This window comes from Halomonas sp. DP5Y7-2 (assembly GCF_019802025.1).
In the GTDB taxonomy this organism is placed as follows: Bacteria; Pseudomonadota; Gammaproteobacteria; order Pseudomonadales; family Halomonadaceae; genus Halomonas; species Halomonas litopenaei_A.
Genome location: NZ_JAHVHY010000003.1, coordinates 344624 through 459966, shown reverse-complemented (window position 1 = coordinate 459966; position 115343 = coordinate 344624). Strand labels below are relative to the sequence as shown.

Sequence of the window (115343 nt, the reverse complement as noted above, 5' to 3'; positions counted from 1 at the left end):
CCAGGCGAGCCAGTACGGCCTGCAACGGCGCCGGTAGGCGGTCGCTGAAGGTGGTCACACTCAGATGCTCGTGGCGCATCAGGCAGACCACGGTGCCCAGGAAGGTCACCCAGACGAACAGGAAGCGCGACAGCTCGACGCTCATGGAGATGCCGCTGTTGAAGCCATAACGCAGCACCACGTTGGTGAATACCAGCGCGATCATGGCCACCAGCGCCAGCACCATCAGGGCATTGAGCAGACGCTCGGTAACCCGTGACAGTCGCATCAGCGACGCCGCCACGCCGTGGGCGGGCGGATCGTGTTTCACGGAGGACGGAGAGGATGGCGACATGGCGTCGACCTCCTTGCAGTCGGGGCGGACACTCCGCCCCGGAGATACCTACCTGGCGTTGGCGCCTGTTAACGGGCCTCGGCCAGGGCCTTGTCGAAGTCAGCCACGAAGTCGGCAGCCAGGGCGTCACGATGGGCCTCGATCACTGGCGCCAGGCGCTCGCCCATGGCGCGACGCTGCTCCAGCGGCACCGCGTTGACGGTCATCTTGTCGGACAGCTCTGCCAGCAGCCGGTCATTCAGCTCGCGGCTGGCCTGACGCTGATACAGAGTGGCCTCCCGCGCTGCCTCGGCGATGGCCTCGCGCTGGTCGTCGGTCAGGCCGTCGAGGAAGCTGGCCGAGCCGATCAACACCTGGGCGTCATAGGCATGGGCGGTCTGGGACAGGTACTGCTGCACCTCGAAGAAGCGCTTGGACTCGATCACGCTATAGGGGTTTTCCTGGCCGTCGACGGTGCGCGTCTCCAGCGCGGTGAACAGCTCATTTACCGGCATCGGCACGGCGTTGGCGCCCAGGCCATTGAACATGTCGATGTACAGCTCGTTCTGCATGGTGCGAATCTTCAGGCCCTCCACATCGTCGGCGGCCTCAACCGCCCGGCGGCTGTTGGTGATATGGCGAAAGCCGTTTTCCCAGAACTCGTAGCCCACCAGGCCCTTGTCGGCGAGGCTCGCCAGCAGATCACGCCCGGCGGGGCCGTCGAGCACGGCGTCGGCATGTTCGCTGTCGTCGAACTGGAACGGCAGGCTGACGATACTGAAATTGGGGTTTAGGCTGGCCAGGGTGGCGGTAGACGGTGCGGTGAAGGCCAGGGTGCCCGCCTGCAGCATCGAGGTCATGTTGACGTCGTTGCCGAGAATGCCGTTGCTGAAGACCTGAACCTTGACCTCGCCATCGGTCTTCTGCTCGACCAGCTCGGCGAAACGTTTTGCCCCGAGGGTCTGGGGGTGGGTATCGGGCAGGCTGGTGCCCATACGCGCGGTGACCGCGGCCTGACTGGTACCGCCAAGACCGAGGCCGGCGACCAGCGCTGAAACGAGCAGAATGTGCTTTGCGGATATCATGTTGGGGCTACCTTTTTCGTTATTCGTTATTCGCTATTGGTTTCATTCGCCGCCCTGGGGTTGAGCCAGGCTTGATACCAGGGTTGATGCCAGGGCCAGCGGCAGGTGTAGTCGTCAGGGGTGATCGTCAGAGGTGAGCGCCAGGCGGGAGTCGTCCAGGCCATAGCAGCGCACGGCGTTATCGCAGAACATCGCTAGGCGCTGCTCACGGGTATAGCCCGCACTCACCGCCTTGAAGGCGTCGAACAGCTCGGCGAGATCGACAACGAGGCTGTCCACCGGGAAGTTGCTGGCGAACATGCAGCGCTCGGGGCCGAACAGCTCGATGGCGGTATGCAGCAGTTCACGATTGTCGGCGAGCCGCCAGGGCTGGTCCGCAAGGCCAATGCCCGAGAGCTTGAGCATGACCTGGGGATAGACGGCGACCTTGTGCATGGCGGCGCGCCAGCCTGCCAGGGTCGCGGGATCGCGATCTCCCGGAACACCGGCATGGTTGATCACCACCGGCATGTCGGGGTGGCGCTCGAGCAGTGTCACAAGCTCGCCCAAATGCCACCAGGGCACCTGCAGCTCGAAGATCCAGCCCCGCCGCGCCAGGGCCGCCACGCCGGCCTGATAGCGCGAGCATTCCAGCGAACCGGCCAGGCCATGACCCGGCCGATAGTCTTGCCGTCGCATGCTGGTCGGCTTGTGGCGCACCCCCTTGACCAGCGGATAGTCTGACAGCGCCGCCAGCTGCGCCTCGATATCGTCACGGTCCAGCCAGGCCTGGGCCAGCATGGCATTGGGCCAGCCTGTCGCCTGATGCAGGCGCTGGATCCAGGCCGCCTCACCCACGGCCTGTTCCGGCGCCCACTCGGCCTCCATGTAGACGCACCCCAGCACTCGGTGAACGCCGGCCAGGCGCCGGTACTCCTGTGGCAGAAAGGGACGCCGAATGGCCCGGTAATCGCCGTAGCGAAACGGGATCAGCGGCTCGTCACACAGCCAGGGATGGTAATTTTGGGTCGGGTCCCAGAAATGCAGGTGCGCATCGACGATCGGCAGATCGCGATCCTCACCGCTTTCCAGAAAGCGCCGGCGGGCTATGTCAAGCTGCATGACCACTCCTCCTGCTGGGGCGCCCAGGGCTACTCGGCCTTGGCGGCAACGATGGCATCGATCAGTTCGCTGCCGTACTCGTCGGCGAAGGTCGAGCGCACCGAATCCGCCACCGCCTCGCGCATGGAATCTCGATCCGGGGATTCGACCACCTGCATGCCCTGCTCCTTGAGGAAGGCCAGGTCGTCGGCCATGCCATCCGCCAACAGGGCACGCTCGAAACTGGCGGCTTCCCGGGCGGCCTCCACCAACAGACGACGCTGGTCCTCGGGCAGTCCTTCGAACTTGGCCTTGTTCATCACCAGCGGGGCTGCTGTGTAGGCGTGAGCCGTCAGCGACAGGTGGTCCTGCACCTCGTAGAAGTTGGCCGAGCGAATCAGGCTGACCGGGTTCTCCTGACCGTCCACGGTGCGGGTCTCCAACGACGTGAACAGCTCAGTAAAAGGCATCGGCGTAGGGTTGGCCCCAAGCGCCTGGAAGGCCGCGATATGGGCCGGATTCGGCGTGGTGCGCAGCTTCAGCCCCTCGATGTCGGCGGCGGTTTCCACCGCCCGGCGGGAGTTGGTCAGGTTGCGAAAGCCGATCTCCCAGAACGCCAGTCCGGTCATGTCATGCTCGCCGAGCTGGTCCAGCAGCGACTGACCGACGTCGCCGTCCAGCACCCGGTAGGCATGGTCGTAGTCGTCAAACAGGAACGGCAGATCGAGCACGTTGAGTTCGCCCACCAGGCCGGTGTAGTAGGGATTGCCGGTCAGTGCGATATCGACGCTGCCGCTGCGTACCCCACTGACCAGGGCGGTGTCGCTGCCAAGCTGGCCACTGGGAAAGACACGCACTTCCAGCTCGCCATCGCTGCCCTCATTGACCAGTTCGGCGAAGCGCTCGGCGGCCTTGTGCTGGGCATCCTGCACCGGGTGGGTGTGGGCGAAGGTCAGCGTCGCGGCAGACACCGAGGCCGCGCCAAGGACACAGCCTCCGGCCAGGGCAGCGAGCGCGGTAAAACGAAGGGTCGGAGCAAAGGCGTTCAGGGACGTTATCATTATCGTATCCTCGAGGAGGTGATAGACACCGCCACGTCATCCAGGCGCGGCGGTGATCTGCGCTATGCGCGTCGGCGTTTACAGTGCAGTGGGCCGGGTCTCGGCCTCGGGGGCTGCCTCCTCCTGAGCCAGCAGATTACGTAATGGACGGCCAAAGGCCGGCAACTCGATCTCGTAACGATCCCCCGATGCCACCTGGATGCCGTCGGCGAAGCTCAGGGTGGCGGTACCGAAGAAATGCACGTGCACATCCCCAGGGGCGCGAAAGCCTGCGTACTTGAAGTGGTGGCGCTCCAGGTTGGCGATGCTGTGGGACATATTGGCCTCGCCGGTGAGAAACGACTTCTCCCAGCGCACCTCGCCGGCACGGGTGATACGGCTCACCCCTTCCAGATGCTCGGGCAGCTCACCGATATGCATCTCCGGCCCGAAGCTGCACTGACGCAGCTTGGAATGGGCCAGCCACAGGTAGTTGTGGCGCTCGGTGACATGGTCGGAGAACTCGTTGCCGATGGCGAAGCCGACCCGGTAGGGGCGCCCGTCGGGGCCGTTGACGTAAAGCCCGACCAGCTCCGGCTCCTCACCGGCGTCCTCGGCAAAGGCCGGTGACGTCAGCGTGGCCTCCGGGGCCACCACCCAGCGCCCGTCCCCCTTGTAGAACCACTCGGGCTGGGCGCCGCTCTCACCCGGGCCAGGCTTGCCGCCTTCGACCCCCATCTGGAACATGCGCATGGAATCGGTCAGCTCGGCTTCGCTGGCACCCTCGATCTTGGCATGCATGGCGCTGCGGGTATCGGCGCTGCCCAGGTGGGTCAGGCCGGTACCGGTCACCAGACAGTGGGCCGGGTCCGGATGGGTCAGCGGCGGCCGCAAGCGTCCTTCGTCGACCAGTGCCTGGTAGTCGACGCTGCCCGTCTCCAGGCGTGCCTCGATCACGCGGGCGAGAGACGTCCCCGTGGCGATGGCCTGCAAGGCCAGGGCATAGACCCCCCCATCGATATCGATGGGGGTGACCCGCTCAGGGCTATCGACCAGCGCAGCGCGCAGGCGACCCTGCTCTTCATACTGGATCACACGCATGGTCGTCTCACTCGATGATGGTGAACTGGTCGAAGTACTGTTCGTTGAGCTCGAGCCCCAGACCAGGCAGGTCGTCATCCAGATCGAGGAAGCCATTGACCGGTTCGGGGTCACCCTTGAACAGGTAATAGAACAGTTCATTGCCGATTTCGACGTCATGCACCGGGAAGAACTCTGACATCGGAGACGCCAATGTCGACATGGTCAGATGGTAGTTGTGCATCTGGCCGGCATGGGGGATGACCGGCACGCTGAAGGACTCGGCGATGGCGTTGATCTTGCGCGCGGCGGTGATGCCCCCGACCCGGTTGGTGTCGTACTGCACCACCGATACGGCGCGCTTCTCCAGCAGCTGGCGGAAACCGTAGTGGTTGAACTCATGCTCGCCACCGGAGATCGGAATGCTGGTCAATGCATTGAGTTCGGCGTAGCCGTCGATGTCATCTGCCAGCACCGGCTCCTCGAGCCAGCGCGGCTCGAAGCGCTCGAGCTTGGGCAGGATGCGCTTGGCATACTCCAGGTTCCAGCCCATATAGCACTCGAGCATCAGATCGATGTCGTCGCCGATGACCTCGCGCACCGCAGCGACGCTCTTGAGGTTTTCGCGAACGCCTTCCGGGCCGTCCTTCGGGCCATAGCCAAAGCGCATCTTCATGGCCTTGAAGCCCTGGTCCAGATAGGACTGGGCCTCACGCTGCATCTCATTGAGGTCAGTGCGATAGAGCTTGGAGGCGTAACAGGGAATCTTTTCCTTGGTGCGTCCGCCGAGCAGCTTGAACACCGGCTTACCGACCGCCTTGCCCATCAGGTCCCAGATGGCGATATCGACGCCGGAAATCGCCGCCATACCGATGCCACGACGACCCCAGGCATGGGTCGAGCGATACATGCGCTGCCACAGGTACTCGTAGTCGAAGGGGTCCTGGCCAATCACCAGCGGCGCCAGATATTGATCGATGATCGCCTTGGCGATGCGGGGTGCCAGGGCCACATTGCCGAGGCCAACGAGGCCAGCGTCGGTCTCGACCTCCACCGTAGTCCAGCCGTGGAAACGGAAGGTCCCCATGGAGTCGCCCTTGTCCCACAGCTCGTCCATGGCGTTGGAGCAGAAGTGCGCCTGGGGCGCTACCGTATGGCCGTTCCACTCAAAGACTCGGGTACGTACGTTTGTGATCTTCATGTCGGTTCCTGTCGCATTCTTGTCATGCCGCCCAAGCTGCCGATACTCGTATCGCCATCACCGCTATCGGCAAGAGTTGCCGCCAAGGCCGATGGCCGGGGCTGGTTAAAAGGGCTGGTTCATAGGGCTGGTTAAAAGGGCTGGTAAATAGAGAAGCCGTCGATCAGTTGAGGCACATGGCCTTGACCAGGTTGAAGGCGTTACGAGTCGGGGTCAGGTTGGCCTTGCCCTGGCCCGCGATATCGAAGGCGGTGCCATGGGCCGGCGACCCTACCGGCACCGGCAGGCCACCGAGGATGGTCACGCCACGATCGAAGCCCAGCATCTTGATCGCGATCTGGCCCTGGTCGTGGTACATGGTGACTACCGCGTCCAGCTCGCCATCACGGGCCTTGAGAAACACCGTGTCAGCAGGGAAAGGCCCCACGATGGGGTAGCCCTTGGCGACGCATGCCTCCACCGCCGGGGCGATGATGTCGATCTCTTCACGTCCACAGGTGCCGCCTTCGCCGGCATGGGGATTGAAGCCCGCCACTGCGACCCTGGGCGCGTCGAAGCCGGCCTTTTTCAGGGTGTCGTGAATCAGGGTGGCCGCGGCGACGATGCGTTCTTCGGTGATGTAGGTGTGGGCGTCCTTGAGTGGCACATGGGACGAGATACGCGAGGTCCAAAGCGTTCCCAGGGTATTGAACTCACTGAAGAAGGTGGTCACACCCAGCTTCTCGACGAACCAGTGCAGCTCGTCCTCGTGGCCCAGGCCGCCGAGCTTCATGGCGTACTTGTTGAGCGGCGCAAAGCAGATACCGTCGACCTCGCCGGCCTTGTGGGCCTCGATGCAGCGACTCAGCACCGCCAGCACCGAGGCGCCACCCGCGGCGTTGGCCTCGGCGTAGGCGGTCTGGTCAGGCGACACCGTGTCCATCTCAAGAAATACCGGACCACTGTGATCGCGGGCCTCCTTGAAGCTCTCCACCTCGGGAAGTTCGAGGTTCACCCCAGCCACGCGCTGGCCTTCCTGCCATAGCCAGCGGTCGCCAATCAGCACGGTATGGCAGCCTTGGGTGGCCTCGCCCTCGGCCAACAGCTTGGCCACCAGTTCCGGGCCGATACCGCCAGGGTCACCGAGGGTCAGCGCGATCAGGGGAGTCTTCTGGGTCATGTCGTTATTCCTTGTTCGATTGTCTGTAGCGCCAGTGAGGCGGAAGTTCGAAAGCGTCAGCCGTAGAAGGCATGGACCAGGCTCATGGGGATCGCCGGCACGTAGGTGACCAGCATCAGCACCACGAACAGCACGAAGATCATCGGCAGGTTGACCTTGGTCACCTCCCACATGTCGGTCTTGGCGATCGAGCAGGAGGTCGCCAGCACCGAGGCCACCGGCGGCGTCTGCTGGCCGATGGCCAGGTTGAGCGTCAGGATCAGGCCGAAGTGAATCGGGTCGATGCCGATCTGCTGGACCAGCGGCATCACGATGGGCACCACCAGAATGATCGCGGCGGCCCCGTGCAGGAACATGCCGAGCAGCAGCAGCAGGATGTTGAGCAACGCCAGTACCGCCACCGGGTCGCTGGTGATAGCGGTAATCTGGCGCGCCAGCTCCTGGGGCAGCTGCATTTCAGTGAGAAAAAGCCCCAGCACCGCGGAGGTCGCCACCAGCAGCATCACCACCGCGGTCTGGATCACGCCTTCGATCACCGCGCGGTAGAGAATCTTGAGATTGAGCTCGCGGTAGACCAGGCCACCGATGACCAGCGCGGCCAGCACCGCGATACCTGCTCCCTCGGTGGCGGTGACAAAGCCGCCGAAGATGCCGCCGAGGATGATCACCGGCAGGGTCAGTGCCCAGAAGGCTTCCTTGAACGCCTTGCCCAGGCGCGACAGCGAAAACGCCTCTTCGCGGGGCAGGTCGTACTTCACCGCGTAGTAGTAGCAGGCCATGGCCAGACCGACGCCGCCCAGGATGCCGGGAATGATGCCGGCCACGAACAGCTTGACGATGGAGGTGTCGGCGATGGCGCCGTACAGGATCATCGACAGCGACGGCGGAATGATGATCGCCAGCGACGCCGAGGATGAGGTGATGGCCGCAGAGAAGTTGGCGTTGTACTTGCGCCGCTTCATCTCGGGAATCAACACCGAACCGGTGGCCGCCACGTCAGCCACGGCGGACCCCGAAATTTCGGCGAAGAACATCGACACCCCGACGTTGACCATGGCCAGGCCGCCACGGACGAAGCCGACCATGGCGGAGACCAGGTTGATCAGGCGCAGCGAGATGCCGGAGGTATTCATCAGGGCGCCGGCAAAGATAAACAGCGGAATGGCGATCAGCGGAAACTTGGTGGCGCCGTTGAACAGCGTCAATGGCACATTGACCAGGGAATCGACGCCCATGAAGACGGCCACCCCGACCACGCCCACGGTGCCGATGGCCACCGCGATGGGCACATTGATCAGTACCAGCGCGAACAGCGCGGCGATCACGATCAAAAGCGTCATGAGCGGTGCTCCTTCAAGTCTTGCTCGGCGATGCGGATCGCCTCTTCGATGGCTTCCTCTTCGCTGTCGATACCGGCACGCACCTTGTTCCACGCCACCGGTAGGCTCAGCAGTTCACACAGGATGAACAGCGCCGCGCTGATCGGAATCACCGACTGGGTCACATCCAGCCCGATCGCCGGCAACGCCACCAGGCTGTCCCAGGCCAGGATCGGCAGCACCAGGTAGCCGTAGTAGCCCACCGCCAGAAAGAAGCCGACAACGATGATCTCGGAAAGCACAAACAGACTGCTGCGAAGGCCAGGGCTGGCCTTGGCGACGAGACCGGGAAAGCCCATGTGGGCACGCTTGAGCGCGGCCAGACAGGCGCCGTAAAAGCTCAACCAGGCCAGGTTGATGGAGGCCACCTCGTCGTACCAGGGCAGATTGCCGCCAAAGGTACGCAGTGCCACGGCGACCAGCACGATGGTCGTCAGTGTCAGCAGCAAGGTGACGGTGAAGCACTCCAGCAGGCGTTCCAGCCACAGGCGTGCCGTGTCGAGCGGCGTCATGGTCTCGATCTCCAGCAGGGATATATGGGCAGCGGGTATAGCAACAACAGAGAAAGGACAGTAGCCACCAGGGATGCCATGGCGACGTCCCTGGTGGCACCCGGCCGGTTATTCGCCGGCCAGGCCCAGCGCCCGATCGATCAGCGCCTGGCCGCCGTCCACCTGACTGGCAAAGGCTTCATAGACCGGTGTACTGGCTTCCACGAAAGCGCCGCGGTCGACCATATTGACCTGCATGCCGGCCTCCTCCAGCACCGACACCAGCTCGCCGTCCAGCGCTTCACCCTTGGCCAGCGCCCACCCCTGGGTTTCCACGGCCACCTCCTGGATGGCGCTGCGCACGTCCTCCGGCAGTTTTTCCCAGCCGCCCTTGCCGGCGGTCAGCCAGATCGGCGAATAGACGTGGTTGGACAGCGACAGATAGTCCTGTACTTCCTGGAACTTGGCGCCGTCGATATTGGACAGCGGGTTCTCCTGACCATCGACGACGCCGGTCTGCAGCGCCACGAATACCTCGGAGAAGGCCATCGGCGTGGGATTGGCCCCCCAGGTCTCGAACATGCGGGTACGCCACTCGCTCTGGGGGGTACGCAGCTTCAGGCCATCCAGGTCCTCCGGCACATTGACCGGACGCTCATTGTTGGTGATCTGGCGAAACCCGTTCTCCCAGGTCGACACGATCTCAAGCCCCTGCTCACGAGCATCCTCGGCCAGGTCGGTCATGACGATGTCTTGATCCACGGCCACCAGGTGCTGGCGATCCTTGACCAGAAACGGCAGATCGAACAGCGCGAAGCTCGGCGCCACCGACGACATGATCGATGAGATGGCGGCCAGGTCGACGGTACCAAGACGCAGCTTCTGGATCAGTTGGCGTTCATCGCCGATCTGACCGCTGTGGTAGTACTCCACCTGGTGGGCGTCGCCCAGGCGCTCCTGCAGCGCGTCGGCGAAGTACTGGGAGGTCTGGCCTTGCAAGCTGCCGGGCGCGCCACCGATGGCGAAGACGATCTTGTCAGCCTGGGCAACGGTGGACGCCAGGGCCAGCGTCAGAGCGGAGAGAGCGGAGAGAGCGAGCGTGCACTTGTTCATGGGATGCTCCTGAGCGTTGGTATCGTTGTTATGTCGATATGATTGTTATTGGGAGTGCCGGTCATGGCCGCTGGAGTCGCCTGCTGGCCCCCGCCATGGCGAGGCTCCGCTGCCATCTGGTCTAGTGGTTGGATTACCAGACCAGTTGAAACGGAATCTAGGCGTGACGTTCCAGACCAGTCAACCGCTTTGGCGTAAAACTAGACCTTTGTCTAGCAGATAGTCGCCACGAACAAGAGATACGTTTCCGTCAAGATTGATCTGGTCTAACATGCAGACCAGAAAGCCGTGGAAAGCGCGAGACCCGCGCCAGCCCGACGACAGCCATGCCATCGCGGCACCATCCACTACCGAAACGAACGACAGAGCCGACGGCGGATACCGCGCTGGAGGTTGCCGGACGACGTCGACGCATGAGAGGGACCACGCCATGGAAAGCTCGGCCTTTGCCTTCGAGAAGACCCTGAAGAACAAGACAAAAAAAGACATCCTGGCGGACAAGCTGGTGGGTATGATCCTGGACGGCCTGCTGCGAGACGGCGATGTGATGCCAAGTGAGCGAGACCTGGCGCAGCTGTTCGGGGTCAGCCGTGAAACCGTGCGCGGCGCCATGTCGCTGGTCAGCGGCTATGGCCTGATCAGCGTCTCCCACGGCGCCAAGACGCGAGTGTGTGCCACCGACCGGGACCTGGAGGCCTATCGGCGCCAGCACGGGTTCGATGAGGGGCATGCTGTCAACCGTCATGATGTCGACAGCGTGTTTGAAAGCCGTATCGTGGTGGAGGCAGCGATTGCCCGCAAGGCCGCCATGAATATCGACGACGATGGCCTCATGCGCCTTGAGCGCCTGCTGCACGCCCAGGCCGACATGTTCGATTCACCGGTGCCTTTCCAGCTATCGGACCAGAACTTTCACAAGCTGATCTCGGAGTACGCCCGCAACGAGATCCTCGCCGGCTACAGCGAGGAACTCTACGCCTACGGCCTCAATGTGCGTCGCCAGGTGATGATCGAACCCGGCGCCATCGAACGCAGCTACCGGGAGCACTGCCACATACTCGACGCCTTGAAGCGTCGCGACCCCGACGCCGCCGAGCGCGCCATGCTGGCCCACCTGGACAGCGTCTACCGCACCACCCGGGCGAAGCTGGGGCAAGAGGCGTAAGCGGCCTCCAACACGGTACAGGCCCACAACGAGCAAGCCCGGCGCATTGGCCGGGCTTGCTGACAAGCGTCAAGCTGAAAAGTCAGCAAGCGCTCACATATCCCCAAGCCTTGATTGAAGAAGGGTCAATGCTACCACCGGGGCGGTTTCGGTACGCAGGATGCGTGGCCCCAGGGTCAGGGCAGCGAACCCCTTGGCGCTCGCCGCCTCAACCTCGGCGAGGGACAGGCCGCCTTCCGGGCCGATCAGCACGCAGGCGCGGTCGACGGCGTCAACGCGATCGAGTACCCCAGGCGTACCGGGGTGCAGCACCAGTTTCAGCAGCTCATCGCGCTGGCCAAGCCAGTGCTCCAGCGTCTGAGGCTCATGTACCGGGGGCACCGTGGCCCGCCCGCACTGCTCACAGGCACTGACCGCCACGGCTTGCCAATGCGCCAGCTTCTTGGCCTCGCGCTCCCCCTTCAGACGCACGTCACCGTGCTCGGTGTACAGCGGCGTGATCGCCGCTGCTCCAAGCTCGACCGCCTTCTGGATGGCGTAATCCATCCGATCCCCCTTGGAGATCGCCTGGCCAAGGTGAACCGACAGGGGCGACTCGCCGCTACCGTCTCTTACCTCACGTATGTGAACGCTTACTTTCTTTCGGTCGGCCTCAGCGATGCTGGCGCAAGCCTCCTGGCCTTGGCCATCGAACAGTACCAGCGAATCGCCAGGCTTGAGCCGCAGTACGCGCCCCACATGTCGCGCGGCTCCTTCGGGCAGAACGACGTCGCCGCCAGCGACAAGCGCGGCGGCGACGTGAATGCGGGGGCCCCGGAAGGCGATATCGCTCATCAGTGAGCGGTCGGCGCCTGTTCGCCCTGAGCCGCACCTTGCTGCTCGGCTTCGCGACGCTTCTTCTGGGCGTACAGTGCTTCGAAGTTGACCGGCGCCAGCATCAGCGGCGGGAAACCACCGCGGTTGACCAGGCTGTCAACACACTCGCGAGCATACGGGAACAGCACATTGGGGCAGAAAGCACCCAGGGTGTGGTCCAGCTGGTCGCCTTCGATACCCGTGATGCGGAACAGGCCAGCCTGCTCGATCTCGGCGAGGAAGCAGGTGGTGCCGCTCTCGCTGTGGGTCACCTGGGCGGTCACCTTGATCACCACCTCGTACAGACCCTCGCTGACCTTGGCGCTGCGCGTATCCAGATCCAGTCCGACTTTCGGCTTGAACGGCTGGCCAAAGACGCCCGGGGAGTTGGGCGCTTCGAAGGAGATGTCCTTCACGTAGATGCGCTGCAGAGAAAACTGCACCTGCGGCTTTTCCTGATCCTGCTGACCGGCGGCCTGGGCACCGGCGTTCTGGTTGTTGTCATCTGCCATGGTAAAAATCCTTGAAACGGGTAATCAGAAATCAGTGCGGGCGATCATTTCTTGACGATGGGCAGGTTATCGGTCTGCCACTGGGTCATGCCACCCTTGAGCTTGAACACACGCTCGAAACCGGCTTTTTTCAGCTTGGCCGCTACGGCACCAGAGCTCTGGCCATGCTTGCACACCACCACGATGGGCGATGACTTGACCTTGTCGAGCTCGTTAAGGCGATTGTCGAGGTTGCTCTGGGGGATATTGCGCGCACCGGCAATATGCCCTGCCTTGAAGTCGTTCTTGTCGCGCACGTCGAGGATCACGGCGTCCTCGCGGTTGACCATCTGAGTGGCCTCACTGGTCGTGACGCCACCGGCATTGGCATTGCGCAGCTCATACAGCAGCCAGGCCGTCAGCACGGCCAGGAAGGCCGCCACCAGCAGCGGATGGTTCTGCACAAATTCGAACAGCTGATCGATCATGGGCTCGGCTAACTCTTGTCGGATGCAAAGATGGTGAAGGCCTGGGGCGCAGGATCAAGGCGCGGGGTCAGACACCACCTGCGAAGCGCTCGATCACCGCCAGGGAAGCACGCCAGCATAGCCTGCGTCTCCCCTGACCGCCGCGGGGCGGCCAGTATACACGACTCAGCGCTGATGCCTCGCGGTCAGTGCCCCCTCGGGGCAATGACGCTTGACGCCAGCGTGCGATATGATGCCGCAAGGAAGTTCGTGTCGCGAGCCCGTTCGCCTACGCCATAAGCCCGTCAGCGACGTTTGGCATGCCATGCTGCACGCTTCCCGCAACGCCAGGCACCAGCGTTAATTCACGACACCCCAGGACATCCCCCGTCATCCACCGCGATGACCACAGAGAAGGATGCCGGGCGAGGTCACCTTGAGCTAGAGGCTATTCCTCATGACGGACACTGCGACCGCACCGCGCCCGGTGGCGCTGATCATTCTCGACGGCTACGGACACAACGAAGATACCGCGTCCAATGCCGTTGCCGCCGCCGACACTCCTCATATGGACCGCCTGTGGAAGGAGCGTCCCCACACGCTGATCCATACCGACGGGCGCCATGTGGGCCTGCCGGACGGCCAGATGGGTAACTCAGAGGTCGGCCATATGAACCTGGGTGCCGGGCGTATCGTCTATCAGGACTTTACCCGCATCACCAAGGCCATCGAGGACGGTGAGATCGACCACAATGTCGTTCTGACCGCACCGATCGACGCTGCCGTCAGTGCCGGCAAGGCCGTCCATCTGCTGGGTCTACTTTCCCCTGGTGGCGTACATAGCCACGAGGACCACCTGCTGGCCATCGCCGAGATGGCCGCCCGCCGCGGCGCCACCCGCATCTACCTGCACGGGTTCCTGGACGGCCGCGACACAGCGCCCAAGAGCGCCCAGGCGTCGATCGAGCGTGCCAACGCCAAGCTCGCTGAGCTGGTGGGCAAAGATAACGGCTATGTGGCGTCGATCATCGGTCGCTACTTCGCGATGGACCGTGACAACCGCTGGGAGCGAGTGGAAAAGGCCTACCGCCTGATTACCGAAGGCCACGGCGAGCAGCAGGCCGAAAGTGCCGAAGCGGGTCTCGCCGCCGCCTACGAACGTGGTGAAACCGACGAGTTTGTGGCCGCTACCAGCGTGCGGCCCAACGGCGAGGCCGTCACCGTCAACGATGGTGACGCCCTGCTGTTCCTCAATTTCCGCGCCGATCGCGCCCGCGAACTCACCCGCGCCTTTGTGCTCGAGGACTTCGACGGCTTCAACCGTCAAGCACGGCCGACGCTGGCCGCCGATGGTCTGGTCATGCTGACCCAGTACGCGGCAGACATTCCCGCTCCCTCGGCCTTCCCGCCCGCAGACCTGACCAACACCCTGGGTGAGGTGATGGAGCGTCGCGGCAAGACCCAGCTGCGTATCGCCGAGACCGAAAAGTACGCCCACGTGACGTTTTTCTTCTCCGGCGGCCGCGAGCAGGAATTCGAAGGTGAGAAGCGCGCCCTGATTCCTTCCCCCCAGGACGTCAAGACCTACGACGAAAAGCCCGAGATGAGCGCCTTTGAGCTGACCGACACCCTGGTCGAGGCCATCGATGGCGGCAGCTATGACCTGATCATCTGCAACTACGCCAACGGCGACATGGTCGGCCACACCGGCGACTTCAACGCCGCCAAGGCCGCCATCGAGGCAGTGGACAAGTGCGTAGGCCGTGTGGTCGAGGCGATCGAAAGAGCGGGGGGTGCCTGTCTGATCACCGCCGACCACGGCAACGCCGAACAGATGGTGCATCCGCAGACAGGCAACCCGCAGACCGCCCACACCACCTTCCCGGTGCCACTGGTGTATGTCGGCAGCCGCGATGCCCGGCTCAAGGATGACGGGCGCCTGTGCGATCTTGCTCCCACCCTGCTGACGATGATGAACGAAACCGTGCCTGAGGAAATGACCGGCGAGGTGCTGATCGAACTGTCGTGAGACGCTTCTTCGTACCCTTTCGTCAAGGCCGACCCGCCGCCCTTGCACGCTCAGCCATGACGCCGTCTCCCACGAGGCGGCGTCATGGCCTCGCAAGCACGCCTCATGGCCGCTGCGGCACGTTTCTGCTTGCCGCCGCCCTGTGGCTGGGCGGTCTGCCTACCCCGCTGACCGGGATGACGGTGGCCTCCTTGCCCGCTGCCTTCGCCAGCCCCGATGAGCGCGAGGCCCAGGCCACCCTGGACGCCATCGGTGAGCGCATTAAGGAGGCCAATCGGCGCCTGGCCAGCACCGATAGCGCTCGCGACGATGCCAGCGCTGACCTGCGTGAGGTGGAAACCGCCCTGGCCGACACCCACCGACAGCTGGATGAGCTGCAGGCCGAGCGCCGGGATATCGACCAGGAAATGGCCGAGCTGGAAAGACGCCGAGAGCTGATGGAGGCGGAACGCGAACAGCAGCAGGCCGCCCTGGCTCGCCAATTGGACGCGCTGTACCGCATGGGAACCACCCCACAGCTGAAGCTGCTGCTGAATCAGGACGACCCTGCCCGGCTCGACCGCCTGCAGGCCTACCTCAACCATCTGGCCGAGGCACGCAACCAGCGACTGGATCTGCTGGCACAGCTCAACCGACGCCTGGACGAGAACCGGGACGCGCTGGAGCAGCGCACGCAGCGCCTTGCAGCGCTCAGGGCCGATGTTGAAGCCCGCAGCCAGTCCCTGGCCCGCCAGAGCCAGGAACGCCAGGCCCTGGTGAACGAGCTGGACCAGCGTTATGACACCGAAGCCTCGCGCCTGGCAGCGCTCGACCAGGACAGGGCCCACGCCGAACGCGTGCTGCGCGACGTACAGGAGGCCATGACCCGGCTGGAGCGACCGCCCCCGTCTACCGCCATCGAGCGCACTCGCGGCGATCTGCCATGGCCGGTACAGGGCATGATGTTGAGCCGTTTTCACCAGTCCCGTGGCGTCCACCGCAATGGCATCCTGATCCAGGCAGCCTCGGGCACCGCTGTCGAGGCAGTGCATGCCGGGCGCGTGGTGTTTGCCGACTGGATGCGCGGCTTTGGCAATCTGTTGATCATCGATCACGGCGATCAGGTAATGACGCTCTATGCCCACCTGCAGCAGTTCGAGACGAGCGTCGGCAGCCGGGTCGAGCGCGGCCAGGTGCTTGGCCGCGTTGGCCTCAGCGGCGGCCGGGACGCCCCCGGACTGTACTTCGAGGTCCGCCGACGCGGCAGCCCGATTGACCCCAGCGGCTGGATCGCGCGGCGCTGATCCCTGCCATTTCCATACCACCTGCCTGGGGCTATGCTTGAACCTTGCCCCTACGTCGAGCGGAGACCGCATGTTCCAACACCGAGCCGCACATCGCCCCTCGCGCCCTGCGACCGTCACCGGGCTCGGCCTGGCGTGGTGCCTCACCGCCCTGCTGGCCTGGCCCGGCACCAGTCTGGCCCAGACCAGCAGCGCCGACGATGCGCTGCCGATCAACGAAATACAGGCCTTCTCGGAGGTCTTCGAGCGGATCAAGCGTGGCTATGTCGAGGAAGTCGACGATGCCACCCTGCTCAAGAATGCCATGCGCGGCATGTTGTCCGAGCTCGACCCGCATTCCAGTTATCTGGACGAGGACGCCTTCCGCAACCTGCGCGAGACCACCCAGGGCGAATTCGGCGGCATCGGCATCGAGGTCGGGCTCGACGACGGCCAGCTCACGGTCATCACACCGATCGATGATACGCCGGCCCAGCGGGCTGGCCTGGAGGCACGCGATGCCATCCTGCGCATTGATGACACCCCGACGGACCGCCTGACGCTGCAGGAAGCCGTGGACATGATGCGCGGCGACCCAGGTACCGACATCCGCCTCACCGTGGTGGGTGCCGGCGACGGAGCCCCAAGGGAAGTCACCCTGTCTCGTGAGATCATCCGCACCGACAGCGTGAAGAGCGACGTGCTGGAGCCCGGATATGGCTATCTGCGCATCAGCCAGTTCCAGTCGCGCACCGGTGAGCAGGTCGAAGATGCCCTGGCCGAGCTGCGTGACGAGGGCGCCCAGTCGGGTATCGTGCTGGACCTGCGCAATAACCCTGGAGGCGTTCTGCAATCGGCGGTGGACGTGGCCGACGCCTTCCTCGACAGAGGCCTGATCGTCTATACCGAAGGGCGCTTGGCCGACAGCGACATGAGCTTCTCCGCCACTCGTCGCACCGTGGCGCCCGACGTGCCTCTGGTCATCCTGATCAACGGTGGCAGCGCATCCGCCGCCGAGATCGTGGCAGGCGCGCTGCAGGACCAGCGTCGCGGCGTGGTAATGGGCACCGAGAGCTTCGGCAAGGGATCGGTGCAGCAGATCCTGCCCCTCGGCAATGGAGAAGGGCTGAAGCTGACCACGGCGCTCTACTACACCCCCAACGGGCGCTCGATTCAGGCCCAGGGCATCGAGCCCGATGTGGAAGTCGTGCGGGGCCGACTCGAGGTCGCGGAAAGCAGCGGCTTGAGGATTCGTGAAGCCGACCTGCAAGGGCACCTGGGCGAGGATAGCCAGCGTGACAGGAGCGACCAGAGCGACAGACTGGCTGGAGACTATCAGCTCGGCGAGGCCCTGAACCTGCTCAAGGCGCTGAACGTCATCAGCCAGCGCACTCCTCAGTAAGACACAGGTGGCCAGGTCATCCTGGCCACCGTCTCCTGGGCCATCACCAGAGCCATCACCAGAGCCATCACCAGAGCCATCACCTAGGCAATAACGCCTGCCGACCGGTGCGGACTGTCATCAGCGACACGACGCCGGCAGGCGCCCGCGCGACCCGGTTGCCTGCTGCATGATCAGTCGCTTGAGCAGCGACACTCGATCGACGCCAGACAAGCCCAGGTTGCGCAGCAGGGTAATACCGGGGTGGCGGCTTCCGAAGAGCCGTCTGAAGCCATCCATCATCACCAGCATCATGCTGTTGTCACCGCGCCTGCGGCGCTCGTAGCGCGCCAGCAGGCGAATGTTGCCCGGAGACACGCCTCGGCGGCGGCCCTCCAGCAATTCCTCGGCCAGCACTGCCGCATCCAGAAAGCCCAGATTGACCCCCTGACCGGCCAACGGGTGAATGCTATGGGCAGCATCACCGACCAGCGCCAGGCCTGGCTGGTGGTAGCGCTCAGCGTGACGCTGGCTCAGCGGAAAACGGATCGCCTGGTCGAGGACCTCGACCGCGCCAAGGCAGTGATCCACGGCAGTCCCCATGGCCTGTCCCAACGCCTCGGACGGCATCTCACACAGCTGCTGCGCATGCTCAGGAGAGGTCGACCAGACGATCGAGCAATAGTGGCTGTCGCCGTCGACCGTCAGCGGCAGAAAGGCCAAGGGTCCGCTGGGCAGAAACGCCTGGCGCGCTACCGCGCCATGCTGACGCTCGGTCCTAACGGTGGTGACCACTGCCTGATGTCCTGTGTCATGTTGGCTGACCTCAATCCCCGCCAACTCGCGTAGTGGTGATCGCGCCCCATCCGCACCAACCACCAGCGGCGCCGACAGCGTTCTGCCATCCTCCAGGCCCACCTCACGCATATCATCACTACCGGCCAGACTGACGATTCGCTGGCCATAAAAGCGACTGATCTGCGGCAGCGCGTCCAGGCAAGCTTCCAGTGAGGCCAGCACCAGGTCGTTCTCGACGATGTGGCCCAGTACCGAAACCCCCGCCTGGTCGGCGCGAAAACGAATCTCGCCGGAGCCCTCGGCATCCCACACCTGCATGCCGGTGTAGGGCGTTACGCGCCGTGATGTAATATCCGTCCACGCACCAATCACCTGAAGCAGCCGCTGGGATACAGGCGTCAAGGCGCTTACCCGAGGGGCAGGCGACGCCAGCGGCAGCCTCTGCCGGTCAAGAGGGCCAGGGCGTGGATCGACCATCGCCACCGACCAGCCGGCGCGTCCCAGCAGTACGGCTAGAACCGCACCGACCATGCCGATGCCCGACACCACGACATCATAGGCTTCTGGCGCCGTCGCACTGGCCGCGTGTTGATCTTGCTCGCTCACCTTAGCCCCCGCCTGTTCTCGAATGCTGAACCATTGCCTGACGCCATCGCGCTGGCAGGCACAGTGTACCGCCATGCCCCTGGCTTCGCTCGCCGCCTTGCTGTCTCATCCTCCTGATGGAGATGCCGCGTTTCCCTGAGGGAGCGCCAAATACATCAGCCGAGCGCCACTAGGCACCCGCAACGCAGCGAATCATCGGCGCAGGCAGTTATGCCCTAACGCTCTATCCCCATCGCTCGCCTGGTCAATGTCCCGCGCAGCGGGCCACTCAGGTTGAGCCCGATCAGGCCTGCCGCACGAGCATGGGACAGCAGCGGCTGGTCGATGCCAAACAGTCGGATCAGTCCGTCACTGAAGCGCACCACATTACGCTGGTCCGCCTGGCGCCTCCGTTCGAAGGCCGACAAGGTGTCACTGCTTCCCGGGGCATGGCCATCTTCCAGCCCTCGGTCAATCGCCTCGACCAGGTCCATCACGCCTCGCAGGGCGAGATTGAAGCCCTGTCCCGCGACCGGGTGGAGGGCATGGGCGGCATTTCCCATCACCGCCAGGCCAGGCCGAGTCGTCTCACGTGCGGTCACCAGTGACAGCGGGTAGACGTGTCGCTTGCCCACCTTGACGAAGGCACCAGCGCGGTCGCCGAAAGCCCGCTGCAGCTCGTCGAGAAAGCCCCGGTCAGACAGCGCCAGACGACGCTGCTCGCTTTCCCTGGCATGGGTCCACACCAGCTCCATCGACTGCCCGGGCAAAGGCAGCAGTGCCATCGGCCCTTCGCGGGTGAAGCGCTCATAGGCGACGCCCCCATGGGGCCGGGATACCGCCACATTGGCGATCAGCGCAACCTGCTCGTAGGGGGTGGCATCACTTTCGATGCCCAGCGCCTCTTTCAAGCCTGATCGACCGCCGTCAGCCATGACCGTAAGGCCTGCCTGCAAGGTACGACCTGATGACAGCACCAGTCGGTGTCCGCCAGCACAGGCAGAGATGTGCTCGACCGTTGCGGGACAGTGCCAGTCCAACGGCAGCTCAGCGAGGCGGTGATGCAACACCTGCCCCATCCACGCATTAGGGATCACATAGCCCAAGGCATCGACGCCCATTTCATGCGCACGCAGCCGTGTCGCCCCCAATCGCCCTTTCTCACTGACATGAATCAATGAGATGGGGCTCGCCTGGGGGGCCATGGCCGACCACACACCCAAGGTCTCGAAGTGCGCCGCGGTCCCTGCCGCGATAGCGCTTGCCCGGGCATCGAAGCTGGGCTGCCAGTCACTGGCTGGGGCCGTCGCAGCGGACATTGGCGAGGCTTCGATGACGGCTACCCGCAAGCCACGATCGTGGATCAACCGCGACAGTGCGACGCCCAGGCTGGCGCCGACCAGTCCGCCACCAATAATCGCGACATCCACCTGCTCAACGCCGGCCGACACCTCCTCGCGTGCCACCCCCAAAGGCGCACTGGCGCTCGCCATTTGGCCGGGGGCATCACCTCCGGTATCCGCACCAGCCTGGGCGTTGTCTTGCGCATCGGCAGCAGCTACCGCCTGGGGTGCCGCCTGATTCTGGGGACGACCTTCGGTCATACTGTAATCCTGTAAATATTTTACGTAATAAGCTTTCTGAACACGATAAGGCGATCAGAAAATAACCACATTGTGTAACAATAAAGCCAGCAGCTAGTAGCCAAAAAGTCGCTCCTGGCATCGCTGATTCCCCCTGCCAGACACAAGGTCCTGCCGGGGTCACCTTGCCGGCCAAGCGCCCTCAGCGTCCTTTCCGGTCGGTCTCGATCAACTGCCTAGGCCACCTGACGTGACCCTCTACGTTGGCTGCCAGCAATAAACAGCAGCATTGCCTGACCGTCACACCAGCAAATGGGGACAGTGACAGCATCGACCAGTGGCGTCTCGGTGCTGCCGACAGCAGCAGAGAATGGCCGCTGACGGCGTCGCATGTCGCGTGGGCGCGCTAGGACACGAGATCCAAGCTGTCGGCGGTTTCCTCTATTTTCGATACCGTTAGCACCACGATCACAACAAAATAACCAGCAATACGCAGCATAGCAGGCTCTGCGTCAGAGTGAAGGTTGCGTATCGAGAAGGGGTTCACTGGACGGCAGAGGGCATGACCAGGCGAGAGCGCAGCAGGGCAAGGCGCTCAACCAGTGAGCGGACGAGCAAGGCGACGTAAAGACAACGGCAACAACAACGAGCAGGGGAGAGCGGAGAGATCTAGCCGCCGCGGCTATCGCTTGGGCGCTCAGGGCAAAGGCCGCGGCGAGGGGGGAAACGGACGGTGCAGGCGACACCCGCTGACACCTGGTCCGTGGCAGGGCGTGCCCAGGCAGCGGTAGAACGCCACCTGGGAGCGCGCCTCAATGGGTGGTCGGCGGCTCTTCGTCGACCTTTTCCACTTGCGGCGTGCCCGGATGCTGTTCGGTATAGAGCAACATCGCCGCCATGCGCGCATGCTCGGTCAAGGCGAACAGGTCGTTTTCGTTTTCCGCGCTGTCATCGATATCGGTGTAGATGGCCGCCAGGCCTGCCAGGTCGTCGATGGCTTCCGCCAGCGCCGCCGACCATGCCTTGCGCGGTTCTTCACCGGCATCCTCAACGACCTCAAGAAAACCGAGCGTCCACTCCTTCAGGCCCTGCGCGCGCTCGGCCAGGGAAAACAGCTCGTCAGGCAGCAGCGGCTCAAAATTCAGCTCGCTGCCTGACAGCGCATCCAGGGTCTGGCGGCGCCAACCCAGCAGACGTTCAGCGCTGGCTTCATCCTTGGGCTGGTCGACCCCCAGGGTTAAACAGACCTGCTGCAACCAGCCTTCCGCCGTCAGATCGTGGAGCCCCAGCTCGGCACACAGACGGCCATCCAGAAAGGCCGGCGACTGCATGCTGCCGTGCAGCAGGAAGGTATCGGCAATGGTGGAAAAATCCTGGCGTTCGTTAATCAGTGACATAGCAATTTCCGCTGAAAGAGACGGCATCGGGGAGGGGACTGGGAGGACCGCAGCAACGCCTGGCACCCCCACGCTATCGACGAAGGTCCCGCGGTCATGATGCCTCGCGTTGACCCCCCGCTGACGGCTCTCTTATAGTGACTCGCAATCGATACCCCTGATGGTAACGCATTCTGCCCCTTCGGCGCTGCGTTGACCGAGGCCCTTCCGGAGCCAGGCCCATGACAGATACCACGCGGCATACCACCGACATTACGCTGCTGGAGCGCCCCTATACCATTGCCTGCGCCCCAGAGGAGCAAGAGGGCCTTGAGCGCGCTGCGCGCTACCTGGACCAGGCTATGCAGGGTATTCACGCACGCGGCAAGATGGTGGATCGCGAGAAGATCGCGATCATGGCGGCACTCAACCTGGCCCATGAGCTACTTGGCTTGCGTGACGAGAAGCGCGCCAGTGAGGCCAGTCTCAGTGAGCTGAACACCCGACTGGAGCAGGCCTTGGCCACCGCCCCAGCCCGCGAATCACGTGACTGAGACGCCACGAAGCACGTGACTCAGACACACTAAAGGACCACACCCGCCAGCGACGGTTTGCACTGGGCGCTTGTCCCTCATTGGCATCTTCGCTTTGGAGCAGCCTCGCTGTCTGTTAGCATGGAGCTGTTCCCTGGGGTGTGCGCCAGTCGTTATAGTCCCTCGAGCCTATGAGCAGTACCCAGGGGGCCAATAGCTAGCCGGGCCCGTGTGCATGTCCGTGCGACGGAAAGCCTGACGGCTCGGCTGCGGCCACCCACCTTGAACCTATGGGTTCAAGGGCCAGAACGACAGCGGCATTCTGGGGAACCTTGAACGATGAATCTGTGCTCCAACCACGAAGCTCAGACAGCGCTCGGGCACTTGTCACGCACCGAGCTGCGACGCGAGCTGCGACGCGAGCTGCGTCGCCGACGCCGCGACTTGAGTCAGCAGCAGCAACAGACGGCGAGCCAGGCATTGGTCGCGAGACTGCGTCGCCTGCCGGAGCTGTTGACCGCTCGACACGTGGCGCTCTACCTGCCCAACGACGGGGAAATCGATCCTCGGCCCCTCATTCGCTGGCTGCATCGCCGCCGTGCCCAGGCCTACCTCCCGGTACTGCGCCCCTTGGCGGCCAACTGCCTGTGGTTCGTTCGCTACGACGCCCGCACCCCCATGGTGACCAATCGCTTCGGCATATACGAGCCGGACAGCCGTTTCGGGGCGCATCCGTCACACCGTATGCCTGCCTGGGCTCTCGATGCCATCCTGCTGCCTCTGGTCGGCTTTGACTCGTCAGGGCAGCGCATGGGCATGGGAGGGGGCTTCTACGACCGCACCCTGGCCTTTGCCCATCCAGCGCAATACAACGGCGGCCCCAGGCCTCGCCTGATTGGGCTCGCCCATGATGTACAGCGAGTGGACCACCTACCGATCGCCTCCTGGGATGTCCCCCTGGATGCCATCGTCAGCGATGCAGGCGTCATTCGTCCTGCGCACTGAAACAGCCGCGGCTCAGGTCCTGAAACGCATCCGGCCGCCCATGGTGGGCGGCCGGATCGCGATATCTGCCGATGTCGTGCTCAATGGCGCGGGAGATCTCTCCCTCTGGTCGGTTTCAGCCGCCGACCAGCGCCTGGGCATAGCCGGTGGCGACGACTCCCAGACCGAAAACCAGCACCAGTGACATGATCAGATCGGGCTTGCGTCTCATTCCTGACTCCGTATATACGGCCGCCTGCCGTATTGTCTTGATGTTATAGGTCGAAGCAACTAAGGAAACACTGCATAAATGCCTGTGCAGACGATTCGCTGCGTTGCGCGCTGCTCGAACTCCTCACCTATACCGCATAGGCTCCGGGTTCTGCGCTGCGGGCGCCTTGCGCCTCATTCCGCTCGGCTGATTTATTCAGCGCTTCCCAAGCTCAGACTATAGGCTGGGCACTTATGCATGGCAATTACCACTCTAGTGGCATGACGCACGTCTACAGACCAGCTCTGGCCCAGCAAGTAAGTCAGCGCTCGCGCGCAGGATACGCCGCTTGATCCCAACTGCCAAGATGTCTTGGCACGCTATTCACTGTCCTCCGTCATAACATGCGCGGATGACGGCATTCCCCTTCGACAAGGCCCTGCTGGCCACCGTTACTCATTCCGTGTCGGTGGCGCTGACAGGGCCGATACAGTGCCATGCACGGGGCTCTTGGCGATGCCCTGAAGCGATGCCAAGAAGCCACGCCCCAACGCTATGCCAAGAAGCCATGCCCCAACGCTATGCCATGAACAGTTGGTAGGCGGGATTGTCGCTTTCCTTCCAATAGCGATAGCCAATGGCATCGAAATGCTCTTCCACATGACTGCGATCGCCGTTGGGGATCTGCATACCGACGAGCACTCGACCATAGGCCGCGCCATGATTGCGATAGTGGAACAGCGAAATGTTCCAGTCCTGGGGGAGGTGGGTCAGGAAATTCATCAGTGCCCCGGGACGCTCGGGGAACTCGAAGCGATAGGCTTCTTCAACAAACTCGGTGCGGGGTCGACCTCCGCCAAGATGGCGAATATGCAACTTCGCCAGCTCGTTGTCGGTGAGGTCCTCGACCGGATAACCCGCCTCGAACAGACGGCCGATCAACGCCTGGCGATCCTCACCACCGGGCTTGACCTGCACACCGACAAAGATATGGGCCTGGTCGGCGTCGGCGTAGCGATAATTGAATTCGGTCACCATACGCTTGCCGATGGTACGGCAGAACTTCTTGAAACTGCCTGGGCGCTCAGGAATCGTCACCGCCAGGATCGCCTCACGCTGTTCACCCAGCTCGGTCCGTTCGGCAATATGCTGAAGGCGGTCAAAGTTGGTGTTGGCGCCAGAGTTGATGCATACCAGCGTCTGATCCTGGGCGCCGCTCTCCTGGATATATTTCTTCAGTCCGGCCAGCGACAGCGCCCCCGAGGTCTCTGACACGGCACGGGTATCCTCGAAGATATCCTTGACCGCCGCACACATCTCATCGGTGTTGACGGTAATCACGTCATCGACCAGGTCGCGCATCAGTGAAAAAGGCACCTTGCCGATCTGCGCTACGGCGACGCCCTCGGCGAATACCCCCACCTGGTCCAGCACCACCCGTTCACCCGCCTCAAGGGCAGCCTTGAGACAGGCACTGTCCTCGGACTCGACCCCGATGACCTTGATCTCAGGGCGCAGGTACTTGATGTAGGCCGCCATGCCGGCGATCAATCCGCCGCCGCCCACCGGAATGAAGACGGCGTCAATGCGGCCGCTATGCTGGCGCAGAATCTCCATGGCGACGGTCCCCTGACCGGCGACCACGTCGATGTCGTCAAACGGCGGGATGTAGGTATAGCCGTGCTGCTCAACCAACTCGTGAGCATGCTCTGCAGCAGCGGCGAAGGCATCGCCCTTGAGGATGACCTTGGCGCCCCAGCCTCGCACGGCGGCGACCTTGATTTCAGGGGTGATGCGCGGCATTACGATCACCGCCTTGACGCCCATCAACTTGGCGGCAAGCGCCAGTCCCTGAGCGTGATTTCCCGCAGAGGCCGCGATCACGCCCTTGGCTTTCTGCTCGTCGCTGAGGTGGGCCATACGGTTATAGGCGCCGCGAATCTTGAACGAGTGCACCGGCTGCAGATCTTCACGCTTGATCAGAATCTGGTTGTTGAACCGTCGAGACAGCATGGGAGCCGGGGAAATCGGCGTTTCACGGGCCGCTTCATAAACCCGGGCCTGGAGGATCTTCTTGACGGTAGCTTCGAGCATTCTGGTATCCAGCGTGAGGGGGCAAGCAAAGCCCCTATTGTTAGCATCGCGCTGCACCTGGCGTCCAGCGCCAGTCGCCTCGGCTGCTGTCTGTGCACGTTTACCCTATAATGATCGCCGCCCACCCATTTTGAAGACCCCTGCGCAGGTATCTCATGACCCAGGACGAACTCAAGGACGCTGTCGCGGCAGCCGCCATCGATGAAGTGCGCCCGATGCTTGGCAAAGACATCGTGATCGGCGTCGGCACCGGCTCGACCGCGAACTTCTTCATCGATCGACTCGCAGCGCTGCGCGGCGACTTCCGCGGTGCCGTCGCCAGTAGCGAGGCCAGCGCCAAGCGCTTGAAGGACCATGGCATCGATCTGTATGAACTGAACGAAGTTGGCACACTGCCAGTCTATGTGGACGGCGCAGACGAAGTGAATGCTCACTTACACATGATCAAGGGCGGGGGTGCCGCACTGACCCGCGAGAAGATCGTGGCCGCCTGTTCGACCACCTTCATCTGTATCGCCGATGCGTCCAAGCGAGTGGAACGACTTGGCGACTTCCCGCTGCCGATCGAGGTGATCCCGATGGCCAGGTCCTACGTGGCGCGTGAAATGGTCAAGCTGGGTGCGGACCCGGTCTACCGCGAGGGCGTGGTGACTGACAACGGCAACCAGATCATCGATTGCTATGGTCTCGAGATCGACGATGCCGTCGCCCTCGAGCGCCAGATCAATGCCATCGTCGGCGTTGTCACCAATGGGCTGTTTGCGGCTCGTCCCGCCGACGTGCTGCTGCTCGGCAGTGCTGAAGGCGTCAGTCGTCAACTGCCGGCGTAAGCTCCCGTGCGCGCTCACTGCTTCGTGCATCGATAAGCGCATCCAGCCCATCGAGGGTCGCGTCCAACGCACCTCGATGGGTATCAAGCACGTGCTGCCCGGCCTCACTGAGCCGCTGACGCTGTTCACCATCTTCCAGTAACGCCGCCACTCGCTCACTCAGTTCCTCGGCGTCGGCAACCTCGACCAGCGCTCCGGCATCTCGCAACGCCTGGGCGACGTCCGCGAAGTTCTCCAGATGCGGCCCGGTAACCACCGGCACCCCCATCATGGCGGGCTCCAGCAGGTTGTGTCCTCCGATCGGCACGAGGCTGCCCCCCACAAACGCAAGGTCGGCACACCCGTAGAGGGCCTGCAGCTCGCCCATGCTGTCACCGAGATACACATGGACCCGAGCGCTGGGCACTCGTCCGCGGGAACGGCGGACGGTGTCGAAACCGGCCTCATGGCACAGTTCGGCGACGTCATCAAAGCGCTGCGGATGCCTCGGTACCAGCACCAGCAACGCATCCGGGAAGCGCTCCAGCAGCCGTCGATGCACCTCCAGCAACTGCTCGTCTTCACCCGGATGGGTCGATCCTGCGACCCAGACCGGTCGATGACCAATGGCTGCGTGCAAGCGCTCACTCACCACCTGAGAGGCGGGATCCACCGTCATGTCGAACTTCATCGAGCCGACGACCTGAATATTCTGGGGCGCCATGCCTAGCGCGATGAAGCGCTCAGCGTCGTCTCTGGACTTGGCCGCCAGCCAATCGACACAGGACAGCGCCTGGGCCATCAGCGGGCGCAGCCGGCGATAGCCGCGAAAGGCGCGTGGCGACAGTCGTCCATTGACCACCGCAACGGGAATGCTCTGCTGGACACAGGCGTTGAGCAGGTTAGGCCATAGCTCGGTCTCGAAGAAGATGGCCTGCTGCGGTGCCAGGCGCTGGACGAAACGCCGCGCCGCGCCAGGAAAGTCCAGCGCCACGAAAACGTGGCTCAAGGGGGCCGCAGCCTCCGCCTCAGGCACGTCCTCGGCCAACGAGGCCACGCGCTCGGCGCCGGTGGCGGTCATGGTGCTGACCACCAGCCGATGATCGGGGTGCCGCAAGCGCAGCGCTCGAATCAGTGGGCGGGCGGCGACGACCTCTCCTACCGATGCGCAATGGAGCCAGAGCCTTGGACGCTCATCGGCGAAGGGCAGCAAACAGCCAAGGCGCTCTGCTCGAGGTCGTCCCACCAATTGTTCCCGCCACACTCGTCGCCAGATCACCGGCGAGAGCAGGCAAAGCGCGCCTGAATAGGCAAGCCGCGGCCAGCGCATGCTCAGCCCTCGCGGTCGAGGATGGTCGATATCATGGCGGTGGTGGAGACACCGTCCTCAAAGCCCAGCACCTTGACCTCGCCACCGGCAGCGCGGACCGCCTCGCCGCCCGCGATGTCCTCGGGCCGATAGTCACCACCCTTGACCAGTACATCCGGCAGCACGGCTTCGATCAGCCGTGCCGGAGTCTCTTCGGCGAAGGGCACCACCCAGTCGACGGCCCCCAGGCCCGCCAGCACTTGCATCCGACGGTGAAGCGGGTTGATCGGTCGCTTGGGTCCCTTGAGCCGACGGATAGACTCGTCATCGTTGACCGCCACGATCAGGCGATCACCCAGCTGTCGAGCGTGCTCCAGGTAGGCCACATGGCCTGCGTGCAGAATGTCGAAGCAGCCGTTGGTCATGACGACCCGTTCACCGCGCGCCTGAGCTGCGCGCACCGCAAGCACCAGCGGACATTCTTCGATGACGCCGAATTCGGCCAACTTATCGCCATGCAGAGCGGTATAAAGCTCGGCAATCGACAGGGTCGCGGTGCCGGGCTTGGCCACCACCAGGCCCGCCGCCAGGTTGGACAAGGTCATGGCCTCGGCAAACCCATGCCCGGCGGCAAGAGCCAGCCCAAGCACGGCAATCACGGTATCGCCGGCACCGGTCACATCGTAGACCTCACGTGCTCGGGTCGGCAGGTGCAAGGGATCTTGCCCTTCGCGAATCAGCGTCATGCCCTTTTCGCTGCGGGTGATCAGCAGCGCTTCCAGGTCCAGCTCCTGGCGCAGCGCTTCTCCCTTGCTGGCCAGGATGTCATCGCTCGGGCAAGGCCCGACCACCGCCTCGAACTCGGCCAGATTGGGGGTAATCACGCTGGCACCGCGGTAGCGGCGAAAATCGCTGCCCTTGGGATCCACCAGCACGCGCTTGCCGGCACGGCGCATCTCGGGAATGACCGCTTCGACATTGGCCAGGGTGCCCTTGCCATAGTCGGACAGGATCACCAGGTCGAAACTGTCGGTGGCCTCTACCAGTCGCGGGGCCAGTTCGCTGGTATCGATCTTGTCGAGCCCGTCCTCGAAATCCAGGCGGATCAGCTGCTGGTTGCGGCTCATTACCCTAAGCTTGGTAATCGTGGGCACACCAGGAGTACGGTGGAAGTGAGTACTTACTCCCACCTCCTCCAGGCGAGTCGTCAGGCGGTCGGCATTGTCATCGTCCCCGACCAACCCAGCCAGCGCCGCATGAGCGCCCAGCGAGGCAATGTTCAGCGCAACGTTGGCGGCGCCCCCGGGACGATCTTCGCACTCTTCCACCCGCACCACCGGCACCGGCGCCTCGGGCGAGATCCGCGAGGTTCCCCCATGCCAGTAGCGGTCCAGCATGACGTCGCCCACCACCAGTACGCGGGAGCGCTCAAGCGCGGTCAAATCAAGCTTCATCGGGGGACTCCCTATCGAGGTCGGAGCGGGAAGAGGCGGCAGTATCGGCCAGCAGTCGGTCTAGCTGCGCAATGACGTCGTCAGCGCTGATCAGGGACATCGCGTCCGGGTGACGCACCCGCTGCCCCCAGGTGATAGTGGCAGCGTCCTCGTGCAGGAACTGGCGCACGGCGTCGGGGTAGCGATTGACCACATAGTCTCGCCACAGGTATGGGGCGGCACGATCCGGATTGGTCGTCGCAAACAGGCCCACCACCGGTGTGTTCAGGGCATTGGCCATATGCACGGGTCCTGAATCCGGAGCGATGACCGCACGGGCCCGATCGATCAGCGCCAGCAGGCCCTTGAGCGACGTGCCACCGATGGCGTCGATCACCGCATCACTCTGGCACAGGCCCTGGATGCGCGAGCCCATCTCTCTTTCCTGGGTGCTGCCGCCACCGGTCATGACGGTCTTCAGGCCATATTGGGTCCAGGCATGCTCGACCACGGCGGCGTAGCCTTCTGCCGACCAGTTGCGGAAATTGCGCAGACGCGGGTTTGCACAGGGGCTGATCAACACGTAGCCCGCCTCCCCGGTCAGCTCACGGGCTTCCTGGTAAGCCGCCTCGGGTATCGGCAGGCGCCACTCCAGGCTGTCATCCTCGACGCCCATCAAGCGAGCAAAGTCCATGAAGGACTCGAGAACGTGAGCACGATCACGCGGGGCCAGCTGACGATGGGTAAACCAGTACTGACGATCCTTGGCGCGAGCCGGATCAAAACCCACCCGAACATCGGCCTTGAGTCCCAGTGACAGCACACTGGCCCGCAGCGCTTGCTGCATGTGCAGCAGCACATCAAACCGTGTATCGGCCAGTTCTCGCCACAGCGCGCGCATGCCCTTGAGGCCAGTGGACTTGTCGTAGACGATGAACTCGACCCCTGACAAGCCCGTCAGTAGACTGTGTTCGCCCTTGCCGATGATCCAGGTGATCCGCGCTTCGGGCCATTGGCGCTGCAGGGCTCGAACCGTGGGCACCAGGTTGCAGACATCTCCCAGGGCGGAGAGACGCAGCACGCCGATGTGGGCTGGACGAGCGGGCAGAGGATGCTTCATGCGGTTGGCAACGTATCAATCAGGAAAGGTGGGCATTTTATACGATGCCACTAGTTTATGTGACGCTGGTCTAACGCCACAAATCGGAGCGTCCTTGCTGGACCCGGAATACTGGCGAGACAGTGGTCATGTCGTCGGCCAGGCGCCTGGTCGAGGCCAGAGTCTGTTTCTCGATCTGGGCGAGCAGCAATGGGTGCTGAGACCCTATCGGCGTGGCGGTATGGTGGCACGCCTGTCTCGCAGTCACTACCTGTGGACCGGCATCGAACGCACCCGCGCCTTCCGCGAGGTAGAACTGACCGCTACGCTGTTTGACGCCGGGCTGCCGGTGCCACGGCCGATCCTGGGGGGCGTCATACGTCAGGGGCCCACCTATCAGGCCGCGCTGATCACCCAGCGCCTGCCCCAGACTCGTGCTCTGGCCGAGGCACTGGCCAGCCACGAGGTCGATGCCGAGCTGCTGGCCGACGTCGGACGCGTGATCCGGCGGTGCCACGTCCAGGGCCTGGATCATGTCGACCTCAACGCACGTAACCTGCTCATCGACACCACAAGGCAGGTCTGGCTGATCGACCTTGATCGCTGTCGCCTGCGCCGCCCCGGGCGCTGGCAGGACGCCAACCTGGCACGTCTGGGTCGCTCCCTTGAGCGCTTCTGTGCAACCTCAACAGCCGCCGCCCAGGCACTGGCAGAGATCCAGCGAGGCTACCGTTCTGAGGAAGGCTCTGGCTCCCACTAAGCGTCGATGACGTCAGCGTAGACATCGATCAGTCCCTCGACGTGGCGTGACAGCAGGAAATGCTGTTTCACCCTGAGCCTTGCCTCGCTGCCCAGACGCGCTCGCAGCTCACTGTCGGCCGACAGCTCGGCCATCGCAGATGCCCATTCCTGGGGCGCCTGGGGATCTGCCAGGCGGCCACTGTGGCTATCGATAAGTTCAGGAATGGCACCACTGCGTGAGCCGATCACCGCCTTGCCTGCCGCCATCGCTTCGATCACTGTCAGTCCGAAGGCTTCATTGCGTGACGGCACGCACACCACGTCGAGCACTTCGAATAACCGCGCGAGATCCCGTCGAAACCCGGTGAAGGTCACCCTCGATGACAGTCCCACCTCCTCGACTCGCGCCTGGAGCTCCGCCACGTACTCCTCGCGGCTACCCTCTTCTGCTGCCAGACCGCCAACGATGACCCCGTGCACGTCGAGTGCCGGATGTTCGCGCAGCAGCAGAGCCAGCGCTTCGATGAACACCTGCTGTCCCTTGCCGGGTGTCAGCCGACCCGCCACCCCGATGGTCACCGCCTTGGCCGGCAGGCCCAGGCTACTTCGAAGGGCGCGCCGCTCACCCGCATCCAGGCGCGGTGCCAACGCCGCCGGATCGATCCCCAGATACAGCCGCTGGATACGTTCGGCGGGCAGTGGAAAGGCCTTGAGGTTACGACGACGGGTCGCGTCACTGATCGACAGCAATCGATCGACCTTGCCGTAGGCCCAGCGGTGGTAGAGGTCCTTCTTCGGCCGCGTGACGCCCATATGGTCGGTAAAGATCACGCCCAGGCTCGGCCTCAGCGTCGCCAGCAGTGCAGCGAGTCGCAGATCGCTGGACTTGTGGCAATGCAGCAGACGAATGTCGTGCTCGCGCAGATACGCCAGCCAACGCCCCACGGCAAACAGCGCTGACGTGCGCGAGGCAGCGGTCAGAGGGACGACACCAGCGCCTTCGAGGCTTTGCGCTACCCGTGAGTCCGCCAGTGCCAGAGCGTGCGTCTCCCACCCACGGGCGGCCAGCTCCGGTATAATCCTCGCCGGATACATTTCCAGTCCGCCCCAGCCGTCCGACAGGCAGATATGCATGACCTTGTGACTCAAGGTGGTCTCCTTTCCGATGGCGGGCTCGGGAGCCCTGATGACATCAACGACGGCCACGGCCGACGCAAGCACCCCTCGACTGTTGGTGGTGCGCAACGACAAGCTTGGCGACTTCATGCTTGCCTGGCCAGCCCTGGCCACGCTGAAGGCAGCACGCCCGGCACCACATATTACCGCGCTGGTGCCATCCTACACGGCGCCCGTCGCCAGGCTATGCCCGTGGATCGACGAAGTGATTCTGGACCCAGGCGACGACGCGCCGAAAGCGCAGCAGCGTCAGCTGCTCGCATCTCTGCGCCAGGGGCACTTCACCGCACTGCTGACGCTGTTTTCCACCACGCGGATCGGTTGGCTAGGGTTGCGTGCCGGGATTCCGCTGCGCATGGCCCCCGCGACCAAGTGGGCGCAGCTATTCTACAACCGCCGGATCACTCAGCGCAGATCCCGTTCTGACCGGCCCGAATACGTCTACAACCAGCAATTGGCAGAGGCGATGGTCGAAGCCTTGGCGCTGTCACCGGGCGAAGCCGTCCGCCCACCCTTCTGGCCTCAACCCGAGGGAGACAGGGAGCAACGTCGCCTGGCGCTGGCCAGCCAACTTGGTCTTGCCTCCACCGGGAGCTGGATCTATCTGCATCCTGGCAGCGGGGGGTCAGCGGTCAACCTCAGCCCCGACGCCTACGCCCAGCTGGCACAGGACGTCGATCGCCGCATGCGGCAGCAGGGCGCCACTCAGCCCCACTGGATCGTCACCGCTGGGCCCGGGGAAGACGCGGTAGCGAATACTCTTGTCGCCCGCCTGGAAAGCGCTGGCCTAAGCGCCCGGCGTCTGCCCCCTGCCGCAGGGCTCGCTGACTTTGCCTGCAGTATCGCCGCCGCTGACGCCTTCGTTGCTGGCTCCACCGGCCCGCTGCATATCGCGGGCTGTCTCGACGTGATCACGGTAGGCTTCTACCCGTCCCACCGTTCAGCGACACCGCTGCGCTGGCAAACCTGCAATGCCCCTGAACATCGGCTGGCCTTTCACCCGCCCCCAGGGGACCAGGCTCGCGACATGTCCGCGGTAGACCTGGACGAGGCCGCAGCAGCCATCGCGGCGACACTGGTCGACGCCGACAGGCGAGCCACGTCATGAGTCGTGTCTTGCCAACCCAGTGTCGCTAGGCCTGATTTGCCAAGCCTGATTTGCTAAGCCCAGGACCAACGGCACCCATCGACTTTTGTTGTGCACACCCGCATAGTCCTGACACGCTGATGCACACTGGACACCGCGTCTACTGTCCGTCAGCGGGTCGTTCGCTTCATCTTTCGCATCACCACAGCAGGCATGTCGCCATGACTCCGATTACCGGCATCATCATTACTCTCAACGAACAGGACAATGTCGAAGGGGCCATCGCGTCGCTGCAACCCGTGTGCGATGAAATCATCGTGGTGGACTCCGGCAGCGACGATGACACCGTAGCGCTGGCCGAGGCGGCGGGTGCGAAGGTGATTCATCAACCCTATCTGGGTGATGGGCCGCAGAAAGCCTTTGCCGTCCCCCAGGCACGACATGACTGGATCCTGGCGCTGGATGCCGATGAACGGCTCGATGACGACGCTGTCGCCGCCATTCGCGAGCTGACCTTGGAAGACCCACAGACGGCCTATCGCTTTCGTCGACGCAACTTCGCAGGTCGACACTGGATACGTGCCGCGGGCTTCTATCCTGATCCGGTAACGCGGTTATACAACCGCACGACCTCGGGCTATCTGCCCAAGAAGGCGCACTCATCCGTCAAGGCGCCAACGGTGGTCGATGTCGATGCTCACCTGAGCCATTTCACCTACCGTGACCTGTCACACTGGATGCAGCGGATCGATCAGCTGTCGACCCGGGATGCCTGGGCGATGAGGGAACGGGGTGTCACCCCCTCTGCGCTTCGCCCCAGCCTGCATGCGCTCACCGCCATGCTGCGCAAGCTGGTGCTGAAGGGAGGTCTGCTGCAGGGTCAGGATGGTATGACCGTCGCGATCACGACGGCATTCCATGCGTACATGAAGTATGCAAAGCTGAACGAACTGTACGAAAACGAGCGAGCCGAGCGCCAGGGAAGCCGTCCAACCGGGTCGTCAGGTAACGACGACTCGACGTCGACGCGCTAGTGCGTCAAGCGAAGGATTCGCACCTCCGCGGTCAGCACTGCTGATTCGCGACTCCCGGGCGACAATGGCTTCATGGATTGACCTTTGGGCGCCTCGAACATGCCTGTACCTTTCCCTATCACGTCTCCCTGGCTGCGCTGGGCCGTCCACCTGCTGTTGGGCCTGGCCATAGGTCATGCCGTGGTCATGGTCACGCGCCTGCCCGGTTGGTGCCTGCCGATACCGGCGATCATCTGGTGCCTGGTGGCTGGCTGGAAGCGCTGGGGCGATCCGCCACCGCCTCGCTTGCGTATCCGGGTCATCCCCTGGGCGTTGGTTCCACTGGCGTTCTGGGGGATCTATGTCTATCTGGCCAGCAGCTTCGGACAGGTGGATATGGGTGCTGTCTACTTTCACCTCCAGGCGGGCATCTCGCAGCATGGGGGCAGCGAGCGGACGATTGCCGCCATCATCTATACCTTGGCCATGGTGCTGATCCTTGCCGGCTATACCTGGCTGGTGCGGGCCGATTACCGCTGGCAACGCTGGGACCACTGGCTGGCCTTCGTGCTGCTGCTGGGCAATCCCATGTTCTACTCCATGGGCCAGCGCGGCGCCGCGGTGGTCACAGACCCAGGGACCTGGCTCGATCGTCGCTACGTGGATCCAGTCATTCTCAAGGCGCCCCAGCGCCCGCCCAACCTGCTGCTGATCTATCTTGAAAGCCTGGAGCGCACCTACTCGGACACGGCGCGCTTTGGCGACGCCTACGCCGACCTCGCGGCACTGGAGCCCCAGGCCGTCGTCTTTGATAACGTGCGCCAGATCGATAATACGGGCTGGACCATGGCCGGCATGATTGCCAGCCAGTGTGGCACGCCGCTGATGCCAGCGGGGCTGCTGCATGACAGTCAGTTCGATCCCCTGCACCACGTGGTTCCTGGAGTCGACTGCCTGGGGGATTTGCTCGCACGCCTCGGCTACCGCCAGACCTTCATGGGCGGAGCCAGCACCGAGTTCGCCGGCAAGGGGTTGTTCTACACCGACCACGCCTACCAGCGCGTACTGGGCCGAGAACAGCTGGTGGAGCGCCTGGATGACAGCCAATACCTCAACAGCTGGGGGCTCTACGACGATAGCCTCTACGAGATGGCGGTGGACGAGATACGCCGCCTGGACCGCCAGCAGGGGCCATGGAACATGACGCTGCTGAACCTGTCCGCCCATGCCCCGGCGGGCTATCCGTCCCAGGCGTGCGAGGCCGAACAGGGTGTGCACGACGGTGTCGATATCCTGTACGCGGTGAAGTGCTCAGGCTGGCTCACCCGGCGTCTGCTTGAGCAGCTGGAAGACGAGCAACTGCTGGATAACACCCTGGTCGTCATTGCCAGTGACCACCTGACTATGCGTGTGTCCGCCTGGGACCAACTGATCCAGACCCCCAGGACCAACACCTTGATGATGATGGGCAACGCGTTGACACCTGCCCGTATCTCGACCCAAGCGACGACCATGGATACCCTGCCGACGCTGCTGGAAGCCATGGGTTTTACCATCGACTGGCACCGAGCAGGCCTTGGCGTCTCCCTGTTTTCAGGCGAGCCAACGCTGGCAGAGCAGGTAGGGCTGGAAGCCCTCAACGGCTATATGCGTGAAGAAACCGCGCTGCAGGAGCGTCTCTGGGAAGGCCTTGCGCCCGCCTATCGCACCAGCGGACAGCCAGATGCGCCTCCGGAAGCTCCGCACCAACCTTGATGGCGATCCCCGAACGGCGATCAGGCGTTGATACGAGACGGTGTATCGAGAAGCTGCTGATCCGCCGTGATCGCTTCCAGCAGGGTGTCAGGGGTAATCTGCTTGAGGCAGTTGGTGTGGCCCAACGGACACTGCCGTTCGAAGCAGGGCGAGCAGGACAGTGCCAGGTAGTGAATCCGCGCATTGCTGGTCAGGGGCGGCGTGTACGCGGGTGACGAGGATCCATAGATGGCCTGGATGCGAGTCCCTACCGCCGCGGCCACATGCATCAGCCCGGAGTCGTTGGTCACGACCTGACGACAGTCGCCCAGCAGGTCGACAGCATCTTCCAGGCGCGTCGCACCACACAGGTTGTGGGCGTGCTCGAGGCCGCTGACAATCTCTTCTCCTGCGGCGCGATCCTTGGGCCCACCCAGCACCCTGACCTCAAAGCCTTGCGTGATCAGTTCAGCGGCCAGCCGATGAAAGTAGGCCAGGGGCCACTGCTTGGCGGGGCCGTACTCTGCACCAGGCATCATGCCGATGGCCGGCCGCACGCCAAGGCCGTGTTCACGATGCAGGCGGGCCAGGTTGTCGGCATCCTGCCGCAATAACGGTCTGGGTATCTCAAAGTCACCCGCCGTGGCAGTGGCCGCCGGCAGGCCCAGCGAGACAAAACGCTTGACGGTCTGGTCGAGAACGCGACGATTCAAGGTCCTGCGCTCGGTCAAAAGCCCGTAGCGATGTTCACCGGTGAACCCCACCCGCCGTGGCACCCGGGCCAGAAACGGCACCAGCGCTGACTTCCACGAGCGCGGCAACACCAGGGCCAGGTCGAAGCGGCCTTTCAGCGACTGTGCCAGACGATGGCGCGGCGCAAGGCCAAAGACGCCATGACCGACGCCCAGCTCCACCACTTCGTCAATCTCATCCATGCGCTCGAGGATGGGCCGGGACCAGGACGGCGCCACCACCGCTAGGCTGGCAGCACCCTGCTGCTTGAGCGTCATGAACAGGCTCTGGGCCATGACCATATCGCCCACCCAGCTCGGACCAACGACCAACAGACGCTGACCGGACAGGCGCGTCCCTGCCCGGTGCAGTGGAGCAGCGTGGGCTGCATCAGCCATTCAGCCACTCCAGATAGCGTGTCACGCCTTGTGCCACCGTATGGAACTCCTTGTCATAGCCGACCTCGCGCAGACGAGAAATATCGGCGCGGGTGTAGCTCTGATAGCGTCCCTTGAGTTCATCCGGAAAGTCGATGTACTCGATCTTGCCCTTGCCATAGAAGTCGATCACCGTCTCGCCGATGGCCTTGAATGGCTCCGCCCGGCCACTGCCGAGGTTGAAGATGCCAGACACCTCGGGGTTGTCCAGGAACCACAGGTTGACGTCGACCACATCCCCGACGTAGACGAAGTCGCGGCTCTGCATGCCCGCTTCATAGCCGTCCCATGCGCCAAACAAGCGCAGGTCTTCACCGGCGCTGATCTGGGTGTGGTGATGGTACGCCACGCTGGACATCTTGCCCTTGTGCTGTTCGCGCGGGCCGTAGACGTTGAAGTAGCGGAAGCCGACTACCTGGGTCGTGAGGGTGTCCTGACGCGAGCGTACGTACTGGTCGAACAGCAGCTTGGAGTAGCCGTAGACGTTGAGCGGTTTTTCGTGTTCCGGCGACTCCACGAACACCTCGCTTCCACCGTAGGTGGCCGCCGAGGACGCGTAGAGGAACGGAATGCCTTCCTGCTCGCAGAAATGCAGCAGCTCCTTGGAGTAGGTGAAGTTATTTTCCAGCATGAAGCGGCCATCCCACTCGGTGGTATCCGAGCAGGCGCCCTCATGGAAGATCGCCTCGATGGGCGGCAGCTGATTCAGCTCTCCGCGCATGTGGGCCTGCACCCTGGCGAGAAACTCGTCCTTGTCCATGTAGTCGCCCAGCGTCAGGTCCGCCAGGTTGACGAACTTGGTGCCATCCCTCAGGTCATCGACCACCAGGATGTCTGTGCGTCCACGGTCATTGAATGCCTTGACCAGATTTGAGCCGATGAAGCCGGCTCCGCCTGTCACTACGATCATGGGGAAACCTCTGTTGGCGCTGTGCCTATAACCGAATTGCCTGTGATTGTATACTTGACGGCTCGTGAATTCATGGCCAACGGTGCTTCCCAATGACACAGTCGACGCCAGACGTGGCAACCTTCCAGGGCCTGATCCTTGCCCTGCAACAGTACTGGGCCGAACAGGGCTGCGTGATCATGCAGCCGCTGGACATGGAAGTCGGTGCGGGCACCTTTCACCCGGCGACCTTCCTGCGCTCCATCGGACCCGAAACCTGGAACTCCGCGTACGTTCAACCGTCACGCCGACCCACCGATGGCCGCTACGGCGAAAACCCCAATCGCCTGCAGCACTACTACCAGTTTCAGGTGGTCATGAAGCCGTCCCCGGCCAATCTTCAGGAGCTCTACCTGGGTTCGCTGGAGCGACTTGGCATCGACCCCCTGGTGCATGACATTCGCTTCGTCGAAGACAACTGGGAGTCCCCCACCCTGGGTGCCTGGGGCCTCGGCTGGGAAGTCTGGCTCAATGGCATGGAAGTGACCCAGTTCACCTACTTCCAACAGGCTGGTGGCATCGAGTGCTTCCCGGTTACCGGTGAGCTGACCTACGGTCTCGAACGTATCGCCATGTACCTGCAGGACGTGGACAGCGTCTACGACCTGGTATGGGCCATTGCCCCGGACGGCACACGCGTCAGCTATGGCGACGTCTATCTGCAGAACGAGCGCGAACAGTCGACCTACAATTTCGAGCACGCCGACGTGCCCGCCCTGTTCGGCAACTTCGACCATCAGGAAAGCGAGTGCCAGAAGCTGCTGGCAGCCAACCTTCCGCTGCCGGCCTACGAGCAAGTGCTGAAGGCCTCTCATACCTTCAACCTGCTCGACGCCCGTCACGCCATCTCGGTCACCGAACGCCAGCGCTATATCCTGCGCGTGCGCACCATGGCCCGTGACGTGGCCCACGCTTACTACGCCTCACGCAAGGCAGCCGGCTTCCCGCTGGCGCCGGAAGCACTACGGCGTGAACTTCTCGACGACGAACCCCTTGCCGCCCAGGGAGACGCATAAGCATGGCTGCCCATACCCTCCTGGTTGAACTCGGTGTGGAAGAACTTCCGCCCGGAGCCATCGACACCCTTTCCGATGCCTTCGCCGAAGGCATCCGCCGCGGCCTGGTCGATGCCGACGTCGACTTTCAGGCGATCGCCGCCTACGCCTCACCACGACGGCTGGCCGTGACGGTGGAAGCCCTGGCCGACAAGCAGCCCGACCGTGAGATCGAGAAGCGCGGCCCCGCTCTCGCTGCAGCGTTCAAGGACGGTGAGCCGACCAAGGCTGCTCAGGGCTTCGCACGTTCCTGTGGGGTCGAGGTGGACCAGCTGATTCATCTTGAAACCGACAAGGGCACCTGGCTCGGCTTTCGTGAACAGCAGCAGGGGGAAAGCACGGTTGCCCTGCTGCCCGCCATCATCGACAAGGCCGTGTCGGCGTTGCCGGTTCCCAAGAACATGCGCTGGGGCGCTTCTCGCGTAGAATTTTCCCGCCCGGTGCACTGGCTGGTGGCGCTGTACGGTGACGAGGTCGTACCGGCTACCGTACTTGGACTTGAGGCAGGTCGCGACACTCGTGGACACCGTTTTCATGCCCCGGAAGCCATCAGCCTGGGGCATGCTGACGACTATCTGAAGGCGCTCGAGGATGCCTGGGTGCTCGCCGATCGGACCCGGCGCCGCGAACGCATCCGCGAACAGGTACTGGCCGAAGCCGAGTTGCTCGAAGCCACCGCGGTGATCGACGAAGACCTGCTCATGGAAGTCAGTGGCCTGGTGGAATGGCCAGTGGCGTTGACCGGCAGCTTCGATGAGCGCTTCCTCGACGTCCCCGCCGAATGCCTGATTTCCTCCATGAAGGCCAACCAGAAGTACTTCCACCTGCTTGATGAGGAAGGCAAGCTGAAGCCCGCCTTCATCACGGTGTCCAACATTGACAGCCGCGAGCCGGACAAGGTCATCGCGGGCAACGAGAAGGTCATCCGTCCGCGCCTGGCGGATGCCGCCTTCTTCTACGACACCGATCGCAAGCAGCCCCTGGCCAACCGGATCGACGGCCTGGCCAACGTGGTCTTCCAGAAGCAGCTGGGCACCCTGGCCGACAAGGCCGCCCGCAGCGCCGAGGTCGCCGCTCACATTGCCGGCCAGATTGGCGGCGATGCCTCACGTGCACGCCGAGCCACCACCCTTGCCAAGTGTGACCTGGTCACCGAGATGGTCCTCGAGTTTCCGGAGCTCCAGGGCATCATGGGCCGCTACTATGCGCAGAATGATGGGGAGGACCCGGAGGTCGCCCAGGCGCTTGAGGAGCAGTACCTGCCCCGCTTCGCATCGGATGCCATTCCTGCCACTCTGACCGGCAAGGCGCTGGCGATCGCTGATCGACTGGATACCATCACCGGTATCTTTGGCATTGGGCAGCGTCCCAGTGGCACCAAAGATCCTTTCGCGCTTCGCCGTGCCTCCATCGGCGTGCTGAACATCATGGTCAAGGGCGAGCTCAATCTTGATCTACGCGAGCTGCTGGAACTGGCGGTGGCACAGCACGCTTCGTTGCCCAAGGCCGAGGGTCTGGTAGAGGACGTGCTGGGCTATATGCTCGACCGCTTCCGTGCCTGGGCCCAGGACGAAGGCATTGGTACTGAAGTGTACCTGGCCGTGCGTGCCCGCCCGGTGACTCGTCCCCTGGACTTTGCCCGCCGTCTGCGCGCCGTGGCGCATTTTGCCGGCCGTGACGAGGCCGCGGCACTGGCCGCAGCCAACAAGCGCGTCAGCAATATCCTGAGCAAGCAGCAGCACGATGGTAGCGTGTCAGTGGACGAGAGCCTTCTCAGCGAAGACGCAGAGAAGGCACTGCAGCGTGCTGTCAGTACCTGTGATAGTGAAGTCACCCCGCTGTTCCAGCAGGCGCGCTACAGCGATGCCCTTGATGTGCTGGCAAGCCTAAGAGCCCCGGTGGATGCCTTCTTTGATCAGGTGATGGTCATGGCCGACGACGAAGCCGTTCGCGCCAATCGCCTGGCTCTGCTTGCGAGCCTGCAGGCGCTGTTCCTGGAAGTTGCCGACATCGCGGAGCTTCAGCAATAGCAGGACGCTGTTTTCGCTTGATAGTTTCGGCAAAGGCCGACCCACCAAGGGTCGGCCTTTTTCATGCCCTTCACCAGCGGAAAGGTATCACTCTGGGGCTGGACAGGAACTGAACACAGGAGCTGAACACGTGACATAAGGGCTGGCGATGTTTCACGTGAAACATTGCCCATGCGCCAGAGGTGGTTAGCCCCTGGGCAGAGGTCAGATACTCACCGAGAAAGGTTCTCCTGGGCAACGCTGGCCGCCAAGCCAGAGGTCACTTCAGCACACGGTCCATGAGGCCAGCCCTTGATCGACGATCACCACGTGCTTGCCCAGCGCCTCCTGGGGGCCGGCACCATCACGCCCTTCGGGTTCTCGAAACACCTCCGACCAGCGGCTCGGAGGTGTGCGTCTTCCAATTCTCGGGCGCAAGTGATGGCGTTGCATGTGATCCAGTAGGCGCTCGAAATCCAACCGGCTACCCACACTGATGCCTTCAAACTGGAGCAACTTTCGGATAGCAGGACCAATAACGTCACCGCGAACGTTGCTGCCCTCAAGGAAACCCAGCAAGGCAACGCGGCCATTGGTCGCCATCGATGGCAAGATAATGTCTACCAAAAACTGGCCGCCCACCGTATCCAACGCGACGTCCACACCCTGGCCATCCGAGGCTGACAGGATACTCTCCACCAGATCGTCGCTGTCCTGGTGACGATGGATCACAGCAGCCGCTCCCATGGCCATAAGTTGAGGGGAAAGCTCCGGCCTCGACGTAACGACCAACGCTCGCGCCCCGGCGGACGCGGCAAGTTCAAGCGCCTGCAGTGAGACATTGCCAGTTCCGGGCAACAGTACATGCTGCCCTTCCAGCCCAACGAGCCCTCGTAACGCTCTCCAAGCAGTGACGCCAGAGATGGCCAGTGCCGCCGCCTCCTCCAGGCGCCACCCCACCGGTACGTGCAGCAGCGCGCGACGCGGCATCACCACTTCCTCCGCCAGCCAACCGTCACTTGGCCCGCCCACCTTGGAGTCGTGAAAAGCGGGACGGAAGGGCCCTGACTGCCAGTCCACCACATAGTGACCAAGCACGGCATCGCCATCCTTCACGTCATCGACCTCGGCTCCGGTCTCGATCACGACGCCCGCCCCTTCTGATAGAGGAATATAGGGGCGGCGCATATTTGGCAGGTAGTTGCCTGCCTGAAGCGCCACATCACGAAAGTTGACCCCTGCCGCAGCGACTCGAATTCGCACCTCATCCGGCCTCAGTACTGCACGAGCGTCATATTGCGCCTTTACCCCCTCGGGCCCCGTGTGTACTGAGCGAAGTGCTTTGACGGAAACTCCCGCTCCCCCACTCTCTATCATGGTCATCGCCTTACTCCCCTCATTCCTGGAAGCGTTAAGCATCAGGGACAACATTGACCAGCACCATCGAAGCATCCGCAAACGGGTGTTGCGCTACACTCAAGAATCAGAGAATACCTCGTCGGTCGACGAAGGCCCCCTGTCCCAGGAAGACTCCGATGCCGTCTCACCATGACACCCAACTGTCTGGCCTTATCGCACTTCTCGAGGTGGCACGCCATGGTTCGCTCAGAGCTGCAGGAGAGCACCTCAACCTCACCAGTGGAGCGATCAGTCGTCGACTAGATGCCTTGGAAGATCGCCTTGGTGTCCCGCTACTGCTAAGGACAACTCGGCGCGTGACCCTGACCGACGCGGGCCATGCCTACCTGGAACAGGCGGTACCGGCTCTCGGCATACTGGAAAACGCCGAACAGTCCCTCAAGGGCCAGCAAGATCATCCTGCGGGAACGCTGAGAGTCTCACTTCCCGTCAACTTCGGTCGCCTGCACATTGCGCCGATCCTTCCCGACTTTCTCATCAGATACCCGGATATCCGTCTGGAAGCGGACTTCGATGATCGTTTTGTCGATATTCTGGAATCAGGTCATGATCTGGCCGTTCGGGTTGGATCTCTCGAGGATTCAAGACTCGTCGCCTTCCCCCTCGCCTCTGACGAACGGCTTCTGGTGGCATCGCCCCATTACTTGGAGCGCTATCGAACGCCCTTGCATCCGCTTGATCTGCTCGAGCACAACTGCCTTCACTACACGCGGTTCCAGGGCATTCAGCGATGGCGCATGCGTAGGGGGGAGGACGTCCACAGCCTCCCTATTCGAGGAAGCTTCCGTTCCAACTATGGACATGCACTCGTTATCGCTGCCGAAGCTGGCCTCGGTATCCTGCACACGTCCAGAGCGATCGTTCAGAACCAGATGGAACAGGGACGCCTGACGAGGGTTCTTGCTGACTGGTCGCTACCGGATATCAGCGTGCATGCTCTCACGCCAAATCGTCATCCTCCCCTCCGTGCCCGCCTGTTCATTGAGTTCTTGCGCACGGCGCTGAATCACTCAACGTATCGTCCCCTGCAGCATGACAGCTAGTGAGAAGCCACCCGACGACAACGGCATTGCGGTGATTGTTTCACGTGAAACATCGCTCTACACTGCTGTGATCCTGCTCAGCACTCGCCATCCACACACTACTTCCAGCAGACTCCGATATGCCCCAGGGACTCGTCATTCTCGATCGTGACGGAGTGATCAACCGTGACTCCGACAACTACATCAAATCACTGGATGAGTGGGTGGCTTATCCAACGGCCATTTCGGCTATCGCACGTCTGACACAGGCGGGCTGGCAAGTTGCCGTTGCTACCAACCAGTCAGGCATCGGCAGAGGATATTATGATGTCGCGACTCTCGAGCTGATGCATGCGCGGATGACCTCTCTGGTTGAAGCTCAGGGCGGCAACATTGACCATATTGCCTACTGCCCCCACGTCGACACCGACCAGTGCGACTGCCGCAAGCCACTACCGGGTCTGCTCCTGCAAATCCAGTCGGCATTAGGCTTGGAAACCCTGAGAGGGTGCTGGATGGTAGGTGATAGCCTGCGTGATCTTCAGGCGGGTGACGCGGTGGGCTGTCGCCAGGCCTTGGTTCGCACCGGTAAGGGTGAGCGGACGCTTGCTAAGCACCCGGAGCTTCAGGCAGCGACGAGTCACGTTACGGTCTATGACGACCTCGCCCACTTCGTCGACGTGTTGCTATCTGCGACCCATCACGCCGACTGAGCCACAGAACATGTAAAAGAGGCCGGACAGTTTGTGCATACACTACACGGCTGCTCGGTTCTCGGCATGTGCGGTATCAGACTAGCTGTCATCGAAGCGCGGACATGCCTGCGTAGAACGTTGTAGCCCTTTGAGATCCGTAGATACCGGTCTGACTCACCCCTGAGTGCAGTCTATAGGGCACCCGCAAGAAGGCATATCCCGCGTCCAATCGCCGTCATTTATCGCTGGCATTCGATCATATCGATGTTTCACGTGAAACATGTCGGCGTAGAACGGATCCTGATGTCGCTCTGGTGCACCCTTCAAATTCCTGCAAAAGTACGCGCAGTAGATTGGCGTCACCTTTGTGAATTCAATGAGTTATGAAACATCATCGTGGCAAAGCCAGCGCAGCCCACGTTACCTTTTAACGTTGCCAAGTCCATCTTCTTAGGGTTTTCACCCCATCTCTTCTGTTAGCGTAAACAGCTTGCTCCTCCCCTGGCGGCTTGCCATCAACGCGCTCCGCTATTCTTTTCTCCTCTTCCCTTCCCTTCCCTTCCCTTCCCTTCCCTTCCCTTCCCTTGAAGAGGGTGCCACCGCCAAATCGGGACACAACCCACAGAAGGCATACGCTATCTAGAAATATTATTCACAGGCGCGTTCCGAAAAAGGCATCAACAGACGTTTTACGCGCAACGTTATCCACAGCTGGGATCCAGGAAACACTATGTATATCAATTGGCTTCAATCGCGCCTCCAGACGCTGTCCACAGGGAAATTGATCTGGGAGGCTTGATCTAAAATGTCCGGTCAACGATTCGTCATCCGGGCTCTTCACCGCGACGCTTTAACATGCATCCCGGCAAGTTTTATCCATCGCTCACGAAAAAGCCCGACCTGAGAACAGATCGGGCTCTTCCTGGGACGATGTTTCACGTGAAACATCGAAGCCACCATGCTCCAACTGGACTATCTACACGTCCAGGTTGGCCACCAGTGCATTGCGCTCGATGAAGTCACGGCGTGGCTCGACTTCATCGCCCATCAGGGTGTTGAACATCATGTCCGCCGCCACGGCATCCTCGATCGACACACGCAACATGCGGCGGGTGTTGGGATCCATCGTGGTTTCCCAAAGCTGTTCCGGGTTCATCTCCCCCAGACCCTTGTAGCGCTGAATAGAAAGGCCACGCTGGGATTCATGCATCAGCCAGTCCAGCGCCTCATAGAAGGTCTTTACGGGCTTCTTGCGCTCACCCCGTGCCACGTACGCTCCCTCTTCAAGCAGCCCTTCCAGAGTCTCACCCAGGCCTGCAATGGCCTTGTAGTCAGCGCTGGTGAAGAAGTCGAGTCCCCACACATAGTCGGTGGTTACACCGTGAGCGATCAGCGTCACGGCAGGCAGGAAGACTCCCCTTTCGTCATCTTCCTGGAGCGAAAAGGTATAACGCGGGCCACCTTCATAGGCGACCAGGTCATCCATTTCCTTCTGCAGGTGCTCGATCCAGTTCTGCATGGTAACTCTGTCACGCAGACTGTTTTCACCGTCGAGCTTGGCCGCGTGCACAATCTTGCGCAGCACCTCGCTGGGATAGACCCTGGACAGACGATCGATCCGCTTCATCACGTCACGATACTGATTCACCAGGGTTTCAAGCTGAGCGCCAGTAATGCCCGGGGCATCCTCGCTGACACACAGACGCGCACCATCCAGCGCTGTCGTGGTCAGGTAGTCAGTCATCGCCTGCTCATCCTTGAGGTAGAGCTCTTGCTTGCCGCGCTTGATCTTGTACAGCGGCGGCTGAGCAATAAAGACATGACCACGCTCGATCAGCTCGGCCATCTGCCGGAAGAAGAACGTCAACAGCAGCGTACGGATGTGCGATCCATCCACATCGGCGTCGGTCATGATGATGATCGAGTGATAACGCAGCTTATCTGGGTTGAACTCCTCACGCCCGATACCGCAGCCAAGCGCGGTGATCAGCGTACCCACCTCGGCGGAGGACAACATCTTGTCGAAACGTGCTTTCTCGACATTAAGAATCTTGCCCTTCAGCGGCAGGATGGCCTGGGTGCGTCGATCACGCCCTTGCTTGGCGCTGCCACCGGCAGAGTCACCCTCTACCAGGTAGAGTTCAGACAGGCCGGGATCCTTCTCCTGGCAGTCTGCCAACTTGCCGGGTAGGCCAGCGATATCCAACGCGCCCTTGCGGCGAGTCATATCGCGGGCCTTACGTGCAGCCTCTCGAGCCCGGGCAGCGTCAAGCATCTTGTTGACGATAGCCTTGGCCTCATTCGGCCGCTCTACCAGATATTCCGAGAACGATCTTCCAAGCTCCTGTTCCACCGCCGTTTTTACTTCGGAGGAAACCAGCTTGTCCTTTGTCTGGGAAGAGAACTTCGGGTCAGGTACCTTGACCGAGATGATCGCCGTCAAACCCTCACGGGCATCATCGCCGGAAGTGCTGACCTTCATCTTCTTCAACAAGCCTTCAGACTCGATGTAATGATTCAGTGTGCGAGTCAAAGAAGCACGGAAGCCCGCCAGGTGCGTACCACCATCCCGCTGCGGGATGTTATTGGTATAACAGAAGATATTCTCGGCAAAGGTGTCATTCCACTGCATCGCCACCTCGACCGCGACACCATCTTCCCGCTCCACATTGAAGTGGAAGACAGGATTCAGCACGGTCTTGTTCGTATTGAGGTGATCGACGAAAGCCTTGAGCCCGCCTTCGTAGTGAAACAGTTCTTCCTTGCCGCTCCGTTCATCAAGCAGGCGGATGGCGACCCCAGAGTTCAGGAAGGACAGCTCGCGCAGACGCTTGGCCAGGATATCGTAGTGGAATTCGATATTACCGAATGTCTCAGGCGACGGGCGGAAGTGGACACGAGACCCGGTCTTCTCGGTCTGTCCCACGACGCTGAGCGGAGCATCAGGCACACCGTGACGATACACCTGCTCGTGCACCTGTCCAGCGCGCCAGATGGTGAGCTTGAGCTCTTCGGACAACGCGTTGACAACAGACACGCCTACGCCGTGAAGGCCGCCGGAGACCTTATAGGAGTTGTCATCGAACTTACCGCCAGCGTGCAGGACCGTCATGATGACCTCTGCAGCGGACACGCCTTCCTCTTCGTGGATATCCGTCGGAATGCCGCGGCCGTTATCGCTCACGGTGATGGATTCATCCGGATGGATGATCACCTTGATTTCGCTACAGTGTCCGGCCAGCGCCTCGTCGATGGAGTTGTCCACCAGCTCGAACACCATGTGATGCAGGCCAGTACCATCATCGGTATCGCCGATGTACATCCCGGGCCGCTTGCGTACGGCATCCAGGCCTTTCAGTACCTTGATGCTCGATGAGTCGTAAGCTTGTTCGCTCATTGACCACTCCGTCATGAAGTCTGTCTGTCTATGGCCTGCAGCTGGCCTCGTCCATCAGCGAGATGTTTCACGTGAAACATTGCCAAGGGTGTATCGGGCTGCCACAGGTCGGCCAGCACCTCGTGATCCACGCTGGTAATAAAGGCCTGGCAGCGCATCCGCTCCAGCCACTGGCAAAAGACCTTGCGATGGTCATGGTCCAGTTCGGCGGGCAGATCGTCGATCAGGTAAAGACAGGTTCGCCCCGTCAACCTTTCCAGCATCCTTCCTTGTGCAAGCTTGAGTGCGCTCACGACGAGTTTCTGCTGTCCTCGTGAAAGCACTTCAACAGCCGGGCGCTTGCCGAGCCTGATGGAGAGGTCAGCTCTCTGCGGACCCTGCTGGGTAAATCCCATCTGACGATCAGTGTCCCTGGCACCTTCCAATACCTCGGACAGCGAGCGCTGACGATCCCACCCACGGGTGTAGCGCAAACGTAATTCCGGCAGGCTAATCAAGCCTTCGAGGGTTTCGTGGAAGATGGGGGAAAAGGCATCGACCCACTCATCGCGCAGTGCGTCCATCCTCTCCCCTGAAACTGCCAGCTCATGCTCCCAGACTGCCAGCGTCTGGGCGTCCATTCTACCATGCCTGAGCAGGGCATTCCGATGTTTCAAGGCCCGTCTAAAGCGCTGCCAGGCTCCTAGAAAGTCATGTTTCACGTGAAACACTCCCCAATCGAGAAACTCGCGACGCCCGGCTGGAGGGCCTTCCAACAAACGGAATGCATCCGGATTGATCAACTGGAGGGGGAGCGTTTCGACAAGCTGTGACAGGCGCTCGACGCGCTCACCGCCAATACGCAAGGTAAGCTCACTCTCATGCCGGCACCGACGCAGTCCGATGGCCACCGGAGGATCTCCGGCCAGACGCCCATGCAGGACGAGCGTATCGACCTCGTGATGCAGCACCTGGGCGAGCTTGCGGGCACGGAAGGAGCGCCCCATGCCCAGCAGGTGAATCCCTTCAAGCAGGCTGGTCTTGCCACTGCCATTCCGGCCAGTGATCAAGTTGATTCCTGGCGAAGGCAAAACATCAAGGGCCTGCAGATTACGCAGGCCCTGAAACACCAAACGGTCTAACGGCATGTATCAGCCTTGAGCACGGCACATGACATCAAAGGCGCATCGGCATCACGACGTAGAGCGCATCACCACCACCCGGCTCTTCCATCAATGCACTGCTGTTAGGGTCGCCTAAGGTCATCTGCACCCGGTCTTCACCGACAGCATTGAGAACATCGATCAGATAGCCGACGTTAAAGCCGATCTCCATGGCAGGTCCGCTGTACTCGATAGCAATGTTCTCTTCGGCTTCTTCCTGCTCAGGGTTGTTGGCCATCACCCTCAAGTTGCCTTCCTCAAGGTTCAGACGAACGCCACGATACTTCTCGTTGGAAAGAATCGCGGTACGCGACAGGACCTGACGAAGCTCGGCTCGCTCGGCAATGAAGACCTTGTCACCGCCCTTCGGGACCACTCGCTCATAGTCCGGAAACTTCCCGTCTACCAGCTTGGAGGTGAAGGTAAAGTCACCGGTGTGGGCGCGAATATGGGTCGAGCCGAGGGTCAGACTGACGGGCTCTTCCGAGTCATCCAGTAGACGCACCAGTTCCAGTACGCCCTTGCGAGGCACGATCAGCTTCTGGGAAGCACTGACCTGGATGTCGGCGGGCCGAGAGCACACCGCCAGACGGTGGCCGTCGGTCGCGACGGAGCGAACCAGGTTAGGGGCGAACTCCAGCAGCAGACCATTCAGGTAATAGCGCACATCCTGCTGTGCCATGGCGAATGAGGTCGCATCGATAAGCTGCTTGAGCGTCCCCCGCGGAAGCGCCAACTCTACGCTGCTCTGGCCATCTTCGATATTCGGAAACTCAGCCACCGGAAGCGTCGACAAGGTAAATCTCGAACGCCCACTTCGCAGAACGGCACGACCATCCTCGATGGACAGCTCAAGTTCAGACTGATCCGGTAGTGACTTGCAGATATCCATCAGCTTGCGCGCCGGAACTGTGATCGCGCCGGGCTCGTCGACCTGGCTAGCGACAGTGCGGCCGACCAGCTCAACCTCTAGATCGGTACCGGTCAGCGCGACTTCGTCTTGCTCGACCTGGATCAGCACATTGGAAAGCACCGGCAAGGTCTGCCGACGCTCGACCACGCCGGCGACCAGCGTCAACGGCCGCAGTAGCGCTTCGCGGGAGATGGAAAATTTCATGTCGGCTCCACTTCTTGTCCGAGAGAGTGAGACGGGGTATCAGTCAGTGACATATACACGGCGCCACAGGCGCTGTGTGTCTTGGTGGCATAGTATCGCCCAGGGTCAGACGTCATCGATACATCCATGGCCCCCGGGCAACCCCTCTGGGGTGTGATGACACAGCATTGAATGCCGTGGTTGGCCACTCAGCCTCAGCTTGTCAGCAACCGCAGCAGGTTCTTGTAGTCTTCACGGATGTCGGCATTTTCTTCCTGCAGCGCCTGCACCTTTCGGCAAGCATGCAGCACGGTGGTGTGGTCACGGCCCCCAAAGGCATCCCCGATTTCGGGCAGGCTATGGTTCGTCAGCTCCTTGGCCAATGCCATGGCGACCTGGCGCGGGCGAGCCACTGAACGCGAACGTCGCTTCGACAGAAGGTCGGCCAGCTTGATCTTGTAATACTCAGCGACAGTGCGCTGAATATTGTCCACGCCTACCTGCTTGTCCTGGAGGGCCAGCAAATCCTTGAGCGACTCCCGAATAAAGTCCTGGGTAATCGGCTTGCCCATAAAGTGCGAGTCAGCGATGACTTTCTTCAGGGCACCTTCCAGCTCGCGCACATTCGAACGGATCTTCTGGGCAATGAAGAACGCCGCATCGTGGGGCAAGTCGACCTTTGCCTGATCCGCCTTCTTCATCAAGATCGCGACTCGCGTCTCGAGCTCGGGGGGCTCGATGGCAACCGTCAGGCCCCAGCCAAAGCGAGACTTGAGGCGTTCCTCGACCCCACTGATCTCCTTGGGATAGCGGTCAGACGTCAGAATCATCTGCTGACCGCCTTCAAGCAGCGCATTGAAGGTATGGAAAAATTCTTCCTGGGAGCGTTCCTTGCCGGCAAAGAACTGGATGTCATCGATCAACAGCGCATCGACACTACGATAGAAACGCTTGAAATCGTTGATGGCATTCAGCTGCAGCGCCTTGACCATATCGGCAACGAACCGCTCGGAATGGAGATACACCACTCTGGCGTTCTCGCGGCGCCCTGCCAGCGCGTTACCGACCGCGTGCATCAAGTGTGTCTTACCAAGACCCACCCCACCGTACAGGAACAGGGGATTGTAGGCACCGCCGGGGTTTTCCGACACCTGGCGAGACGCGGCTCGAGCCAGCTGGTTTGACTTGCCCTCGACGAAGGTCTCGAAGGTGAAGTTGGGATTCAGCCCGCTGGAGTGCTTGAGGCTACCCTCTACCTGTACCTGACGCTCCCCTCCAGCGGAGCGCGCCACCGGGTCGTTGCCCTCGTCCCGCAGCCGATCGACTTCCCTTTCATCGCCGACATCCCCACGGGGTGGCGTATGCACCGCGGGGGCACGTGGCGCGCTGGCGGAGACCGGATCACCCAGATCCCGCGTCTGGGGAGCGGGCGACGCTGCCCGTCGGCTACCCACAGTGAGCATCACTTTGGGCGGCTTTGCCGGCGCAAGCTCCCGCATCAACTCACTGATTCGCTTTGCATACTTGTCACTGACCCAATCGCGCACAAAGCGATTGGGTGCCAGCAGCCGAAGCTGATTGGACTCCCCTTCTTCCGCCTGCAATGGGCGAATCCAGGTGTTGAACTGCTGGGAACTCAGTTCATCCTGAAGGGTTTGTAGACACTGTTGCCAGAGAGCGAGCGACACGCGAGCTACCTTGGTTGAAGAACGACCGCATATTGTAGCTGCGTCTGAACGAGTTATCCACACGACTTGAGGACCTGAAAAACATTGTGGACAACACATGTTTGCTACCCATGATGAGTCGGGGACAAGCTGAACGCATCATCCGGGCTGTGGATAATTTCGCATCCTGTCCACCTTCCTTACACCGGCTGCCCTCAGCTGCTCAACGTCTTCTCCACATTCTTATTTGCAACGCAACATGATGATATGTTGATAGTTGTATGGCTTATCCACAATCTTTATCCCCAGTAATAATCACAACATCAGTCAAGAACTTCCTTTACTAGTAGTGTTAAGAAAGCGCTGCTCCGTGAAGTCACAAGCCCCCACATCGCCAGCGACCGGCGCGCACTCCTCGATGTCGGGCGCTCAGTGAAAAGATTGCACCCGGGGCTTGAAATCACTAAAATGTCCGGTCTTGAGCCGAATACCCCCGGAGGCCCGAGCGGATTCCGGGCGCCTCTGGATGTCTATCCGTTCCAAAAAACCACTGTGGGATTAACGAGTTATGAAGCGCACATTCCAACCGAGCGTTCTCAAGCGCAAGCGCGCGCACGGCTTCCGTGCTCGCATGGCTACCAAGAACGGCCGCGCCGTTCTGGCACGTCGCCGTGCCAAAGGCCGCAAGCGCCTGAGCGCCTAAGCAGGTCCTGCGTGACCTGTCTGACCTTTCCCCGGCACTGCCGCTTGCTGACTGCCGGGGACTACCGCCGTGTGTTTGATGGGGCGGTGTACAAGGTTCACGGCAAAGGCCTGATGGCGCTGGCTGTTCCCAATGAACTGGGGCACCCGCGCCTGGGCCTTGTCTTCAGCAAGAAGAACGTACGCCGAGCGGTAGATCGCAACCGACTGAAGCGACTGGCTCGAGAGTCCGTTCGCCATGCCCAGCACCGACTTCCCTCTGTGGATATCGTCCTGCTGGCCAGACGTGGCATCAACGAGGCCGACAACGATACCGTGCAGCGACAATTGTTCGGTATGTGGCGTCGCCTTGAACGAGAGGCTGAAAAGTCACGACTCTCGAAAGATCCTCGCCAGGCCGGTGCTGCCCAGCCAGAGCCGCAGCGACGCCGCAGCTAGGTAGTGAGAGACTGTGCAATGCCGACCACACTCCGTCTGAGCATGAGCGAGTCCCTCTCCTGGCCCCTTGACGTCACCTCTCGCGACGCGGAACGTCTTCGTACGAATCTTGGCCTGCCTCTGGCAGGCTTTCGTGTATTTCACGCAGGCGTCTCGCGTGACGCCATCGGCATGTTCACTTCCCTTCGGGCAGACCCCTCATGGACGTAAAACGACTACTCCTGCTGATACCCCTGGCGGTGCTCGCCTATCTGATCATGGTGCAGTGGAACCAGGATTATGGTCAGCCGCCGAGCACTCCCGATGCTCCGGCTATCACCAGCAACGCAGCAGATGCCAGCGACGCTTCTTCTTCTCAAGGCCTCGCGGCACCCAGTTCCGCCAATGATGTTGGCAGTGAACTGCCGGGCAGCAGCGAGCCCGCCGCCAATAGTCGAGATCTCGTCGCGGTCATCACCGACGTGCTCGACGTACGCATTGATCCTCAAGGTGGCGATATCGTCTACGCCGCCTTGCCGCAGCACCTGATGAGCCAGGACGGAGATCGTCCTTACGTGCTGCTGTCCAACAACAGCACGCTGAGCTACGTCGCACGTTCAGGGCTTCAGCTTGATGGCAACAGCGGCCGCATCGCCTTTGCCCCGGAGAAGACCGAATATCGCATGGTCGATGGCCAGGACAACCTGCAAGTCGACATGACCGCCACCGTCAACGGCATCGATATCATCAAGCGCTTTACCTTCAAGCGTGACGACTATGCGGTCAATGTGTCCTACCTGCTGGCCAATGGTGGCGAGTCCGCCGTCAGTGCACGCTTCATCGGGCAACTGGCACGGGACAACAACCCCGATCCTTCAACGGGTCCCAAGATGGGCATGCGTTCCTTCCTGGGTGCTGCCTATTCGTCACCGGACAACCGCTACGAAAAGATCGATTTCGAGGACATCCAGGCCGGGAACTTCCAGAATCGTGAAGTCGAGGGCGGCTGGGTCGCCATCATTCAGCACTACTTCACCTCTGCCTGGGTGCCGCCGCAGCAGCAGGACAATCTTTTCTACGCTGCCACCGATAGTCAGGACCGTAACGTCGCCGCCTTCGCTGGTCAGTCTCAGACGCTGGAACCGGGGGCAGAAGCCAGCCTTGGCGCGACCCTGTACATGGGTCCCAAGGTCCAGGAGCGCCTCGAGGCCGTTGCCCCCAATCTGGAGCTGACGGTCGATTTCGGCTGGCTGTGGTTTATCGCCAACCCGTTGTTCTGGCTGCTGGATCATATCCACAGCCTGATCGGCAACTGGGGCTGGTCCATCGTGATCCTGACCATCATGGTCAAGGCTGCCCTGTGGCCGCTGTCTGCCAAGGCCTACAAGTCCATGGCACGCATGCGCAAGCTGGGTCCGGAAATGCAGCGTCTCAAGGAGCGCTTCGGCGATGATCGCCAGAAGATGTCTCAGGAGATGATGAAGTTCTACCAGAAGGAAAAGATCAATCCTCTGGGTGGCTGTTTGCCGATCCTCATCCAGATGCCGGTGTTCATCGCGCTTTACTGGATGCTGCTGGAATCCGTCGAACTGCGCCATGCACCGTTCATGCTGTGGATTCAGGATCTGTCGGTGAAGGACCCGTACTTTGTGCTGCCGATCCTGATGGGGGCATCAATGTTCGTGCAGCAGCTGCTCAACCCGACACCTCCGGACCCGATGCAGGCGAAGATCATGAAGATGCTGCCGATCGTCTTCACCTTCTTCTTCCTGTGGTTCCCTGCAGGTCTGGTCATCTACTGGGTGTGCAACAACTGCATCTCGATCGTTCAGCAGTATGTGATCACCCGCAAGATCGAGGACGACCCCGAGGTCGGCAAGGGCTTGAAGACCAAGTAAGCCCCGTGTGATCAGCAAGTGAACCCCCGCCTCGGCGGGGGTTTGTCGTTTCAGGCCGGCGAGCCTGACAGGCGTGTCCCGCCAGGCTGGCAATGCGCTGTCAGGCACCCGACAATAGGCCCAATCCTTCAGGAGCTTGGATATGACCGCCCCGCTTTATACCCAGGACAGCATTTGCGCACTTGCTACCCCGCCCGGGCGTGGAGGCGTCGGCATCATTCGCGTGTCGGGCCCTGCCTGTCGGGACATCGCCAAGGCGATGCTGGGCCATCAACCTGAGCCACGCCAAGCGTTCTATGGCCCTTTCAGGGGCGCTGACAGCATCATTGATGAGGGTATTGCGCTGTTCTTCCAGGGCCCCCACTCCTTCACCGGAGAAGACGTGCTGGAACTGCAGGGGCATGGCGGTCCGATGATCATGGATATGCTGCTGGAGCGCTGTGTCTCCCTCGGCGCCCGGCTGGCAAGGCCAGGCGAATTCTCTGAACGCGCCTTCCTCAACGACAAGCTTGACCTGGCCCAGGCAGAAGCCATCGCCGACCTGATCGACGCCAGCTCTCGGACAGCGGCAGAGAACGCTCTGCGCTCCCTGCAGGGTGAGTTTTCCAGCCGCGTCCAATCCCTGGTTCAGCGACTGATCGAGCTGCGCATGTACGTCGAGGCGGCCATCGACTTCCCTGAGGAGGAAATCGACTTTCTTGCCGATGGCCACGTCGCCGCCAAGCTTCAGCAATTGATGGACCAGCTGGCCGATGTGCGAGCCAGCGCCGGCCAAGGTGCCTTGATGCGCGAAGGCATGAGCGTGGTCATTGCCGGACGCCCCAATGCCGGCAAGTCGAGCCTGCTCAACGCGCTGACAGAGCAGGATACGGCGATCGTCACCGACATCGAAGGCACCACCAGAGACGTCCTGCGTGAGCATATCCACCTGGACGGGATGCCGCTGCATATCATCGATACGGCGGGCTTGCGGGACACCCCGGATGCGGTGGAGAAGATCGGGGTTGCACGGGCCTGGAGCGAAATAGAGAAGGCCAACCGCGTGCTGCTGCTGGTGGATGCCACGACCACCAGTGCCACCGACCCTATGCAGATATGGCCAGAGTTTGTCGAACGACTGCCAGACCCTGCTCGCCTCACCCTGGTACGCAACAAGGTTGACCAGAGTGGTGAAGCAGCAGGGCTCGATCTATCCACAACCCCACCTACCCTCCGGCTGTCAGCCCGCTCTGGCGAGGGTGTGGATAACCTGAAGTCCCATCTCAAGAGCATCATGGGCTTCCAAGCCACCACCGAAGGCCGGTTCTCCGCACGACGGCGACACCTGGATGCACTCGACAGGGCCAAGGAGGCCATGGATAACGGCAATGCCCAGCTCATGGGCCATGGTGCCGGCGAGCTGCTGGCCGAGGACCTGCGAGACGCGCAGCAAGCCCTGGGAGAGATCACGGGTGAATTCAGCGCCGATGACCTGCTGGGCGAGATCTTCGGCAGCTTCTGCATCGGGAAGTGACAGCGCTCGTCAGACCGCACACGCCCTTCTCAAGCCGCTACGGCACAATGCCGGGGGTCGCTGCGTACAGAAGATAGTGAGCGACTCTCTACACTGGAGGGACATGCTGCCCCCTTCAGGAGTCGCTCATGAAAGCGCTAGTCATGTCAGCCGCCCTCGGACTTGCCTGCCTATCGGCCAACGCCTCGGCAGACTGGAACCTGATAGATGACGAATCACGCCTGTGGTTCGGTTCAGTGAAGAATGAAAGCGTCGGTGAAACGCATGTCGTTGGCTCGCTAACGGGCCATATCGACGACGACGGCAAGGTGGCTATCGAGGCCACCACCGCCTCTCTCGATAGCGGTATCGATATTCGCGATGAGCGCATGCAAGAGCACCTGTTCCCGACTCCTAGCCTGGCGATCAGCAGCAACCTGGACCCCACGCAGTTTGCGTCGCTGATGCCCGGCGACACGCTCTTGGCCCGGGTACCCGTTAGCGTCACTCTAGGCGCTGCTGGCAGCGACTATGACACCACAGTGATGGTCGTTCGACTTTCCGAATCGCGCTGGCTGGTCGTCTCCGATCAGCCGATCTGGGTCGACGCCTCCTCACTGGGGCTCGTCCAGGGTATCGCCACCCTTCAAGATATCGCCGGCCTGTCTTCCATCGCGCGGACGTCGCCGGTGGGTTTTCGGCTGCTGTTCGAATCGCCCTAGGCGCGGTTCGCATCCGTCCGGGAGCTGCTGGTGTGGCGCCAGGTAGCAGCTCTATGGTGGCTCAGAACCTGGGCCTGGCGCCCTACTCTTCTACCCACCAGTGCTGTTCATGACGAGCCTGAGGTCCCAGCAATGGAAGCCAGGTGTCGATGGCAGCGCCCATGCGCTGGTCGACGCCCCAGGGAGGATTAGCGATCAACATGCCGCTGCCGTACATGCCGTGACGGGATTCGCCAGGAGGGGCCAGGCTGACCTCGCTGCGCCACAGTTTGCGCACACCGCTTGAGCGCAGCTCCTCCAGCATGTCCTGATGACGTCCAGCCGGCAGCAGTGGGTACCACAGCATGATCACGGCATGCCGAACCTTGCCGAGCACATGTACCAGGGTCCTGGCCACCTCCTGGTACTCGGACTTCTGCTCGAAGCTGGGATCCATCAACACACAAAGCCTTGGTGTTTTCACCGGCACCAGGGATTTCAATCCCGCCAGTCCATCACCATGGATGCGTTGGATAAGCGGCAGCGTGTCAGCATCCACCAGCGATTGCTGGGTCAAATGGCCGTGCTCACCCGGGTGCAGCTCAAACAAGCGAAGGCGGTCCTGCTTGCGCAGACGATGCCCCAGCCACCAGGGCGAACCAGGATAGTGGGACAATCCTGTCGACCCTGATTGCAACGAGGCGACAGCATCGAGCCAGGCACTCAACAGCTCCTGCTCTTTCACGTCGCCTTGGTGACGAGATACCCACAGCCGCTGAACACCGGTTTCGTACTCTTTGAGACGTGCCGTTTCAGCGGCAGCGAGAGGATAGCTACCTCGTCCCGCATGCGTATCTACAAACGTAATAGCACTATCTTTACGTAATAGGTGTTCGGTAACACTGTAAAGCCATAAATGCTTGTGAACATCGGCGAAATTGCCGGCATGGTAAGCGTGTTGATAAGAGAGCATGGCATTCCGCCTGGTGTGCATCGCGATGGGGAATCCGCGGTCATCCATCGCAGGATAAAGAGGACTATGATAGCGGGACAATCGCCCAGAGGTCGCGGAAGGCATCTGCCGAATGCCTGACCGCTCCAGCCAACACAAAGGCCCGCGTCCTTTCGGAGCGCGGGCCTTGATGTCGACGGGCCTGGAATCAGGCGTGTCGTCTTATCCCTGCTGGCCGGTCGGCGTCAGGGTGATCTCGACACGACGGTTCTGCGCGCGACCTTCCTCGGTATTGTTGCTGGCCACCGGCTGGTTTTCACCATAGCCGCTGACATAAAGGCGGTTGGACGCCACGCCCTGGCCTTGCAGGTAACTGCCGACGGACTGCGCGCGTCGCTCGGACAGGCGCTGGTTGTAGCTGGCGTCACCGGTAGAGTCGGTGTGGCCAGCGATGTTGATGCGGGTTTCCGGATACTGGGTCAGGACATTCGCCACATCATTCAATGCGCTGGTGGCACTGCCGGTGAGATCGGCGGAATCGAAGCCGAAGGTCACGCTACTCGGCATGTTGAGCACGATGTTGTCGCCTTGACGCTCTACTCCGATACCGGTGCCCTGCATGCTCTGGCGCAACTGTTCTTCCTGGCGGTCCATGTAAACGCCAATCCCGCCACCAACAGCAGCACCGGCGGCGGCCCCGATCAGCGCACGATCACGCTTGCTGGTGCTACCGTCACCACTGATGGCACCTGCCGCTGCGCCCACTGCGGCGCCCACGGCAGCGCCGATACCGGTGTTGTTACGATCGGTCTGGCCAGTGTAAGGGTCCGTTGTGGAGCAACCAGCCAGAATCACGGCGGCAGCCAGCGGGGCAATCAGTCGAATCTTGCGGCTCATAGCGTCAACGTCTCCTTCCATGTATTACATCGTCCCTTTCAGTCATCGCTGAACAGGGTCAAAAGGTCGTTCAAGAATAATAGACCTTGGGCAGAAGCTTGAACCCTGGCGGCATCTTGCACAATAAGTCCCTTTTCACGCGCCCTGTCGATCTTCGGCGACAGTTCATCAAACGGACGTCCTGTGCACGCCTGCCAGGTCTCAACCGGTACGCCCTCCACCAGACGCAGTGCGTTCATGGCGAATTCCAGCGCCACCTCATCATCTGTGACACGTCGATGTCCAGCAATGAAGCCCCGGGGATCGTTCAAGCGGCGCAGATACGCCTCTGGCTGGCGGGTCTTCCAGCGCCGCTCGATGGCGAACCCGGTCGCGCCGGGTTGGCTGATCTTGGCGTGAGCCCCGGCACCGATGCCAAGATAATCCCCAAAGCGCCAGTAGTTGAGGTTATGTCTCGCGCGTCTGCCTGACTGGGCATAGGCTGAAATTTCATAGCGTTGAAAGCCAGCGGCCTCCAGGCGCTCATGACCTTCATCCTGGATATCCCAGAGCACTTCTTCCTCGGGCAGCGTCGGCGGATGAGCATGAAACTCGGTGTTGGGTTCCAGCGTCAGTTGGTACCAGGAGAGATGCTCCGGCGCCAGGGCAATGGCCTGCTCGAGATCTGCCAGAGCCAGCTGCGGCGTCTGCCCGGGCAGGCCATGCATCAGATCCAGATTGAGATTATCAAAGCCCGCCTCGCGCGCCTCGGTCACCGCGTGAAGCGCATCTTCACCGCTGTGGATACGCCCCAAGGCCTTGAGCTGTTCCGGATGAAAGCTCTGGACCCCCAGGGAAAGACGATTGATACCCGCCTCTCGGTAGGCCGCGAAGCGCCCCCTCTCGAGGGTCCCTGGATTGGCCTCGAGGGTGATTTCAATGTCAGCGGCAAAGGGCAGCCGCTTGCGCGCTTCATCGAGCAGACGCTGATAAAAGTGGCCGGACATCAAGCTCGGCGTCCCTCCACCAATAAAGATACTGGTGAGCTCACGCCCCTGGGCCAGACCAGCGTCGTTGTCGAGATCGGCCAACAAGGCAGACAGGTACGCCTCTTCCGGCAACTCTGCCTGTCGGCCAACGCCGTGTGAGTTGAAATCACAGTACGGACATTTGCGCACGCACCAGGGTACGTGCACGTACATCGACAGTGGGGGCAGGGTAGCCATCGTCACTGCTTGGTCCGTTCGAGTTCGGCCAGCAGCTGAGACAAGGCACGACCGCGGTGGCTGAGCCGGTTCTTTTCGGCAGCGCTCAGCTCTGCCGCCGTTGCGCCCTGATCAGGAAGCCAGAACAGCGGATCATAGCCGAATCCGCCCTGCCCGCGCGGATGGGCAAGAATTTCGCCGCGCCAGTGAGACTGCACGATCAACGGCACGGGATCCTCGGGATGCTCAAGCAATACCAGTACGCACCAGTAGCTGGCACCACGGCTGCCTTCAGGCACGTCGGCCAGCGCCTCAAGCAATGTATCGTTGTTGCGGGCATCATCCTTGGGCTCGCCAGCAAAGCGCGCCGAATAGATCCCCGGACGTCCGGCCAGGGCATCCACTGCCAGTCCTGAATCGTCAGCCAGGGCTGGACGGCCACTCACTCGGCTGGCTTCTCGCGCCTTGAGCAAGGCGTTCTCGACAAACGTCAGCCCCGTCTCCTCGACCTCTTTCACGTCGAAATCCGATTGGGCCTGCACCTTGATACCCAAGGGGGCCAACATCTCGCCCAGCTCCCTTAGTTTGCCGGCATTGCCGCTTGCCAGCACGAGTTCTGTCAGGTGGCTCATGGTCTCGCTCATTGGTGGAAAGTATCTTGAAATCCCCGGCGATACGCCGGAATGTTTGCCTATACTCTAGCATGGGCAAGATGAGTTCCGATTCAGCACAAATACTGATACGTGAACCAGAAAAAAGCCGCCATATCATGCCGTCGACGGCGGGTAGAGCCCCTCGTCCGGTCGTTGTTTTCTTTACAGGAGCCGTTTTTTGGCAAACTTTACTGTGCAGGTGTTACAGAATCTTACAAAAGATATAAAATAGGCGCATAATGACCAACACGACTTAGTCATGCCCATCCGCCGAGGGCAGGCGGCAGCGGATGCACGGAGACACGACGATGAGCCACGCCACAGGACAGATAGTGCTGGTGACTGACCACAACCCTCAGTCGCTGCTCTTTATCAATTACATCAAGGATCAGTTCCACTGCCCTGTATCCATCGCTGCACCTGCCGACACCATTGATGTCGATGACTCCCAGCCGGTGCTGGTGTTGATGGATGCCGACCATGTGGACGATGCCGCCATGCAGCACTGGCAGGATGTCAGCTCTCACCATCATGGGCTGTTGCTCACTGCCTTCAACCTGCGTGATGAAGAGCATGCGCTGGAGGTGCTCTCCTTCATGCATCTACGTGGTGTCTTCTATCGTCAAGACAGCCTGGAGAGCATCTGCAAGGGGATCGCCAAGCTGTTCGAGTCCGACGACCTGTGGATGTCGCGGTCGCTGATGACCCGACTCATCGAGTTTTCGCGACGCCAGCAGCTCAATGCCTATCGTCCTGCCTGTGGACTGACCCAGCGGGAAATGGAAATCATCGGCCTGCTGGGGTCGGGGGCGTCCAACATGGAAATCGCCGAGCGTCTTTGCGTCAGCGAACACACGGTAAAGTCCCACCTCTATAACGTGTTCAAGAAGATTCGGGTCAGCAACCGCCTGCAAGCCGTCAACTGGGCTCGCCAGAACCTCGGCGCCCCGCCCCCCAGGCGTAGCACTGCCATGCGCTGATCAAAAGAAGAACGGACGCCGGCAATGCCGGCGTCCGTGCTCTGCACTCATGCCACAGTCAATGATGTGATCGTCAAGGCTAGGGTAGGCGCTCACGGGTTCCGCTAGCTCGCTGCCATCGTCGCGCCGACCACTCGCTACCACCATCGCGCCAACTAGAGGACGCGAATGTGCTCTTCAATCAGGCTTGCCAAGGTCTCTGCAGCGTTGTCTGCTGTACTATCGAGGCGCACCAGATGCAGCCTTTCCTCGTCAGTGAAGTCCTCGAACGCATCCTGCTGCGCTGCCAGCACGGCAAGACTCAGTGATTCGTCCCGTTCATTGCGAACCGCCCGCTTGCTGATACGACGTCGCAGGGTCTCGTCATCGGCTTCAAAGCTGACCAGCAGTACCGGCAGGCCTCTGGCTTCCGCCTGCCATCGCAACAGCTCACGCTGACCGCGCTCGAGGAAGGTCCCGTCGACGCACACCATATAGCCGGCATCCAGCAGGATACCCGCACAGGTCGCCAGCCGCTGATAGGTCTTGTCTGTCGCCTCTCGGGTGTAGATATCCACAGGCAGACCATCGCCCTCGGCCTGTGGACTAAAGCCATGCAGCAACATGCGCTGCACGTCTGAACTCAGTCTTACCGCTCCGAGGCGACCCACCAGTGTCTTGGTGAAGCGGCTCTTGCCACTGCCGGAGACGCCTACACCGATCACCAACGGAGGGAACCGGAACTCGGCATGTCGCTCCGCCAACGTCAGATAGCGACGGAACGCATTCATGGTCTCGGCCATCAGCGCGGGTCGCTCATGACCCGACGTGAAGCGACGTTGCAGCACACGACGCATGCCCGCCATTGCCTCGATGACCTGCAGCAGCGACAGAATCCGCGCCAGCTCGTAGTCGCCACTGCGGCGCAGGTAACCGTCCAGAGCCTGATGCGACAGCGTCATCTCTCCGCGCAGCTCCAGCTCAACCCTGAGGCTTGCCAGATCATGGCCTGGGTCGGCCATCTCAGGATAGTCAAAGGGCTGCGGGTCCTGGGCAGCACTCTGGGCCACCACCAGGCGGCCGTTATCGCAAAGCCGTACATCGGAATACTCCATGTACCAGCGGCTCGGGCGCAAACGGTCCTGGCGAACTTCGATGATCGGGGCCAGTCGATCGAACTCCTGGTCCAGCCACACCTTGAGTGACGCCAGACGTTGTACGTCCTCGTCACCGGACAGCAGGGCCTTGCAGGCGCTGTGTTCTGCCTCGCTGCGTTGTTTCAGCACGCTTAGCGCATCGGGCAGTGCCACCTCGGGCGGCAACGGCTCGGCGTGAAACTCTGCCAGCACATCCAGCAGTTCTTCCAGGGTAAAGGGCTCCAGCGCGGTGTCCGGCGAAGCGGCGTCATTGCCAGTCATGGTCGGCTCCTTTCAGGCCTGGGTCGTCATCTGTGCAAAGGCGTGTTCTGCGGCGTCCAGAGTACGCTGAATATCTTCCGGCGTGTGAGCGCTGGACATGAAACCGGCCTCATAAGCGGAGGGCGCCAGATAGACCCCTTGATCCAGCATGGCGGCAAAGAAACGGCGGAAGGCATCCGCATCACAGGCAGTGGCCTGTGCAAAGTTCTCCACGCTGCTTTGGGCGGTGAAGAACAGGCCGAACATGCCCCCCGCACGCTGCGTGATGAGATCCACACCCGCCGCTCTTGCCCGGCTTTCCAAGCCGTTGCAGAGGGTCTCGACACGCTGTGCCAGCGCATTATGGAAGCCAGGCTCACGCAATTTCTTCAGCAGGGCCACCCCCGCGGCCATCGCCAAGGGGTTACCCGCGAGGGTGCCCGCCTGGTAAACCGGCCCTAACGGAGACAGTTCGCTCATGATCTCGCGGCTGCCGCCAAAGGCGCCTACCGGCATGCCCCCACCGACGATCTTGCCCAGGCAGGTCAGGTCAGGCGTCACCCCATAGTGGGCCTGGGCGCCACCCAGAGCCACCCGGAACCCGGTCATCACCTCGTCAAAGATCAATACGCTCTGATGGCGGTCACACACCTGACGCAGTGTCTCGAGGAAGTCCGGGTTGGGCGGAATGCAGTTCATGTTGCCGGCCACCGGCTCGACAATGATGCAGGCAATCTGGCTACCGATTTCCTCGAAGCAGCGTTCCACCTCGTCGCTGTCATTGTAGGACAAGGTAATAGTGTGCTCAGCCAGCGCAGCGGGTACCCCAGGGGAACTCGGCTCGCCATGGGTCAAGGCGCCGGACCCTGCCTTCACCAGCAGCGAATCACTGTGACCGTGATAGTTACCCTCAAACTTCACGATCTTGTCACGCCCGGTGTAGCCGCGAGCCAGGCGAATCGCCGACATGGTCGCCTCGGTACCGGAATTGGTCATGCGCACCATCTCGATGCTCGGGATGATCTCGCAGATCAGGTCCGCCATGGTCGTTTCGACCGCGGTGGGGGTACCGAAGGACAGCCCCTTGTCCAGACGCTCACGCACGGCGCCAAGCACATCAGGATCGGCGTGACCGGTGATCATCGGCCCCCAGGAGCCGACGTAGTCGACATAGCGCTTGCCTTCGACGTCAACAAGATAGGCGCCTTGCGCACTCTCCATGAACACTGGCGGACGATGCAGCCCCTTGAACGCGCGCACCGGTGAATTGACGCCACCGGGGATGTGCCGACAGGCCTGTTCGAAGAGCTCAGCGGATGTGGTCATGGAAACCTCTTTGCCCAAGTGTAAGTTCTGTCGTCGGTGCTAGGCACCGATACGGTGAATGAAGGCCTGTGGATAACCCTGTGGAGGGCATGGGATAACCCGGTGAATGTGGCCCAAATGTCTCGCAAGTTGCCCGATTCGGTGACATATGACGCAGGCTACCCATCATACCTTGACCTCGTCTGGCGAAAAGCGTGGCGTCGGCATTTTCCACAGCCTGCGAGGCAGCGACTGGCCGTGGCCGGGATCCCAGCCGTGGGCCAGCGCCTGCCAGGCGAAGACCTGGGCCTGTTCGCAAGCCTGTACCAGAGTTTCACCTGCCGCCAGCCGCGCTGCCAAGGCGGAAGCCAAGGTGCAGCCGGACCCATGATAGCTTGCGGGTAGTCGTGGCCACGTCCACTGACGATCGCTATCGGGCGTGTGCAGGGTGTGAGACACCGTGTCGCGCGCCTTGCCGGGTTCGGGGTCATCGGTGCCGGTCACCAGCACGGCCTGACATCCCTGATGCATCAGGCTGACACAGCGTTCCGTGTCATCCTGATAGTCGGCTCCGGCCAGCCGTGCCAGTTCACCACGGTTCGGGGTCAGGATATCGATCATCGGGAGCAATTGCTGCCGATAGGCATCGATCAACTCCTGGGTCGCCAGTGATGCTCCGCCTCCCGCTCTCAACACAGGATCTGCCACCACGGGAATTCCCGGTCGCCGCTTGATCACATCAACCACTGCATCGAGCCCTTCCAGATCCGCAATCAAGCCAATCTTGATCGCCGCAATCGGCAGCGAGGCCAGTGCCTTGGCCGCCTCTCTGATGCCAGAAGCCGGTAGCGGATGCAGCGAGTGCACATCACGCAAATCCTGTACCGTTAGTGCAGTAGGAATGGTCATCGCCCAACCGCCGCAAGCCGCCACGCTCTCGGCATCAGCGACCAGCCCAGCACCTCCGGTAGGGTCATGGCCCGACAGCACCAGCACTATCGGCAGATGGGGTGAATATTCCGCGTTCAAGCTATTCAAAAGGGTTTCACCACAGCCAGGATGATGATCGCTACCAGCGCCAGCACCGGCAGCTCATTGAAGACACGGAAAAACGTGGCACTGCGTCGGCAGCGGTCTGCTGCCAGCTGCTTCAGGTAGATCAGGCAAACATGGTGATAGGCCACCAGCGCTACCACCAATGCCAGCTTGGCATGCAGCCAGCCCTGACTCATCCAGCCAGGGTTGAGCCAGACCAGCATGGCACCAAACAACAGCACAGCCACCATGGAGGGGGTCATGATGCCGCGATACAGCTTGCGCTCCATGACCATGAAGGTGTCCATGGTTGCGTACTCACCCTTGTCTCTGGCCTGGGCGTGGTACACGTACAGGCGGGGGAGATAGAACATCGCCGCAAACCAGGTCACGATGGACATCAGGTGAAAGGCTTTTATCCACAGGTACATGTCAACTCCTCAGGCTGTGGATGAATCAGACAGGCGGTAGTACCGCTCGATGGCGTCACGGGTGATGATACCGGAAATTCGTTTCTGCTTCGGTCGATAACCATGTTCTACATAGAGTCCATCGACCTTGCTTTCGTTCAGCACGTTCAATGCTTCCGTCAGTGTTGCCTGTAGGTGGATGGGCACCAGGTCGAGTCGCTGACCGGGTATTTCCAGCAGGTCGAGCAACGCCTGCTTGTCATCGGCCTGCTCGGTTTCCGGTGGAGGCGAGCGCAGGGGGGAGCGATCCACGTTCTTGCCGGCAATGCTCTCCGCTGGCGATTCTGCCTCTATCAACGCTTCCATCATGCTGTCGTCCGGATCACTGACCTTATCCTTGGCCGCTGCCTCCCGCTCATCTTGCTCGATCAGGTAGCGCGCCAGATCCGCGGCCTTGAGGGCAAGGGTCGGTTTGTCATCCGTGGATCGCTCGATAATGATCCAGACAGGCTTGGCCTCCAGCAAGGCGCGAGCTTGCCCCTCGGAGACACGCCGCTTGGTTCTCACCAGGCTGCGTTCCATGACCGCTGGCACCGACACCCGGGACAGTGCTTGCATCAACGGTTGCTGGAGCGGATGCAGGCCGTGCAGCTTGACGCTGATAAAGAAGCCATCGCAACGACACAATTGCCGGGTGGTGAGGCCCGCAACGACCACTGCAAGCATGCCCGGTAGCAGGATGTGCGGAATATGGGTCAGCTCCAGCAGTGCCATCAACGCAGCGAGAGGCGCCTGGAGCACCGCTCCCATCATTGCCGCCATGCCAATCATGGCGAACAGGCCGGGATCGGCCGCCTTTTCAGGCCACAGCCAGGTCCCGGCCAGACCGAACATGGCTCCCGCTGCTGCGCCAATCACCAGCACCGGGCCAATGATGCTGACCGGCACACCGCAACCTACCGCGAACGCCGTCAGCAGCAGCTTGCCAAGCACCAGGGCCAACAGAATGTCGAGTGCCAGCCGGTTGAACAGGGCATCTGACAGGCTGTCATAGCCGATGCCTTGTACCTGGGGATAGCACCAGGCCAGTAACGCCGCCAGGGCACCGACCATCGTCAACCGCCACCACAGCGGCAGGCGTGCCAATCTCTCGGAACGGGACACGTGAATGAACAACCCCGCCAGCAATCCGATGCCAAAGGCCATGACGGCAATCCAATAAATATTGAATAGCGATCCCAGGGCCAGGTCGGGCACCGCGAAGGCGGGCTCGGCGCCATACACCAGCTGCGATACCAGAGCCCCCATGCAGGCCGCCAGGATCACCGGCATGAAGCCGACAATGGTGTACTCCATCATCACCACTTCCATGGCGAAGATCACCCCGGCGATAGGGGTATTGAAGGAAGCCGCGATACCGGCCGCGGTACCACAGGCCACCAGCACACGCAGACTGTTGTGGGGAAGGCGCAGCAACTGGCCAAGCCCACTGGAGGCCGCGGCGCCCAGGTGAATCGCGGGCCCCTCCCTCCCGGCAGAGAGGCCGCCTACCACCGTCACCACCCCGACCCACCATTGATTCAGCCAGTTGCGCAGCGGAAAGCGTCCCTGGTGATAGGTCAGGCGCTCGATGACATGGCTCACCCCAATCTTGCGGGCCGCCAACGGCTGACGCCACAACGCAAACCCGATGATGGTCACCGCCAGGATCGGGAGTACCATGCGCAGCCCGGTAGACAGCTGTTCGAAGGCCTCAGGGTCGTCATGGGGCATGACCAGCATCGCCCCCAGCATCAGAGCAAGGCGAAACACCACCATCAAACTACCGGTGATCAAGCCGGTCGCAATGCCCAGTACACAGAGTTGCGGCAGGGCATCGACGCTCGCCAGCTGGCGGCGGAAGGCATCGAGACTGAGATCTGGCAGGCGCATGGCTTCCTTGTTTCCTTCCGTGAAGGCAGAGGGCGGGTCCCTGTCACACCCAAGTGGCCACGGCTCGAGTGAAGTGACTGTCTCTTGTGTATCATAGAACGGGACCCGGCACCCAGACGGCTGGCATGACTCGGCTCTGCCCCGGGGACCTCCCGAATGCGTCGGGGCCTTGGCGCCAGGCCGGTTATTGCGCCGGCAATGGGCTACTTATCGTTCAGGCAATGCGCTGATAGAGCAAAGTGCAAAGGAGCATCACGTGATCAAGGTTGGAATCGTCGGCGGTACCGGCTACACCGGTGTCGAACTGCTCAGACTGCTGGCTCGCCACCCTGGCGTCGAGGTGGATGCCATCACCTCACGCAGCGAAGCAGGTCTCGGCGTGGCCGAACTGTACCCCAACCTGCGCGGTCACTATGACGGACTGTGCTTTAGTGAACCTGACCCAGAGCGTCTCGCAGCCTGTGATGCGGTATTCTTCGCCACGCCCCACGGCGTTGCTCATGCGCTGGCGGGTGACCTTCTCGAGCGCGGCACTCGCGTTATCGACCTGTCAGCAGATTTTCGCCTGCGCGACGCTGCCGTGTGGGCCGAATGGTACGGCCAGCCTCATGGTGCTCCAGGACTGCTTGAAGAAGCCGTCTACGGCCTGCCGGAAGTCAATCGCGACCAGATCAAGCAAGCGCGGCTGATTGCTGTACCGGGTTGCTATCCTACCGCCGTACAGCTCGGCTTCCTGCCGCTGCTGGAAGCAGGGCTGATCGATCCTGAGCAGCTCATCGCCGACTGCAAGTCCGGGGTGACCGGTGCGGGCAGAGGCGCAAAGGTTCCCTCCCTGCTGGCCGAGGCGAGCGAATCCATGAAGGCCTACGGCGCTTCTGGTCATCGCCATTTACCTGAGATACGGCAGGGTCTTGGGGATGCCGCAGGCCAGGATGTTGCCCTGACCTTCGTGCCACACCTGACACCGATGATCCGTGGCATACATGCCACGCTCTACGGACAGCTCACCGGCGATCCTGGCGACCTTCAGCAGCGCTTCGAAGAGCGCTTCGCCAATGAACCCTTTGTCGATGTGATGCCCGCAGGCAGCCATCCGGAGACCCGCAGTGTCAAAGGCGCCAATCTCTGCCGTATCGCCGTCCATCGCCCTGGCAACGGCAATACGGTTGTCGTGCTCGCGGTCATCGATAACCTGGTCAAGGGGGCGTCGGGGCAGGCCATCCATGCGCTCAACCTGATGTTCGACTTTGATGAGACGGCGGGACTCGATGCCCCAGCCATCATGCCCTGACCGACGGAAATCCTGCCACGACGGTTTTCCGGGACAGACAGGTCACAACGGGAAGATGGCGCGATAGGTCGCGAGAGACATGAGAAGGAACACGCTGTCGTGCCGTCACGCTGGCGGCGCGGCGCTACCTCCTTGGAAAAGTTGACCCTTTTACTCTGGTTTAGGGATAATACCCGGTGTTGTTCGTCTTGGGCGCCTGACGCCTGGAATGACACTCCATGTGACCTGACCCCCGGAGCTCCTCATGAGCGGTGCCGAATCCTTTGTTCCTACTCCGTTGCTGCTGTCCGACAACGCACAGCGTCGTCTCAAGGCGCTGATGGCCGAGGACGGTGCCGAAAAGATCGCCCTGCGCGTGTATGTCACAGGTGGCGGCTGTTCGGGATTTCAATACGGCTTCGACGTCGCCGACAGCTTCAACGACGACGACACCGAAATCCCTTTCGGCAGCGTTTCGCTGGTGGTTGACCCGCTGTCCTACCAATACCTGGTGGGCTCGACCATTGACTACGAAGAGGGCCTGGCCGGGGCTCGCTTTCTGGTCCAGAACCCTAACGCCACCACGACCTGTGGCTGCGGTGCATCGTTCATGGTGTAACCCGCCGCAAGCCAGACATCTGACGCAGCCCAAGGGCTGCGTCATTCGTTGCAGGCAAGATATTCCCTAGAGTCTTCCCAAGACTCCCTTCAGACCCGGTTCCCTCGGCCTGGTCAATCCCCGGACATGGCCCTGGCAACACGCCCAGCGTTGGCCCAGCGGATTCTTCCCCAGCTTGACCCCCTCGCCGCAACTCGCCATGGTAGTTACGGATTTCACAATAACGTCAACTGGGGAAAACCATGAAAACCGCCCTTACCTCTGCCGCACTGGCCTCTGCCCTGATGACCTTCGGTATCATCGGTACCGCCCAGGCCGAGACCCTGAACGTGGCCACCGATCCCAGCTTCGTACCGTTCGAGATGATGGATCAGGAAACCGGCGAAATGGTCGGTTTCGATATGGATATCATCAAGGAACTGGCCGAGCGTGCCGGCTTCGACTACGAGCTGCGCACCATGGACTTCAACGGCATCATCCCAGCCGTCCAGACCGGCAATGTCGACATCGCGATTGCGGGCATCACCATCACCGATGAGCGCGCTGAAATCGTCGACTTTTCCGATGCCTACTATGATTCCGGTCTCAAGATTCTGGTCAGCGCCGACGAGGAAGGCGTGGCAGAGATTGGCGACCTCGCCGGAATGCGAATCGGCACCAAGATCGGCTCTACCAGCTACGACTTCCTGCAGGAAAACCTGGGCGAAGATGCCGAGATCACTCCGTATCCGGGTACTCCTGACATGTACATGGCCTTGCTGGGAGGTAGCGTCGATGCCGCCTTCTACGATGCGCCCAATGTCGGCTACTTCTCTCAGACTCGCGGCGAAGGCAAGGTCAAGGTCGTAGGCCCGCTCTATGAAGGCCAGCAATACGGCATTGTCTTCGTCAAGGGCAGCGAGTGGGTCGAGCCGGTCAACGAGGCGCTGGCAGCCATGAAGGAAGACGGCACCTACGACGAGATTCACACCAAGTGGTTCGGCGCTCCTAGCGAGTGACATAGACCCGCTTAACGCGGTGAAAGCACTGGCCAATTGCCCGCGACGGGGCTGCCCAGCGTCTAGGCAGTAACGTGATGGCGAGAGGACAGTGCTTTCCAGGGGCCGGAGCCATACCGGCCCTTTTCGATCCTGCCCGGACGTCACTTCGAGGCGCAGTCTCGACCCTCGCGTCAAGGCAAGCGGCCTTGTCCTGATCTCATAAGCATGACGGAGACCCACTCGTGGACGTCAATTTTCAATTCGACTGGTCGGCAGCCCTGTCCTCCATTCCTCAGCTGCTGACCGGCATCCCCTACACGCTGATGATCTCCTTCGGTGGTCTCGCCATCGGTTTTATCATCGGCATCATCTTTGGTCTGTTAAGAATCTCGCGACACGCATGGCTACGCATTCCCGCGGTGGCCTATATCGAGATCTTCCGTGGCACGCCCGTGCTGGTTCAGGTCCTGTTTATCTTTTACGGCCTGCCCAGCCTGCTGGGAGGCCCCATCGATGCCATTACCGCCGGTATTGCTGCCATCGCCGTCAACTCAGGCGCCTATATCTCGGAAATCGTGCGCGGAGGCGTTCAGTCCATCGAACGCGGCCAAGGCGAAGCGGGACTGTCTCTTGGCCTGTCACAGCGCCAGACCTTCCGCTACATCATCTGGCCACAGGCATTCAGACGCATGATCCCTGCTCTCGGCAACCAGGCCATCATCAGCATCAAGGACACCTCTCTGTTCGCGGTCATCGGTGTCGGAGAACTGGTACGTCAGGGCCAGATCTATATCGCGACGACCTTCACCGCACTGGAGGTCTATTTGATGGTGGCGCTCATGTATCTCGCCATCACCCTATCCTTGTCGTTTGCCCTGCGCATGCTTGAGCGCAAGGGCCTGGTGGGTCAGTGAGGAGCCGTCATATGGAAAATCACCGTCAGTCCCAAGCTTCTCAGTCTTCTGCTTCGACGCCCCAGGGCGAGCCCATCGTCCGCATTGGCAAGTTGAACAAGCACTTTGGCTCCCTGCACGTGCTCAAGAACATCGACCTTGAAGTGGCGCAGGGAGAAGTGGTCGTGATCATCGGCGCCAGTGGCTCCGGCAAGTCGACCTTGATTCGCTGCGTCAATGGCCTGGAAGAATTCCAGCAGGGCGAGCTGCGCGTCGATGGCAACGATCTCAAGCCCCATGGCAAGGCCAGTCGCGCCCTGCAGACGATCCGCACCGAAGTCGGCATGGTCTTCCAGCAATTCAATCTGTTTCCGCACTTAAGCGTCCGTGACAACGTCACTCTGGCGCCGATGAAAGTGCGCAACATGGCGCGAGATGCCGCTGAGGCGACGGCTGAGCGCTTGCTGGACAGGGTCGGGATCAAGGACCAGGCAAGCAAGTATCCGACACAGCTGTCAGGCGGCCAGCAACAGCGCGTCGCTCTGGCCCGAGCACTGGCCATGGAGCCGCGCCTGATGCTCTTCGACGAGCCCACCTCTGCACTCGATCCGGAGATGATCGGTGAGGTCCTGGACGCCATGCGTGAGCTCGCCAAGGAGGGCATGACCATGATGATCGTGACCCATGAGATGGGCTTCGCTCGCGAGGTCGCCGATCGGGTCATCTACATCCACAAGGGTGAAATCGTGGAGCAAGGCAAGCCTGAAGATATCTTCGACAACCCGCAAAATGAGCGTACCCAGAGCTTCCTGTCACGGGTACTCAAGCACTGACAACGCTTCCTGAAGCACTGAAAACGCCCTGTCGAGATATCGACAGGGCGTTTTTTTGGCTGTGGACAACTTTTTTGCGCATTCGCCGCTAACCCAGTCGTGGCGCCGACTACGAGGTATCCGCTGAAATGTTCACCGTCACGAGGACAACGCTGCCTGAGCACGGTGGATAACACGTGGACCCTCACGCTTGTGGGCAACCTCGGCTTTCATCCACAGCCTAAGAACATGGCGTCAAGAGCTGGTACGCCTCTTGTCCAACAATCGATCAACATTTCAAACCATTGTAACAATTAGGGTTTTATAGGTTTTCCACAAATTTTGTCCACACTAGTAGTTACTACCACTACAGAACTTCCTTTCTTATTCTTCTTATTTTTTTATAGGAGAAAAACCAAGTGAGGATCTGGCCGACGAGGGTGTGGAAAACCCTGACGTTTACCCACAGGAGGGTTTATACTGGCGGGCTAATTTTTGCATGACCCATCATTTCCGACGCTGGCGCGCTGCGCCGAACGAGGTGAACCTTGGAGTATCCCGACCGCTTTGACGTCATCGTCATCGGCGGTGGCCATGCTGGAACGGAAGCTGCCCTGGCCTCTGCCCGCATGGGTTGCCAGACCCTGCTGTTGACACACAACATCGAGACCCTTGGTCAAATGTCCTGCAATCCCGCTATTGGTGGGATCGGCAAGAGTCATTTGGTCAAGGAAATCGACGCTCTCGGCGGCGCCATGGGCTTGGCGACGGACCTGGGCGGTATCCAGTTCCGTGTGCTGAATGCACGCAAGGGACCCGCGGTGCGCGCCACTCGTGCTCAGGCCGATCGCGTGCGCTACAAGGCTGCGATTCGTGGAATGCTGGAAAATCAGCCGAATCTGACGCTGTTTCAGCAGGCTGCCGGTGATCTGATCGTCGAACAGGACACGGTACGTGGCGTGGTTACCGAAACCGGGCTGCGTTTCCTGTCAGACACCGTCGTGCTGTGCACCGGAACCTTCCTCGGAGGGGTCATTCACATCGGCTTGGACAACAGCCGCGGTGGCCGCGCTGGCGACCCGCCCTCCAACGCATTGGCAGAACGTCTTCGCGCTTTGCCCTTCCGGGTTGACCGACTCAAGACAGGGACACCACCGCGTATTGATGCCAAGAGCGTTGATTTCGCTCGACTCGAGGAACAGCCGGGTGATGCCCCAACGCCGGTGATGTCCTATCTCGGTTCGCGGGAGATGCATCCTCGTCAGGTCAGTTGCCACATTGCGCACACCAATGAGCGGACCCACGAGATCATCTTCAACAATCTCGATCGCTCGCCGATGTTTTCGGGAGTGATCGAGGGCGTCGGTCCTCGCTACTGCCCATCCATTGAAGACAAGGTCCACCGTTTCGCTGACAAGAACAGCCACCAGGTCTTCATTGAACCCGAAGGACTGGATACGCACGAGCTATACCCAAATGGTATTTCTACCTCGCTGCCCTTCGACGTCCAGCTCCAGGTGGTCCGTTCCATCGAGGGCCTCGAGCGTGCGCACATCACACGCCCGGGCTATGCCATCGAGTATGACTTCTTCGATCCGCGGGATCTGAAGCACTCGCTGGAAACCAAATTTATCCACAACCTGTTTTTTGCCGGCCAGATCAATGGCACCACCGGCTACGAAGAAGCCGGTGCCCAGGGGCTATTGGCAGGCTTGAACGCCGCCCGTCGGGCGAAATCCCTGGAAGCCTGGTGCCCGAGACGCGATGAAGCGTATCTGGGGGTGCTGGTGGATGACCTGATCACCATGGGCACCAAGGAGCCCTATCGCATGTTCACCTCCCGCGCCGAATACCGGCTGCTGCTGCGGGAAGACAATGCCGATATGCGATTGACCGAACACGGCCGTGAACTGGGACTGGTCGACGACGAGCGCTGGTCCCGTTTCAGCGAGAAGCGCGAGGCGGTAGAGCGGGAAAGTGCACGCTTGAAAGCCACTTGGGTTCAGCCTGGCAGCGATGCGGCGAAGTCGATCGAAAGCGTCACCGGCAAACCCCTTGGTCGCGAATACAGCCTGATGGATCTGCTCAAGCGTCCCGAGCTTGGATATGCCGATGTGGCGGGTGCCAAGGGAGATCCTGTCAGTGACGACACCGTGGCCGAACAGGTTCAGATTCAGGCCAAGTATCAAGGCTATATCGATCGTCAGCAGGACGAGATCGACAAGCTCAAGCGCCACGAATCCATGGCACTGCCGGCGGATCTCGATTATGCCCGCGTCGAAGGGTTGTCCCACGAGATTCGCCAGAAGCTGGCGGAAGCGCGGCCCGAGACCCTGGCTCAGGCCGGACGCATCAGTGGGGTGACCCCTGCTGCGGTGTCGATCCTGCTGATCCATCTCAAGAAGCGTCGGCTGCTGGATGATCAGAAAGTGGTGACAGGATGACAGCGTCCATCGATAGCGCGCTGGAGGGGCGTCTGCGCGCCCGCTTGGTCGAGGGTCTCAAGACCCTCGAGATTGCCGTCAGCCCCTACCAGGTCGATCATCTGGTCGCCCTGGTCGTCTTGTTGCACAAGTGGAATCGGGCCTATAACCTCACCGCGGTGCGAGACCCCCTGGAAATGGTGTCCCGCCATCTGTTGGACAGCGCTGCCGTGCTGCCCTGGGTCGAGGGGCCGCGGATCCTGGATGTCGGCGCTGGGCCCGGTCTTCCGGGGCTGGTACTGGCAATACTCAGACCTGATCTGGACATCAGTCTGCTCGACAGCAACGGCAAGAAGGTTCGCTTTCAGCGCCAGGCAGTGATGGAGCTGGGGTTGACCCGGGTGACCCCGATCCAGGCCCGAGTGGAGTCCTTTGCGCCGCCAGCGGGCGGTTACGACCAATTGATCTCCCGTGCCTTCGCCAGTCTCGAGGATTTCATCGGCATGACACGCAGCCTGCTGGCGCCTGGCGGCCAGTGGCTGGCCATGAAAGGACCGGCAGTAGATGGCGAGCTTGAGCGGCTGGATGATGATATTCGCGTGTTGTCACGTCATCCGTTGAGAGTGCCGTTCGCCGATGGGGGACGAGAACTGGTTATGCTGGAACCCGACGCCGGGGATCGCTAGGCTCAACCTTGGAACGACCTGTCGGGCCCAATTTGGCTGGCCTGCCACCCGAGAATTTCCACGCAAGGATGACGTCGTGACGAAAATCATCGCCTTGACCAACCAGAAGGGTGGGGTCGGCAAGACCACCTCTGCCGTCAATCTGGCCGCCAGCCTGGCGGCGCTCGACCGCCGGGTGCTGCTGGTCGATCTTGATCCCCAGGGGCACGCCACCATGGGCAGTGGCGTTGATAAGCATAGCCTCGAAGGCAGCGTGCTGGACGTCATCCTGGGCGACAAGCGCCCCGTGGAAGTCATCCTTGACTGCCCAGAGGCGGGCTATGCGCTGCTTCCGGGCAATGGTGATCTGACCGCTGCCGAGGTTGAGCTGCTGGACCGTGGAGAAGGGCGCGAGCGTGCCCTGGGCAAGGCATTGTCCGAGGTGGCAGGCGAGTATGACGTGGTCATGATCGACTGCCCGCCGTCATTGAACATGCTGACCGTCAATGCGTTGACGGCAGCGGACGGGGTACTGATTCCGCTGCAGTGTGAGTTCTATGCTCTCGAAGGGCTGTCGGCGCTGCTGGACACGGTTGAACAGATCAAGGACAGCGTGAATCCGGGGCTCGAAATCTATGGCATCCTGCGCACCATGTTCGACGCCCGCAATAGCTTGACGCGAGACGTCAGCAAGCAGCTGCGTGACTACTTCGGTGATGCCCTGCTGAAGACGACGATACCGCGTAACGTGCGGGTTGCCGAAGCGCCCAGTCATGGCCTGCCTGTCACCAAGTATGCGCGCTTTTCAAGGGGTAGCCAGGCCCACCGGGTACTTGCCAAGGAATTGATTCGCCGGTTGTCACTGTAGCCGCGCGGCGGGACGGTCGACTTTTCAAAGCGTGCTGTGATGAGGATGAATCGATGACACGCAAACGCGCCCTGGGACGGGGTTTGGACGCGCTGATCGGGGCGGGCGCCAGACGCCGTGAAAGCCTGGATCTTCCCGAGGTCGACGCTGAATTGATGGAAGCCGAGGATGGCGGCGCCGATGCTGTGGCGCCGGCCATGGCGGAAGAACGACTTGAACGCCTGCCGCTGGGTCAGCTCAGCCGAGGAAAGTATCAGCCCAGGCGCGATATTCAGCCTGAGGCGTTGGAGGAGCTGGCCGACTCGATCCGCGCCCAGGGCGTGATGCAGCCTATTGTCGTTCGCCCTATTGGCACCGATCGCTACGAGATCATTGCCGGTGAACGCCGCTGGCGTGCCTCGCAGTTGGCTGAGCTGGATGTGATTCCTGCGGTCATCCGCGACGTCTCCGACGAGGTGGCGCTGGCGCTGGCGCTGATCGAGAACATCCAGCGCGAGAACCTCAACCCGGTCGAAGAAGCGTTGGCGCTCAAGCGCCTGCTCGATGAATTCGAGTTGACCCAGCAGCAGGTGGCCGACGCCGTGGGGCGCTCCCGCGCCCAGGTCACCAACCTGTTGCGCCTGCTGACCCTGGATGGCGAAGTCCAGACCCTGCTCGAACGCGGCGACCTCGATATGGGACATGCCCGTGCGCTGCTGTCGCTGCCAGCCGCCAAGCAGCGCAAGGCGGCCCATGAAGTGGTCAACAAGGATCTGACCGTGCGTGCCACCGAAGCACTGGTGAAGCAACTGGCCAGCGGCAAGCCAAAGGCGGCCAAGGCAGCTCCACAGCAGGACGTGTCGCGGCTGGAGACGCGCCTGGCGGACCTGCTCGGTGCACCGGTCAAGATCAGTCACGGCAAGGCGGGCAAGGGCAAGGTGACGATCCAGTACTCCAGCCTGGATGAGCTGGATGGCATCCTCGAGCATATTCGCTGAAGAGAGCGGATAGGCGCGGCATAGGTGTGTGCGATTTCGCGCAGTAAACCACTTAGGTCGCTAACAACTTTAGCGACCAGTTCTCCGCATTTGGTCGTAAGCCAGCGCGAAGTGACGACAAATCGTTGCGTCTTTGGTTGAAGCCCCAAGGGGGCTTCCCTATAATCGCGCCGGAGTCTGTCGGTGGTCTGTCGCCGACAACACGATGAATACTGAATGCGCGCGATGCGGCGCGTCGGGAGAATCACTTGGCGGCCAGGATTCAACGACCCCAGGTGCAGCGTCTGCTGATGGTGCAGCTTGCCACCGTTGCGCTGATCAGCGCGGTTGCCGCTGTGACCAGCGGTGTGCCGGGGACATCCTCTGCGGCGCTGGGTGGGCTTGTGGCCTTTCTGCCCAACGTGTTCTTTGCCTGGTGTGTGTTCCGCACGCAAGGGGCGCGTCATTCAAAGATCATCGTCAACAATTTCTATCGTGCGGAAGCCGGCAAGTTCGGTTTGACGGCGGCGCTGTTCACTCTAGTGTTCATCGCAGTGCCTCCCTCAAACCCGACTTTTTTCTTTGGCGCTTATGTGGTGACGCTGTTCGTTCATTGGCTGGGGCCCTGGCTAGTGAAACGACCGTCGCACACCTGACAACGAGGCAGACATGGCAGGCACGAATCCGACCCCTACGGAATATATCCAGCACCACCTGCAGAACCTGACCTTCGGGCTGCATCCCGACAATGGCTGGTCCATCGCGCATTCCGCTCAGGAAGCGTCCGATATGGGCTTCTGGGCCGTTCACCTGGACACGCTGGGCTGGTCCGTGGGCCTGGGCCTGATCTTCCTGTGGCTGTTCAAGAAGGCCGCCAACACGGCGACCACCGGTGTGCCTGGCGCGCTGCAGAACTTTGTCGAGCTGATGGTCGAGTTCGTCGACAACTCGGTCAAGGACACCTTCCACGGCAAGAGCAAGCTGATCGCGCCACTGGCGCTGACGATCTTCTGCTGGGTGTTCCTGATGAACCTCATGGACCTGGTGCCGGTAGACTTCCTGCCGATGCTGGCGGCCAAGATTGGCGCCATGTTCGGAGCCGATCCTGCCCACGTCTACTTCAAGGTGGTGCCGACCACTGACGTCAATGCCACCCTGGGCATGGCGCTGTCGGTGTTTGGCCTGATCATCTTCTACACCATTCGCACCAAGGGCTTCTCCGGCTTCATTGGCGAGCTGACCCTGCACCCGTTCAACTCACCGAACAAGCTGGTTCAGGCGCTGTTCATCCCGGTTAACTTCCTGCTGGAGTTCGTGACCCTGCTGGCCAAGCCGATTTCCCTGGCCCTGCGACTGTTCGGCAACCTCTACGCCGGTGAGCTGATCTTCATCCTGATCGCCATGATTGGCCTGTGGCAGCTGCCGCTGCACTTCACCTGGGCGGTGTTCCACATTCTGGTCATCACCCTGCAGGCCTTCATCTTCATGATGCTGACCATCGTCTACATGAGCATGGCGGTGGAAAAGCACTGACGGTTTCGCATTACCCCTAACCCTTAACCCTAACCCACTGATAAACCTTAGTTTCAACTAAAAACTGGAGAGACCACCATGGAAGCACAAGTTCTGGGTATGACCGCCATCGCCGTGTCCCTGCTGATCGGCCTGGGTGCCCTCGGTACCGCTATCGGCTTCGGTATCCTCGGCGGCAAGTTCCTGGAAGGCGCTGCACGTCAGCCGGAAATGGTTCCGATGCTGCAGGTCAAGATGTTCATCGTCGCCGGCCTGCTGGACGCCGTGACCATGATCGGTGTGGGTATCGCGCTGTTCTTCACCTTCGCTAACCCGTTTGTCGGTTAATGTCCGACCGCTCGTCATGAGCCGTCGAACCCTTAACCCCAAACCCGTAACGCGAGAGGTGCTGGCGTGAACCTGAACCTTACCCTAGTCGGCCAGGCTATCGCCTTTGCGTTCTTCGTCTGGTTCTGCATGAAGTTTATTTGGCCGCCGGTCATGCAAGCTCTGCAGGAACGCCAGAAGAAGATCGCCGATGGCCTGGATGCTGCCAGCCGTGCGGCGCGGGATCTCGAAGTGGCCGAGAAAGAGGCCGACGAGACTCTGCGCAAGAGCAAGCAAGAGGCGGCCGAGATCCTGGAACAGGCCCAGAAACAGGCCAACCAGAAGCTCGAACAGGCACGCGAAGACGCCCGCCTCGAAGGCGAGCGCATGATTGCCAAGGCCAAGTCTGAAATCGAGCAGGAAGTGGCACGCGCGAAAGAAGATCTGCGCGCACAAGTGTCACGCCTGGCGGTGCTGGGCGCTGAGCGAATTCTGGAGTCCTCCATCGACGAGAAGCAGCACGCTGCCATCGTCGACAAACTCGCCAAAGAGCTCTGAGGAGGTGCCCCATGGCGGAAACGTCAACTATCGCTCGCCCATACGCCAAGGCTGCCTTTGAGCACGCCGTGGCCAAGGACGCGCTCGAGGACTGGTCCGGCATGCTGGCCCGCGTCGCGCAGGTCGTCAGCGATGACGACATGCGCGGCCGAGTGCTCGGCAACCCCAAGCTGTCCAGCGCACAGAAGGCTGATGTTGTCGTCGACGTCTGTGGTGACGCCGTCAATGACGACCTCAAGAACTTCGTTCGTCTGGTCGGCCAAAAGGGTCGCCTGACGGCGCTCGGCGCCATCGCCGAGCAGTTCGAGGTGCTCAAGGCCCAGCAGGAAAAGCGGGTCGAGGTGGAGATTGTCTCTGCCTTTCCGCTGGCCGAAGCCCAGGAACAATCGCTCGCGAGTGCACTGGCCAAGCGTCTGAACCGCGAAATCTCCATTACCACTCAGGTGGACAAGACGCTCCTGGGCGGCGTGATCCTGCGTGCCGGCGACACCGTCATTGACGGTTCGGTACGCGGTCGATTGAACCGCCTCCAGGAAGCCCTTTCCGCCTGAGTCTGAGGGACATGGCATGCAGCAACTGAATCCTTCCGAGATCAGCGACATCATCAAGCAGCGCATTGAGAAGCTTGACGTCGCATCCGAAGCCCGTAATCAGGGTACGATCGTCAGCGTGTCTGACGGTATCGTGCAGATTCACGGCCTCGCCGACGCAATGTTCGGTGAGATGATCGAATTCCCCGGCGGCATCTTCGGGATGACCCTGAACCTCGAGCGCGACAATGTCGGTGCCGTGGTCCTGGGTGATTACCTGCAGCTGGAAGAGGGCATGACTGCCCAGTGCACCGGCCGCATCCTCGAGGTGCCGGTGGGCCCCGAGCTGCGTGGTCGCGTGGTCGACGCCCTCGGTAACCCCATCGACGGCAAGGGCGACCTGGGCACCAAGGAAACCGACGCGGTCGAGAAGGTCGCGCCTGGCGTCATCACTCGTCAGTCCGTTGACGAGCCGATCCAGACCGGTTTCAAGTCCATCGACGCCATGGTGCCGATCGGCCGTGGTCAGCGTGAGCTGATCATCGGTGACCGCCAGATTGGTAAGTCGGCGATCGCCATCGATGCCATCATCAACCAGAAAGGCACTGGTGTTACCTGTGTCTACGTGGCTATCGGTCAGAAGCAGTCGACCATCGCCAACGTGGTGCGCAAGCTCGAAGAGCACGGCGCCATGGAGCACACCATCGTGGTTGCTGCCGGCGCCGCCGACCCGGCCCCGATGCAGTTCCTGGCCGCCTACTCCGGCTGCACCATGGGTGAGTACTTCCGTGACCGCGGCGAAGATGCCCTGATCGTCTATGATGACCTGTCCAAGCAGGCCGTGGCGTACCGCCAGGTGTCTCTGCTGCTGCGTCGTCCGCCGGGTCGTGAAGCCTTCCCTGGTGACGTCTTCTACCTCCACTCTCGCCTGCTCGAGCGTGCCGCTCGCGTGAACGCCGACTATGTCGAGAAGTTCACCAATGGTGAAGTGAAGGGCAAGACGGGCTCGCTGACCGCTCTGCCGATCATCGAGACCCAGGCCGGTGACGTGTCTGCGTTCGTTCCGACCAACGTGATCTCCATCACCGACGGTCAGATCTTCCTCGAGACCGACCTGTTCAACTCGGGTATCCGTCCGGCCATCAACGCTGGTCTGTCGGTATCTCGTGTGGGTGGTTCTGCTCAGACCAAGATCATCAAGAAGCTCGGCGGCAGCGTCCGTCTGGCGTTGGCCCAGTACCGCGAGCTCGCGGCCTTCTCCCAGTTCGCCTCCGACCTGGACGAAGCGACCCGTAAGCAGCTCGAGCACGGTCAGCGCGTCACTGAGCTGATGAAGCAGAAGCAGTACTCGCCGATGTCGGTTGCCGAGATGGCCATCTCTCTGTTTGCCGCCAACGAAGGCTTCCTCGATGATGTCGACGTCAACAAGGTGCTGGACTTCGAGCATGCGCTGCATGAGTACATGAAGTCCGAGCATGGCGCCTTGATCGACAAGATCAACGAGTCCGGCGACTACAACGACGAGATCAAGGACGGCCTGAAGCAAGGTCTCCAGAAGTTCAAGTCTTCTCAGAGCTGGTAAGCGCCCTCTGGCCCGCCTGACGGCGGGCCAGCTGGTCGAACAGGATTCTGAGGGTCACCGAACAAGGGTAGATCGCCATGGCAGTCGGAAAAGAGATTCGCACGCAGATTGCGAGCATCAAGAACACGCAGAAGATCACCAATGCGATGCAGATGGTGGCGGCGTCGAAGATGCGCAAGACCCAGGAACGGATGTCGGCAAGCAAGCCTTATGCCGAACAGATCCGTTACGTGGTGGGTCATCTCGCCCAGGCCAACCCGGAGTACAAGCATCCGTGGATGGAAGAGCGTGAGGCCAAGCGCGTCGGTTACATCGTCGTCTCCAGCGATCGCGGTCTCTGCGGCGGCTTGAACGTCAACCTGTTCAAGGCGACGGTCAAGGATGCCCAGGCATGGCACGAGAAGGGCGCTGAGCTCGACTTCTGTGCCCTTGGCAGCAAGGCCAGCAGCTTCTTCCGCAAGTACGGTGGAAGTCTGGTCGCGGCCAAGAGCGGCCTCGGCGAGTCGCCGAGTCTTGATGATCTGATCGGTAGCGTGAAGGTGATGCTGGATGCCTACGATGCAGGCAATCTGGATCGTCTTTACGTCGTGCACAACGAATTCGTCAACACCATGACCCAGAAGCCGGTCGTCCGTCAGCTGCTTCCGCTGACCGAGGACACCGCCAAGGTCGAGGATGACGACGAGAACAAACGTCCCAACAGTTGGGACTACCTGTATGAGCCGGATGCCAAGGCGCTGCTCGACAGCCTGCTCGTGCGCTACGTGGAAGCGCAGGTGTATCAGGCAGTGGTCGAGAACACAGCGTGCGAGCAGGCGGCACGCATGGTTGCCATGAAGAGCGCGACCGACAACGCGGGCAACCTCATCGATGATCTGGAGCTGGTGTACAACAAGGCCCGTCAGGCGGCCATTACCCAGGAAATCTCCGAGATCGTTGGCGGTGCCGCCGCTGTTTAAAGGTATGCAGGTTTCATTTGCAGGTTTTAGAGAGGAACCAAGATGAGCGGACGTATCGTACAAATCATCGGCGCGGTGATTGACGTAGAGTTTCCGCGGGACGACGTGCCCAAGGTCTACGACGCGCTGAAGGTCTCCGACAAGGAAACCATCCTCGAAGTCCAGCAGCAGCTGGGTGACGGCGTGGTGCGCTGCATCGCCATGGGCTCTACCGAAGGGCTCAAGCGCGGCATGAACACCGAGAACACCGGTGCGGCTATTTCTGTTCCGGTGGGCCAGGAAACTCTGGGCCGGATCATGAACGTGCTGGGCGAGCCGATCGATGAAGCGGGTGACATCGGCGAGCAGGAACGTATGCCGATCCACCGCGGAGCTCCGGGCTATGCGGACCAGGCAGCGACCAACGAACTGCTCGAGACGGGCATCAAGGTCATCGACCTGGTGTGTCCGTTTGCCAAGGGCGGTAAGGTCGGTCTGTTCGGCGGTGCCGGTGTCGGCAAGACCGTCAACATGATGGAACTGATTCGTAACATCGCCACCGAGCACAGCGGTTACTCCGTGTTTGCCGGTGTTGGTGAGCGTACTCGTGAAGGTAACGACTTCTATCACGAGATGCAGGAATCCAACGTTCTCGACAAGGTGGCACTGGTCTATGGCCAGATGAACGAGCCGCCCGGCAACCGTCTGCGCGTCGCGCTGACCGGTCTGACCATCGCCGAGAAGTTCCGTGACGAAGGTCGTGACGTTCTGCTGTTCGTCGACAACATCTATCGTTACACCCTGGCCGGTACTGAAGTATCCGCACTGCTCGGCCGTATGCCGTCTGCGGTGGGTTACCAGCCGACGCTGGCCGAGGAGATGGGCGTTCTGCAGGAGCGTATCACCTCCACCAAGACGGGCTCCATCACCTCCGTCCAGGCCGTCTACGTGCCTGCGGATGACTTGACCGATCCGTCTCCGGCCACCACCTTCTCGCACCTGGATGCCACGGTCGTACTGGCGCGCTCCATCGCCGAGCTGGGTATCTACCCGGCCATCGACCCGCTGGACTCCACCTCTCGCCAGCTCGATCCGCTGGTCGTGGGCGACGAGCACTACAACGTGGCTCGCGGTGTGCAGGGCGTGCTCCAGCGTTACAAGGAGCTCAAGGACATCATCGCCATCCTGGGGATGGACGAGCTGTCCGACGAAGACAAGCAGATCGTGGCACGGGCGCGTAAGATTCAGCGCTTCCTGTCGCAGCCGTTCTTCGTTGCTGAGGTCTTCACCGGCTCCCCGGGCAAGTACGTGTCCCTTAAGGAAACCATTCGTGGCTTCCAGGGCATCCTTGACGGCGAGTACGACGAGCTGCCCGAGCAGGCCTTCTACATGGTCGGCACCATCGACGAGGCCGTCGAGAAAGCCAACCAGATGAAGTAATCCCTCTAACCGGGAGACGTCATCATGACGAAAACCATCCAATGCGAGATCGTCAGTGCCGAAGGCTCGGTCTACTCCGGTAGCGCCGAGCAGGTGGTGGCGGCTGGCATCCTGGGGGATCTTGGTATCCTGGCCGGCCACACGCCGCTGCTGACCGAGTTGGCACCTGGTCCCGTGCGCGTGCTCAACGAAGGCCGCGAGGAGAACTACTACGTCTCCGGCGGTTTTATCGAAGTGCAGCCCGAGAAGGTGATCGTGCTGGCCGATACAGCGGTTCGCGCATCCGATCTGGATGAGGCGTCCGCCGAGGAGGCGCGCAAGCAGGCCCTGAAGGCCATGGAAGACAAGTCTGCGGAAATGGATTACACCCGTGCCGCAGCGGAGCTTTCCGAGGCCATGGCTCAGCTGCGTACCATCCAGCAGCTGCGTCGCAAGGCTGGCAAGAGCTAACCGCTCGCGCCCCGGCAAGCAAGCCCCCGCCCCCCGAGTGGTCTCCACTCGGGGGGCGTTTTTTTGCTGGGTAAGGTGGTCGCCGCCAGGGTGGCTGACGGAGCGGCTGCTGGAGCAGGGCACGAAGGGCGACGAGACGGCTTATGCATGGCCCTTGCTCATGATCCGTGCCGGTAGATCTGCGTTGCTGGAGCGCTTTTGTCACGAGAGCGTGGCATCATATCGACTTTCGTTTAATGCTCTGGGGCAGCATGCCTCCCGGCAAGAGCTGACAGCATGGCGAGTCCTCCAAGACGGCCGTGTCGCCGATCATGTCACGGCTCATGCCACTGCCCTTGCCACCGAGCACGCTGGTTGAAGCATGTTGCCACGCCCCGGGTCTGCGCATAGGCCGCACGGCACGTCGCAGCGCCACACTCAGACCTTTTTCTGTCACGCCCAAGGAGACGCCCATGACATTGACTGCTCCCTTGATGCAGCACCAGCAGGCCCTGTTGGCGGCCCTGGCGCAAGGTGACAGTGAGGCGCTGGACGCCCGCTTGCCTCAGATACGGTCGGCTGATCTGGCGGATATCCTCGAGCAGATGCTGGAAGATGAGGCCCAGGTGGATAGCGCCTTGGCGCTGCTCAAGAGCCTGCCCATGGAGCGCCAGGCCAGCGTCTTTGGACACCTGCCGAACGATGCCCAGGATGAAATGGCGGGGCGGGTAGAGGATGCCTGGTTATCGCGCATCCTCGACAAGATGGGGTCCGATGAGCGAGCCGATCTGTTCAAGGTGCTGGGAGACGACCGCAAGGAGGCGCTGCTGCGCCGCATGGCCAGGCGTGAGCGGGAAGCGTTGAAGCGCCTTGCGAGCTACGAAGAAGGCACCGCTGGTGCGCTGATGACCGCGGATTACGTGGCGATCCCGATGGGACTCACGGTCTCTAGAGCCATGATGAGGGTGCGCCAGACCGCCCCCGACGCGGAAACCGTGTATCAGCTGTACGTAGTGGATGAACAGGGGCGTCTGGCAGGCACCATGTCGTTGCGTCAGCTGATGGTGGCACGGCCCCAGGCGACCATCGATGAACTGATGATACGTGACGTCATCAGCATCAATGTGGATGCCGAGCAGGAGGAGGTCGCGCGGGTGGTGGCACGCTACGACCTGCTGGCCCTGCCGGTGATTGATGGCGACGCGCGGCTGGTGGGTATCGTGACCCACGACGACGCGCTGGATGTGGTCGAGTCCGAGGCCACCGAGGATATCCATAAGGGGATGTCCATCGGCCAGCTTGAGGGCGGGGTTTCGCGAGTGCCGTTGTGGAGCCTCTATCGCAAGCGGGTCACCTGGCTGGTGCTGTTGGTGTTCGGTAACCTGTTTTCTGGCGCTGGTATCGCCCATTTCGAGGACACCATCGCGGCTCAGGTGACCCTGGTGTTTTTTCTGCCGCTGCTGATTGGCAGTGGCGGGAATGCCGGTGCCCAGGCCGCCACCTTGATGGTACGTGGCATGGCGACCGGCGATGTGGGGATCAAGGACTGGGGCAAGCTGCTGGGGCGAGAGTTGCTGGTCGCGGGATCGCTCGGTCTGACCATGGCGCTGGCGGTGGCCCCCATCGGCGTGATGCGGGGCGGTGAGGCGGTTGCCATGGTGGTCGCCATCAGCATGATCTGCATCGTGCTGTTTGGCAGCCTGCTGGGCATGTGCCTGCCGTTCGTGCTGGACCGCCTGGGCTGGGATCCAGCGACTGCCTCTGCTCCGCTGGTGACCACCTTGATCGATGCCTCCGGTGTGGTCATCTACTTCTCGATTGCCGCCCTGATACTGACAGGCTCTTGATGGCCGTCTTGCCGGGAGCTCTGCCTCATCTTCCAGCGTGTGAACGGTGGTGACGCGCCAACAGCACGGTAGGTTGTCGGTGGTTGACCCAGGTGGGGAAAACGCTGCCCGTGGGCTCCGCTTCAAGGCTCTGGGCGGACATCCGGCGCGGCGGCGTGTATGCTCTTGCACGCGTTTGCCTGTCACCCTTTCATGCTTACGGGTTATCCGATGGATTGGCTACAGATAGTTGTACTTTCCCTGGTTCAGGGAATTTCAGAGTTCCTCCCCGTCTCCAGCTCCGCTCACTTGATTCTGGTTCCGGTGTTCAGCGATTGGCCCGATCAAGGACTGGCCTTTGATGTCGCTCTGCATCTGGGGAGTCTGGCGGCCGTGCTCATCTACTTTCGTGATGACATCCAGCGCATGATCTTGAGCTGGTGCAGAAGTGTCGCTGGCCGTGGCACCGATCAGGACGGCAAGCTCGCCTGGTGGGTCATCCTTGCCACGATTCCCGTCGGCGTGGCAGGCCTCCTGTTCAAGGACATCATTGAACAGTACGCGCGCTCCCCCATGGTGCTGGCATTCGGTTTGATCGCCTTTGGTCTGTTGCTGGGTCTGGCTGACTGGCGCTTCCGTGGGTCCCGCAGTGAATATCAGCTGAGCTGGAAAGACGCCCTGTGGATTGGCATCGGTCAGGCGTTGGCGCTGATCCCGGGTACCTCGCGTTCCGGCATTACCATTACCGTAGCGCTGTTGCTTGGCATGGGCAGAGAGGCCGCGGCACGCTTTTCCTTTTTGCTGTCGATTCCGGTCATCATCCTGGCTGGCGGGCTGGAAGCCTGTGAGCTGCTGCAGTCCGGTATCGATGTGCACTGGGGAGATCTGGCGATAGGCACCTTGCTGTCCGGCGTCAGCGCCTATCTGTGCATCCACTTCTTTTTGTCATTCATCAAGCGTATCGGCATGCAGCCTTTCGTCGTCTATCGCGTGCTGCTGGGCATCGCGCTGATCTGGCTGTTTGGTTGATGCTCAAGGAGGCCCCCATGATCAGCGCCAAGACTGTGCGACGTTGCTGGCTTTTGCCTGTGCTTGCATCACTGTTGATCGGTTGCAGCGATGAGCCCGACACCACCACGTCGGCGGTGACCCTGGAAGGTGACATCTTTGGCACCTTTTACCAGATCACCGTGGCGGATCCGCTGACCGAACAGCAGCTGGAAGAGATCGAGCAGGGCGTGCTCGACGAAATGCACGATGTCGATGCTTCCATGTCGACCTGGCGGGATGACTCCGAGCTCAGTGCCTTCAATCAGGCCCCGTTGGCTCAGTGGCAGCCGATCTCCGACGAGTTCATGGAGGTCCTGGCCATCAGCCAGTCGGTCAGCCAGCAAAGTCACGGTGCGTTCGATGTGACCGTCGGCAGTCTGGTCAATTTGTGGAGCTTCGGTCCTGAAGCCGAACCCGAACAGATTCCCGATGAGGCGGTGCTGCAGCAGCGCCTGGCCGAAGTTGGCATGGATGCCCTCGAGATTGATACCGACACTGCCCAGGCCAGACGCCTGCGCGACGTCTATGTGGACCTTTCCGGCGTCGCCAAGGGGTTTGCCACGGATGAAGTGGCGGCGTTTCTCGACCGCCAGGGCATTGCCAACTACCTGGTCAACCTGGGCGGCGAGGTCAAGGTGAAAGGCCACCGTGACGGTGGTGATGGCCTATGGCGCATCGGTATCGAGGTACCCGAGAACGGCACTCCCAAGGCACAGCATGTGGTCGGTCTGGACGATATCTCGGTAGCCACCTCAGGCGACTATCGCCATTACTTCGAGGTGGATGGCAAGCGCTATTCCCACACCATCGATCCGCGCACTGGACGGCCGATCACCCATCGCCTGGCGTCGGTCAGCGTGGTGCATCCCTCCAACGCCTGGGCAGATGCCTGGGCCACCGCCATCAGCGTGATGGGCGAGCGGGAGGGCATGCAGGCGGCGATTGCCGCGGAGCTGCCGGTCGTCATGCTGGTACGTCAAGGCGAAGGATGGGAGAGCTGGGTCAGTCCCGCCTTCGTCGAGCGGTTTGGCAGTGATGTCGTCGACAAGCTTGGTCTCAAGGTAGTGTCCCAGGACGACATCCCGCTAGAATAGAAACACTGTTCGCAAGAAGGCGCGACCAGGCGCTGACCAGACTATGCTGTCTCAAGGGCAGCGGTCCCTGCTGGTCAAGGTCATGGCGTTCTGGTCAGCCCGGATCTTTTTCTCTCCTCTACACGACAAGGAGTCACAATGAGCCTCGATGTGGTGATTCTGGCCGCCGGACAAGGCACCCGCATGCGCTCCAGCCTGCCCAAGGTACTGCATACCCTGGCTGGAAAGCCGATGGTGCGTCACGTGGTGGACACTGCGTCGGGACTTGGCGCACAGCGTACCCACGTGGTCATCGGACACGGCGGTGAGAGGGTGCGCGAGGCGCTGGCCGATACAGGAGTGGGATTCGCCCATCAGGCGGAACAGAAAGGGACCGGACATGCCGTGGCCCAGGCGCTGGGACAACTGGGAGATGGCAAGGTCTTGGTGCTGTATGGCGATGTGCCGCTGATTCGTCGCGATACGCTGACGTCATTGCTCACCCAGGTGAATGATCACAGCATGGGCCTTTTGACGGTCACTCTGGAAGATCCCAGCGGCTACGGACGCATCGTCCGCGATGAGCAGGACAATGTCGTGGCCATCGTCGAGCAGAAGGATGCCAACGACGAGCAACTTGCGATCCGTGAGTGCAACACCGGCATCATGGCCATGACCAGTGCGCAGTTGAAGCGCTGGCTGCCCGAGCTTTCCTCCGACAATGCACAGGGTGAGTACTACCTCACCGATGTGATTGCCATGGCGGCTGCCGAGGGTGTCCGCGTTGCTACCGCTCAGCCGTCGCGTCCGATCGAGGTGGAAGGCGTCAACAACCGGTCTCAGATGGCCCGGCTCGAGCGTGCCCACCAGCACAGCATCGCCGAGTCATTGATGGCCAGTGGTGTGGCCCTGGCCGACCCTGCACGACTCGATGTGCGTGGGCGTCTGAGCTGCGGTCACGATGTCTTTATCGACGTAGGCTGCGTGTTTGAAGGCGAGGTTGAGCTGGGCGAAGGCGTACGGATTGGCCCCTACACGGTGATTCGTAACAGTCACATTGGTGCCGAAAGCGTGATTGAGGCGCATAGCATCATTGACGGCGCCGTATTGGCGGGACTCAATCAGGTCGGCCCCTTCGCCCGGCTGCGTCCTGGCTCGCGACTGGCGGTCAAGGCCAAGGTGGGCAACTTCGTCGAGACCAAGAATGCCGAGGTCGGAGAAGGCAGCAAGATCAACCACTTGAGTTATGTGGGCGACGCTCGCCTGGGCCGTGAGGTGAATATCGGTGCAGGTACCATTACCTGCAACTATGACGGTGCCAACAAGCATCGTACCGAGATCGGCGATGCCGCCTTTATCGGTTCCAATTCAGCGCTGGTGGCGCCGGTCAGTGTCGGTGAGGGGGCGACGGTAGGCGCTGGTTCGACCATCAGCCGAGACGTGGCCGATCACAGCCTGGCGGTGACCAGGGCACGTCAGATTGCCAAGGCCAACTGGCCGCGGCCGTCCAAGGACGATGAGTGAGGGTGTCAGTGCCCTGATGCGTAGCTGCTGTAAATCATGATGTTTTTCAAGGAGTGACCCCTATGTGTGGCATCGTCGCCGCGGTTGCCCAGCGCAACGTACAGAATATCTTGCTCGAGGGACTCAAGCGCCTCGAGTATCGCGGCTACGATAGCGCCGGAATGGCGGTGCGAAGCCCCATGGGTAGCCTCGATCGTCAACGTGCCGTGGGCAAGGTAGCGGCCCTGGAAGAACGCCTGCAGGCGACGGGCTTGCCCGGTCACAGTGGTATCGCCCACACCCGCTGGGCGACCCACGGCCGTCCCAGCGAGCCCAACGCACATCCTCACCAGTCCCGGGACCGCCTGGCGGTGGTGCATAACGGCATCATCGAGAACCATGAGTCGCTGCGCCAAGAGCTCAGCGATCAGGGCTATCAGTTCGAATCCGAGACTGACACCGAAGTCATCGCCCATCTGCTGGAGCGCGAGTCGCGCCGCGACGGCAATCTCTTGAGTGCGTTTCAGCGGGTTGTCGCCGGGCTGGATGGTGCTTACGCGCTGGCGGTCATGGCGGTGGATGAGCCGGGGGTCGTGGTGGGAGCACGCAAGGGCAGCCCTCTGGTGGTGGGGGTCGGTATCGACGAGGCGTTCCTGGCCTCTGATCCGCTGGCGCTGTTGCCAGTCACCGATCGCTTCATCTATCTGCTCGAGGGAGATGTGGTCAGGCTGTCGGGTGACGGTCAGATTGAGCTGTTTGATGCCGACGGCGTTGCGGTTCAGCGTGAGATCCACACCTTCGAGCACGGTGATGGAGCGGCCAGCAAGGGCGCCTACCGTCACTTCATGCTCAAGGAGATTCACGAGCAGCCGGAGGTGATCGCCGCCGCTCTGGAAGGGCGTCTGGGGGATCGCAGCGTGCTGGTGGAAAGTTTCGGTCCCGATGCCGAGCGCCTGTTCAAGGACGTTCGCCAGATTCACATCGTGGCCTGTGGTACCAGCTACCATGCGGGAATGGTGGCGCGGTACTGGCTGGAGCGCTACACCAATGTGCCCGTGCAGGTGGAGGTGGCGTCCGAGTATCGCTACCGTCAGGTAGTGGTTCCCCAAGGTACCCTGTTCGTGACGCTCTCCCAGTCGGGGGAGACGGCGGATACCCTGGCCGCCATGCGCTTTGCCATGCAGCAGCAGAACTACCTGGGTAGCCTGGGGATCTGTAACGTGCCGGGGAGTTCGCTGGTACGTGAGGCCGACCTGACCCTGATGACCCAGGCGGGTCCCGAGATCGGCGTGGCCTCTACCAAGGCCTTCACCACCCAGCTGACGGCGCTGATGCTGTTTGCGCTGGCGCTGGGACGGGTGCGTGGCATGGACGAGGGCGAACAGGCCGAGATCGTCGATGCCCTGCGTTCGCTGCCCACCCTGTGCAGCCAGGTACTGGGTCTCGACCGGGACATCGAGGCCATGTCCATGGCCTTTGCCGAAAAGCATCATGCGCTGTTCCTGGGCCGTGGTGCCCACTTCCCCATCGCCCAGGAAGGTGCGCTCAAGCTCAAGGAAATCTCCTACATTCACGCCGAGGCCTATCCGGCGGGCGAGCTCAAGCATGGCCCGTTGGCACTGGTGGACAGCGACATGCCGGTGATCTCGGTAGCCCCCAACGACGAGCTGCTCGACAAGCTCAAGTCCAACTTGCAGGAAGTCAGGGCAAGGGGCGGAGAACTGTATGTCTTCGCTGACGAGAACGTGGGTCTGCATGAAAGTGACGGTATCCGCGTCCTGCATCTGCCCCATGTGCATGATGCCTTGGCGCCGATCCTCTACACCCTGCCACTGCAGCTGCTGTCCTACCACGTGGCGGTACTCAAGGGCACCGATGTGGATCAGCCCCGCAACCTGGCCAAGTCGGTGACCGTGGAATAGCCACGGGGCCAGCGGTAAGCCACAAGAGTGGTTCTCTACCATAGACAAGCGACGGCGCCGAACACTCAGTGTTCGGCGCCGTCGCTTCGAGAGGCCGTTAACGTTTCGCATCCACTGCACAACACTCTTCGATATGTGTGCAATGGCGTGCATTGCGAACTGCTGCGGTGCAGAAAATGTGTCTTTGACGTAAGGCTAGTTCCCTGAAAATAGGGATAAAATCCTCTCTAGTGTGCCAATAGATGCCATTATGTGCTTAGCCTTATTGAGCACATAATCAAACACCATGGATGCATCTTCGTTCCTATAGTCGCTTATCAAGCGCTTGTGATGTTGGCCGGTAGCGGTGAAGCCAATCTCCTGAGCCTATAACGATAACGACCGAGGACTGGCGATGATCAGACGATGCTCCAGCGGCCCCTTACGCTCCCCTGTCATGCTCTCTCCTGTGGTGCTCTCGGCTGCCATGCTGACCGGCGTTCCTGTGCTCGCCATGGTGCCTATGAAGGCCGTTGCCCAGACCACCATGCAGGAACTCAACGAGCTAAAGGCCCAGATCGAACTGCTGAAACAGCAGCAACAGGCGGCGATGGCGCTGGTCGAGCAGCAGCAGGCCCAGATCGACAGCCTGATCAGCCAACAGACCCATATGCAGCATGAGGTGGCCGAGGTCAGCGACAGCGTGGTCAGGCGCACCGACGACGGCGACTTTCTGGTGGGCGAGACGACGGTGGCCATCGGTGGTTATATCAAGGCCCAGGCGGCTTTCTCCGACAACGGTTTGAGCGACGGCAAGGCCAACGAGACGGTGACGGCTGGGCTGTTGCGTGCCACCGATGATGACAAGGACAATCGGGTCAGCCTCAGTGCACGTGAAACGCGCTTCAATATCGGCACCTCCACGCCGGTTGGGGGCGATACCATGAACACCTTCATCGAGATGGACTTCTACGGTGCCGACGATGAAGCCAACGAATTTGTGTCCAACTCCTACGCCCCCAGATTGCGGCACGCTTACTTGAGCTGGGGAAACTGGCTGGCCGGCCAGACCTGGTCGACCTTCATGGACGTGAAGGGACTCGGGGAGCTGGACGCCTTCAGTACCCATACGGGCTCCATCTTTGTGCGACAGCCTCAGCTCCGTTACACCTACCCGCTGGACTGGGGCAATCTACAATTCGCGGTGGAGAACCCTGAGGATGGCGACGACGACCAGGACACCCCGGATATGGTGGCCCGAGTCAACGTGGATCAGGACTGGGGACATGTCTCTGCTGCCACCGTCGTCCGACGCTTCAGCCTGGACGATGCCGAGGATGACGACAGTCGCTGGGGGGCCGGTTACAGCCTGACCGGGCGTTTCCCGGTGTTCGAAAAAGATGACCTTATGCTCCAGGCCAACTACGGCAACCTGGGGCGTTACATGGCCCTGGGTGCCTATCCCAACGCCAAGGTCGAGGATGGACAGCTCAAGATGGTCGAGTCCTGGGGGGCGTCCGCCATCTATCGGCACTACTGGACCGACACCTTGCGCTCAAGCGTTGCCTACTCGGCCACGGAACTCGACAGCCATGGCAGCGGCAATGATACGGACAGCTACGACAGCGTTTTTCTCAACCTGATGTGGTCTCCCTTCGCCAATACCACTCTGTCAGCGGAGTACCAGCGCTACGACCTGGATGAGGTCGACGGGGACACCTTCGATCTAGACCGCGTGCAGCTCTCTGCCAAGTACGACTTCTAGGCAAGGTTCCACCCTCGATGGCGCACCACGATGTACCCAACGGAGACCAGGGGGGCATGCAACCGTGAGAGAGGTGTCATGAAGAGCCGTCATCGCGGATGGCGTCCGGTCTCGGTAGATAAGGGAGCTCGCGCTGTCGCCGGACGATAATAGATCGGGGTGGTATCCTGTCGCCCCTGATGGCTCGGCGAGAGCAAGACCTTGTGTGAATATCCACCTGAACGCCCGCTGCATATCGGCTTGCCCATGTGGGCGAATCCCGACTGGCGAGGCGGGCTTTACGCCCCTCATGCTGGTCGCGACGGATGGTTGTCAGACTACGCCGAAGTATTCAATGCGGTGGAGGGCAACACGACCTTCTACAGCGGTGCGCCTAGGCCTGACACCGTAGATGCCTGGTCGCGACAGGCGCCTGCGGGCTTTCGTTTCTGCTTCAAGCTGCCCCAGCGACTGACCCACGGCAAGCGACTCAGGCAGGTGGGGCAAGAGGTGGAGGCATTCCTGGAGGCGCTGGCGCCTCTTCGGGACAGGCTTGGGCCCGTCATGATCCAGCTACCGCGAGACTTCGGTCCGGACGAAATCCCGGCACTGGCGCAGACGCTCGAGGACTGGCCGTCCGACTACCCCTGCGCGGTGGAGCTGCGACACAATGAGTTTTTCCACAAGGGGACCGCTGAGCGGGATATCAACGCGCTGTTGATAAGTCATGGTGTCGATCGCGTCATGCTCGACGTGCGGCCGCTGTTTTCAGGCCCACCGATGGACCATCCCGGGCTCCTCCAGGCAAGGCGCGAAAAGCCAAGACGCCCACTACATGTGCTCTCCACAGCAAATTTTCCTGTCATTCGTTACATCGGGCATCTTGACAAGGACGTTAATGAGCACTATTTCGCGCCCTGGGTACGGCAGCTATGCCTGTGGATAAAACAGGGGAAAACCCCTTTCCTGTTTGTGCATACCGCTGACAATCGTCAGGCCCCAGAACTGGCTAGAGTGCTCTACGCCAGAATCGCAAGGGAAATGGGGTGGCCAGAACTCTGCGCTTTCCCCGGAGATCGACAGAATCTGCTGCTTTGACCAATGTTGGCTGGCGTTTGTTGGTGTCATACGCTAGTTTGGTCGGCTGTTCGTCACTTGCCATGGGCCAGGGCGGCCGTCGCCTTACCTCGGACGACGACCCACCTGAACCCAACGGTCTCGACCAGCGCCCAACCGGCGTTGGGGAAGAGTGTTGTGCCGGCAGTGATCCTGCTGACATCCGTCAGACCCCTTGATTATCGGTAGTACCGTGACCCGGGCTATCGAGGACGTGGCGACTACAAACACAACGCCGTCATTGCATCCGATCGATCAATGACGACACGTATCCTCAGGGTGATTTATGTCCAAGACTACACATGCGCAGTGGTCATCGCGCTTGTCCTTCATTCTTGCTGCTACCGGCTCGGCCGTTGGTCTCGGTAACATCTGGAAGTTTCCTTACATGGTGGGCGAGAGTGGCGGTGCCGCCTTCGTTCTTGTCTACCTTCTGTGTATTGGCCTGATTGGCCTGCCTATTCTGGTGACCGAGTGGATGATCGGTCGGCGTGGGCAAAGCAACCCGGTCAATGCCATGGCCAGCGTGGCCAAGCAGGCCGGTCAGCCCAAGATCTGGGCGTTGGTGGGTATCTCCGGTGTGATCGGTGCCTTCCTTATCCTGTCGTTCTACAGCGTGATCGGCGGTTGGTCCCTGTACTACACCCTGGGTAGCGTCACTGGCGACTTCAGCGGTCAGGATGCCGACGGCATCGGCGCCCTGTTCGGTGGCATGCTGGCGAGTCCTGGTCTGCTGCTGCTGTGGCACTCCATCTTCATGTTGCTGGTGATCGGCATCGTGGCGCGGGGCGTCACCAAGGGTCTGGAAGGTGCGGTCAATGTACTGATGCCCGCGCTGGCGCTGCTGCTGGTCGTGCTGGTGGGTTATGGCATGACCACTGGCCACTTTGGCGAAGCGCTCAACTACCTGTTCAATCCGGATTGGTCAGCGCTGAACGGCGAAGTGGTGCTGGCAGCTCTGGGACATGCCTTCTTCACGCTGTCTCTGGGCATGGGCATCATGATTGCCTATGGCTCTTACCTGGGTGAAAAGGTGGATCTGATCAAGACCGCTCGCACCGTCGTTATCATGGATACCGTGATCGCACTGGGCGCGGGCCTTGCCATCTTCCCCATCGTGTTCGCCAATGAGCTTGACCTTGCCTCTGGTCCCAGCCTGATCTTCGTTACCTTGCCTCTGGCCTTCGGTAACATGGGTGGCGGCTTGATTCTTGGCCTGATGTTCTTCCTGCTGTTGACCTTTGCTGCCCTGACATCGGCCATTTCGCTGCTGGAGCCGGTGGTGGAATTCGTGGAAGAGCGTACGCCCCTGTCGCGTTCGGCCTCGACCGTCGTTGCCGGTATCGGTGCCTGGGCGCTGGGCATTGCTGCGCTGTTGTCGTTCAACCTGTGGAGCGAGCCGGTACTGTTTGGCCTTGGCGTTTTCGATCTGCTCGATAAGCTGACCAGCAAGTTCATGCTGCCGTTGACCGGTCTCGGCGCCATTGTGTTCGCTGGCTGGTTCCTCAGCCGCGAGGGTGTCGCAGAAGATCTGGGCCTGTCCGGCGGCAAGGAAATGGTGTGGGTGGCTCTCACCCGTGTTGTCGCGCCCATCGGCGTTATCGTGGTGTTTATCTCGAGCCTGTAAGCCGCTCGTCAGATCGGCGTCGCTGTGGCGTCGATCGACTCTGTGCTTTCAAGACCCGGCCTTGTGCCGGGTCTTGGCGTTTTCGCCGATCTCTTTCGATGGCCTGCCGTGCATTGTGGGGCTGAAGACACATCGCAAGCGCACCGAGCCGCGTTTGGCCAGGGCTTTGGTTAATAGGGCTTTGGTTAACTGGGCTCGAGCTGGGCAGGGTTCGTCGTGAGTAGGCGGGAGACGCTGCCACGCCCATTTTTTAGGGCGGAGCCGATCACCTGCCCTCGTGGCGGGGCAAGATGGGGAATGGCATGTCCAGAGAGGACGTTGCCATTCATTGTCGTCAGGCAGGAACGTCGGTGGTGGCAGGCCTGCCTGATCTGATGGGGCTGTCTAGCTAGTGCATTTCGTCTTCGTTGCCGTCTTCCGGCAATTCGGCGATGTCTTCAGAAAGGCGCTTGAATTCTCGATGCAGCTCGATGCCGCGGCGGGCCCTGAGGTTACGCTGGGCCGCGCTACGGGAGCGCTTCTCGTGTTCGGCGACTTCCATGCTCATGAAGATGTCGAGGAGTTCACTCTTTACGGAGGTTAACCGTTCGACATTACGCATGATCGACTCTCCTATGCAGTGAATGTGCCGGCATCCAGGACGCTGCGCGACACTGCCCTTTTACTATACCCCAGTTGACAAAAAGATGACGGTGTGGATGTCAATTCTGTAACGCTCTGCCAACGCTTGAGAAAAAAGTGCCTTTGTTCAAACCATTGGCCTCTATCAGGGGGATGTCGATTGGTTGGGCAATCCTCGTCGGCATCGGGCATACTGGAATGCAACACCGGCCCGACAGCCATGGAGCTGTATGTCATGCTGCCATGCACGATGTCGGGCGGGACAAGGCTCAAGGCCTGCTACCTCGGGGCCTCCCGTCAGTCAAAGGAGTAAAGGGTGAGTCGCGCGCTGTTTGATGAAATGCGACGTCGCATGGAACACTTCCGGCGGTCAGAGCAGAAGGTGGCACGCTTCGTTCTGCGTAACCCCGATGAAGTTATCCACATGCGTATCGTCGATCTTGCCACTGAGGCAAAGGTCAGCGAGCCCACGGTCGTGCGCTTCTGTCGCGCACTTGGCTGTGACGGGTTTCAGGATTTCAAGCTGAAGCTAGCGCAGATGCTGGCGTCAGGTAGCCAGTTCGCTCAATTCTCGATGAATGACAGCGACTCCGTGGCCGAATTCTCCCACAGCATCTTCGACTCGACGGTGGGCACCCTGCTGTCGATTCGCGATCGCCTGGACAATGATGCGTTGAACAGGACCATCAACGCGCTGGCCATGGCCAATCGTGTCGAGTTCTATGGTTTCGGCGCGTCTGGTGCAGTGGCCTTCGATGCGCAGCACAAGTTTTTCCGGCTGCAGATTTCTACCGCTGCCTATGCCGACCCCCATATGCAGAACATGTCGGCGGTGACGCTCAAGGAAGGCGACGTGGTGGTGGCCATTTCCCAGACCGGGCGTACCCGCGCCCTGGTCGCCAGCGTCAAGCTGGCACGGGAGGCGGGAGCCACCGTGGTCGGCCTTTGCCCGAGCGGATCGCCGCTGGCGGATGAGGTAGACCTGCCGCTGTTTATCGATGTGCTCGAAGACACAGAAATTTATACGCCGATGAGCTCGCGAATTGCGCACCTGGTGCTGATCGACGTGTTGGCGGTAGGTGTCGCCAAGACCCGAGGTCCCAAGTTGGCCGAACAGCTCAAGGCGGTAAAGCGTAGCCTGAACCCGTTGCGTTATCCCGAATCCGACTCATCTTGACGCGCACAAGCGGAGACTGACGACCCGCGCCTTGGGGTCGATGGTCTGCTGTCCTTTTATCCAGCATCGCTATGGTAGACTGGGCGCCCACTTTCTCTCCAGCGGTGCCTTCTCCATGGACGACGTCACGGCGATCATTGACGGCCTCAATTCGGCGCAGCACGAGGCGGTATGCGCTCCTCAGGGCAACATGCTGGTGCTCGCCGGCGCGGGCTCCGGCAAGACCCGCGTGCTGGTGCATCGTATCGCCTGGCTGATGCAGGCCGAGGGGCTGTCACCCTACGCCGTATTGGCGGTGACCTTCACCAACAAGGCCGCCAGGGAGATGCGCACGCGTCTTGAGGCCCTTCTGGGACTCTCGCTGAGGCATGTCTGGGTGGGCACCTTCCACTCGATTGCCCATCGCTTGCTGCGTACTCACTGGCAGGATGCTCGTCTGCCCCAGCACTTCCAGATCATCGATTCCGATGATCAACTGCGTCTGATCAAACGCCTGTTGAAAGATAATCAGGTCGACGACGAGCGTTTCCCGCCGCGCCAAGTGCAATCCTTCATCGGTGGTTGCAAGGAAGAAGGGCTTCGGCCACACCAGGTACGTACCAACGGCGACGCCTATGTCGAGCAGATGGTATCGCTGTACGACATCTATCAGTTGACCTGTGAACGTGGTGGTCTGGTCGATTTTGGTGAGCTGTTGCTGCGCAGCCTGGAGCTCTTGCGTGACAATCCTGCATTGCTGGCTCATTACCAGGAACGCTTTGCCCATGTGCTGGTGGATGAGTTCCAGGACACCAACACCTTGCAGTACGCCTGGTTGAAGCTTCTTACTGGGCAGCGCACGCCAATGACGGTGGTGGGTGATGACGATCAGTCGATCTACGGTTGGCGTGGGGCCAAGGTGGAGAACATCCGTCGCTTCGAGCAAGAGTTTGCGGATACCAAGACCGTCCGACTCGAACAGAACTATCGCTCTACCAGCGCCATCCTTGATGCGGCCAACGCGCTGATCAAGCAGAACTCTGATCGCATGGGCAAGGAGCTGTGGACGGCTGGCAGTCGCGGCGAACCCATTTCCGTGTATGCCGGTTTCAATGATATGGAAGAGGCACGCTTTATCGTCGATACCATCAAGGAAAAGGTCGATGAAGGGTTCCAGCGCCAGGAAGTGGCCATTCTGTATCGCTCCAATGCTCAGTCTCGAGTGATCGAGGAGACCTTGATTCGCCAGGGCATGCCGTATCGCATCTACGGGGGGCAGCGGTTCTACGAGCGCCTTGAAATCAAGAACGCCTTGGCATATCTGCGCCTTTTGCTGAACCGTGACGATGACGCGTCTCTGGAACGTGTCATCAATGTGCCCGCTAGAGGTATCGGTACGCGCACAGTAGAGGGTTTGCGCGATCGTGCGCGCCGCGCGCAGGTATCGCTGTGGCAGTCCATCCATGACACCCTGGCTGATGGCTCTCTCAAGGGGCGTGCCGCCAACGCCGTGACGGCATTTGCCGACCTGATCGAAGGTCTCGACAATGACACCTCGGGGATGGCGCTTCACGAGATCATCGCCCACGTTAACCAGCGCACGGGACTGATTGATCACCACCTCAGCGAAAAGGGCGAGAAGGGCCAGGCTCGAGTCGAGAACCTGGAAGAACTGATCAATGCCGCGCGGGCGTTCTCCCAGGGCGAGACATTGGATACCGTGGAGGCTGGCGAGGGCATGGTGGCGCTCGAGGCCTTTCTGGCCGAGGCGGCGCTCAACGCTGGCGAGCACGAGGCCGACGAATTCGAAGACAGCGTGCAGCTGATGACGTTGCACTCCGCCAAGGGGTTGGAGTTCCCGGTGGTGTTTATTGCGGGAGTCGAAGAGGGGCTGTTTCCCCACCGCATGTCCCTGGAAGAGCCCGGCCGCCTCGAGGAAGAGCGCCGACTCTGCTACGTCGGGGTGACCCGGGCGATGAAGAAGCTGTATCTGACCCATGCCGAGATTCGCCGCATGCATGGCAAGGAAACCTTTCAGCGGCCGTCTCGTTTCCTGCGCGAGTTGCCCGAGTCGCTGCTGGAGGAAGTGCGTCTTCGCGGCCAGGTATCGCGTCCCGTCAGCGCGCGGCCGACGCCGCCACGCTTTGCCCAGTCCGGTGTCGAGGCCAGCGGTGACCTGCCTGCACTGTCATTGGGGCAGCGGGTTCGCCACCCGGTATTTGGTGAGGGAGTCATCCTCAATGCAGAAGGTGAGGGGGAGCGTGCCCGGGTGCAGGTCAGCTTCGAAGGCCACGGGGATAAATGGCTGGTACTCGGGTTTGCCAAGCTCGAGGCGCTGTAGCCCACTGCCGTCTTTGCCAGCTGCGCTCTTGAGCGCAGCGTCTCAGGCCTGGCTTGCAGGCTAATTTCTCTTTCCCGCATACTTCCCGGCGGACACCACGCCGGGGAGAGCAGCCTTCGACCCTGCTGCTTTGATGCCGGCGTCGACATAACACGCTTCAGGAGCTCGCCCCATGGAACGCCGTTCCTTTCTCAAGACCGCCAGCCTCGGCGCTGCAGGCGTCGCCGCCGCCCCCTTTGTCAGCACCGCCAGTGCCCAGGAAACCATTACCTGGAACATGGTCACCTCCTGGCCCAAGAACTTCCCTGCATTGGGAACCGGTGCCAATGACCTGGCCGAGCGGATTGAGCGGATGTCCGGCGGGCGCATGAAAGTTAGGGTTCACGGTGCAGGCGAGATGGTGCCGGCCATGGAAGTCTTTGACGCAGTGTCTCAGGGCACCGCCGAAATGGGACATTCCGCTTCCTATTACTGGCGCGGCAAGGTGGCGGCATCCCAGTTCTTCACCGCCGTGCCATTCGGCATGACCACCACCGAGACCAACGCCTGGCTCTACAACGGCGGTGGTCAGGAATTGTGGGACGAGCTGTATGCCGGGCATAACCTCAAGCCATTTGCGGTGGGCAATACCGGGACCCAGATGGCCGGCTGGTTCAAGAAGGAGATCAACTCACTGGAAGATATGCAGGGGCTCAAGCTGCGTCTGCCCGGTCTTGCCGGTGAAGCCATGTCAGGCATCGGGGTCACCACGCTGACGATTCCCGGCAGCGAGATTTTCACTTCGCTGCAGACCGGTGTGCTCGATGCTGCAGACTGGGTCGGACCGTACAACGACTTGGCCTTTGGTCTGCACCAGGTCGCGGATTTCTACTATACCTCTGCCTGGAACGAGCCGAGTGCCATCCTTGAGGGGACGGTCAATCTGGATGCCTGGAACGCGCTTCCCGACGACCTCAAGGCCATCGTGACCGAGGCGGCGAGAGCCTCCAACCTGGCGATGATCAGTGAATTTGCCTTCCGCAATGCCGAAGCCCTGGACGCGCTGGTCAATGAGCACGGCGTGCAGCTGCGTGCCTTCCCTGACGACGTGATCACGGCGTTGCACGAATCGTCGGAGCAGGTATTGCAGAAGCAGGTGGACAGCGACGAGGCGTCTGCGCGCATCTACGAGTCATACCGCAACTTCCAGGCCCAGGTGCGCAAGTTCTCGGATGTGGGCGAGTTTGCCTATCTCAAGGCGCGGGACAACGTGCTGTCTTGATGTCTGAACGCCCGGGCAACGGTGGACGAGTGCCGTTGCCCGGTGGCAGGCCGTCGGATCAAGCATGCACGCCTCGGATGCGGCCATTGTCGTCCAGTGCCACCAGCACGTGGCGTGCCTCGGTGACCTTGTGGAGGTCATCCTCGCTGTCGTGAGCTGTACGAACCCATACCTCCACATCAATCTTGATCGAACTGTGGCCAATGTCACCGACCTGGGTGTAGACGCAGACCAGAGACCCCACACGCACCGGGCAGAGAAAGTCCATTCCCTCGATCGCCACGGTGGCGGTTCGTCCCCGTGCCTCTTGGCTGGCGGTCCACTCTGCGGCCTGGTCCATCAGGCGGGCTAACCAACCAGCGGGAATGTCACCGTGCGCGTTGGTGTCCTGGCGAGTCGCCGCGAGCTTCAAGGTCAGTTGACCCTTTGGCACAGGAACGTCATCGACTTCGGTCATCATGATGAGTGGCATCCGGCGTGAGTTGTTGTCATCGCTGACGTTCGCAAGCAAACGCCATCGTCGCTGACGTCATGAAACCACCCCGGAGCGATATACTCCACCGTTCGTGCGTTACCCTGCAGGGACGTCGCGCCGAGGACCACCACGCCCAGAAGCTTTGTTAGACGTTCTGCCAGAAGCTCTGGGTGGTTGCCTTGGCAACCATGTGGCACGGATGATGTGAAAACTCAGGAAGATAGCCGAGCGAAGGCGTCATTCTGTCTGACGTGATGCTGAGCCAATGCCGGGAGGCCAGATGTCCAGCGTGTCCCATTTTGCTGCCACCAGCAGGCGCATCGCAATGCTCCTGTGGCTGGGCTGGGTGGCATGGTTACCCTTGCCGGCGACGGCACACGATGTCGCGGGGGCATTGAACGCAGTAGGCTCGGACACCATGGCCGAGCTGATGCTGCGTTGGGGGGAGCAGTTCGAAGAGCAGCGTCCAGGCGTTCGTCTGCAGCTGCAAGTGGCAGGATCCGCCAGTGCTCCACCCGCGTTGATTGCCGGCACTACGCTGTTGGGCCCCATGTCGCGGCCCATGCAGGATGATGAGAAGGCGGCATTTGCGGCACGTCACGGCTATGCCATCACTCCCGTGGTCGTGGGCAAGGATGCCCTGGTCGTGGTGGTCAATCGGCATAACCCCCTCGAGCGTCTGAACCGCCAGCAGCTCGACGCCATCTTCTCCGATACGCTGGCCTGTGGTGCGGAAGAAAGCATCGACCACTGGCAGCAGCTGGGGCTGGATGATCCCCAGGGCAGCATCCATCTGTACGGTCGTAATGCGGTCTCCGGTACTCACGGTCTGTTTCGGCGTCGTGCGCTGTGTGATGGTGAGTTCAAGGTATCCGTCACCGTCTCGGCGGGATCGGCAGCGGTGGTCGCCGCTGTCGGTGACGACCCGCGAGGCATCGGGTATGTCGGTTTGAATCATTTGAACGCTGACGTGCGTGAGGTGGCCATTGCCGATGGCCAGCGTGACGTGAGACCTGAGCGTCAGGCGCTGCGGGATGGGGACTATCCGTTGGTTCGCGACTTGCTCATTTACGTCAACCGGCCCCCGGAAACACCGCTGCCGGAGGTAGAGCGTGCCTTCCTGGACATGGTGCTGTCGCCGTCGGGTCAGCGCGTGGTGAAGGAACTGGGCTTCGTGGCGCTGTCACCCTCGGCATTGATGGCACAGCGACGAGCGCTGGGGCTACCGGCGTTGGCACGAGAGGAACGTTGATCAAGCCGCCTTCTGTCATCCAGATGTCATGAAGATGTCGTAATCTTCCGCTATGCAACAATGGCTGGCCTAGATGTCTGATCCTACCTCCACTAATCCTCTCTATCGGTCCCGCCAGCGGCGAGATCGACTGGCCACCCTGCTGATCACGGCAGGGGGGATCGGTGTGCTGTTGACGGTCATTGCCATCGCGGTATTTCTGCTGGTGGAGGTGGTGCCCCTGTTCTGGCCCGGGGCAGACGGAATGTCTCTGAGTGCGCTGTGGTCGGCCCCCGGCACCAGTGGCGAAGCTGAGTTTCGCTGGCTGCCTCATCGCCTCGAAGAGGGGGTGGTTGCCCAGGCCAGTCTGGCGCCGTTGCTGTGGGGGACGCTTGAGGCCGCTATATGGGCGCTGATAGTGGCCATACCGTTGGCACTGGGCGCGGCGGCCCACTCGAGTCTGTATATGTCGCCGGGACTGCGTGCGCGCATGAAGCCGACCCTGGAGCTGATGGAAGCCATGCCCAGCGTCGTACTGGGTTTCATTGCCGGACTGGTGCTGGGCCCCTGGGTGGAACGCCATCTGGCCGAGGCAGTGTCCGTCGTGCTGCTGCTGCCCCTCGCGATGATCACGCTGGCGCTGGGCCATCGTCGGCTACCGGTCCCCGTGCAGCGGTACCTGTCGCTGAATTCGGCCGCCTTGTGGTTATTGCCCTGCCTGTTGTTGCTGGTACTCGCCGCGGTGCAGCTTGCCCCGCTGTGGGAGAGCTGGTGGTTCGGTGGCGACCTGCGCGAATGGGTCGAGCAGCGCTGGGGGCTCGATGTTCAGGCACGCAATGCCCTGATCGTGGGGCTGGCGATGGGGTTTGCCGTGATCCCCGGCATTTACGCGCTGGCCGAGGATGCGCTCAGTGATGTGCCGCGAAACCTGGCGGAAGGCGCCCAGGCCATGGGTGCCACGCGCTGGCAGACCCTGACCCGCGTCATGCTGCCGATTGCCCTCCCGGGGATCTTCTCCGCCATCATGATCGGGGCCGGTCGAGCGGTGGGAGAAACCATGATCGTGTTGATGGCCAGCGGTAACAGCGCCCTGATGACGGCGACGCCGTTGGATGGCCTGAGGTCGCTGGCCTCGAGCATTGCGATTGAACTGCCCGAAGCGGCACCAGGCGGCACTCACTACCGTTTGCTGCTATTGGCGGCCCTGGCGCTGTTTCTGTTTACCTTTCTGATGAACACCCTGGCCGAGCTGGTGCGTGCAAGACTCAGGCAGCGCTTCCGGCGTTCGCGGGGTGATACATGAAGATTCCCGGCCATACGGCGGTCGGCAGCAAGACGCTTAGACGTCCGCATGAGGGGCCCTGGGCGTGGTTGGCTGCGGCCTCGGTAGCGCTGTCGATATTGATGCTTGGCGCCTTGATTGTTCTGCTCAGCGTGAAGGGGCTGGCCAACTTCTGGCCGTCGACCCTGCACGAGGTCACCCTTGATGACGGCGACACGGTCATAGGCGTGCCTTTTGAGCAACGCACGCTGCCCGGTGGAGAAGGCGTCGAGCGGCGCTACTGGATAGCCAATCGCGATGATGGCGGTGGCATCTGGCGCTGGTTGAGCGTCCCGCGGCTGGCGAGTGACCAGACGCCTGATGACCTGGTCGTGCTCGAGCGACGTCACTGGGGCACCTTCTTCGGTCGCCTGGTGGCAGTGAGGCTGGAGGGTGAACGGCTGACGGGAGAGGCCGCGTGGCTGGCCATGGAGCAGCGGCTCAAGGAGCTTGATGCCCTGCGCCAGGCCCGACAGCAGTTGACCCGTGATGACATACTGCCGTTGATCCGGCGCATGGAGCGCGAGCCGTCGTCGAGCGAGGCACAGCACCGCCTGGATGACCGGCAACTGGAAGCGTTACAGGCGCGGGCGACGGAGCTTCGTCGGTTGCAGCAGGGCGGCGTACTGGTGCTGGAGAACAGCCAGGGCCAGCGTCAAGAGCAGCCCTTGGAGGAAGTGCTGGATGCCTGGCGCCCCAACGCCATGGCCTGGTACGAAAAACTGGGCCACTGGGGAGGAGAACTGTGGCAATTCCTGTCCGAGGGGCCCAGGGATGCCAACACGGCCGGTGGCGTGTGGCCTGCGATCTTCGGCACTATCTTGATGGTGTTGCTGATGTCGGTGCTGGTCACGCCCTTCGGTGTGCTGGCTGCCGTCTATCTCAATGAAGTGGCCCATCAAGGTCGCTTGACTCGGCTAGTGAGGATTGGCGTGCGCAATCTGGCCGGGGTGCCCTCCATCGTGTACGGCGTGTTTGGCCTCGGGGTCTTCGTCTATGGTGTCGGTGGCAGCATTGACCGGTGGTTCTTCGACTCTTCTCTGCCATCGCCGACCTTTGGTACCGGCGGATTGCTGTGGGCATCGTTGACCCTGGCGCTGTTGACCCTGCCGGTGGTGATCGTGGCCACTGAAGAGGGCCTGTCACGGATTCCCCTGCACCAGCGCGAGGGGGCACTGGCACTGGGAGCAACACGCTTCGAGACCTTGACTCGGGTGGTGCTGCCGATGGCCATGCCGGCCATGCTGACAGGACTGATTCTGGCGGTGGCCCGGGCCGCAGGAGAAGTGGCGCCGCTGATGTTGGTCGGCGTGGCAAAGCTTGCACCACAGGTTCCAGTGGACGGTGAGTTTCCTTTCCTCCACCTTGAAAGAAAGTTCATGCACCTTGGCTATCACATCTACGATGCCGCCTTTCATTCCAGCGATGTTCAGGCCGCCATGCCGCTGGTCTATGCCACGGCTCTGTTGTTGGTAGTGGTTATTTTGGTGCTTAACCTGACTGCAATATTCATGCGGCATTATCTGCGCAAGCGTCATGGTGCGCCGGTGCGTCGATGATGCAGGGAGAGTCAATGTCCATCGATGGAAGGCTGCCCCAACGCCAGCTCAGCCAGGCCTCCCTGGGAAGTCGGCGCGGGGCGGTCATGGCGTTTTCGGAAGCCGATACGTGCCTGGATATCCAGGGGCTAAGCCTGGCCTATGCGGGCAAGCCTGCATTGAAGGATCTGACGCTGCGCATCCCGCGGCACCGAGTGACGGCCTTCATCGGGCCGTCGGGCTGCGGCAAGTCGACGTTGCTGCGGGCACTTAACCGGCTGCATGACCTCAACGAGGACGTCAGCCGGCGCGGCAGTATCTATCTCGATGGGCACGACATCCATGATTCGCGAGTGGCCGTGTCGGAGTTGAGGCGACGGGTAGGCATGGTTTTTCAGGCACCCAATCCTTTTCCCATGTCGATCTACGACAATGTCGCCTTTGGTTTGCGACTGCAGGGGGGACTGAGCAAGCGGCGCATCGATGATGTGGTCGAGTGGGCGCTGAAGTCAGCCGCACTGTGGGAAGAAGTGAAGGGGCGCCTGCGTGCGTCAGCCTGGTCACTGTCAGGTGGTCAACAGCAGCGACTGGTGATTGCGCGGACCCTGGCGGTAGAGCCCGAGGTGCTGCTGCTGGATGAACCCGCCTCCGCTCTCGACCCGATCTCGACGCTCAAGATCGAGGAATTGATTCGCACGCTGAAGCCACATCTGACCCTGGTACTGGTCACTCATAACATGCAGCAGGCGGCACGCGTGTCCGACTACACGGCGTTTCTGCATAACGGTGAGCTGGTGGAGTACGGACCGACCGACACCCTGTTCACGCACCCGCGCCTGAGGCGCACCGAAAACTACATCACCGGACGTATGGTGGGCTGATCGCCCCCTGCACCTCCCTTCAGGAGACCTCCATGGATATCACCAGCGATACCCACAGTCAGCATATCTCGCGCCAGTTCAATCACGAGCTTGAAGAGCTCAAGACCCACCTGATGGCCATGGGTGGCCTGGTCGAGAAGCAGGTGCAGGATGCTGTCAGCGCACTGCTCGACTCCGACTCGGCGTTGGCCTCCCGGGTGGTCGACAATGACCGCGCGGTCAACGATATGCAGATCAAGATTGATGACGAGTGCACCCGCGTGCTGGCCCGCCGCCAGCCGGCCGCCTCGGACCTGCGCCTGGTGCTGGCGGTGATCCGCGCCGCATCCGATCTCGAGCGTATCGGTGATGAAGCCAGCAAGATCGCCCGTAACGCCATCGAACTGGTGGACGGCAACAATGGCACTCGCGGGTTCGTCGAGGTGCGCAATATCAGCGAGCACGTTCGCCACATGATGCGCGATGCACTGACCTCCTTCGCCCGCTTCGATACTGAGCTTGCGATGCAGGTGGTGCAGGAAGACGAGCGCGTCGACAGCGAGTATCAAAGCGCCATGCGATCGCTGATGACCTTCATGATGGAAGATGCGCGGTCTATCTCGCCAGTGCTCGCCATCATGTGGATTCTGCGAGCCCTAGAGCGCGTGGGTGACCACGCCAACAACCTGGCCGAGTACGTCATTTACCTGGTCAAGGGCCTGGATATCCGTCACGTCTCGCCGGACAAGATTGACCCGGATCTGCTGGACGACGACGCCTCGTCTTGACCTGAACGCCGCAAGCGGCGTCAATAGGCCGGCCCTGTCAGGGTCGTTGCCGGTACCCTGAACTGCGGGCCATCGTCGAGACGATGGCCCGCAGTCGTTATGGCCTTGTTGATGTCATTGCCAAGGATAGAAGTCATGCTGAATGCTATTGAGGCGGTTCGTCGCGGTACGCGGCTGGTCTATAGCCGTGGACTGCGCCGCTACGTCTTTCTTCCCATTCTGGTCAATCTGCTGGTCTATGCCGGCATGCTCAGCTATGTGCTGGGTGAGTTTGGTGGCTGGCTCGACAGCTGGATGGCCATGGTCCCGAGCTGGCTGGAGTGGCTCGACTGGCTGATCTGGCCCCTGTTCGTGGTCAGCCTGATCGTGATCGTGTTCTTTTCGTTCACCCTGGTGACCCACCTGATCGCTGCCCCCTTCTACGGCTTTCTGGCAGCGCGTGCCGAGGTCGAGCTGACGGGGCAGGAGCCCAGCGACGACCGCGGTTGGCTCAAGACCGGTGTTGATGCACTCGGGCGTGAACTGCTCAAGCTGGCGTATATTCTGCCGCGCATGATAGGCCTGTTCATCCTCAGCTGGATACCCGTGGTGAATCTGGTGGCACCGCTGCTCTGGGCGGCCTTCAGCGCCTGGACCATGGCGATTACCTATCTCGACTATCCGATGGACAATAACAAGGTCAGTTTTCCCGATATGCGCAAGCGACTGTCGGCGCGCTGGTGGCCGAGTATCAGCTTTGGCGGCCTGGTGACGCTGATCACCTGGATACCACTGGCCAATCTGTTTCTGATTCCCGGCGCAGTGGCCGGCGCTGTGCTGATGTGGGATCAGCACTATCGCCAACTGCCGGTGGTGCGTCGCTGATGGCGATCTGTCACCTGGCCGGTGCGGGATGTTGACAGGGTTGCCTGGGCTGGCCATCTACCTGTTGGCAGCGGTGGCCGAGATCGCCGGCTGCTTCGCGGTCTGGCGCTGGTGGAGGGCGGATGGTGCGGCCTGGTGGCTGTTGCCCGGTCTGTTCAGCCTGGCGTTGTTTGCCTGGCTGCTCAGCCAGGTAGACGCTGACTATGCTGGACGCGCCTTTGCCGCGTACGGCGGCGTGTATATCGCGGCATCGTTGGGCTGGATGTGGTGGGTGGAGCAGCGCCCCCCCGATCGCTGGGACATGATGGGGGCGGCGCTTTGCCTGGCGGGCGCTGCGGTTATCTTGCTGGGTCCCAGGAGCTGAAAAGACACAGTGCTGCCAGCCTGGCTTGAAGCGGGGCTGGTGTGTCCCTGGGGCGGGGTCAGGGCGAGGCGGCCGTCTGGCGGTTCTCCTGCACTCGGCTCGAGGGGAAGATACAGCGGAAGGTGGCGCCTTCACCCGGATGTGAGTCGATGTCGAGGCGCGCATCGTGGCGCAGCAGCACGTGCTTGACGATGGCGAGGCCTAGTCCGGTGCCACCGGTCGCCGTGCTGCGTCCCTTGTCTACCCGATAGAAGCGCTCGGTGAGGCGCGGAAGGTGCATCGGATCGATGCCGTCGCCGTCGTCCTCCACCTCAAGGCAGGCGCCATCACCATAGGCCCGCCAGCGTAGCTGGATACGTGCGCCATCGCCGGCATAGCGCACGGCATTGAAGGCCAGGTTGGAAATGGCACTGTGAATTTCCTTCTCACTGCCCTTGAGCCCACGCGGATCGTCGATGGACACCTCGATCTGCTGGCGCCCACCCGACAGCGCCTGCGCATCTCGCTTGACGGTCTGCAACAGCGTGGTGGGGTCGAGCCGCGTGTGGTCATCGCCGCCCTGATCGTTTTCCAGTCGCGACAGTAGCAGCAGATCATTGACCAGGTTCTGCATCCGACGGGTCTGGTTCTGCATCTGCGCCACCCCCTTGCCGAGCCGTTCGGGCAGCATGTCGGCCATGTCGCCGTAGGTCTCGAGATAGCCAGTCAGTACCGTCAGTGGCGTGCGCAGCTCATGGGAGACGTTGGCCACAAAGTCTCGGCGCATCTGTTCCAGGCGATGCAGGCGCGTGATGTCGCGCGCCATGACCAGGCGTTCATCGTCACCGTACAGGGTGATCTGGAACTGCAGCATCATGTTCTCGTCGATGGGCGATGGCAGGCTCAGCGGCTCACGATAGTCCCGCTCGTTGAAATAGCCGACGAAGCGCGGATCACGCAGCAGGTTGGTGATATGTTGACCACGGTCCAGCGCCGGCTTCAGGCCTAGCATGCGCTCGGCAGAGCTGTTCCACCATTCGAGATCGCCATGGCGATCCAGCATGACCACACTGTCGCGCATCGCTTCAGAGGACTCCTGGATACGCTGAAGCGTTGAGCGCAGACGTCGTTGGGTAATGCGCTGGCCCTTCTGGTAGCGATAGAGTCGATCAAACAGCTCGCCCCACAGGCCGCTGGCGGTGGGAGGTTCCTGCTGGGGACGATGGGTCAGCCAGTCGTGCATGGCGTGCAGGTTGCGCAGATGATAGGCGAGACCAAGCGTCAGGCCCGCTCCGACGCCGACACTCGTCAAGGAAAAGGGCCAGCCCAGCAGGGCGCCGATGCCGACCAGCAGGGTCAAGCGCCAGACTTCTCGTCTCCACAGTCGACCCACGTCAGCTCCTGGCTCCGTTCACCTATGTCCTCCTGTCTGCCGCCAGCCGTACAGGCGCTGTCAAGCCTGCGTGGAAGGGAGGCAAGACGTCACATCTTGGCCGAAAAACGGTAGCCGGTGCCGCGCACGGTCTGAATCAGCTGCTGATGTGGCTCGCCAAGGGCCTTTCGCAGGCGGCGAATGTGCACGTCGACGGTGCGTTCCTCGACGTAGACGTTGCCACCCCAGACCTGATCAAGCAACTGGCCGCGGGTGTAGGCGCGTTCCTGGTGGGTCATGAAAAACTGCAGCAGGCGGTATTCGGTGGGCCCCATCTCGAGCGACTTGCCGTCGACGCTGACGCGGTGGCTGACAGGATCGAGCTTGAGCCCGTCGACTTCCACCGGGTCTTCAACGCCTCGGGGAGTGGCACGACGCAGCACCGCTTTTAGACGGGCGACCAGTTCCCGGGGAGAGAACGGCTTGGTGATGTAGTCGTCTGCACCTGCTTCAAGCCCCTGAATCTTGTTGTCCTCCTCACCCTTGGCGGTGAGCAGGATGATCGGCAGCTCGGCGGTGGTTTCTTCCCGCTTGAGGCGGCGTGCCAGCTCGATGCCACTGGTTCCGGGCATCATCCAGTCCAGCAGCAGCAGGTCTGGCTGATCGTCCACGATAATCGCGTGAGCCGCCTGGGCATTGTCGGCCTCGAGGACCCGGTAGTCGGCCATTTCCAGTGCCACCGCGATCATTTCGCGGATGGGCGCTTCGTCGTCGACGATCAATACGGTCTTGGCTGTCATCCCGGGCCTCTTGTTCAGGGTCTTCCTATCAACGGTGACAGATGACACCACGTCAATGTGACATTTAGATGACATTGGCCGACCTGTCGAGCCCTCGACAGCTCGACAGGGTCATCCCAGGTCGGGATAGAGACTCAGCGCCAGGCCGGCAAACAGCAGCAGGCCCGACCAGTGATTGTTGAGAAAGGCCTGGAAGCAGCGATCGCGATCACGCTCCTTGATGAGTTTCTGTTGGTGGATAAAGGTAGCCGCCATGGCCAGCCATCCCAGCCAATAGAAACCGCCGATATTCAGCAGAGCGCCCGCCCAGGCCAGCAGGCCCAGCGTTGCCAGCTGCAGCAGCGCGATGATGCGAGTGTCCCAGCGACCAAACAGCACTGCGGTCGATTTGATGCCGATCTTGAGATCATCGTCACGGTCCACCATGGCGTATTCGGTGTCATAGGCCACCGTCCACAGTACATTGGCGGCGAACAGGATCCAGCCGACCGTGGGTACCTCGCCCAGCACGGCACCGAATGCCATGGGAATCGCCCAGGAAAAGGCCGCCCCCAGCACCACCTGGGGAAAGTGGGTGTAGCGCTTCATGAAGGGATAGCTGGCGGCCAGCACGGCGCCGATCAGCGACAGCCATACGGTAAAGCCGTTGGTCAGCCAGACCAGCACGAAGGCCGCTGTCAGCAGACCGACGAACAGGATCTTGGCTTCCTGCTCGCTGATACGCCCAGTCGCCAGAGGGCGGTGTTTGGTACGTTTGACGTGACCGTCGAAATGGCGGTCCGCATAGTCGTTGACGACACAGCCTGCTGCTCGCATCAGGTAGACGCCAGCGACAAAGATCAGCAGGGTGTCGCGGGCGGGAATGCCGTCCGCCGCTACCCACAGCGCCCACAGTGTTGGCCACATCAGCAGCCAGGTGCCGATGGGGCGGTCCAGACGCATCAGCGCCAGGAAGTCGGGAATTCGGGCGAGGCGTCCGGGGGGACGCAGCAGGGAGCGGTCCATCGTGGTCTCTCGAGGGCTAGTGGAAAGTCGCTGTCACAGGCATCGTGGCGGGCACGCTTCAGTCGTGTCCGCATCCGCTGGTGTGGCGTTGAGCGTCGAAACAAGACGAGACAGTTCATCCATGGGTGTCGCCGGGAGCGACCATTTGCTGCCAGGTCTGGTCAGCGCTTGTCGACATGACGGACCAAGCCTAGCGCGGGGAGACGGGCGTGACCAGTACAGCGCGGTCGCTGTCTAGCCTGGAGACGGGTCCAGTGACAGTGCCTCGGCCATGGCGGGCAGAAAGCTCTCTTGCACCAGCATCACCCAGCCCCCGTGGCAAAACAGAGAGCGCCGTTGCCAGATACCGCGGTATCCGTGGATAGGACGAGATATCCGGCTGATCTCGATCGGGCTGCGGCGAAGATCCGGCTGCTGAAACAGCCAACTGCCCAGCGAGTTTTCGCCAAGGCCGGCAAAGGGCGCCTGTTGATCGCTCACCCGTGGTGCCACTGAGCGTGCCACCACCCAAGGGACCTCGTCGACGCACAGCGCGACCTCGCGCAGCCAGGCCTGCTGGCCGGCCGCCAGTCCCAATGCCTCGGCCTCGTCCGGCCATGGCTGCCCCAGGTATTGGTCGAGCAGACGCACGTGAAAGCGTCCCTCGCCAGCGGCCGCCATCAGTCTCTCCGTCAGTGAGTCGCGGGAAGCCAGCCACTCCAGCCAGCGCTCAGAGATAGCATGCGACGATGCGGGGATGTCGCGCCACTCGGGAGTCGATCGCGGGCACTCGGGCTCGACATGGCAACGGGACGGGGTGACATGAGGATGCTGTGACATGGGGCCTTGAGGTCCTTGCTGCACCGGACGTCGTGCTCCGGTAGATGGGCGCATAGTGTACCATGGTGCACAGGAGTCACTCGCTGGAGCCCCCGCTGGGCACTCCGGTTTCTTGAATGACCGCAGGGCGGTCGTCGGCAGAGTCGAAGTACGTGATGCAAGCACCCTTGACCATCATCGGCACTGGCATGGCAGGCATTGGCCTGGTGCGCCAGGTGCGCGCACTGGACGCCCGGCGTCCGATCACCCTGATCACGGCCGATAGCGGCGATGACTACTCCAAACCCTTGTTATCCACGGGCTTTGCCAAGGGCTTGGCGGCGGATCGGCTGGCGGCCCGTTCGGCCCTGGAGCTGGCCGATCAGCTGAATGTGGTGGTGCGCCCCCATACCTGGGTAGACCGAATCGACACAGCGTCCTCGTGTCTGTGGATTGGCCAGGAACGGCTGCCCTGGTCGGACCTGGTGCTGGCTACCGGTGCCAGCCCTGTCGCTCCCTTCGCCATTCCGGCGGAGCTCAGCGGCCGCGTGTTCTCGATCAATGATCTCGATGACTACCGCCGCTTCTCGGCCATTCTTGACGGCCTGGAGCGTCCGGCGCGAGTGGCGGTGATCGGGTTGGGCCTGGTGGGCTGCGAGTTCGCCAACGACCTCCAGGCGGGCGGACACCAGGTCGTCATGGTTGGCCCGGAGCCCACCTTGCTGCCGAGGCTGCTACCCCAGCAGCCGGGCCAGGCGCTGGGCAATGCGTTTCGTGACGCTGGCATCGAGATCAGAAGCGGGCGCCTGGTCGACAGCGTAGCGCGTCAGGCTGCGGGCGATGAACAGGAGATCGTCCTTCGGCTCGATGACGGCCAGACGCTGAGCGCTGATCTCGTGCTGGTCGCTACGGGGCTCAGGCCCCGCAGCCAGTTGGCCGAAGCGGCGGGCATCCGTACCGGCCCCGACGGCATCCAGGTGGATCGCTATCTATCGACGTCCTGTCCGCGTATACACGCACTGGGAGACGTGGCATCGGTGGACGGCGTCAACGCGATGTATGTGCAGCCGTTGCAGGCATCGGCCAAGGCCCTGGCCGCTACCCTGTGCGGCAGCCCGACCCCGGTGAGCTACGGCCCATGGCCCGTGCTGGTCAAGACACCGCTGCTGCCGGTGGTGGCGTTGCCGCCGGCAAGTGAGCGAGTGCAATGGCGGATCGAGGCCGATGGCGATGACATCAGCGCCCTTGCCGAGGACGAACAGGGGCAGCTCAAGGGGTTTGCGTTGACGGGAAAATGCGTTCGTCGGAAAGTCGAACTGGCGCGGGCGGCACCGCCGTTGCTAGGCTAGGTTCGTTGATGGTGGCTGGGCCACCGTCGTTGAAGGTGCCATCGTTGCAGTGTGTGATACTGATTCTGATTCGTGTAACACGAATGGACGGTGTCACGTCGATGGATTTCGAGTGTCATCTCACCACAACAAGGATGCACTGATCGATCCGTGACGTTCATTGCCGGCATCGTATGGGAGCGTTGGCATGGCAGGACCTGGAAGGGTCCAGGTGGACACACGGACAGTGTTTCCATAACAATGATCCCGGTGCCATGGCACCGGGTAGTCAAGCCAAAATTAGGAGGGCTGTATGCGCAAGCCAGAACTCGCCGCGGCAATTGCCGAGCGCGCTGATCTATCCAAGGACAAGGCCAGCCAGGTGCTGAACGTGATTCTCGACGAGATCACCGGCAGTGTTTCCTCGGGCCAGGATGTGTCTTTGATCGGCTTCGGCACCTTTACCGTGCGCGAGCGTGCCGCGCGGACCGGCAAGAATCCCCAGACGGGTCAGCCGTTGAAGATTCCCGCCAGCAAGACAGTCGCCTTCAAGCCCGGCAAGGGCCTCAAGGACGCCGTCGCCCGCTGAGGCGACGCTTGCCATTGTCAGAAATGGCAGCGAATGGCTGATATCGCGGCTCGCTTGGCGGGCCGCGCCTTCCTATTCCAGCGTGAGGCAACATGACTCTGAGACTGATGTTGTGGCTGCTGGGTGTCATGCTGAAGCGGGCACTCAAGCGCAAGGCGCGCTTTCGTGAGCGGCTGGAAGAAAAAGGTGGGCTCGACTGGGGTATCGCGACAGAGGACCTGTCGATCGCTCGTTACTACCGCATGCGGCCCAGCGGTATCGAGACCCAGCGAGGACTCCCTGTCGACCTGGACCTCGAGC

The 115343-nt window shown here is 61.5% G+C and carries 103 protein-coding genes and 1 other RNA gene (2 of these 104 running past the window's edge); 61 read left to right on the top strand and 43 right to left on the bottom strand.

What is annotated here, in order from left to right:
• The 10 genes from KUW18_RS05615 to KUW18_RS05570 form a co-directional block, all read right to left on the bottom strand.
• A protein-coding gene (locus tag KUW18_RS05615; protein ID WP_222560978.1) for a TRAP transporter small permease crosses the window boundary here: on the bottom strand, nt 1–334 show its 5' portion. The gene continues 224 nt to the left of window position 1, outside the view; 334 of the gene's 558 nt are visible here — the first part of the coding sequence; the start codon lies at nt 332–334; its stop codon lies beyond the left edge, outside the window.
• A gap of 68 nt (nt 335–402) precedes the next feature.
• The gene (locus tag KUW18_RS05610) at nt 403–1398 is read right to left on the bottom strand and encodes a DctP family TRAP transporter solute-binding subunit (protein ID WP_222560977.1); all 996 of its coding nucleotides are present in this window, start codon (nt 1396–1398) and stop codon (nt 403–405) included.
• Nucleotides 1399–1512: 114 nt separating this feature from the next.
• Complete coding sequence (locus tag KUW18_RS05605; RefSeq protein ID WP_222560976.1) at nt 1513–2499, bottom strand: amidohydrolase family protein; 987 nt, start codon at nt 2497–2499, stop codon at nt 1513–1515.
• A gap of 29 nt (nt 2500–2528) precedes the next feature.
• On the bottom strand, nt 2529–3539 hold the full coding sequence (locus KUW18_RS05600; protein WP_222560975.1) for a TRAP transporter substrate-binding protein: 1011 nt from the start codon (nt 3537–3539) through the stop codon (nt 2529–2531).
• 78 nt (nt 3540–3617) lie between these two features.
• The gene (gene araD1, locus KUW18_RS05595; protein ID WP_222560974.1) at nt 3618–4619 is read right to left on the bottom strand and encodes an AraD1 family protein; all 1002 of its coding nucleotides are present in this window, start codon (nt 4617–4619) and stop codon (nt 3618–3620) included.
• A gap of 7 nt (nt 4620–4626) precedes the next feature.
• Nucleotides 4627–5799: an L-rhamnonate dehydratase gene (locus tag KUW18_RS05590; RefSeq protein ID WP_222162244.1), complete on the bottom strand. Its 1173-nt coding sequence runs from the start codon at nt 5797–5799 to the stop codon at nt 4627–4629.
• A gap of 163 nt (nt 5800–5962) precedes the next feature.
• On the bottom strand, nt 5963–6958 hold the full coding sequence (locus KUW18_RS05585) for a 4-hydroxythreonine-4-phosphate dehydrogenase PdxA (protein WP_222560973.1): 996 nt from the start codon (nt 6956–6958) through the stop codon (nt 5963–5965).
• Between the two features lie 56 nt (nt 6959–7014).
• Nucleotides 7015–8298, bottom strand: coding sequence for a TRAP transporter large permease (locus KUW18_RS05580; protein ID WP_222162246.1), 1284 nt, complete (start codon nt 8296–8298; stop codon nt 7015–7017).
• Nucleotides 8295–8849 (bottom strand): TRAP transporter small permease, encoded by a 555-nt coding sequence (locus tag KUW18_RS05575; RefSeq protein ID WP_222560972.1) that lies wholly within the window; start codon nt 8847–8849, stop codon nt 8295–8297. The genes KUW18_RS05580 and KUW18_RS05575 overlap by 4 nt, the downstream gene beginning before the upstream one ends.
• Before the next feature lie 108 nt (nt 8850–8957).
• Nucleotides 8958–9941, bottom strand: a complete 984-nt coding sequence (locus KUW18_RS05570; protein WP_222560971.1) for a TRAP transporter substrate-binding protein — start codon at nt 9939–9941, stop codon at nt 8958–8960.
• A 430-nt stretch (nt 9942–10371) separates the two neighbouring features.
• Here KUW18_RS05570 and KUW18_RS05565 point away from each other — a divergent pair, with 430 nt between their 5' ends.
• Complete coding sequence (locus KUW18_RS05565; protein WP_222162249.1) at nt 10372–11106, top strand: FadR/GntR family transcriptional regulator; 735 nt, start codon at nt 10372–10374, stop codon at nt 11104–11106.
• Nucleotides 11107–11199: 93 nt separating this feature from the next.
• Here the strand turns inward: KUW18_RS05565 and KUW18_RS05560 are convergent, their stop codons facing one another.
• Genes KUW18_RS05560 through KUW18_RS05550 form a run of 3 tightly spaced genes read right to left on the bottom strand, consistent with a single transcriptional unit; the run spans nt 11200 to nt 12940 of the window.
• A complete protein-coding gene (locus KUW18_RS05560; protein ID WP_222560970.1) occupies nt 11200–11940 on the bottom strand; it encodes a 16S rRNA (uracil(1498)-N(3))-methyltransferase in 741 nt (246 codons plus the stop codon).
• The gene (gene secB / locus KUW18_RS05555) at nt 11940–12473 is read right to left on the bottom strand and encodes a protein-export chaperone SecB (protein WP_206942134.1); all 534 of its coding nucleotides are present in this window, start codon (nt 12471–12473) and stop codon (nt 11940–11942) included. The genes KUW18_RS05560 and secB overlap by 1 nt, the downstream gene beginning before the upstream one ends.
• 44 nt (nt 12474–12517) lie before the next feature.
• Nucleotides 12518–12940 (bottom strand): rhodanese-like domain-containing protein, encoded by a 423-nt coding sequence (locus KUW18_RS05550; protein WP_206942132.1) that lies wholly within the window; start codon nt 12938–12940, stop codon nt 12518–12520.
• Between the two features lie 436 nt (nt 12941–13376).
• Between KUW18_RS05550 and gpmI the strand changes: the two genes are divergently transcribed.
• From gpmI to KUW18_RS05535, 3 genes are all read left to right on the top strand, one after another.
• The gene (gpmI, locus tag KUW18_RS05545; protein ID WP_222560969.1) at nt 13377–14948 is read left to right on the top strand and encodes a 2,3-bisphosphoglycerate-independent phosphoglycerate mutase; all 1572 of its coding nucleotides are present in this window, start codon (nt 13377–13379) and stop codon (nt 14946–14948) included.
• Nucleotides 14949–15004: 56 nt separating this feature from the next.
• A complete protein-coding gene (locus tag KUW18_RS05540) occupies nt 15005–16231 on the top strand; it encodes a murein hydrolase activator EnvC family protein (protein ID WP_315900649.1) in 1227 nt (408 codons plus the stop codon).
• Nucleotides 16232–16301: 70 nt separating this feature from the next.
• Nucleotides 16302–17612: a S41 family peptidase gene (locus KUW18_RS05535; RefSeq protein ID WP_206942130.1), complete on the top strand. Its 1311-nt coding sequence runs from the start codon at nt 16302–16304 to the stop codon at nt 17610–17612.
• 120 nt (nt 17613–17732) lie between these two features.
• On the opposite strand, the gene KUW18_RS05530 is transcribed toward KUW18_RS05535, so the two are convergent.
• The 3 genes from KUW18_RS05530 to KUW18_RS05520 all read right to left on the bottom strand — a co-directional run bounded on the left by KUW18_RS05530 (nt 17733) and on the right by KUW18_RS05520 (nt 21954).
• Nucleotides 17733–18995, bottom strand: coding sequence for a UbiH/UbiF/VisC/COQ6 family ubiquinone biosynthesis hydroxylase (locus tag KUW18_RS05530; RefSeq protein WP_315900648.1), 1263 nt, complete (start codon nt 18993–18995; stop codon nt 17733–17735).
• Between the two features lie 215 nt (nt 18996–19210).
• Complete coding sequence (gene ubiH, locus KUW18_RS05525; protein ID WP_261396427.1) at nt 19211–20578, bottom strand: 2-octaprenyl-6-methoxyphenyl hydroxylase; 1368 nt, start codon at nt 20576–20578, stop codon at nt 19211–19213.
• Between the two features lie 791 nt (nt 20579–21369).
• Nucleotides 21370–21954, bottom strand: a complete 585-nt coding sequence (locus tag KUW18_RS05520) for a UPF0149 family protein (protein ID WP_222560967.1) — start codon at nt 21952–21954, stop codon at nt 21370–21372.
• Between the two features lie 221 nt (nt 21955–22175).
• Here KUW18_RS05520 and KUW18_RS05515 point away from each other — a divergent pair, with 221 nt between their 5' ends.
• The 3 genes from KUW18_RS05515 (at nt 22176) to KUW18_RS05505 (ending at nt 23471) form a co-directional block, all read left to right on the top strand.
• The gene (locus tag KUW18_RS05515) at nt 22176–22487 is read left to right on the top strand and encodes a cell division protein ZapA (RefSeq protein ID WP_206942127.1); all 312 of its coding nucleotides are present in this window, start codon (nt 22176–22178) and stop codon (nt 22485–22487) included.
• Between the two features lie 127 nt (nt 22488–22614).
• Nucleotides 22615–22799: non-coding RNA, 6S RNA (gene ssrS / locus KUW18_RS05510), on the top strand.
• A gap of 6 nt (nt 22800–22805) precedes the next feature.
• Nucleotides 22806–23471: a 5-formyltetrahydrofolate cyclo-ligase gene (locus tag KUW18_RS05505; RefSeq protein WP_222560966.1), complete on the top strand. Its 666-nt coding sequence runs from the start codon at nt 22806–22808 to the stop codon at nt 23469–23471.
• A 769-nt stretch (nt 23472–24240) separates the two neighbouring features.
• On the opposite strand, the gene ilvA is transcribed toward KUW18_RS05505, so the two are convergent.
• Nucleotides 24241–25755 (bottom strand): threonine ammonia-lyase, biosynthetic, encoded by a 1515-nt coding sequence (gene ilvA, locus KUW18_RS05500; RefSeq protein WP_206942125.1) that lies wholly within the window; start codon nt 25753–25755, stop codon nt 24241–24243.
• A gap of 155 nt (nt 25756–25910) precedes the next feature.
• Between ilvA and rpiA the strand changes: the two genes are divergently transcribed.
• A complete protein-coding gene (gene rpiA / locus KUW18_RS05495) occupies nt 25911–26585 on the top strand; it encodes a ribose-5-phosphate isomerase RpiA (protein WP_222484273.1) in 675 nt (224 codons plus the stop codon).
• Here rpiA and waaA read toward each other — a convergent pair.
• The 3 genes from waaA to KUW18_RS05480 are packed head-to-tail and all read right to left on the bottom strand — an operon-like array spanning nt 26563 to nt 30426.
• Nucleotides 26563–27894: a lipid IV(A) 3-deoxy-D-manno-octulosonic acid transferase gene (waaA, locus tag KUW18_RS05490; RefSeq protein ID WP_206942121.1), complete on the bottom strand. Its 1332-nt coding sequence runs from the start codon at nt 27892–27894 to the stop codon at nt 26563–26565. The genes rpiA and waaA overlap by 23 nt on opposite strands.
• A gap of 2 nt (nt 27895–27896) precedes the next feature.
• Nucleotides 27897–29327 carry a bifunctional D-glycero-beta-D-manno-heptose-7-phosphate kinase/D-glycero-beta-D-manno-heptose 1-phosphate adenylyltransferase HldE gene (hldE, locus tag KUW18_RS05485; protein ID WP_206942119.1) on the bottom strand — a complete coding sequence of 477 codons (1431 nt, stop codon included), beginning with the start codon at nt 29325–29327 and terminating at the stop codon, nt 27897–27899.
• A complete protein-coding gene (locus KUW18_RS05480; RefSeq protein WP_206942117.1) occupies nt 29317–30426 on the bottom strand; it encodes a glycosyltransferase family 9 protein in 1110 nt (369 codons plus the stop codon). The genes hldE and KUW18_RS05480 overlap by 11 nt, the downstream gene beginning before the upstream one ends.
• Before the next feature lie 94 nt (nt 30427–30520).
• Here KUW18_RS05480 and KUW18_RS05475 point away from each other — a divergent pair, with 94 nt between their 5' ends.
• Nucleotides 30521–31165: a 3-deoxy-D-manno-octulosonic acid kinase gene (locus KUW18_RS05475; protein WP_315900647.1), complete on the top strand. Its 645-nt coding sequence runs from the start codon at nt 30521–30523 to the stop codon at nt 31163–31165.
• Here the strand turns inward: KUW18_RS05475 and KUW18_RS05470 are convergent.
• On the bottom strand, nt 31162–32295 hold the full coding sequence (locus KUW18_RS05470; protein ID WP_242520797.1) for a glycosyltransferase family 4 protein: 1134 nt from the start codon (nt 32293–32295) through the stop codon (nt 31162–31164). The genes KUW18_RS05475 and KUW18_RS05470 overlap by 4 nt on opposite strands.
• Nucleotides 32296–32332: 37 nt before the next feature.
• On the opposite strand from KUW18_RS05470, the gene KUW18_RS05465 reads away from it, so the two are divergent.
• The 3 genes from KUW18_RS05465 (at nt 32333) to KUW18_RS05455 (ending at nt 36177) form a co-directional block, all read left to right on the top strand.
• The gene (locus KUW18_RS05465) at nt 32333–33430 is read left to right on the top strand and encodes a glycosyltransferase family 9 protein (RefSeq protein ID WP_206942113.1); all 1098 of its coding nucleotides are present in this window, start codon (nt 32333–32335) and stop codon (nt 33428–33430) included.
• A gap of 200 nt (nt 33431–33630) precedes the next feature.
• Complete coding sequence (locus KUW18_RS05460; protein ID WP_222162262.1) at nt 33631–34443, top strand: glycosyltransferase family 2 protein; 813 nt, start codon at nt 33631–33633, stop codon at nt 34441–34443.
• A 99-nt stretch (nt 34444–34542) separates the two neighbouring features.
• On the top strand, nt 34543–36177 hold the full coding sequence (locus tag KUW18_RS05455) for a sulfatase-like hydrolase/transferase (protein ID WP_206942109.1): 1635 nt from the start codon (nt 34543–34545) through the stop codon (nt 36175–36177).
• Nucleotides 36178–36197: 20 nt separating this feature from the next.
• Here KUW18_RS05455 and waaF read toward each other — a convergent pair whose 3' ends face one another.
• The gene (gene waaF / locus KUW18_RS05450) at nt 36198–37286 is read right to left on the bottom strand and encodes a lipopolysaccharide heptosyltransferase II (RefSeq protein ID WP_206942107.1); all 1089 of its coding nucleotides are present in this window, start codon (nt 37284–37286) and stop codon (nt 36198–36200) included.
• Nucleotides 37279–38235, bottom strand: coding sequence for an ADP-glyceromanno-heptose 6-epimerase (gene rfaD / locus KUW18_RS05445; protein WP_206942106.1), 957 nt, complete (start codon nt 38233–38235; stop codon nt 37279–37281). Before rfaD ends, waaF begins: the two co-directional genes overlap by 8 nt.
• Nucleotides 38236–38327: 92 nt before the next feature.
• On the opposite strand from rfaD, the gene glyQ reads away from it, so the two are divergent.
• Together glyQ and glyS are read left to right on the top strand one after the other, a co-directional pair.
• Entirely contained in the window at nt 38328–39290 is a 963-nt protein-coding gene (gene glyQ, locus KUW18_RS05440; protein ID WP_206942105.1) for a glycine--tRNA ligase subunit alpha, read from the top strand.
• Between the two features lie 2 nt (nt 39291–39292).
• Nucleotides 39293–41359: a glycine--tRNA ligase subunit beta gene (glyS, locus tag KUW18_RS05435; RefSeq protein WP_222560965.1), complete on the top strand. Its 2067-nt coding sequence runs from the start codon at nt 39293–39295 to the stop codon at nt 41357–41359.
• 264 nt (nt 41360–41623) lie between these two features.
• Here glyS and KUW18_RS05430 read toward each other — a convergent pair whose 3' ends face one another.
• A complete protein-coding gene (locus KUW18_RS05430; RefSeq protein WP_222560964.1) occupies nt 41624–42601 on the bottom strand; it encodes a zinc-binding dehydrogenase in 978 nt (325 codons plus the stop codon).
• Nucleotides 42602–42873: 272 nt separating this feature from the next.
• On the opposite strand from KUW18_RS05430, the gene KUW18_RS05425 reads away from it, so the two are divergent.
• Both KUW18_RS05425 and gmhB read left to right on the top strand, forming a co-directional pair.
• The gene (locus KUW18_RS05425) at nt 42874–43800 is read left to right on the top strand and encodes a LysR family transcriptional regulator (protein WP_222560963.1); all 927 of its coding nucleotides are present in this window, start codon (nt 42874–42876) and stop codon (nt 43798–43800) included.
• A gap of 119 nt (nt 43801–43919) precedes the next feature.
• Nucleotides 43920–44492: a D-glycero-beta-D-manno-heptose 1,7-bisphosphate 7-phosphatase gene (gene gmhB / locus KUW18_RS05420; protein ID WP_222162267.1), complete on the top strand. Its 573-nt coding sequence runs from the start codon at nt 43920–43922 to the stop codon at nt 44490–44492.
• 958 nt (nt 44493–45450) lie between these two features.
• On the opposite strand, the gene gyrB is transcribed toward gmhB, so the two are convergent.
• The 4 genes from gyrB to dnaA form a co-directional block, all read right to left on the bottom strand.
• Nucleotides 45451–47871 (bottom strand): DNA topoisomerase (ATP-hydrolyzing) subunit B, encoded by a 2421-nt coding sequence (gene gyrB, locus KUW18_RS05415; RefSeq protein WP_206942100.1) that lies wholly within the window; start codon nt 47869–47871, stop codon nt 45451–45453.
• Nucleotides 47872–47882: 11 nt separating this feature from the next.
• Nucleotides 47883–48998, bottom strand: coding sequence for a DNA replication/repair protein RecF (gene recF, locus KUW18_RS05410; protein WP_222162268.1), 1116 nt, complete (start codon nt 48996–48998; stop codon nt 47883–47885).
• A 28-nt stretch (nt 48999–49026) separates the two neighbouring features.
• Nucleotides 49027–50130: a DNA polymerase III subunit beta gene (gene dnaN / locus KUW18_RS05405; protein WP_206942097.1), complete on the bottom strand. Its 1104-nt coding sequence runs from the start codon at nt 50128–50130 to the stop codon at nt 49027–49029.
• Nucleotides 50131–50324: 194 nt separating this feature from the next.
• Complete coding sequence (dnaA, locus tag KUW18_RS05400) at nt 50325–51797, bottom strand: chromosomal replication initiator protein DnaA (protein WP_222484262.1); 1473 nt, start codon at nt 51795–51797, stop codon at nt 50325–50327.
• A 547-nt stretch (nt 51798–52344) separates the two neighbouring features.
• Between dnaA and rpmH the strand changes: the two genes are divergently transcribed.
• From rpmH to KUW18_RS05375, 5 genes are all read left to right on the top strand, one after another.
• Complete coding sequence (rpmH, locus tag KUW18_RS05395) at nt 52345–52479, top strand: 50S ribosomal protein L34 (protein WP_008959105.1); 135 nt, start codon at nt 52345–52347, stop codon at nt 52477–52479.
• 11 nt (nt 52480–52490) lie between these two features.
• Nucleotides 52491–52916, top strand: a complete 426-nt coding sequence (gene rnpA / locus KUW18_RS05390) for a ribonuclease P protein component (RefSeq protein WP_206942095.1) — start codon at nt 52491–52493, stop codon at nt 52914–52916.
• 200 nt (nt 52917–53116) lie between these two features.
• A complete protein-coding gene (yidC, locus tag KUW18_RS05385) occupies nt 53117–54793 on the top strand; it encodes a membrane protein insertase YidC (RefSeq protein WP_222560962.1) in 1677 nt (558 codons plus the stop codon).
• Nucleotides 54794–54935: 142 nt separating this feature from the next.
• Nucleotides 54936–56306: a tRNA uridine-5-carboxymethylaminomethyl(34) synthesis GTPase MnmE gene (mnmE, locus tag KUW18_RS05380; protein ID WP_222560961.1), complete on the top strand. Its 1371-nt coding sequence runs from the start codon at nt 54936–54938 to the stop codon at nt 56304–56306.
• 128 nt (nt 56307–56434) lie between these two features.
• Entirely contained in the window at nt 56435–57007 is a 573-nt protein-coding gene (locus tag KUW18_RS05375) for a YceI family protein (protein WP_222560960.1), read from the top strand.
• Between the two features lie 82 nt (nt 57008–57089).
• Here KUW18_RS05375 and KUW18_RS05370 read toward each other — a convergent pair whose 3' ends face one another.
• From KUW18_RS05370 to rdgB, 4 genes are all read right to left on the bottom strand, one after another.
• A complete protein-coding gene (locus KUW18_RS05370) occupies nt 57090–57959 on the bottom strand; it encodes a 23S rRNA (adenine(2030)-N(6))-methyltransferase RlmJ (protein WP_206942091.1) in 870 nt (289 codons plus the stop codon).
• A 201-nt stretch (nt 57960–58160) separates the two neighbouring features.
• Nucleotides 58161–58835 (bottom strand): OmpA family protein, encoded by a 675-nt coding sequence (locus KUW18_RS05365; protein ID WP_206942090.1) that lies wholly within the window; start codon nt 58833–58835, stop codon nt 58161–58163.
• Between the two features lie 38 nt (nt 58836–58873).
• Nucleotides 58874–60040 (bottom strand): radical SAM family heme chaperone HemW, encoded by a 1167-nt coding sequence (gene hemW / locus KUW18_RS05360; protein WP_222162513.1) that lies wholly within the window; start codon nt 60038–60040, stop codon nt 58874–58876.
• A 2-nt stretch (nt 60041–60042) separates the two neighbouring features.
• The gene (rdgB, locus tag KUW18_RS05355; RefSeq protein ID WP_222560959.1) at nt 60043–60651 is read right to left on the bottom strand and encodes an RdgB/HAM1 family non-canonical purine NTP pyrophosphatase; all 609 of its coding nucleotides are present in this window, start codon (nt 60649–60651) and stop codon (nt 60043–60045) included.
• Nucleotides 60652–60980: 329 nt separating this feature from the next.
• Between rdgB and KUW18_RS05350 the strand changes: the two genes are divergently transcribed.
• Entirely contained in the window at nt 60981–61652 is a 672-nt protein-coding gene (locus KUW18_RS05350) for a LuxR C-terminal-related transcriptional regulator (protein ID WP_222237905.1), read from the top strand.
• Between the two features lie 155 nt (nt 61653–61807).
• Here the strand turns inward: KUW18_RS05350 and KUW18_RS05345 are convergent, their stop codons facing one another.
• From KUW18_RS05345 to KUW18_RS05325, 5 genes are all read right to left on the bottom strand, one after another.
• Nucleotides 61808–63049, bottom strand: a complete 1242-nt coding sequence (locus tag KUW18_RS05345) for an AAA family ATPase (RefSeq protein WP_206942086.1) — start codon at nt 63047–63049, stop codon at nt 61808–61810.
• 12 nt (nt 63050–63061) lie between these two features.
• Complete coding sequence (hemL, locus tag KUW18_RS05340) at nt 63062–64354, bottom strand: glutamate-1-semialdehyde 2,1-aminomutase (protein ID WP_222560958.1); 1293 nt, start codon at nt 64352–64354, stop codon at nt 63062–63064.
• A 165-nt stretch (nt 64355–64519) separates the two neighbouring features.
• Nucleotides 64520–65371 carry a hydroxymethylpyrimidine/phosphomethylpyrimidine kinase gene (locus KUW18_RS05335; RefSeq protein WP_224851922.1) on the bottom strand — a complete coding sequence of 284 codons (852 nt, stop codon included), beginning with the start codon at nt 65369–65371 and terminating at the stop codon, nt 64520–64522.
• Nucleotides 65368–65799, bottom strand: a complete 432-nt coding sequence (hemJ, locus tag KUW18_RS05330) for a protoporphyrinogen oxidase HemJ (protein WP_222560957.1) — start codon at nt 65797–65799, stop codon at nt 65368–65370. The genes KUW18_RS05335 and hemJ overlap by 4 nt, the downstream gene beginning before the upstream one ends.
• A gap of 9 nt (nt 65800–65808) precedes the next feature.
• On the bottom strand, nt 65809–67710 hold the full coding sequence (locus KUW18_RS05325; protein ID WP_206942080.1) for a chloride channel protein: 1902 nt from the start codon (nt 67708–67710) through the stop codon (nt 65809–65811).
• Nucleotides 67711–67966: 256 nt separating this feature from the next.
• On the opposite strand from KUW18_RS05325, the gene argC reads away from it, so the two are divergent.
• The 26 genes from argC (at nt 67967) to KUW18_RS05195 (ending at nt 96352) form a co-directional block, all read left to right on the top strand.
• The gene (argC, locus tag KUW18_RS05320) at nt 67967–69001 is read left to right on the top strand and encodes an N-acetyl-gamma-glutamyl-phosphate reductase (RefSeq protein WP_206942078.1); all 1035 of its coding nucleotides are present in this window, start codon (nt 67967–67969) and stop codon (nt 68999–69001) included.
• A 244-nt stretch (nt 69002–69245) separates the two neighbouring features.
• Nucleotides 69246–69599: an iron-sulfur cluster insertion protein ErpA gene (gene erpA, locus KUW18_RS05315; protein WP_206942076.1), complete on the top strand. Its 354-nt coding sequence runs from the start codon at nt 69246–69248 to the stop codon at nt 69597–69599.
• A gap of 242 nt (nt 69600–69841) precedes the next feature.
• A complete protein-coding gene (locus KUW18_RS05310) occupies nt 69842–70597 on the top strand; it encodes a transporter substrate-binding domain-containing protein (protein WP_206942074.1) in 756 nt (251 codons plus the stop codon).
• A gap of 224 nt (nt 70598–70821) precedes the next feature.
• Nucleotides 70822–71493: an amino acid ABC transporter permease gene (locus KUW18_RS05305; protein ID WP_206942071.1), complete on the top strand. Its 672-nt coding sequence runs from the start codon at nt 70822–70824 to the stop codon at nt 71491–71493.
• Nucleotides 71494–71504: 11 nt separating this feature from the next.
• On the top strand, nt 71505–72305 hold the full coding sequence (locus KUW18_RS05300; RefSeq protein WP_261317389.1) for an amino acid ABC transporter ATP-binding protein: 801 nt from the start codon (nt 71505–71507) through the stop codon (nt 72303–72305).
• A gap of 527 nt (nt 72306–72832) precedes the next feature.
• Entirely contained in the window at nt 72833–74728 is a 1896-nt protein-coding gene (gene mnmG / locus KUW18_RS05295) for a tRNA uridine-5-carboxymethylaminomethyl(34) synthesis enzyme MnmG (RefSeq protein ID WP_206942070.1), read from the top strand.
• Nucleotides 74725–75393, top strand: coding sequence for a 16S rRNA (guanine(527)-N(7))-methyltransferase RsmG (gene rsmG, locus KUW18_RS05290; RefSeq protein WP_222486902.1), 669 nt, complete (start codon nt 74725–74727; stop codon nt 75391–75393). The genes mnmG and rsmG overlap by 4 nt, the downstream gene beginning before the upstream one ends.
• A gap of 76 nt (nt 75394–75469) precedes the next feature.
• Nucleotides 75470–76240 (top strand): ParA family protein, encoded by a 771-nt coding sequence (locus KUW18_RS05285; RefSeq protein ID WP_206942068.1) that lies wholly within the window; start codon nt 75470–75472, stop codon nt 76238–76240.
• A 53-nt stretch (nt 76241–76293) separates the two neighbouring features.
• The gene (locus tag KUW18_RS05280) at nt 76294–77217 is read left to right on the top strand and encodes a ParB/RepB/Spo0J family partition protein (RefSeq protein WP_206942067.1); all 924 of its coding nucleotides are present in this window, start codon (nt 76294–76296) and stop codon (nt 77215–77217) included.
• A 248-nt stretch (nt 77218–77465) separates the two neighbouring features.
• Complete coding sequence (locus KUW18_RS05275; protein ID WP_206942066.1) at nt 77466–77852, top strand: F0F1 ATP synthase subunit I; 387 nt, start codon at nt 77466–77468, stop codon at nt 77850–77852.
• A 13-nt stretch (nt 77853–77865) separates the two neighbouring features.
• Nucleotides 77866–78729, top strand: coding sequence for a F0F1 ATP synthase subunit A (gene atpB, locus KUW18_RS05270; protein ID WP_206942065.1), 864 nt, complete (start codon nt 77866–77868; stop codon nt 78727–78729).
• A 78-nt stretch (nt 78730–78807) separates the two neighbouring features.
• A complete protein-coding gene (gene atpE / locus KUW18_RS05265; RefSeq protein ID WP_045992712.1) occupies nt 78808–79056 on the top strand; it encodes a F0F1 ATP synthase subunit C in 249 nt (82 codons plus the stop codon).
• Between the two features lie 66 nt (nt 79057–79122).
• Nucleotides 79123–79593 (top strand): F0F1 ATP synthase subunit B, encoded by a 471-nt coding sequence (locus KUW18_RS05260; RefSeq protein ID WP_045992711.1) that lies wholly within the window; start codon nt 79123–79125, stop codon nt 79591–79593.
• 11 nt (nt 79594–79604) lie between these two features.
• Nucleotides 79605–80144, top strand: a complete 540-nt coding sequence (locus tag KUW18_RS05255) for a F0F1 ATP synthase subunit delta (RefSeq protein ID WP_206942064.1) — start codon at nt 79605–79607, stop codon at nt 80142–80144.
• A gap of 16 nt (nt 80145–80160) precedes the next feature.
• A complete protein-coding gene (gene atpA, locus KUW18_RS05250) occupies nt 80161–81705 on the top strand; it encodes a F0F1 ATP synthase subunit alpha (protein WP_206942062.1) in 1545 nt (514 codons plus the stop codon).
• A 77-nt stretch (nt 81706–81782) separates the two neighbouring features.
• Nucleotides 81783–82664, top strand: a complete 882-nt coding sequence (gene atpG, locus KUW18_RS05245; RefSeq protein ID WP_206942061.1) for a F0F1 ATP synthase subunit gamma — start codon at nt 81783–81785, stop codon at nt 82662–82664.
• A 42-nt stretch (nt 82665–82706) separates the two neighbouring features.
• The gene (atpD, locus tag KUW18_RS05240) at nt 82707–84083 is read left to right on the top strand and encodes a F0F1 ATP synthase subunit beta (RefSeq protein ID WP_206942060.1); all 1377 of its coding nucleotides are present in this window, start codon (nt 82707–82709) and stop codon (nt 84081–84083) included.
• 24 nt (nt 84084–84107) lie between these two features.
• Entirely contained in the window at nt 84108–84533 is a 426-nt protein-coding gene (locus tag KUW18_RS05235; RefSeq protein WP_206942059.1) for a F0F1 ATP synthase subunit epsilon, read from the top strand.
• Between the two features lie 452 nt (nt 84534–84985).
• Nucleotides 84986–86359 carry a magnesium transporter gene (mgtE, locus tag KUW18_RS05230; protein WP_222560956.1) on the top strand — a complete coding sequence of 458 codons (1374 nt, stop codon included), beginning with the start codon at nt 84986–84988 and terminating at the stop codon, nt 86357–86359.
• Between the two features lie 210 nt (nt 86360–86569).
• Nucleotides 86570–87367 carry an undecaprenyl-diphosphate phosphatase gene (locus tag KUW18_RS05225; protein ID WP_206942057.1) on the top strand — a complete coding sequence of 266 codons (798 nt, stop codon included), beginning with the start codon at nt 86570–86572 and terminating at the stop codon, nt 87365–87367.
• A gap of 17 nt (nt 87368–87384) precedes the next feature.
• Nucleotides 87385–88482: an FAD:protein FMN transferase gene (locus tag KUW18_RS05220; protein WP_206942056.1), complete on the top strand. Its 1098-nt coding sequence runs from the start codon at nt 87385–87387 to the stop codon at nt 88480–88482.
• A 138-nt stretch (nt 88483–88620) separates the two neighbouring features.
• Nucleotides 88621–89985: a bifunctional UDP-N-acetylglucosamine diphosphorylase/glucosamine-1-phosphate N-acetyltransferase GlmU gene (gene glmU / locus KUW18_RS05215; RefSeq protein ID WP_222162279.1), complete on the top strand. Its 1365-nt coding sequence runs from the start codon at nt 88621–88623 to the stop codon at nt 89983–89985.
• Nucleotides 89986–90047: 62 nt separating this feature from the next.
• The gene (glmS, locus tag KUW18_RS05210; RefSeq protein WP_222486899.1) at nt 90048–91886 is read left to right on the top strand and encodes a glutamine--fructose-6-phosphate transaminase (isomerizing); all 1839 of its coding nucleotides are present in this window, start codon (nt 90048–90050) and stop codon (nt 91884–91886) included.
• 394 nt (nt 91887–92280) lie between these two features.
• Nucleotides 92281–93630 (top strand): DcaP family trimeric outer membrane transporter, encoded by a 1350-nt coding sequence (locus KUW18_RS05205; protein ID WP_206942052.1) that lies wholly within the window; start codon nt 92281–92283, stop codon nt 93628–93630.
• 246 nt (nt 93631–93876) lie between these two features.
• Nucleotides 93877–94707, top strand: a complete 831-nt coding sequence (locus KUW18_RS05200; RefSeq protein WP_222561050.1) for a DUF72 domain-containing protein — start codon at nt 93877–93879, stop codon at nt 94705–94707.
• Between the two features lie 304 nt (nt 94708–95011).
• Nucleotides 95012–96352 (top strand): sodium-dependent transporter, encoded by a 1341-nt coding sequence (locus KUW18_RS05195; RefSeq protein WP_206942050.1) that lies wholly within the window; start codon nt 95012–95014, stop codon nt 96350–96352.
• A gap of 388 nt (nt 96353–96740) precedes the next feature.
• Here the strand turns inward: KUW18_RS05195 and KUW18_RS05190 are convergent, their stop codons facing one another.
• The gene (locus KUW18_RS05190; protein ID WP_206942048.1) at nt 96741–96953 is read right to left on the bottom strand and encodes a PA3496 family putative envelope integrity protein; all 213 of its coding nucleotides are present in this window, start codon (nt 96951–96953) and stop codon (nt 96741–96743) included.
• Between the two features lie 336 nt (nt 96954–97289).
• Here KUW18_RS05190 and hexR point away from each other — a divergent pair, with 336 nt between their 5' ends.
• From hexR to KUW18_RS05175, 3 genes are all read left to right on the top strand, one after another.
• Nucleotides 97290–98150 carry a transcriptional regulator HexR gene (gene hexR, locus KUW18_RS05185; RefSeq protein WP_206942046.1) on the top strand — a complete coding sequence of 287 codons (861 nt, stop codon included), beginning with the start codon at nt 97290–97292 and terminating at the stop codon, nt 98148–98150.
• A gap of 115 nt (nt 98151–98265) precedes the next feature.
• Nucleotides 98266–100470 carry a DNA helicase II gene (gene uvrD, locus KUW18_RS05180; protein ID WP_206942571.1) on the top strand — a complete coding sequence of 735 codons (2205 nt, stop codon included), beginning with the start codon at nt 98266–98268 and terminating at the stop codon, nt 100468–100470.
• 172 nt (nt 100471–100642) lie between these two features.
• Nucleotides 100643–101731 carry a TRAP transporter substrate-binding protein gene (locus KUW18_RS05175; protein WP_222560955.1) on the top strand — a complete coding sequence of 363 codons (1089 nt, stop codon included), beginning with the start codon at nt 100643–100645 and terminating at the stop codon, nt 101729–101731.
• 58 nt (nt 101732–101789) lie between these two features.
• Here KUW18_RS05175 and KUW18_RS05170 read toward each other — a convergent pair whose 3' ends face one another.
• Nucleotides 101790–102188 carry an acyl-CoA thioesterase gene (locus KUW18_RS05170; RefSeq protein ID WP_206942570.1) on the bottom strand — a complete coding sequence of 133 codons (399 nt, stop codon included), beginning with the start codon at nt 102186–102188 and terminating at the stop codon, nt 101790–101792.
• A gap of 298 nt (nt 102189–102486) precedes the next feature.
• Between KUW18_RS05170 and KUW18_RS05165 the strand changes: the two genes are divergently transcribed.
• The 7 genes from KUW18_RS05165 (at nt 102487) to KUW18_RS05135 (ending at nt 109172) form a co-directional block, all read left to right on the top strand.
• Nucleotides 102487–103458, top strand: a complete 972-nt coding sequence (locus KUW18_RS05165; RefSeq protein WP_261396426.1) for a phosphate ABC transporter substrate-binding protein — start codon at nt 102487–102489, stop codon at nt 103456–103458.
• Nucleotides 103459–103531: 73 nt separating this feature from the next.
• Nucleotides 103532–104740: an ABC transporter permease subunit gene (locus KUW18_RS05160; protein WP_222560954.1), complete on the top strand. Its 1209-nt coding sequence runs from the start codon at nt 103532–103534 to the stop codon at nt 104738–104740.
• Complete coding sequence (pstA, locus tag KUW18_RS05155) at nt 104737–106317, top strand: phosphate ABC transporter permease PstA (protein WP_222237896.1); 1581 nt, start codon at nt 104737–104739, stop codon at nt 106315–106317. The genes KUW18_RS05160 and pstA overlap by 4 nt, the downstream gene beginning before the upstream one ends.
• An 86-nt stretch (nt 106318–106403) precedes the next feature.
• Nucleotides 106404–107177 (top strand): phosphate ABC transporter ATP-binding protein PstB, encoded by a 774-nt coding sequence (pstB, locus tag KUW18_RS05150; protein WP_206942567.1) that lies wholly within the window; start codon nt 106404–106406, stop codon nt 107175–107177.
• Between the two features lie 32 nt (nt 107178–107209).
• On the top strand, nt 107210–107944 hold the full coding sequence (gene phoU, locus KUW18_RS05145; RefSeq protein WP_206942038.1) for a phosphate signaling complex protein PhoU: 735 nt from the start codon (nt 107210–107212) through the stop codon (nt 107942–107944).
• 135 nt (nt 107945–108079) lie between these two features.
• Nucleotides 108080–108808: a sulfate transporter CysZ gene (cysZ, locus tag KUW18_RS05140; protein WP_206942036.1), complete on the top strand. Its 729-nt coding sequence runs from the start codon at nt 108080–108082 to the stop codon at nt 108806–108808.
• Between the two features lie 28 nt (nt 108809–108836).
• Complete coding sequence (locus KUW18_RS05135) at nt 108837–109172, top strand: YnfA family protein (protein ID WP_206942033.1); 336 nt, start codon at nt 108837–108839, stop codon at nt 109170–109172.
• Nucleotides 109173–109230: 58 nt separating this feature from the next.
• Here KUW18_RS05135 and phoR read toward each other — a convergent pair whose 3' ends face one another.
• From phoR to KUW18_RS05115, 4 genes are all read right to left on the bottom strand, one after another.
• Complete coding sequence (gene phoR, locus KUW18_RS05130; protein WP_222560953.1) at nt 109231–110544, bottom strand: phosphate regulon sensor histidine kinase PhoR; 1314 nt, start codon at nt 110542–110544, stop codon at nt 109231–109233.
• Between the two features lie 89 nt (nt 110545–110633).
• On the bottom strand, nt 110634–111323 hold the full coding sequence (gene phoB, locus KUW18_RS05125; RefSeq protein ID WP_222560952.1) for a phosphate regulon transcriptional regulator PhoB: 690 nt from the start codon (nt 111321–111323) through the stop codon (nt 110634–110636).
• A gap of 111 nt (nt 111324–111434) precedes the next feature.
• Nucleotides 111435–112328 (bottom strand): 4-hydroxybenzoate octaprenyltransferase, encoded by an 894-nt coding sequence (ubiA, locus tag KUW18_RS05120; protein WP_222560951.1) that lies wholly within the window; start codon nt 112326–112328, stop codon nt 111435–111437.
• A gap of 234 nt (nt 112329–112562) precedes the next feature.
• Nucleotides 112563–113147, bottom strand: a complete 585-nt coding sequence (locus KUW18_RS05115; RefSeq protein ID WP_206942026.1) for a chorismate--pyruvate lyase family protein — start codon at nt 113145–113147, stop codon at nt 112563–112565.
• A 155-nt stretch (nt 113148–113302) separates the two neighbouring features.
• Here KUW18_RS05115 and KUW18_RS05110 point away from each other — a divergent pair, with 155 nt between their 5' ends.
• From KUW18_RS05110 to KUW18_RS05100, 3 genes are all read left to right on the top strand, one after another.
• Nucleotides 113303–114475, top strand: a complete 1173-nt coding sequence (locus tag KUW18_RS05110) for an FAD-dependent oxidoreductase (RefSeq protein WP_222162287.1) — start codon at nt 113303–113305, stop codon at nt 114473–114475.
• A 292-nt stretch (nt 114476–114767) separates the two neighbouring features.
• Nucleotides 114768–115043 (top strand): HU family DNA-binding protein, encoded by a 276-nt coding sequence (locus KUW18_RS05105; protein WP_045991652.1) that lies wholly within the window; start codon nt 114768–114770, stop codon nt 115041–115043.
• Nucleotides 115044–115135: 92 nt separating this feature from the next.
• Nucleotides 115136–115343, top strand: the 5' portion of a protein-coding gene (locus KUW18_RS05100) for a hypothetical protein (RefSeq protein ID WP_206942024.1). It continues 149 nt past the right edge of the window; the window shows 208 of its 357 coding nt (coding positions 1–208); the start codon lies at nt 115136–115138; the stop codon falls past the right edge of the window.

Coding starts and splice junctions, on each gene's coding strand:
- KUW18_RS05610 (WP_222560977.1), bottom strand. CDS start 1,398: ATGATATCCGCAAAGCACATTCTGCTCGTTTCAGCGCTGGTCGCCGGC.
- yidC (WP_222560962.1), top strand. CDS start 53,117: ATGGACGTAAAACGACTACTCCTGCTGATACCCCTGGCGGTGCTCGCC.
- waaA (WP_206942121.1), bottom strand. CDS start 27,894: ATGCGCTGGCCGCGGCTTGCCTATTCAGGCGCGCTTTGCCTGCTCTCG.
- glyS (WP_222560965.1), top strand. CDS start 39,293: ATGGCTGCCCATACCCTCCTGGTTGAACTCGGTGTGGAAGAACTTCCG.
- glyQ (WP_206942105.1), top strand. CDS start 38,328: ATGACACAGTCGACGCCAGACGTGGCAACCTTCCAGGGCCTGATCCTT.
- atpG (WP_206942061.1), top strand. CDS start 81,783: ATGGCAGTCGGAAAAGAGATTCGCACGCAGATTGCGAGCATCAAGAAC.
- KUW18_RS05190 (WP_206942048.1), bottom strand. CDS start 96,953: ATGCGTAATGTCGAACGGTTAACCTCCGTAAAGAGTGAACTCCTCGAC.
- KUW18_RS05160 (WP_222560954.1), top strand. CDS start 103,532: ATGTCTGATCCTACCTCCACTAATCCTCTCTATCGGTCCCGCCAGCGG.
- KUW18_RS05165 (WP_261396426.1), top strand. CDS start 102,487: ATGTCCAGCGTGTCCCATTTTGCTGCCACCAGCAGGCGCATCGCAATG.
- glmS (WP_222486899.1), top strand. CDS start 90,048: ATGTGTGGCATCGTCGCCGCGGTTGCCCAGCGCAACGTACAGAATATC.
- hemL (WP_222560958.1), bottom strand. CDS start 64,354: ATGACCACATCCGCTGAGCTCTTCGAACAGGCCTGTCGGCACATCCCC.
- phoU (WP_206942038.1), top strand. CDS start 107,210: ATGGATATCACCAGCGATACCCACAGTCAGCATATCTCGCGCCAGTTC.
- KUW18_RS05365 (WP_206942090.1), bottom strand. CDS start 58,835: ATGAGCCGCAAGATTCGACTGATTGCCCCGCTGGCTGCCGCCGTGATT.
- KUW18_RS05570 (WP_222560971.1), bottom strand. CDS start 9,941: ATGAACAAGTGCACGCTCGCTCTCTCCGCTCTCTCCGCTCTGACGCTG.
- atpB (WP_206942065.1), top strand. CDS start 77,866: ATGGCAGGCACGAATCCGACCCCTACGGAATATATCCAGCACCACCTG.
- KUW18_RS05235 (WP_206942059.1), top strand. CDS start 84,108: ATGACGAAAACCATCCAATGCGAGATCGTCAGTGCCGAAGGCTCGGTC.
- rdgB (WP_222560959.1), bottom strand. CDS start 60,651: ATGAGCCACCTGACAGAACTCGTGCTGGCAAGCGGCAATGCCGGCAAA.
- ubiA (WP_222560951.1), bottom strand. CDS start 112,328: ATGGACCGCTCCCTGCTGCGTCCCCCCGGACGCCTCGCCCGAATTCCC.
- KUW18_RS05505 (WP_222560966.1), top strand. CDS start 22,806: ATGAATCTGTGCTCCAACCACGAAGCTCAGACAGCGCTCGGGCACTTG.
- KUW18_RS05195 (WP_206942050.1), top strand. CDS start 95,012: ATGTCCAAGACTACACATGCGCAGTGGTCATCGCGCTTGTCCTTCATT.
- KUW18_RS05590 (WP_222162244.1), bottom strand. CDS start 5,799: ATGAAGATCACAAACGTACGTACCCGAGTCTTTGAGTGGAACGGCCAT.
- pstA (WP_222237896.1), top strand. CDS start 104,737: ATGAAGATTCCCGGCCATACGGCGGTCGGCAGCAAGACGCTTAGACGT.
- KUW18_RS05110 (WP_222162287.1), top strand. CDS start 113,303: ATGCAAGCACCCTTGACCATCATCGGCACTGGCATGGCAGGCATTGGC.
- KUW18_RS05515 (WP_206942127.1), top strand. CDS start 22,176: ATGACAGATACCACGCGGCATACCACCGACATTACGCTGCTGGAGCGC.
- KUW18_RS05565 (WP_222162249.1), top strand. CDS start 10,372: ATGGAAAGCTCGGCCTTTGCCTTCGAGAAGACCCTGAAGAACAAGACA.
- KUW18_RS05375 (WP_222560960.1), top strand. CDS start 56,435: ATGAAAGCGCTAGTCATGTCAGCCGCCCTCGGACTTGCCTGCCTATCG.
- hemW (WP_222162513.1), bottom strand. CDS start 60,040: ATGGCTACCCTGCCCCCACTGTCGATGTACGTGCACGTACCCTGGTGC.
- KUW18_RS05310 (WP_206942074.1), top strand. CDS start 69,842: ATGAAAACCGCCCTTACCTCTGCCGCACTGGCCTCTGCCCTGATGACC.
- atpA (WP_206942062.1), top strand. CDS start 80,161: ATGCAGCAACTGAATCCTTCCGAGATCAGCGACATCATCAAGCAGCGC.
- KUW18_RS05550 (WP_206942132.1), bottom strand. CDS start 12,940: ATGATCGATCAGCTGTTCGAATTTGTGCAGAACCATCCGCTGCTGGTG.
- KUW18_RS05520 (WP_222560967.1), bottom strand. CDS start 21,954: ATGTCACTGATTAACGAACGCCAGGATTTTTCCACCATTGCCGATACC.
- phoB (WP_222560952.1), bottom strand. CDS start 111,323: ATGACAGCCAAGACCGTATTGATCGTCGACGACGAAGCGCCCATCCGC.
- uvrD (WP_206942571.1), top strand. CDS start 98,266: ATGGACGACGTCACGGCGATCATTGACGGCCTCAATTCGGCGCAGCAC.
- KUW18_RS05135 (WP_206942033.1), top strand. CDS start 108,837: ATGTTGACAGGGTTGCCTGGGCTGGCCATCTACCTGTTGGCAGCGGTG.
- mnmE (WP_222560961.1), top strand. CDS start 54,936: ATGACCGCCCCGCTTTATACCCAGGACAGCATTTGCGCACTTGCTACC.
- KUW18_RS05220 (WP_206942056.1), top strand. CDS start 87,385: ATGATCAGCGCCAAGACTGTGCGACGTTGCTGGCTTTTGCCTGTGCTT.
- rpiA (WP_222484273.1), top strand. CDS start 25,911: ATGACCCAGGACGAACTCAAGGACGCTGTCGCGGCAGCCGCCATCGAT.
- cysZ (WP_206942036.1), top strand. CDS start 108,080: ATGCTGAATGCTATTGAGGCGGTTCGTCGCGGTACGCGGCTGGTCTAT.
- KUW18_RS05170 (WP_206942570.1), bottom strand. CDS start 102,188: ATGACCGAAGTCGATGACGTTCCTGTGCCAAAGGGTCAACTGACCTTG.
- waaF (WP_206942107.1), bottom strand. CDS start 37,286: ATGGCTGATGCAGCCCACGCTGCTCCACTGCACCGGGCAGGGACGCGC.
- KUW18_RS05325 (WP_206942080.1), bottom strand. CDS start 67,710: ATGCGCCTGCCAGATCTCAGTCTCGATGCCTTCCGCCGCCAGCTGGCG.
- KUW18_RS05480 (WP_206942117.1), bottom strand. CDS start 30,426: ATGAAGCATCCTCTGCCCGCTCGTCCAGCCCACATCGGCGTGCTGCGT.
- hemJ (WP_222560957.1), bottom strand. CDS start 65,799: ATGTACCTGTGGATAAAAGCCTTTCACCTGATGTCCATCGTGACCTGG.
- KUW18_RS05460 (WP_222162262.1), top strand. CDS start 33,631: ATGACTCCGATTACCGGCATCATCATTACTCTCAACGAACAGGACAAT.
- KUW18_RS05280 (WP_206942067.1), top strand. CDS start 76,294: ATGACACGCAAACGCGCCCTGGGACGGGGTTTGGACGCGCTGATCGGG.
- KUW18_RS05575 (WP_222560972.1), bottom strand. CDS start 8,849: ATGACGCCGCTCGACACGGCACGCCTGTGGCTGGAACGCCTGCTGGAG.
- KUW18_RS05255 (WP_206942064.1), top strand. CDS start 79,605: ATGGCGGAAACGTCAACTATCGCTCGCCCATACGCCAAGGCTGCCTTT.
- gpmI (WP_222560969.1), top strand. CDS start 13,377: ATGACGGACACTGCGACCGCACCGCGCCCGGTGGCGCTGATCATTCTC.
- KUW18_RS05465 (WP_206942113.1), top strand. CDS start 32,333: ATGACATCAACGACGGCCACGGCCGACGCAAGCACCCCTCGACTGTTG.
- gmhB (WP_222162267.1), top strand. CDS start 43,920: ATGCCCCAGGGACTCGTCATTCTCGATCGTGACGGAGTGATCAACCGT.
- gyrB (WP_206942100.1), bottom strand. CDS start 47,871: ATGAGCGAACAAGCTTACGACTCATCGAGCATCAAGGTACTGAAAGGC.
- rfaD (WP_206942106.1), bottom strand. CDS start 38,235: ATGATCGTAGTGACAGGCGGAGCCGGCTTCATCGGCTCAAATCTGGTC.
- araD1 (WP_222560974.1), bottom strand. CDS start 4,619: ATGCGTGTGATCCAGTATGAAGAGCAGGGTCGCCTGCGCGCTGCGCTG.
- KUW18_RS05225 (WP_206942057.1), top strand. CDS start 86,570: ATGGATTGGCTACAGATAGTTGTACTTTCCCTGGTTCAGGGAATTTCA.
- atpD (WP_206942060.1), top strand. CDS start 82,707: ATGAGCGGACGTATCGTACAAATCATCGGCGCGGTGATTGACGTAGAG.
- ubiH (WP_261396427.1), bottom strand. CDS start 20,578: ATGACCGAAGGTCGTCCCCAGAATCAGGCGGCACCCCAGGCGGTAGCT.
- KUW18_RS05455 (WP_206942109.1), top strand. CDS start 34,543: ATGCCTGTACCTTTCCCTATCACGTCTCCCTGGCTGCGCTGGGCCGTC.
- KUW18_RS05200 (WP_222561050.1), top strand. CDS start 93,877: ATGTGGGCGAATCCCGACTGGCGAGGCGGGCTTTACGCCCCTCATGCT.
- erpA (WP_206942076.1), top strand. CDS start 69,246: ATGAGCGGTGCCGAATCCTTTGTTCCTACTCCGTTGCTGCTGTCCGAC.
- dnaN (WP_206942097.1), bottom strand. CDS start 50,130: ATGAAATTTTCCATCTCCCGCGAAGCGCTACTGCGGCCGTTGACGCTG.
- rpmH (WP_008959105.1), top strand. CDS start 52,345: ATGAAGCGCACATTCCAACCGAGCGTTCTCAAGCGCAAGCGCGCGCAC.
- recF (WP_222162268.1), bottom strand. CDS start 48,998: ATGCCGTTAGACCGTTTGGTGTTTCAGGGCCTGCGTAATCTGCAGGCC.
- atpE (WP_045992712.1), top strand. CDS start 78,808: ATGGAAGCACAAGTTCTGGGTATGACCGCCATCGCCGTGTCCCTGCTG.
- KUW18_RS05350 (WP_222237905.1), top strand. CDS start 60,981: ATGAGCCACGCCACAGGACAGATAGTGCTGGTGACTGACCACAACCCT.
- KUW18_RS05115 (WP_206942026.1), bottom strand. CDS start 113,147: ATGTCACAGCATCCTCATGTCACCCCGTCCCGTTGCCATGTCGAGCCC.
- pstB (WP_206942567.1), top strand. CDS start 106,404: ATGGCGTTTTCGGAAGCCGATACGTGCCTGGATATCCAGGGGCTAAGC.
- KUW18_RS05535 (WP_206942130.1), top strand. CDS start 16,302: ATGTTCCAACACCGAGCCGCACATCGCCCCTCGCGCCCTGCGACCGTC.
- glmU (WP_222162279.1), top strand. CDS start 88,621: ATGAGCCTCGATGTGGTGATTCTGGCCGCCGGACAAGGCACCCGCATG.
- KUW18_RS05175 (WP_222560955.1), top strand. CDS start 100,643: ATGGAACGCCGTTCCTTTCTCAAGACCGCCAGCCTCGGCGCTGCAGGC.
- ilvA (WP_206942125.1), bottom strand. CDS start 25,755: ATGCTCGAAGCTACCGTCAAGAAGATCCTCCAGGCCCGGGTTTATGAA.
- KUW18_RS05605 (WP_222560976.1), bottom strand. CDS start 2,499: ATGCAGCTTGACATAGCCCGCCGGCGCTTTCTGGAAAGCGGTGAGGAT.
- KUW18_RS05540 (WP_315900649.1), top strand. CDS start 15,005: ATGACGCCGTCTCCCACGAGGCGGCGTCATGGCCTCGCAAGCACGCCT.
- hldE (WP_206942119.1), bottom strand. CDS start 29,327: ATGAAGCTTGATTTGACCGCGCTTGAGCGCTCCCGCGTACTGGTGGTG.
- secB (WP_206942134.1), bottom strand. CDS start 12,473: ATGGCAGATGACAACAACCAGAACGCCGGTGCCCAGGCCGCCGGTCAG.
- KUW18_RS05205 (WP_206942052.1), top strand. CDS start 92,281: ATGATCAGACGATGCTCCAGCGGCCCCTTACGCTCCCCTGTCATGCTC.
- KUW18_RS05105 (WP_045991652.1), top strand. CDS start 114,768: ATGCGCAAGCCAGAACTCGCCGCGGCAATTGCCGAGCGCGCTGATCTA.
- mgtE (WP_222560956.1), top strand. CDS start 84,986: ATGACATTGACTGCTCCCTTGATGCAGCACCAGCAGGCCCTGTTGGCG.
- rsmG (WP_222486902.1), top strand. CDS start 74,725: ATGACAGCGTCCATCGATAGCGCGCTGGAGGGGCGTCTGCGCGCCCGC.
- KUW18_RS05560 (WP_222560970.1), bottom strand. CDS start 11,940: ATGAGCGATATCGCCTTCCGGGGCCCCCGCATTCACGTCGCCGCCGCG.
- KUW18_RS05580 (WP_222162246.1), bottom strand. CDS start 8,298: ATGACGCTTTTGATCGTGATCGCCGCGCTGTTCGCGCTGGTACTGATC.
- KUW18_RS05300 (WP_261317389.1), top strand. CDS start 71,505: ATGGAAAATCACCGTCAGTCCCAAGCTTCTCAGTCTTCTGCTTCGACG.
- KUW18_RS05600 (WP_222560975.1), bottom strand. CDS start 3,539: ATGATAACGTCCCTGAACGCCTTTGCTCCGACCCTTCGTTTTACCGCG.
- KUW18_RS05370 (WP_206942091.1), bottom strand. CDS start 57,959: ATGCTCTCTTATCAACACGCTTACCATGCCGGCAATTTCGCCGATGTT.
- KUW18_RS05345 (WP_206942086.1), bottom strand. CDS start 63,049: ATGACTGGCAATGACGCCGCTTCGCCGGACACCGCGCTGGAGCCCTTT.
- KUW18_RS05425 (WP_222560963.1), top strand. CDS start 42,874: ATGCCGTCTCACCATGACACCCAACTGTCTGGCCTTATCGCACTTCTC.
- KUW18_RS05585 (WP_222560973.1), bottom strand. CDS start 6,958: ATGACCCAGAAGACTCCCCTGATCGCGCTGACCCTCGGTGACCCTGGC.